Here is a 115,343-nt window from a genome sequence, read left to right on the forward strand (position 1 = left end):
GCCGGGTGGAGCGCGTGGGCCAGGATGCGGTGCCGCTCAAGGAGAGGCTGCTGGCGGAGCACCGCATCGCCATCCGGCTGTGCGGCAATTACGAGGGGCTGGACAACAACTGGTTCCGCGTGGCCGTGCGCGGCGGCGACGACAACGAGCGGCTGATCCGGGCCATGGAGGCGGTCAGCGGCACCGGGCGCGGGCCGGTGGTCCGGCGCACCAAGCGCACCCCGGCCCTGATGCTCCAGGGCACCAGCTCCAACGCGGGCAAGTCCGTGCTGGCCGCCGCGTTTTGTCGCATCTTTCTCCAGGACGGCTACAATGTGGCTCCGTTCAAGGCCCAGAACATGTCCCTCAATTCGTTCGTCACCGACGAGGGGTGCGAGATGGGCCGTGCCCAGGTGACCCAGGCCATGGCCTGCCGCCAGCGGCCCGACGTGCGCATGAACCCGGTGCTGCTCAAGCCGGGGTCGGACACCGGCTCCCAGGTCATCGTCATGGGCCGTCCGGTGGGCAACATGAGCGTGGGCGAATACGTGCGCTACAAGCCGCGCGCCTGGGAGGCGGTTGTGGCGGCCTACGACTCCCTGGCCAACGAGCACGACATCATGGTCCTTGAAGGCGCGGGCAGCCCTGCCGAGGTCAACCTCAAGCACCACGACATCGTGAACATGGCCATGGCCCGCCATGCCGTCGCCCGCGTGCTCCTGGCCGGGGACATCGACCGGGGCGGCGTGTTCGCTTCCATGGTCGGGACCATGAGCCTGCTCACCCCGGCAGAGCGCAGCATGGTCGAGGGGTTCCTCATCAACCGTTTCCGGGGCGACGAGTCGCTGCTCGAACCCGCCTTTGGCCAGATGTTCGAGCATACGGGCAAGCCGGTCCTGGGCACCATCCCCTATATCCATTCCCTGGGGTTGCCCGAGGAGGACTCGGTCTCGTTCAAGGAAGGGTTCCGGCCCGAGGCGCGCAAGCTGTCGCCCGACCAGTGCGTGGACATCGCGGTCATCGACCTGCCGCGCATCTCCAATTTCAACGACATCGACCCGCTCCACGCCGAGCCGGACGTGCGCGTGCGCGTGGTGTCCGACGCCCACGCCCTGGGCACGCCCGACGCGGTCATCATCCCCGGCTCCAAGTCCACGGTGCCGGACATGAAGGCCCTGCGCGGGGCGGGCATGGCCGCGGCCCTGCGCGCCCTGGCGGGCAACGGCGGCAGGACGCGCGTCATCGGCATCTGCGGCGGCTTCCAGATGCTCGGCGAACTGGTGGACGACCCCTTTGGCCTGGAGTCCGAGACCACGCGCATGGACGGCTTCGGCCTGCTGCCCGTGCAGACCACCCTGGTGCCGGAGAAGACCCTGACCCGGACCTGGGGCACGCACGTCAAGTCGGGCTGCGCGGTTCACGGCTACGAGATCCACCACGGCCAGACCAAGCCCCTCTCGGACTCCCTGCGCGTGGCCCTGCGCGACAACGCGGGCCAGCCCCTGGGATACGCCAGGGACGATGGCCGGGTCTGGGGCACTTACCTGCACGGCCTGTTCGACGCCGACGAGTTCCGCCGCTGGTTCATCGACCAGCTGCGCAGCGACAAGGGGCTGGCCCCGCTGGGCACGGTCCAGGTGCGCTTTGACCTTGAGGACGCCCTGGACCATCTGGCTGGCGTGGTCCGGCAGGCGGTCTGCATGGAGAAGATATACAAGGCCCTCGGCTTCAGCGGCTGCTGCACCCAGGCCAGCCTGTTCCGCGCCGCGGGCGGCTGATCCCCGGTGCCGGAAAAAAGCATCGCGGTCGGCCTCCTGCGGATTTTCTTTGTCAAGGCACCATGCAAATACTGATTTAATTTTTTGTCATTTTATCCAGTCAGGGAAGGGTGATAAGGTGCTCTTTGCAGCTTTCGCCTGTGCGGCTCGATATTTTTTTATTGGGTGAATGAAAAATATGTGTTGACTTTCCCTTGTCGATAGCGGATGAGTGGCTCTCAAACGCCAGCGACACCCGTGGAGGTGTGGTCCCCTTGTGGCTAGGCTGGTTGAAAACGAACAGGTATATCGAGGGGCAGCGTGCGCATCTTGTACGCTGCCCTGTTTTGATATAGGCGCATGTGCGCCACTGCAACACTACTTTCTCAGGAGAAAATTGAATGTCCAAAAAACTGTATGTCGGCAATCTGTCCTGGTCCTCCACTGAAGACGACGTCCGCGCCGCTTTCGAAGCCTATGGCGAAGTGACCTCTGTCAACCTCATCGAGGATCGTGAAACCGGTCGTCCCCGTGGCTTCGGTTTCGTCGAAATGGACGATGCCGGCGCTCGCGAGGCGATCGCCGCTCTGGACGGCAAGGAATTCGGTGGCCGTAACATCAAGGTCAACGAAGCCAAAGCCCGTGAAGAACGCCCCCGCTGGTAGTTCCCGTAGATAAGGATCCGTCCTGATATACGGCGCCCGCTTCCCCACAAGGGAGGCGGGCGTTTCGCTTTTTTGTGGCCCGGGCTGGACAGGGCGGGCATGTCTGGTATGCTTCAGGCTGCATAACCCTGGAGGGATTCATGGAACCGTTGAACATTGTCGGCTGGCTGCTCCGGGCCGGGGTGGCCGTGGCCGTGCTGATCGGGTGCGTTGCTGCCATGCGCTGGCTCAAGGCCAGGCAGGGTAGCGGCGACCGACTTTGGACCGTGCTCGCCACCGCGCTCACGCCCAGGCTCATCCCCTTTGTCCTGACCGTGGCGGCGGTGGCGATCCTGTCCGCCCTGATTCCGGTGGAGTCACTGGAGAAAGGGGCCGCGGTCCTTGTCCTCTCGCTCCTGGGTGGGGCGTGGGTCCTGCTCGCGGCCTGGGGTCTGACCATCGTTTCCTCTGGGTTGAGCGTGCTGGTGGACTGGAAATACGATGTCACGGTGGCCGACAACCTTGGCGCGCGGCAGGTGCAGACCAAGGTCAAGGTGCTCCAGCGTATCCTCGTGGTCCTGATCTGGCTCGGCGCGCTGGCCGGGGTGCTGATGCAGTTCGAGCGCTTCCGGCTGCTCGGCGGCACACTGCTGGCCTCGGCAGGCGTGCTCTCCATCGTGCTCGGTCTGTCGGCCCAGAAGACCTTCGGGTCCATCATCGCGGGCATCCAGATCGCGCTCTCGCACCCCATCAACCTCGACGACGTGGTCATTGTCGAGGGAGAATGGGGGCGCATCGAGGAGATCACCTTCACCTATGTGGTGGTCCGGATATGGGACCTGCGCCGGTTGGTGGTGCCCATCACCTATTTTCTCGATACCCCGTTCCAGAACTGGACGCGCAAAAGCGCCGAGATCATCGGCCCGGTCTCCCTGCATGTGGATTACGCCACGCCCCTGGCCCCGCTGCGCGCCGAGTTGCGCCGTCTGTGCGAGGCGGCGGGCGACCTGTGGAACGGCAAGACCTGCGGGCTCCAGGTGACCGAGGCCGGGCCGGAAACCATGACCGTCCGCGCCCTGGTCAGCGCGTCTGACGCCTCCAAGGCCTGGGATTTGCGCTGCCTTGTGCGCGAGGGGCTCATCGATTTCATGCGGGCCAACCACCCCGAACACCTGCCCAAGCGGCGGGTGCTGCTTGAGGATGCAGGGGCAGGCAGACCAAAGGCCGGGACCGGCAGCGAGCAGGCATGAAAAAGGCCGACCCCAAGAGGTCGGCCTCGCATTCGGCTGCGGCTATTGCCCCTTGGCCACGGTGAAGCCCTGCGGTTGCAGGCCCGTGGATGAGGGGGTTCCGGCGATGCGCGCCAGGTAGTTGTCGCCAAGCTTGTCTATGTGGCTGTTCACGCCGTCAAAGTAGTTGAAATGCTCCTGCTCCTCCTCGACGATGGTTTCGAGGAGCTTCTCGCTGATGCTGTCGCCGTTTTCGCGACAGACGAGCAGGAACTGGTTGTACATGTCGATGGTCACATCCTCGAGGTTGGCGGAGAAGCCGAAAATCTCCTTCACGGCCTGTTCTCTGACGGTCTTGGCGTCAGGCTCGCTGACAGGCTCCCCGCCCAGCTCCTTGATCCGTTCCGCAAACATCTCTGCGTGGCGCATCTCGTCGATGGCGATGAGCTTCATGTTTTTCGCCAGCTCGCCGTAGTCCATGTTGTCCAGCCCGTAGTGCTGGTTCATGTATTGCGAGATGGCGGTCAGCTCCATGGCCCGCGCCTTGTTCAGGGTTTCGATGACTTTCTTGCGCCTGGATTCCTTGTCTTTTGCCATGCTGCACGTCCTTTTTGTCGGTTTGAGGACATCCGTGTCCAATAACCACTGTACCACAAGTCGCTCAAGGCAGGCAATGTGGGAGGGGCATTCTCATCTGGCGGGAACCTGTCCAGGGGCGGCCACGGGCCGGGGCAAGACGATCAAGACCGACGCGTGGCTGCACCACGCGTCGGTCTTGATCGTCTCGCGGCAGGGCCGCATTCGTGAATATGATCAGGCTGCTAGATGAACAGCGTCCCGATCCGGTTCAGGCGGATATCGGTGATGGAGCCCCAGGACCAGTAAATGACCAGGGCCTTGCCCACGATCTTTTCGCGCTTGACCGAGCCCCACCAGCGGGAGTCATGGGACGCCTCGCGGTTGTCGCCGAGCATGAAGTACTGGCCTTCTGGCACGACAAAGGGGCCGAAGTTGTCGCGCACCGGCTCTATGGTGTGCTTGGTGTGCCGGGTGTAAGGCTCGTCCAGGGGCTGGCCGTTGATGTAGACGACCTTTTCGCGGATTTCCAGGGTCTCGCCGGGCAGGCCGATGACCCGCTTGATGAAGTCCTTGGTTTCGTCCTCCGGGTATTTGAAGACGATGATGTCGCCGCGCTCCGGGTTGCCGGTCTGGTAGAGCACCTTGCCGTCGGTGGTGTCGAGGAAGACCGTGGAGGGCAGGCGCAGATCATAGGCGAATTTGCTGACCAGCAGGTGGTCGCCGATCTGGAGCGTTTCAAGCATGGAGCCCGAGGGAATCTTGAAGGCCTGGACCACGAAGGCGCGGATGACGAACGCGAGGAGCAGGGCCACCACGATGGCCTCGACCGTGTCGCGCAGGGATTTGAAGGAATTGTTCATGAGTATGCCTTATCAATGATTTGGTTAGTCTTCGTCAGCCTTGAGGACCGACAGGAAGGCCTCCTGAGGGATCTCGACGTTGCCCATGCGGCGCATGCGCTTCTTGCCTTCTTTCTGCTTTTCCAGGAGCTTGCGCTTGCGCGAAATGTCGCCGCCATAGCACTTGGCCGTGACATCCTTGCGGAAGGGCGCGTTGCGCTCCTTGGCGATGATGCGGTTGCCGATGGCGGCCTGGATGACCACCTCGAACATCTGGCGCGGGATGGACCGCTTGAGCTTGAGGGCCAGGGATCGGCCCGTGCGCGCCGAGTTCTCGCGGTGGACGATGCAGGAGAAGGCGTCCACCGGGTCGCCGTTGATCAGGATGTCGAGGCGCACGAGGTCGGCCTCGCGGTAGTCGATGAGCTCGTAATCCAGGCTGGCGTAGCCCCTGGTGGAGGATTTGAGCTTGTCGAAGAAGTCGTACATGACCTCGGCAAAGGGCATCTCGTAGGTGATGACCACACGGCTGGTCGTGATGTAGGCCATGTTCTTCTGGAGGCCGCGCTTTTCCTCGCACAGGGCCAGGACCGAGCCGACGAACTCGTTTGGCACATGGATTTCCATGCGCACGAAGGGTTCGCGGATGGCCACGATCTTGGTGGGGTCGGGCAGCTTGCTCGGGTTGTCGATGGTCATGGTCCCGCCGCCCACGGTGTCCACCTGATAGATGACCGACGGGGCCGTGGTGATGAGCTTGGCCTCGAATTCGCGCTCCAGCCGCTCCTGGATGATCTCTATGTGCAGCAGGCCGAGGAAGCCGCAGCGGAAGCCGAAGCCGAGCGCCTGGGAGGTCTCCGGCTCGTAGCTGAAGGCCGCGTCGTTGAGCTGGAGCTTTTCCAGGGCGTTCTTCAAGGTCTCGTACTCAGAGGGCTCTATGGGGTAGAGGCCGGAGAAGACCATGGCCTTGACCGGCTTGAAGCCGGGGTAGGGCTCGTCCACCGGGTTGTCGGCCAGGGTGATGGTGTCGCCCACCGGGGCGTCCCCCAGCTCTTTCATGGAGGCGCACAAAAAGCCGACCTCGCCCGCGCCCATGGTCTTGATGTCCACGGCCTCGGGCATGAAAGCGCCGAGCCTCGTGACCTCGAACCGCTTGCCGCTGGAGAATATCCTGATGGCGTCGCCCTTCTTGATGGTGCCGTCGATGATGCGGAAGAGGACCACCACGCCCTGGTAGGAGTCGTACCAGGAATCGAAGATGAGCGCCTTGAGCCTGGCGTCCGGGTCGCCCTTGGGCGGGGGGAGCAGCTCGATCACGGCGTCGATGACGCGCTGCACGTTGAGCCCGCTCTTGGCCGAGACCATGAGCGGGTTGGAGCAGTCGAGCCCGATGATGTCCTCGATCTCGCGGGCGATGCGCTCCGGTTCGGCGCTGGGCAGGTCGATCTTGTTGAGCACCGGGATGACTTCGAGGTCGTTGTCCAGCGCGAGGTAGACGTTGGCCAGGGTCTGGGCCTCCACGCCCTGGGTGGCGTCCACCACCAGCAGAGCGCCCTCGCAGGCGGACAGGGAGCGGGAGACCTCGTAGCTGAAGTCCACATGGCCGGGCGTGTCGATGAGGTTGAGGATGTATTTCTGCCCGTCGGGCGTGGTGTAGGGAATGCGCACGGTCTGCGCCTTGATGGTGATGCCGCGCTCGCGTTCCAGGTCCATCTTGTCGAGGTACTGGTCCTTCTTGGCGCGGTCGGTGATCATGCCCGTCATCTCGAGGATGCGGTCGGCCAGGGTCGATTTGCCGTGGTCGATGTGCGCAATGATGCTGAAATTGCGAATATTCTCTGTCTTGCTCATGATTTCCGTATCTAGTGGTGACATGTCTCGCCGGTGCGGGCGCGGCCCGACGGCCAGGAGTATCGGAAGAGTCTTCTACGGCATTTGGTTGTGGTTGTCTAATATATATGGGCGGGGTCGGCGGGGGGAGAGATGCGGGCAGGATTTGATCGACCTGGGTAAGCCGTCCATAGGCTACTGCCGTTTCTGCCCCCGCAGGCCGGGCTGTCAGTGACCCATCATCCGGCAGGTGGACACCAATAGATGAACGTCATTTTTCTTCTTGCGCTATTCGCGATTCGCGAATAAGAAATAATGGTCATGTTGAAACCGCAAGACATAATCATTCTGCTCAAGCTGGCCATACAGCCCGTTCCGTACGAATGGTCCTACAGCCAGCTTGCGTATGAACTCCACATGAGTTCCTCGGAGATTCACAAGGGTGTGAGGAGGGCGGCCCATGCGCGATTGTTCGATCCCAACCGCAGGCGGCCCATTCGCAAGGCGTTGGAGGAATTCCTGATCCACGGAGTCAAATACGCCTATGCCGCAGAAATTGGCCCCATGACCAGGGGAATGCCCACCGCTCATTCGGCCCCTGTGCTCATGAAGCATTTGGCTGTTTCGGATGGAGACGTGTATGTCTGGCCGCACCCGGAAGGGGTCAGCCGGGGCATGGCGTTGTCCCCGTTGTTCAAAACGGTTCCATACATGGCGGCCAGGGATGATCGTCTGTATCAGGCCCTTGCTGCACTGGATGCCATACGCCTGGGCCGGGCGCGCGATGTGGCGCTGGCGGAGTCAATTCTTTTGCAGCTCGTTCGTGGCGATGGACCGCAGTAGGTATCAATCCATAAGCCGGGTGGCCGATGTCGCGAGACTGCTGGGCGAGCTGGCGGGTCAGTGTGTCTTTGTCGGCGGAGCCGCAACCGGCTTGCTGCTGACTGATCCTGCCGTTGCGGATGTCCGTCCAACCTTGGATGTCGATGTGATAGTCGAACTGGTCACACGGGCGGAGTTCTACAAATTCCAGGATGCGTTGCGGGCCAGAGGGTTTGTTGAGGATTGCGAGTCAGGGGTGATCTGTCGCTGGCGGCATGAACCGATTGTCCTTGATGTGATGCCGACTGATCCAGAAATCCTTGGATTCGCCAATCGCTGGTATTCGAATGCCGTCCGGTTCGCCCACGAGTACGCGTGTGATGGCGTACGCTTGCGGTGCGTCAGTCCTGCCTATTTTTTGGCGACAAAGCTGGAGGCGTTTCGTGGGCGCGGCGAGGGCGACTACATGCTCAGCCGGGATATGGAGGATTTTATAGCGGTAATCGACGGGCGGCTGGAGATTGTTGCCGATGTGGCTGGTGCCGATGACGAGGTCCGGGCCTACCTTGCGCAACAGGCTGCCGTCTTGCTGGCAGATGACGATTTTATCGACGCCTTGCCGGGGCATCTGCCGGGAGATGCCGCAAACCAGCAACGGGTGCCTTTGCTGGTGGGGCGAATGGAAGGAATTGCGGCAATGCAGTTCAAGAATCCAGAGGCCTGATTCCTTCGTGTTCTCCGCGATGTTAAGCCTGGTTTAAAAGCGAATGGCCTGAAGAATTTCAGGCCATTTTTATTAACAATGGCGGAAGCGTACAGGAGTCGAACCTGCCTGTGACATCACTGCCACACATTGGTTTTGAAGACCAAGCGCCACACCGGTGACGAAACGCTTCCATTGGTCGGACAGAGGTAGCAAGTTTGGGGCGGGCGGACAAGGAGGAATGTTTTGACCACGGTTCTGACCCAGGGTGCCGGACTTGAGACCAGAGGTCCGGGCTGTACTTTTCGGGCATGGTGTCGTAATTGAGTGAGAATGGGGCTTGCGGGGTCGGCGTGGCCGGCCTTGCCAGCCGCGATTGGATCCGCACCAGCGGCCTGCGGGCCGCGCAAGAAGCCGGAGAGTGCCATGATGGTTCGCAAAGTTCGATATGTTCTGGCCGGATGCGTGGTGGCCGGTGTTTTCGCCCTGGCCGGGGTGGGCGGCGCGTCCGACATCGGGCCGACCGTGAAGCAGTCATGTTCGCGGTGTCATACCACCAAGCGGATATGCCTGAACCTGGGCGTCAAGAGCGACACTGCCTGGAAGGCCACGGTGGCCAGGATGGTCGAAAAGGGCGCGCAGCTTCCTGCCGGTCAGATCGACGCCGCTGCCGGGTATCTCACCGGTCTGGCTCCGGGCGGCGGGACCGTCTGCGAGTAAGCCGACGCCGGGGAGCCAAGCTGCTGCCGGTCAGGGCAACGGTGGCGGCGGGGGCAGTCGGAGGAACCCGAAGCGCGGGCCCTTGCGGTCGCGCATCATCTGCTCGAAGCGCACCCCCTGTTCGGGGGTGAGCATGGAGAGTATTTCCTGTTTGCCTGTGTTAAGGATGGCCTGGATCTTTGGCCCGTTCTCGGCCCTGTGCGCCTCCAGGGCGTCGAGGGTCTGATCCAGCGTCCGCTCAATGCCGGGCATGGCCGCCGGGTCTGGCCGCACCGTGTCGGCAATGTCGGCGAGCAGTCGGGCGCGGACGGTCTCGCGGAACCGCGCATGGTCCATGGGGTGGTTGAACTGCTGTTGCAGGACCAGGGCGAGCCCGGCCACGCCCACCACCACCCCGGCGGCGAACATGGCTGCAAAGGCCACCCATACTTTCCATTTTTTCATGGTGTCACCGTGCCTTACATGCTGAGGAAAGGCGATATGGCGTAGGTCTGGGCAGCGTAGGCTCCGTAGACCTGCGCTGGCAGGGCGCTCAGACTCAAGGTCGCGGCGATCAGGCCGAGACAGCACAGCGCGGTGGCCGCCACGGCGAACCTGGGGGCCAGTCTTTCCAGGTCCGAGGCCTGGGCCGGGCGCGGGTCGAGCCTGCGCACCTCGGCCATGACCGAGCTGCGCCAGTGGGGCGGCAGGGCTGGATCACAGTGGGTGGAATGGGCCGCCCGGAGCAGACGGCCAACGGTATTCCTCTCGTTACGAATCATGCAGCCCTCCTTGGATGTCATGACGTTTCAAGAAGTCCTTGAGTTTCTTCCTGGCCCGGAAGGCGCGCACCTTGACGTTTGGCGCGCTGATTCCGAGCATCTCGGCTGTTTCCCTGACCGTGCGCTCTTCCAGAAAGGTCATGGTCAGGATCATTCTGTCGAGCGGGGTCAGCTGGTCCAGGAGCAGGGCGAGCAACTCGCGCGCATCCGCCTGTCGGGCCAGCTGCTCGAACCGTTCCGTCGATTCGGCGGCCAGGGCGGTCTCGATGAACAATTGTCCGTCCTCGCTCAGGTCGCTGGCAGGCGATTCCCTGCGCCGGTAGCGGTCCCGCCAGAAATCGTGGCAGCTGCGGGTCGCTATGGTGGACAGCCAGTGGGCAAAGGGCTTGACCGGCGCGTACCCTGCCAGCGACTTGTAGGCACGGACAAAGACTTCGTGCGCCACCTCGGCCACATGCTCGCCCGGCACATGCGCGGCCACCAGCCGGGCCACGCTGACCCCATGCCTCCGGAGCAAGAGCTCAAAGGCGTTCAGGTCACCGTTCAGAACAGCGGCGATGACCGTCATGTCGTCGGGTTTGCCGGTCATTGAATCCCTGTGTTCACGTCGCGTCCGCTTTCCGGCAAGTGTGCCTGATCGCGCCCGGTTCCACAAGGCCGCCCCCCATCCGGCAGAGTCGGAGTGTCGTCCGTTCGCATCAGAGTAATCGCGCCCGGATGCGGGAAGGTTACACCGGCATGGGGTTGTTGCCCGGCAGCCGCGGGCGTATACTGAGCCGGGGCGGCCATTGCCGCCAGAACCGGCAATGGCCGCGAAAAGGGGAGATTCATGAGCGAATGCGTGTATGTGTCGGCAGTGGTGAGCGCCAGGGAAGGATGCGGGGCTGCGCTTGAGCGGGAGCTGGGCCGGGTGGTGCCCCTGGTCCGGGCCGAGGCGGGCTGTGCTCGCTATGATCTGCATCGGAGCGACAGCGGCGACGCCTTTCTCTTTTACGAGATATGGGAGAGCGATGCGGCCCTGGCCGCCCACGGCAGGACCGCGCACATGGCCGCCATGCGCGCGGCCACGGCAGAGCTGGTGGCAGGCCCGGCAGCGGTCGCCATCTGGCGCGCCCTGGACGTGGCCTGATCGGGACGGCCCGCTGTTTTTACATATCGCCGTGGGCATGGTATGGTGTGATACTCTGCCAAGCCGTTAAACTCCGCCAGTGTTTCCCGGCATGGCGCAAAACAGCCCCGGGCTGCCATGGACCATGATCCGAATATGCGCACTGATCCGAGCATAACCCCCTTGTCCGACACGGGCGATGTCATCGACGCCTGGAGCGATCTGGTGCTCTTTGCCGATGCTCAGGGCACGGTGCGCGCGACCAGGGGCCAGCCCTTGGGCTATCTGCCCGGCTGCGACCGGACGGGTGAGCCCTTTTGGCACGGATTGGCACTGGGCACCGGCTCGCTGGCCGAGACCCTGGAGCGGTTCCCGGCCATGAGCATCCACCATATCGCCTGCTCTGGGGGGCGGAATTATCTGTTGCGTATCATTCCGCTGTCCGATGTCGTGGCCCGCGAGGGCGGGTTTGTGGTCGTGGCCACGGACAACCGGCCCATGGAGACCCTGTACGAGAGCTACGAGGAGCGGCTGGGCGACAACATCTCGGCCCTGTCCGACTCCATCACCCTGTTCAACGCCCTATTCGACACGGCCAAAGACCCGACCTTTCTCATGAGTCCCGCCGGAGTGGTCTTGTCGGCCAATGCGGCAGCCGGGGCGCGTCTGGCCCAGGCCGGTCCCGACCAGTCCCGCGACATGCCGGGCCTGGGCATGGAAGCCGTGCTGGCGGGCGACTCCAGCCGGATCGTGCGCCGGGCCATGGACGCGCTCGACCCCGGCAAGGTCTGGACAGGCCGTGTGACCGGGGCCGACGACGCGGGCGGGTTTCCTGCCGAGGCCACGTTGCGTCGCGTCCGGCTGACCGGTCACTCCCTGTTCCAGCTCATCCTGCACGATCTCTCGCCCCAGGTGGAGCTGCGCGCGGACCTGCGCGACCAGAAGGCCGAAGTGGAGAAGATGAACATCGCCCTGACGCGGGTCATCAAGGCCGTGGAGGAAGACCGGCGGGAAATGCGCCAGACCCTGACCAGCCAGGTCCGGCAGCAGATGCTGCCCGCCTTGGACCGCATCGCCAGGGCCGAGGCCGCGGACGTGCGCGAGGGCTACCGGGCGGTCATCGAGGAGCGGCTGGCCGATTTGGCCGGGGGCGACTTTTCCGGGCAGGCCGGGGTCGGACAGGCCGGGGTCGGCCAGGACACGGCCCTCTACCGACTCTCCCCCCGCGAGATGGAGGTCTGCCAGCTCATCCAGCTCGGCAGGACCGGCGCGGAAATAGCCGGGCTGCTCAACCTCGCCTTTGAGACCATCCAGACCCACCGCAAGAACATCCGGAAAAAACTCGGCCTGCGTGGCACCCGGACCTCGCTCCACGCCTACCTGCGCCAGAAGCCTCCCTTGTCCTGATATCTCGGGTATCCCCGTATACCCGAAACATCCCCGCTTTCCCCCCTTGTTCCGCATCGCGTGATGGTGTTCACTGTCTGTGAATGCGGCATGTCAAATCTGTCGTCAGAACATGATGCAAAAAACAAGCAATATCATATTGAGTGACGGTGCGACGATTGGACTGCTCGTCGCGGTGACGTGTATCATTATCGCACTCTCGGCTGGTTTCGCGCTCGATGCTCCATTTGATTTTTCCGACAGCGTCGAGCTCGACGGAAGATTCATCATCATGCCGAGAAACTGCTACCTCATCAAACCATAGGAGCTTTCATGAAGACTTTCTTGCGCTCGCTGGCCGTTCTGACGGTCACGGTTCTGCTGCTCGGTTTGGCCGCCTGTGCCGATACCGAAACCGATTCCCTTCAACGCGTGAAAAATGCTGGCGAAATCAGCTTTGCCATGAGCGGTGGCTATCCCCCGTTCAATTTCTACAGCCAGGACAACGAACTGGTGGGGTTTGACGTGGATGTGGCCCGCGAGGTGGCCACGCGCATGGGCCTGACCCTCAAGCCGGTGACCACCGAGTGGAGCGGCATTATCGAGGGGCTGCGCTCGGGCGTCTACGACGGCATCCTGGGCAGCATGGCCGTGACTGAGGACCGGCTCAAGGTCGTCAACTTCTCCACCCCCTATTACTATTCCGGCGCACAGCTGATGGTCAAAAGCGGTTCGCCGCTCGCTTTGCCCGCCGATATCAAGGGCAGGATCGTGGGCGTGGTCACGGGCACCACCTTTGCCGACGACGCGGCAAAGCTCGGCGCGGGCGAGGTCAAGCTCTACAAGGACGACACCCAGACCCTGACCGAGCTGTCGAGCGGGGTGGTGGACGGCGTGATCACCGACCGTGTGGTGGGCGTCAACGCCATGAATTCCGGCAAGTTCGACATCGTCCCTCTGGGCGCGCCCCTGCGTAGCGAGGACATTGCCGTGGCCTTCAACAAGGACGACACGACCCTGCTGGCCGAGGTGGACCGGATACTCGCGGCCATGCACGAGGACGGGACTCTCGCCCGCCTGAGCGTCAAGTGGCTGAAGACCGACATCACCACCAAGTAGCTTGGCCGCCTGTGGCGGCGCCCGACAATCCATTGGCCGGAGCCGCGCGCTCCGGCCAACCACAATCCTCAAACATACCGGACACACTGCATGTATTTTGATATCGCGGTCCTTCCCAAATATTTGCCCTATTTCATCCCGGCGGCGTGGATGACCCTCAAGGTCTCGGCCCTGGGCATCCTGCTCGGGGTGTGTCTTGGGCTGGGGACCGCGTTCATGCGCATCTCGCCCAGGCGAGTCTTGCATCTTCCGGCCCGGGCCTACATCTACCTCGTGCGCGGCACGCCGCTGCTGCTCCAGCTGCTGTTCATTTATTTCGGCCTGCGCAGCTTGGCCGGGCTGAGCGCCCTGACCTCGGCGGTTCTGGCTCTGGGCATCCACAACGGCGCGTATATCGCGGAGATATTCCGGGGGGCCATCGTCTCCATCTCAAACGGGCAGATGGAGGCCGCGCGCAGCCTGGGCATGCCCTATCCGCGCGCCATGTTGCGCATCATCCTGCCCCAGGCACTCAAGCGCGCGGTGCCGTCGCTGGGCAACCAGTTCATCATCGCCCTCAAGGACTCGTCCCTGGCCAGCACCATCACCATCAACGAGCTGTTGCTCAAGTCGCAGCAACTGGCCTCGTCCAATTTCATGATGATGGAGATGCTGTTTATCGCGGCCCTGTTCTACCTGTTTTACACCGCCATTTTCAGCTGGCTCTTCCGCCGCCTGGAGTCGAGGCTCGATGTCTCGACGCAGTAACCCCGGCAGGGGGCCGCACAGGCGCGGCCAGACAACGGCAAGACGGCGAAAGAGAATCTTCAACCAACGGGAGGGCGCGGTGGCCCAGACACCTGTCATCGAAATACACGGGCTGCACAAGTGGTTCGGCGACCACCATGTGCTCAAGGGCATTGACCTTGAGGTCATGCCTTCGGACGTGGTCTGCGTCATCGGCGCCAGCGGCTCGGGCAAGAGCACGCTGCTGCGATGCGTCAACTATCTGGAGCCCTACGACGAGGGCACGGTCAAGGTGAGCGGCCAGCTCGTCCATGGAGACGAGCGGTTCATCAATGCGCTGCGCTCCAGGGTGGGCATGGTCTTTCAGCACTTCAACCTGTTCCCGCACATGACCGTGCTGGGCAACGTCATCGAGGGGCCGACCCAGGTCCGGGGCATGCCCAAGGGGGAGGCGCGCAAGCTGGGCCGCTACTATCTGGACAAGGTGGGCCTGAGCGACAAGGAGCACGCCTATCCCCAGACTCTTTCGGGCGGGCAGAAGCAGCGCGTGGCCATCGCCCGCGCCCTGGCCATGGAGCCGGAGGTGATGCTTTTTGACGAGCCGACCTCGGCCCTGGACCCGGAGCTGGTGGGCGAGGTGCTGGCCGTCATGCGCCAGTTGGCCGACGACGGCATGACCATGATGGTGGTCACCCACGAGATGGGCTTTGCCCGCGAGGTGGCCGACGCCGTGGCCTTCATGGACCAGGGCGTGATCCTGGAACGGGGCCGTCCCGAAGCCATCTTCGACGCGCCGCAGGAGACCCGGACACGGGAATTCCTCGGCCAGATTCTTTAACAAGGGAGAGACATTGACCATATTCAACGAACATCAGCAGGAGGTTGCCAGAACCCTGCGCAACTCGGTTTCCCGGTCCGACTGGACCGACTGGAAATGGCAGGTGCGCAACGCCGTCAAGACCGTGGACGATTTCGAGCGCGTGCTCGGCATCGAGTTCCCGGCCAGGAAGAAGCGAGTCTATGAACAGACCCTGGGCAAGTTTCCCATGGCCGTGACGCCATACTACCTGTCGCTCATCGATGTGGACGACTACGCCAACGATCCGGTCTTTCTCCAGTCGTTCCCCAGCCCGGAGGAGCTGAAGATAGGCCGCTACGACATGACCGACCCCCTGCACGAGGACGAGGACAGTCCGGTGCCGGGCATCACCCACCGCTATCCCGACAGGGTGCTCTTCCACGTCAGCAACACCTGCGCCATGTACTGCCGCCACTGCACGCGCAAGCGCAAGGTGGGCGATGTGGACTCCATCCCCTCGCGCGACAATCTTGAACGCGGGCTGGAATACATCCGCAACACCCCGCAGGTGCGCGACGTGCTCCTGTCCGGCGGCGATCCGCTGATGCTCTCGGACGAAAAGCTCGACTGGCTGCTGACCGAGATCCGGGCCATCGACCACGTGGAAGTGGTGCGCATCGGCACCCGCACGCCCGTGGTTTTGCCCTACCGCATCACCGACGAGTTGGTGTCCATGCTCGCAAAGCATCACCCGCTGTGGCTCAATACCCATTTCAACCATCCGCGCGAGCTGACCGCCTCGTCGCGGCGGGCCATCCAGCGGCTGGCCGATGCGGGCATCCCGCTGGGCAACCAGTCCGTGCTCCTGGCCGGGGTCAACGACTGCCAGCGGCTCATCCGCACGCTCAACCTGAAGCTGATCAAGAACCGCATCAGGCCGTACTACCTTTACCAGTGCGACCTCTCGGAAGGGCTGACCCATTTCCGCACGCCCATCGGCAAGGGCATCGAGATCATCGAGAGCCTGCGCGGTCACACCAGCGGTTTTTCCGTGCCCACCTACGTGGTGGATGCGCCGGGCGGGGGCGGCAAGATCCCGGTCATGCCCAACTACGTGGTTTCCTGGGGGCCGAACAAGGTGGTGTTGCGCAACTACGAGGGCGTCATCACCACCTATCACGAGCCTGAGAGCTATGAGGCAAAGTATTGCGACCGTGAGTGCGCCAAGTGCAACCTCCAGCTCAAGGAGGACGACGCCGAGGAAAAGGCCATCGGTATCGAGAGATTGCTCTCGGACTGGGACGAATGCACCAGCCTGACGCCCGAAAGCAACGAGCGCATGGGGAGGCGTGACGATGCCGCATGATCAAGTCACCCGGCTGGGCAACTCCATTGTCCAGCACGGCCCGGCCAACGACCGGGTCTACCTGATGAAGCTCGACCGGGCTGACCTGCCCGGCATCGTGGACGCCATGCACGCCCTTGGCCGGGAGCGCGGCTACACCAAGCTCTTTGCCAAGGTTCCCGCCGACGCGGCGGATCATTTCTCCCGGCGCGGCTTTGTCAACGAGGCGCGGGTTCCGGGCATGCGCCGGGGCGAGGCGAGCGCCTGCTTCATGAGCCGCTACTTGGCCCGCAGACGCGGCGTGCCGTCCAACCCGGAGCGCCTCGCCGATGTCCTCGACGTGGCCGAGCGCAAGTCGCGCACGCCCGCCGTGGCCGCGTCGGGTCCGGCTGTGGTCCGTCTGGGCCATGAACACGCCGACGCCCTGGCCGCGCTCTACGGCTCGGTGTTCGAGACCTATCCCTTTCCCATCTCGGACCCTGGCTACCTGCACGAGGCCATGGATTCGGACGTGGCCTTCTTCGGCATCCCGGCCAAGGACGGGCTGGCCGCAGCCGCGTCCGCCGAGATGGACATGGGCTGGAAATGCTCGGAGATGACGGATTTCGCCACCCTGCCAGCCCTGCGCGGCAGAGGCGCGGCAGGGCGGCTGCTGGCCCGCATGGAGGACGCCGTGCGCGACAAGGGCATCCGCACCGCCTACACCATTGCCCGCGCCGCCAGCTATGGCATGAACACGGTCTTTGCCCGCGCGGGATACCGCTACGGCGGCACCCTGCACAACAACACCCAGATCGCCGGGCGGCTTGAGAGCATGAACGTCTGGCACCGGCGGCTCGCCGCCCGCTGACGCGGTCCGTCGCCTCACTTGTATCGCGCTGGCGGCAGAGTGGTCGAGCCTCGTCGTCTCCGCATTATAAATCAGGGGTTTAGGATGAATTTCCTAAACCCCTGTTCTTCTATTTCAGCTTTCCCCCACCCTGTTTTCCATAGCGGAGAGCCGTTTTGTGAGAGCGTCGTCGTTTTAGTACAATGACACTCCATTCGTGAGCGACTTCTATTTGTCAGTATTTCTTACGCTTTTCCAGGCGCTTAATCTCCATGGCAACACCTTTCCAGCGCTCCTTTTCAACGCGGTCTGCGCTTTTGTCATTGCGGGCCTGAGCATATTCCATTTCGCGTTGCATTTTACGGTAGTTCTCCAGCCGTTCTTGCATGAGTTCGCCGGAATCGACGGCATGAAGGACTGCGCAGCCGGGTTCAAGCTGGTGCAGGCAATTGGCGAAGCGGCACGATTCGGCCAAGGTTTGAATGTCGGAAAATGTCGCTTCCAGGCCATCTCCGCTTTTTGAGAAGGCGATTTCACGGATGCCTGGATTGTCCATCAACAAGCCGCCTTGGGGCATGACGATGAGCTCTCGGGAGGTCGTTGTATGACGTCCTTTGCCGACACTTGTGCTGACAGTCGCTGTCGCTTGGATGTCTTTCCCGTAAAGCATGTTCGCCAGAGACGACTTTCCCGCTCCTGAAGAGCCGAGCATGGAAGTGGTTTGTCCGATGTTCAAATAGCCGTGCAGCTCGTCGATGCCGCTTCCATCCTTTGTCGAGGTAAGGACGATGGGGACACCGAATGCAATAGTTTCGACCTCATCGCGGAATGCGTTTGGGGACTCGTGAAGGTCTGCTTTGGTTAAAATGATCACTGGCGTCATTCCGCAATTGTAGACCAGCGCCAAGAATCGTTCTATCCGTCGCGGGTTGTAATCACGATCGAGTCCGCTGACGATGAATACCGTGTCTATGTTGGCAGCAAGAGGCTGTTCGCGTTGAACCGTGCCTGCTTGTTTTCCCCGCGAGCCAGCTTCGCCACGGCACAGGGTGTTTTTTCGCGGGATGACACGTTTCACGACGTTTTCGTCCATGAGCACCCAATCTCCGGTAACGGGGTAGTCCAGTTGCCTGTGGTGACGTATTATCCCAGAAGGCGTGCAGAGCCATTCCCTGTGTCCATTGGTGACCAGGAATTGGTTGCGTTGGGCACTGAGAACACGGGCGACTTGGTCAAGATTGATCCCTTGGTCCGTTGCCAGCCGTTCGAAATGATCGTTCCAGCCAAGCTGGTGAAGTGTCTCTGGAGATATGTGTAAAGTCATAGTAAACCCATTTCATTTTTGCCGAAAAATATCGGCACGATTGTGTCATGGCCGGTCACAATGAGACCGGCGGCAAATTGAACGTAAAATGGGGATTATGGAAAAAGGGCACACCAAAAGACCTGTTTTGGTTGAAACAAGTCCAGGCTGGTTGGATTCAACCATATGGATGCCGCACAAAAGCGCGGCCCAGAGGCAGCTTAGACCTGCGGGTTGCCCTTTTCCATCTTTTGGGCGGCAAGATCCATGAACTGACGAAGCATCCAAACTCCTTGGTGAAGAATGCCGAAATGTTCATGGAAAAGGCGGAGCATGTCAAGAGACTCCTGTGAAGGGTGGTAATGGAAACGTGTCCGGTGAATGCGTCTTGAAACAGGGAGCTTGCCGCCCGCTGACGCGGTGCGTCCGTCACGCAAGTTTCCTGGCCGCGAGATTTCATCATCGCAACCGCACGATCCTACCACCCTCAGCGTGCGCAGGCATTGAAGTTTCTGGCGATTTCGTTGGCGCTGTGGCATCATGGGTTTGTTATCGTGGTCTGTATTTTCCTCTTGCGCATGGCTGTCAGGGAAGGCGAGTCTCAGGGGGTGGCCCATGGGCTTCTGCTGTAATAACTGCGCCATTGCCACAGATGAGATGTATGCATAATACTATTTAACGTCAATTTTGCTATAGGGAGATTCAAGATGTCGGACCCAACGCGTATGCTGGCACATCTCGGTTTGGCAAAGCAGTACAACAACGGTCAGCAATCTTCTGTTGGCGTGGCTGCAAAATTTTCCGTTGAAGTGCATCAGTTGGTTGATGATAGGATGCTCTGCTACCATGTTGGGAAAAGAAACGAACAAACGTTTGGGTACGATTTTGATTCTCCACATAACTATGATTCAGGAATGAATCCGTCTGTCGATATCAATAACAACAATATAGCCGTTGAAATTCATGAAACGTCAAAATTCGGATCATATCAACTATGGCTTCACGTTGGAGAAGTGATTGAGAAGGGTGATATTGTCGGCTGGGGTGTCAATCACGGTATTCAGCATGATACCGGTGCAAATCCGGACATCTCTATCAATGACAATAACATCGTTGTTGAGGTGCACCAATCTGAATCGTATAGTACGCTTTGGTATAACATTGGGGTAGCCGATGCAAAGGACCACAGCATTGCCTGGCGTGGTGGCTCGGTACACTATGGCGATGGGACAAGTCCGGCAATTGCGCTGGGAGAGGAGTTTTTTGTCGAGGTTCATTCGGTGGGGGATACGCTCTATTGTTGCGGGGGAAGGGTTGTCAAAGATGAAAGCGGATTCCACCTCCAGTTTGTCAGCAATAGCGCTTACGACCACGGTCTTGCCCCGGATATCGCCATTTTTGCTGAGGACAATGAGTGCCTGTATTTCATTGAGACCCACTTGTCTCAAAACGGTACGGGAGCATGGCAGCGTTCAGGGTATCTCAGGAAAAGGGATTCTCAATGCTTCTGGTTCGCTCCATCGACGCGGTTTGACCGTGATGCAGACGGCCTCAGCGTCGGCGCTTCAACTGTTGCCGGGATCGCCGTGTGCACGCATTCCAGCAGTGGCAAGCTGTACCAGGTGTCCACAACCCTGAGCGACACCGGGAGATTCTTTGAAAAGCTGCTGCCACAAATCAGAAATCTGCCTTTGAAGCAGATGGTCTTTGCGGGATCGCACAACAGCGGACTGTATCATATGAACATACCCTTTATCGACCCATTGTCGGCAACTCAGGAGATCGGGATATACGAGCAGCTCCTGCGCGGGGTTCGCTACTTTGATCTTCGTGTGGGGACCGACCGGCACATAATACGGCACGGCTGCCTGGAGGGGCCTTTGATGGGTGAGATATTTGCAGACTTCCAGCAGTTTTTCGATGAGGGACACAAGGAGCTTGTCATCATCAACCTTGAGCGGGAAGATGGCGAAAACAAATGTGATATCAAAGAGATATTGGATTACATTGGCGCATATGCCCTGAGACGTTCAGAGGTCGGGCAGCAATGCGGGGCGCAGCGACTCGCCGACATCCAGATGGAAATGCTCATCGGCGACACCGGGCATATCATCTTGATCGCAAATGACGAGCAAGAGTGCGATCATGCCTGGAAGACAGCAGACTTGAGAATCCGCAACACCTGGGCGGGCGATATGGACGAGGGGGCCATGATCAGGCATATGTATGAAGAACTGGACGCCTTCGACGATTCGCGTGGTGAACTCTTGCTGTTTGCATGGTTTCCTTCCACCGGCACCGGGTTCGGCAACAGCAAGGGCGCGAACGCCCGTTTGATCGAGACAATCACGACACGGCCGTTCAAGAATCAGCGTGGCAAGTTCCCCAACATCATCCAGTGTGACTACGTTGAATATGCAAGGGTCGGCATGCTGTGCGAACATCTCATCCGGCAGGTGAACGGCATACCCCACGAAATGGCGGTGAGCTCGGCCAGCTAACCAACTGCTCTGGTGATGCGGCTCGCGCAGGCTCCGTTGCTGCGGCGTTTTCATAAAAGTTGCGGATGTATTTTTCACGCTAAAACCGGACAGTTTGGAGTGGCTCCATCAACTAAGATCGTCGTCACCCCAACAGCGAGTTCCGATACCCTGATTCCCATGTCCTTGAAACATGATGAGCATCAGTCGGTGCCTGAAAACGGAGGCGGGTTGCGGCATATGCCGCAACCCGTTTTGTTGGTGGATTGGATGGAGTCTGTTGGCTACCTTTCGGCTTCCCCGGTGGTTGGGGCGTTGTCGGTCGCGTGGTCAATGGTCGCGTCGTCATCGTCGTCTTCGGGCGGCAGGACCATGGGGGTCTTTTTGCGCACGTATTCGCTGCCGCGCTGGATGAGCACGAAGAAGAGCGGCACGAAGAAGATGGCGATGGACGTGGCCGCCGCCATGCCGCCGATGACGCCGGTGCCGATGGAGTGGCGGGCCGCGGAGCCCGCGCCGCTCGATATGGCCAGCGGCACCACGCCGAGGATGAAGGCCAGCGAGGTCATGACGATGGGGCGGAAGCGCAGGCGCGCCGCCTCCAGGGCAGACTCCACCAGCCCCATGCCGCTGCGGTACGAGGCCACGCAGAACTCGACGATGAGAATGGCGTTCTTGGCCGAGAGCCCCACCAGGGTCAGCAGGCCGATCTGGAAGTAGATGTCCTGCACCAGCCCGCGCGACCACACGGCCATGAGCGCGCCCATGACCGCGATGGGCAGCACGCCGAGCACCGCGATGGGCAGCGACCACATCTCGTACTGGGCGGCCAGCACCAGGAAGACCACCAGGATGCCGAAGGCGAGCACCTTGGGCGCCTGGCTGCCGGTCTTGATCTCCTGGTACGACGCGCCGCTCCACTCGAAGCCGTAGCCCACGGGCAGGGTCTCCTGGCCGAGTTTGACGATGTCGTCCATGGCCTGGCCGCTGCTGATGCCCGCAGCGGGCGCGCCCGTGATCTGCACAGACGGGAACCCGTTGAAGTGGGACACCGCGTTGGGTCCGGCCCGGAAGCTGACATCGGTCACGCCGGACAGCGGGACCATGTTCCCCTCCGCATTGCGCACGAAGATGCGCCCGATGTCCGAGGGCGAGTCGCGGAACTCGGACTCGGCCTGGAGCTGGACGCGCCAGATGCGGCCATATTTGTTGAAGTCGTTGACGTAGAGCGTGCTGAGGTATGCTTGCATGGCCTCGAACACGTTGCCCACCGGCACGCCCATCATTTTGGTCTTGTCGCGATTGAGCTCCACATAGAGCTGAGGCTGGGTCACGCGCAGGGTGCCGCGGACGCCCGCCAGTTGCGGGTTGGCATTGGCGTCGTTAATGAACTGCTGGGCCGTGGCCACCAGATCCTCCACCGATCCGCCGCCGCGCGATTGCAGCTCGAGCTGGAACCCGGCCTGGGTGCCGAGCCCCTGGATGGCCGGGGGATTGAAGGCGAGCACCCTGGCTGTGGGATCGTCGCCAAAGCGTATCATGGTCCGCAAGGCCACTTCCTGCGAGCTCATTCCCTCCCGTTGCCGTTCCTCAAAAGGCTTGAGCTTGATGAACATGGTGCTGCCGCTGGTGCTGGTGATGCCGCCGCTTAAGAAGTCCAGGCCGCCGAGCAGGACGACGTTCTGCACCGCAGGGTCGCTCATCAGGTGTTTCTCCACCTCCCGAAGGGTGGCGTCGGTGCGGTCCAGAGACGAGCCGTCCGGGAGCATGACCGAGACCAGGATGTAGCCCTGGTCCTCGTCGGGCAGGAAGCCAGAGGGGACAAGGCGCTGCATGCCAAAGGTGATCAGGCAGAGCAGGCCGAATATGCCAAGGGAAACAGGCACGCGCCGGATGGCCTTGCGCACGCCCTCGGTGTAGCCCAGGGTCATTTTGTCGAAGCAGGCGTCGAACCACTGGAACACCTTGGCCTTCTGGCCGTGGCCCGGCTTGAGGATCAGGCGGCACAGGGCCGGGCTCAGGGTCAGGGCCACCAGGCCGGAGATGGCCACGGACACGGCGATGGTCACCGCGAACTGCCGGTAGAGCTGGCCGGTCAGCCCGCCCAGGAAGGCCACGGGCACAAAGACCGCCGAGAGGACCAGGACGATGGCGATGACCGGCCCGGTGACTTGCTCCATGGCCTTGATGGTGGCCTCGCGCGGCCCCAGCCCGTCATGTTCCATGATGCGCTCGACGTTTTCCACCACGATGATGGCGTCGTCCACCACGATGCCGATGGCCAGCACCAGGCCGAACATGGTCAGGGTGTTGATGGAGAAGCCAAGCGCGAGCATGCCGCCAAAGGTGCCGATGATGGCCACGGGCACGGCCAGCAGCGGGATGAGCGTGGCCCGCCACGATTGCAGGAAGACGAACACGACCACCAGCACCAGCAGCACCGCCTCCAGCAGGGTGTGGATAACCTCGGCCATGGAGTCGCGGATGAAGAGGGTGGTGTCGTGGGGCATGCTGTAGGAGACGCCCTCCGGGAAGCTGCTGGCCGCCGATTCCATGGCCGCCTTGACCCCGTCCAGGGTGTCCAGGGCGTTGGCGCCCACCTGGAGGTAGACGGGCAGAAGCGTGGTGGGCTTGCCGTTGACCCGGCCAAACATGTCGTAGCTCTGCGCGCCCAGTTCGACCCGGGCCACGTCCTTGAGGCGCAGGATGGAGCCATCGCTGTTGGCCACGAGGATGATGTTCTCGTAGTCGGCCACCTCCTGCAGCCGGCCACGGGTCAGGACCGGCACGGTCAGCTCCACCTCTCCCTTGGTGGGCCGCTGGCCGATGGTGCCTGCCGGGAACACGGCGTTCTGCTCGCGGATGGCCTCGGCCACCTCGGTCACGGTCAGTCCGCGCGCGGCCAGCTGGTCCGGGTTGACCCAGATGCGCATGGAGTAGTCCTTGGTGCCGAACACGGCCACATCGCCCACGCCGGGAACGCGCTTGAGCATGTCGAGCATGTTGATGGTGGCGTAGTTGCTCAGGTAGATGTCGTCGTAGCGCCCGTCTGATTCCAGCGAGAGCACGGTGAGCATGCTGGTGGACGACTTGGTCACTGTCACCCCCTGGCGGGTGACTTCGGTCGGCAGCCTGGGCTCGGCAATGGCCAGTCGGTTCTGCACCTCTACGGCGGCCAGGTCCTGGTCCGTGCCGATTTCAAAGGTGCAGACCACCTTGACCGCGCCGTTGTTGGAACACAGGGAGCTGAAGTAGAGCAGGTTCTTGATGCCGCTGAGCTGCTGCTCGATGGGCGAGGCCACGGACTCGGCTGCGGTCTTGGCGTCCGCGCCCGGATAGGAGGCGTCGATCTGGATGGTGGGCGGGGTGATCTGCGGATACTGGTCCACGGGCAACACGAAGATGGCCACGGTGCCGCCCAGCATGATCAGGATGGAGACCACGAAGGCGAAGACCGGGCGGTCGATGAAGAAGCGTGAGAACATGCGCTTAGCCCTCGCTCTTCTTGGGTTCGCCGCCCGGCTGGGCCTGGGCGGGCGACATGGGTTCCACGGCCATGCCCGGCCTCAGCTGCATGAGGTGGTCGGTGATGACCGTTTCGCCGGGCTCAAGGCCCGCCTCGATCACCCACTGGCTCTCGTGCCAGTCGCCCAGGGTCACGCTGCGCAGCTCCGCCGTGTTTTCTTTGCTGACCACGTAGACGAAAGCGCCAGCCGGGTTCTGAAGGACCGAGGTCTTGGGCACGAGCAGGGCGTTGAGCCGGTCGATGCCGTCGATGCGCACATGGACGAACTGGCCCGGCATCAGCTGCCCGTCCGGGTTGGGAAAGGTGCCGCGCATGACCGATGAGCTGGTGGACGGGTCGATCTGGGGATCGGTGTAGGTGATTTTGCCCTCATAGGGATAGGGCGTGCCGTCGGCCAGGGTCACCTTGAGCCGCATCTGGCTTTGCAACGGCTGGGAGGTCTTGCCGCTCTGGGCCAGCCGCCGGGCCTGGAGGAGGTCCTGCTCGCTGACCGTGTAGCGCACGTAGATGGGGTCGGTCTTTTCGACCACGGCCAGCAGGCCGCCACTGGAGCCTTCCACGTAGCTGCCCACCTCCTTCAGGGCCATGCCGATGCGCCCGTCCATGGGCGAGGTGATGTCGGTGTAGCCGAGGTCCAGCTCGGAGTTGACGATGCGTGCGTTGGCGATGGTGATGTTGGCCTGGGCCACCTGTTCCTCGGTCTGCCACTGCTCCAGCTCGTCCTGGGTGGTCGCGTTGCTCTGGCGCAGCTTGGTGTAGCGGCTGACCTTGCTCCTGGCCAGGGCGAACTCGGCGCGCGCGCTGGCCAGCTGGGCCCTGGCCAGATCCAGGCTGGCCTGGAACGAGCGCGGGTCGATGCGGAAGAGCAGTTGCCCGGTGGTCACTTCGCCACCTTCCTCGAAATGCCTGCTTTCGAGAAAGCCGCTGACGCGGGCGCGGATCTCCACGGTCTGCGAGGCCTCGGTCTGGCCGAGGAAAAGGGGCTGGAGCGGCACGGTGCGTGCGCTCAGGGTGAGCATGGACACAGCCAGAGCCCGCTGCGGTCCCCTGGCCTGCATGGCCTGGGGGGTGGAGTCCGAGCCTTGCAGGTAGGCAAAGCCCGCGGCCACCGCGCCCGCCAGAATGACGAGCATGACCGCCCGCCGGATGCTCCGGGCGTTCCGGAACAACCCGGATTCTCTGAATCTCTTGCTGCTGATCACTGGATACTCCTGAAAAATTGTAAAAGAGTGTTCCGTCAGGCTGCCCCGCGCGTGTCGCACGGCGCGCCGTCATGTCCCGGCATCCGCCGCAGGGCCGTCGGCTCTGGGGGCGGAATTCTGCCTGGGGGGCTGGGTCAGGGATGCTTTGCCTCGGGTGTGAGCAGGCCGTGGAGCAGGAGGCCCGTGATCTCCTTGGCCTGTTCCTCCAGACAAATGGTGCGCTTGGCGAAATAATTGGTGAAGATGGTGCCGTAGAGCATGTCGCCGATCATGTCGAAGAGCCGGTCCACCGGACGCTCCCGGAAGATGCCGTCGCGCATGAGCTGGGAGATCTCGGCCTTGTGCTCTTCCCGATGCCGTCCGATATACTCAAGGTACGACGGGGTCTTGCGGTCCTTGAATACGGCCCGTTCCTGGATGAGCAGCTCTATGAACTCCGGGTTTTCGTTGAAATAGCGCAGAAACGCCCTGACGGCCCGGCCAAAGGATTCGACAGGATCATCCACGGCAGAGCCGTCGATGGTCTCGATCAATCCGTTCATGACATGGTCCACGGACTCGCGAAACAACTCCTGCTTGTTGACGAAGTAGTTGTAGACCGTACCCTTGGAGCAGCCCGCTGCCTGGGCGATGGCCCCGATATCGGCCCGGTCGAACCCCTCGCGTGCGAAATGGGTCACCGCCTGGGCGAGGATGCTCTTCCTGCGCTGGATCCTTCTTTCCGGATCGGGGGGGCGGCCTGGTCCCCGGCGTGCCTGTTGCGTCCGTGTCATCTGTTCTCCTATTTTATGACTGACGGGTCAGTCATATTAATGGTCGACATGGATGTCAAGGGGCTGGGTGCAGGTTTTTCGGCAGTGGCCCTTGTGTGGGTGCGACCGGCTCCGGACGCGGGAGGCGCGCAGGCAGGGTGAATCGGCTTGCCATTGTCCAGGTTGTGGTTCATATCGGGCATTGGAGGAGTTTCGGACAGCGGGATTCCCCTGGCGCGGAAAACAGTGGGGCCATGCCCCGGAAACGGGCGATACAGGAGCGGGACATGAAACGGCTGATTGTTCTTGCGGTTGCAACGGGTTGGCTTGTTCTTCTGGGGGCGTGCGGTTCCAGCTACCACGCGCGCGACATGAAGCTGCGGACCACGTTCGTCGATCCCTCCATCCTGGAGAAAGGGACCGGGGATCAGGCGCTCTACCGCTACATCAACAAGAAGATCGACATCAACAAATACAACAAGATACTGCTCGAACCGGTCCTGGTGGCCAAGGACGGCGAGCTCTCCGCCGAGACGCGGGAGAACTATCAGCGTCTGGCCAACAACGCCTATGTCCTGCTGAGTCAGGAGCTTGGCAAGGACTATGCCCTGGTCAAAACCCCGGAGCCGGGGACCATGCGGCTGTCCATGGGCATTCTCGACGCGGACCCCTCCAACCCGGTGCGCAACGTGCTCTCGTCGCTGACGCCCATCGGCATGGTCGTCAACCTCGTGACCTATTCGGACACCGGCAAGCAGTCCGGCGTGGGCGAGGTGTCCATGGAGATGAAGGTAGTGGACGCCATGACCGGCGAGCTCATGGGCGCTGTGGTGGACCGGCGCGTGGGCGGCTCCAATCCCGATGCCGTGGTGGACACCTGGTCCGCCGCCGACGCGGGGCTGACGTGGTGGGCCAAGCGCACCCGCTACTTCCTCTGCCTCGCCCGCGCGGGCCTTGGTTGCGAGAAGCCCTGACCTGGCTGCGCGTTGTCCCTCTGGGGCTAGCCGGTAGCCGAGATGTGAGCAAAGGCACAGCCCTGTTGGCCTGAGGCTCCCCTGGCCGGGCCATCGAGTTGCCGAAAGTCTGCCCTTGGTGGCCCGCAGTGGGAAGAGGGAGGGAAAAGACCCAAGTGAAAAGGAAAAGGCCTTACGCGCGCGGCGTAAGGCCTTGTGGTTCCTTGGCGTCCCCAAGGGGATTTGAACCCCTGTTAACGGCGTGAAAGGCCGTCGTCCTGGACCAGGCTAGACGATGGGGACGCAAATTTGGCTGGGCTGCAAGGACTCGAACCTTGATTAACGGAGCCAGAACCCGTCGTCCTGCCAATTGAACGACAGCCCAGCAGCGAGAAGTTGATCTAAGGGTTAACCCCTCGCATGTCAACTTCTTTTTGCGATTAAATTACACTGCTCTGGCGAGCTTGCGGGTGCGCTTCTTGAGGACGTTGATCTTGCGGCGCACGCGGTCGCGTTTGGTGCGGTCCTCAAGGGTGTCCTTCTCGGTGCGCAGGGCGCGGATGATCCGCTTGGTCTCGTGGATCTGCTTCTTGTAGGGGGAGACGGCCTCCTCCTCGACGATGCCGAACAAGGTCTTGATCTCGGCCACCAGCTCTTCCTTGCTCTTGCCGGAAGCGCCGACAACCATGGGCAGCTTGTTCATGCACAGGGAGCGCAGCTCCTTGGCGGTCATCTTTTCGAGGGTCTTGGTCAGGCCAAGCTCTTCAAAGGCAATTTCCTTGGTCTCTTCGCTCATGATACAACTCCTTAAAAGGTCCCCGGAGGGCGCAAATTTCTTACTCGTCGGCAAACATGCGCTGATATGCCCGGTAGCATCTGCCCACTGGGGAATCCGGGTCCAGCTTTTTATTCAAAGTCCCTAACTTATCAGGCTTTTTTAGCGGTCTTTGAGGGGGGTTTTCTTGCCGTGGGAAATCCCCGTCCAAAGGAACTCTGCCGTTTAGCAGTTCAAATGCCACTTTGTCAAAGACTTCTTCCCCCAAAAACCCGTTTATCTTGCCGAGGATCATGGGCGCGAGATACTGGGCCTCCTGCGCGATCATCGGGTCTTCTGCCGCAAGAATGAGCTTGCCGCCCCGGTGGCCCAGCGGGCGGACCATGCGGGCCATCTCGCCCATGAGCCGGTCCCACTCGCGCCACAGCCGGATCAGGGCCATGGAGCCAGTGGTGTCGAGCCTGCCCAGGAAGTTGGGCAGGGCTCGATTGAGCTGGACAACCTTGTTGTGGCGGCCCTTGCGGCTGTGGTGGCGGAGATAGGCCATGGGGTCGGATGCTTCTGGCGGAGGCGGCTACATGCACACCCTGGCGCGGTAGTTGACGATCAGGGCCGGACAGCCGGGCGACAGGGCCACCTGGATGACCGTGGAGCCGATGAACGATTTGGCCGGCTCCTCGCTCGACGAATACTGGGCCATGATCACGAGGTCGGCCTCGCTCCAGCGGGCGCGCTTGAGGATCTCGGCGTAGGGCAGCCCCTCCCAGCATTCGAACGAGTGGCTGAGGCCGGTGAGCGCCTTGCCATACCGCTTCTCCATGCGCTCCTTGATCCGGTCGATGAATACGTTCATGTCCTGCATGTAGTATTCGGGATTGGGGCAGTTCTGGCCGATGTCCATGACGTGGAACACGTCCAGATGTGCGCCGTAGGCCCTGGCCACCTGGATGGCGTAGCACAGGGCCGAGTCCGACGGGGTGGAGAAGTCGGTGGCCATGACGATGCGCTTGATGTCCACGGTCTTGGGCGACTCGTGGGTCACGACCATGACCGGGCAGAAGACGTTGGAGCAGACCTTGCGGATGGTGGTGTCCACCGCCCCCCACATGCGGTCGGGCCGGACCGCGGCGGAGCGGTGGTGGCCCATGACCACGAGGTCCACGCCCTCGGTGTGGATGATCTTGAGCAGCTTTTCGTGGGTCGGGCCGGTGACCACCCGGATGGAGTGGTTGGGGATGTCCTTGAGATCGTCGGCGTAGAAGGCCGCGATCTTGTCCTTGGCCGACGCCATGAGCTTCTCAGTCGGAATGATGTCGTCGAAGCTGCACCACTCGTCGTGTCCGATGGGCAGGGCGTGGTAGAGGACCAGCTCCGAGCCGTGTTTGCGAGCAAGATCGAAGGCGGTCCGGGGTGCCGTCTGAATGCCTATCTGCGGGGTGGCGGCAAGCAGTATTTTCTTGAACATGGCGTCTCCTTGTCTGGGCAGCGTCCTGGCGCCGCTTCGCGCCTGGTGCCTGAATATTCTGTATTACTATTACAAGTTCAGGACGGGCGGGCAAGCATTATCGCGCAGGTCAGGTGCCCTTGGCGTCACTCTCCTGTCACTGACGGCTGGTGCGGCCTCGCCCGATTCCTGTGAGCCTTGGATCGAGTTGAGCAGGGTGGGGGCGAGCAGTGGGGAAAGTCTGAGCATGAAGCCTCCGTGCTGATTCTTTCGCCTGCCTATACCCGCTATCGCGTCTGGCAACAACAGAAGATCGGGGGGAGTCGGCAGGCGCGGTGGCCTGGATGGTCGCATTTGGCCCGTTCCTTGAAAAGATATGCATGCGTCGGCTGGTCCGGGCTGGCCTGCCCGAATTCAACCTGCCGGTTTCATTTGATGTGTTGCCGAAGCCACGTTGCATCGGGTCTGCGCGTGATGACAATTATGTTCAGACAGACAGTGTGGAAGTGCGCAAAACGTTAATCAGGCCGGGCCGGGCCAGGCCAGGTGCCGGGCCAGGAGCCGGTCCAGGGAGGCAATGTGGCGCAGAGCAGGGGACGGAAGCCGGGGGCCAGATACGGCGTCTTTGTCTACGGGACGCTGAAAAAGGGATTCTCGAACCACCGCTTTCTCAGGGACGCTGTTTTTGTCGGCGATGGGTGGACCGTGAAGAGTTACGCCCTGTACCTGGACGAATACCCCGGCGTATATCAGGGAACCCCTGTCAGTCGCGTCCGCGGCGAGGTCTACGAGGTGGACAGGGGACTGCTGGCTCGCCTGGACGCACTGGAGGGCCACCCCGTGCTCTACCGCCGCGAGGAGATAGACGTGCTCCTGGACGACGGGCGCACGGTGCGGGCCTGGATATACTTCTATCCTCACGATGGCGGGCAGCTCCTCGCCGGGGGCGAGTTCGGCCACGGGGCAGCGTAGATCGTCCGGCTTTTCTTGCGCGCCTCGCCGTTGGCCGGTACTCTGTCGGGCATCCCGGCTGGATTCCCGGTCGGGAAAGGAGGCAGCCGTGCGCATCTCCATTACCTATATCCATCACAATTGTTTTGTGCTCGAGACGCCGGGCCGGACGTACCTCTTCGATTATCCGGGCGATGCCCACCTGCCTGACGGGGCCGCCGATCTGGTGCGCCTAGCCGTGGCCGGGCGCGATCTGGCCGTGTTCATCTCCCACGGGCATGACGACCATATGAACGACCACCTCGACCAAGTCACTGCTGCGGCGGCTTCGGTGCGCCATGTCATCTCCGACGACGTGGCCGAGCTACGGCCCGGCGCCATGCCCGCGTGCGGCGAGACGCTGGTGGTCGAGCCGGACGCGCGCTACAGCTTTGGCTCCATGGACGTGCAGACCCTGATGAGCAACGACCTGGGCGTGGCCTATCTGGTGGAGGATGCGGGCTTGCGCTTTTACTACGGCGGGGATCTGGCCGAGTGGGTCTGGCCCGCGACCCCGCTACGCGAGGCGGAGTTCACCCGCGCCTTTTTCAACCAGGCCATGGAGCGGGTGCGCGATTTCAGGCCGCATGTGGCCTTTTCCAACACCGACCCGCGTCTGGCCAACCTGGCGGGCGGCCCAACGGCCTGCCGCATGGCCGGGGCGCGGGTCTTCGTGCCCATGCACACCTTTGGCGACACCGCCTCCCTGGCTGGATTCGAGGCCGTGGCCCGCGGAGCCGGAGCGCAGGTGTTTCTCTATGCGCGCTGCGGGGACCGGGAGACGTTCACCCTTTGAGGGGGAGCCGTCCTGCGGGCCGCAGCGGCGGGCCGTTGCGCCCGTCTGATGGGAGCTTGTTCCGGCCCGTGTTTCGGGTTAGGTTCCCCTTGCGCCGCGCAACATCCACCGTATCCAGGAGCCGCCGTTGACCGTCAAGCAAACCCTGCACGCCTTTTTCTACCCCGAGACCGTGGCCGTCATCGGCGCGTCCGCCTCGCCCGGCAAGATCGGGCATACCGTGATGACCAACATGATCGGGGCCGGATTCCGGGGCAAGCTCTTTCCGGTCAATCCCAAGGGCGGGACCATCGAGGGCATGGCCGTCGTGCGCGACATTGCGGACCTGCCGCGCGGGCTTGATCTGGCCGTGCTGGCGGTGCCGCGCGACCATGTGGAGCCATCCATCCAGGCCCTGGCCGGGATCGGGGTCAAGTCGGTCATTGTCATCACCGCCGGATTCAAGGAAGTGGGCAAGGACGGCTACCGCCTGGAGCAGGAGCTCAAGGCCCTGTGCGAGGCGCACTCCATCGCCATGCTCGGCCCCAACTGTCTTGGCATGATGAATCCGGCCCACGGCGTCAACGCGTCTTTTGCCGCGGGCCAGCCCAAGGCCGGGTCCATCGCCTTCTTCTCCCAGTCCGGCGCGCTGTGCGTGGCCATCCTCGACTGGGCGCTGGGCGAGAATATCGGGTTTTCCAAGTTCATCAGCCTGGGCAACAAGGCGGTCATCGACGAGGCGGACATGCTCGGCTACCTCGGCGGCGACGCGCAGACCAAGGTCATCCTCGGCTACATCGAGAATGTGGAGCACGGCGAGGCGTTTTTGCGGCAGGCGCGGGCCGTGTGCCGCAACAAGCCGGTGATCATGATCAAGGCCGGGACCACGGCTGCGGGCGCCAAGGCCGCGTCATCCCACACCGGGGCCATCGCCGGGTCGGACCAGACCTACACCGCGGCCTTCCGCCAGTCCGGGGTGATCCGGGTGGCGGACGTGGCCTCGCTCTTCAATCTGGCCCAGGCCTTTTCCACCCAGCCCCTGCCCAGGGGGCCGAACCTGGCCGTGGTCACCAACTCCGGCGGGCCGGGCATCCTTACCGCCGACATCGCCGACCGCTCGCGGTTGACCGTGGCCGAATTGTCCCAGCGCACCATCGAGCGGCTCCAGGAATTTCTGCCCAGCTACGCCGCCTTTTACAACCCGGTTGACATCGTGGGTGACGCCGATGCCAAGCGGTATCGCCGGACCCTCGACGTGGTGGCCGACGATCCGGTGGTCCACTCCATCCTCGTGCTGCTCACGCCCACGGCCTCGGTGGAGATCGAGAAGACCGCCGAGGCGGTCATCCACACGGCCCGCAAGTGCGGCAAGCCCGTGTTCGCCTGCTTCATGGGCAAGACGCGCGTGGCCCGCGCCCGGGCCATGCTCATGGAGGCCGGGATTCCGTGCTACGCCTTTCCCGAGCCCGCGGTCCGCTCCATCGAGAGCATGTACGAGTATTATCTCTGGAAGAACCGGCCCGAGCCGGTCTACGCCGAGTTTCCCTGCGACCGCGAGCTGGCCCTCAAGGTGGTGCGCGAGCACGAGGCGCGCCGGGAGCCGGAGATCGTGGAGTTTCAGGCCCAGGAGGTGCTGCGCGCCTACGGGCTGCCCACGCCGAAGACCGTGCTGGCCCGGTCCAGCGAAGAGGCCGTGGCCGCCGCCGTGGAGATAGGCTACCCGGTGGTGCTCAAGATCGCCTCGCCGAACATCTCGCACAAGTCCGACGTGGGCGGGGTCAAGGTCAACCTGCGCGACGCGGGCGAGGTGCTGACGAACTTCAGGGAGATCACGGCCAGAGCCATGCGCATGCGCCCGGACGCCTATATCGCGGGCTGTCTGGTGCAGGAGATGGCCCCGCCCGGCGTCAAGGAGGTGATCATCGGCTTCAAGCGCGACGAGCAGTTCGGGCCGATGCTCATGTTTGGCCTGGGCGGCATCTATGTGGAGATCATGAAGGACATCTCCTTCAAGCTGGCGCCCCTGTCGCGCCAGAACGCCTTTGAGATCGTGCGCGAGATCAAGTCCTACATGCTGCTCAAGGGATTGCGCGGCGAAAAGCCCGTCAACTTCGCGGCCCTGGAGGAGATCATCCTGATCATGTCGCAGATGGCGCTCGACCTGCCCCAGGTGTGGGAGGCCGAGTTCAACCCGGTCCTGATCAACCACGAGCGGGCCATGGTGGCCGACGTGCGCATGACCCTGCACCTCAAGGAAGACCGGGAGTAGCTGCGGCTCGCCGCGATTTCCGGCTGCGTTCAGGGTTTCATTGCTTCCTCAATTCGGTGACGGACTCGCCGCCGATCCCCCAGTTGTCGGTCTCCACCTCGTCGATGATGACGAAGGTGGTGGCCGGGTTCTTGCCCAGCACCTCGACGAGCAAATCGGTCACGCCTTTGATGAGGCGCTGTTTCTGCTCTCTGGTCGCGCCTTCCCTGGTGATGCGTATGTTGACGAAAGGCATGGTTCCCCCATGGTTTACGGGCCGGTGCGCCCGCGTTTGCCTGATGACCGAACCTACACCACGCACAGGGGATTATCCACCCTCGCCAGACCGGATGGCAGGCCGTCTGCCGACGCGCTGTCAATTCCACCCTTTCAACGTGGGGAAATAGCCCACTCACGCAGCCGCCTGTTTTGCCCGCAGGAGGACATCTAGCGAGCCTTTTTTTGCAAGAGGTTGGTTGCATTCCAGTATTTTGCGAAGCTGGGTTTTAATCTCGTCAAATAGCTTGACGCAATTTTGCGGGTTATATACCACCACCTGAAACAATCCATACTGGTTCAGTATGGATACCGGGCTTGGGGCAAGAGTGGGGCACGCTGTCCATTCTTTAGCCCGGATCGCATGGACCGGCTCAGGCAGCCGCTTTTCGCAGGGGTGCGGGCATGGCTGACAAAGACGGAGTGCGATGTGGCCTTGACGGGGAATTCCATACCCGACAAGGCCATGAATCGATTTGGGGTGCTTTCGCACGGCAGACACGTCTGGCGCGTCCGAGGGGACGAGGCCACTGGCGTGCATGCCTTTGGGGGCAGCCAGGATTTTTGAGGGGCTCGTTGCACTGACGCTTCCCGCGTATTGCTGCAACCCGTGAGATGTTCCGGGGCCGCCGGGCGAATCCGTTCGCCGGGGCGGCCTTGGCGACCCGTGCGCCATTGTGGAGGCATGGTCGTCTTGGGGCTGTCCGGTTGGAGAAGGTGCACAGTATTCCACCAACTTATCAAGGAATGCGTTATGGAGAAAGGAAGAAGACTGCTATTTTGGGCTGGAATCCTTTTCGTGTTCGCAGCGGCATCGGTTGTCTTTCTTGAGGCTCGTGGTCTCGAAGCGCAGGCCAATGCCCCCGCTTCGGTCCGGGTCGACGGGGTGATCATCGACACGCTGGCGGGCTACGGGAAGCTGGAACTGCCCGTGGTGACCTTCTATCACGACCAGCACACCGATGCCCTGGCCAAGCAGGGCAAGGACTGTGCCAGCTGTCACAAGAAGGACGCCGATGGAAAACTGTCCACCAAATTCATGCGGCTTGCCGACGAGAGCGCTGCCGACATCAAGGAAATTTATCACAGCGAGTGTCTTGGCTGCCACCAGGAGATGGCCGACACCGGTCAGAAGACCGGCCCCCTGGACGGTCAGTGCCGCTCCTGTCACGTGGACAAGAGCGAGGATACCGCCTGGCAGCCCATCGCCATGGACCTGAACCTGCACGCCCGCCATGTGCAGGCCACCGGCGGCGACGAGAAGTGCGCCACCTGCCATCACCAGTATGACGAGACCCTGAAGAAGACCGTCGAGGCCAAGGGCAAGGAAGAAAACTGCCGCAACTGCCACCTCGCCGAGCCGACCAAGGACGAGACCGGGCTGCTGGTTTCCTCCTATTCCCAGTCCGCGCACTCCGCCTGCGTCTCCTGCCATCAGGACTTTGCCGCACAGAAGAAGGACACCGGTCCGGTCACCTGCGCCGGATGTCACTCCGTGGAGGAGCAGGCCAGGATCAAGGTGGTCAAGGATCTGCCCCGCCTCAAGCGCGGCCAGCCCAACGCCACCCTGCTCGTGACCATGGCCGGGGACAAGCCCAAGGCCAGCATGGGCCCCGTGGCCTTCAATCATGAGAAGCACGAGACCGCCGTCAATGACTGCCGCTCCTGCCATGAGGGCAAGGGGACCATGGACGGCAAGTTCTTCGAGCTGGCTGGCGACATGCACCTGCGCACCAACATGCAGGGCTGCATCGGCTGCCACGACGCCAAGCAGGAGGAGAAGCTCGTCTGCGCAGGCTGCCATGGCCAGATGCCAGTGAACAAGGCGCCGAGCCAGGACTCTTGCGCCAAGTGCCACGACTCCTCGCTGAAGGACCTCTACATCGACGGCGCGGTTCCGGCCAAGGAAGTGGCCGCTGCCAGGGCCGCCGAGGCCGTGGCCCTGCGCGATCTGCGCGTCGCCACCATCGCTGTCGAGGACATCCCGGAGACCGTGACCATCGGATCGCTGTCCGTCACCTACGAGCCGAGCAAGCTGCCGCACCGCAAGATCGTCGAGCGGTTGATCAAGGACATGCAGGGCGACACTCTGGCGGGCTACTTCCATGGACAGGACACGCTCATGTGTCAGGGCTGCCATCACAACAGCCCGGCCTCCAAGACCCCGCCCAAGTGCGCGAGCTGCCATGGCGCGCCCTTTGATCCGGCCACGCCGGACAGGCCGGGCCTCAAGGCTGCCTATCACGGGCAGTGCATGAGCTGCCACACCGCCATGAAGCTCGAGAAGCCCTCCAATACGGGCTGCGGTGATGCAGACGGCTGTCACAAGACGAAGTAATCCGAACCCGGTGAAAATACACTAGGAGTCAATCCATGAAACGAAGAAACTTCCTCGGCCTGATGGGAGCGGCGGGAGTCACCGCAACGCTCGCCACCAAGGCTCAAGCCGCTGGAAACGTACACTTTGAAGGATATCCGGGAAGCAAGGGCGTCCTCTTTGACGCCACCCGCTGCATCGGTTGCCGCAAGTGCGAGGTGGGCTGCAACGAAGTCAACAACCTGCCCGCGCCCGAAAAGCCCTTTGACGACCTGACCGTGCTCGACGCCACCCGGCGCACGCAGAACGAAGCGTACACCGTGGTCAACAAGTTCGAGCCCGCAGGCGGCCCGCCCGTGTTCAGCAAGATCCAGTGCATGCACTGCCTGGAGCCTTCCTGCGCCTCGGCCTGCTTTGTGGCTGCCTTTTCCAAGGATCCCTCCGGCGCCGTGACCTACGACGAATCCGTCTGCGTCGGCTGCCGCTACTGCATGGTGGCCTGTCCGTTCGAGATTCCCACCTATACCTACAACGATCCGATCACCCCCAAGGTGGTCAAGTGCGACATGTGCGACGCCAACATCAAGGCGGGCAGGATCACGGTGCCCGGCTGTGTCGCCAAGTGTCCCAAGGAGGCCCTGGTCTTTGGCGAGCGCGGCGAGCTGATCAAGATCGCCCGCAACCGCATCGAGGCCGCGCCCGACAAGTATGTGGACCACATCTACGGCGAGCGCGAGATGGGCGGCACCAGCTGGCTCTACCTCTCCGGCGTTCCGTTCTCTCAGATCGGTCTGCGCGAGGACCTGGGCGTGCAGTCCGGGCCGGAGCTGACCAGCGGCGCGCTGTCCGTGGTGGCCATGGTCCCGGCCCTGTGGCCCCTGCTCCTGGCGGGCGTCTACGGCGTGACCAGGCGCACCGACAAGATCAACACCAAGGAAAAAGCCGAGGCCGTGGCCAAGGCCATCGCCACGACGCAGGAAAAGGCCAAGGCCGATCTCAAGACGGCCATGGACCGCGCCCAGGCGGACAAGGAAGCCACGGTCAAGCGTGAGGTGGCCAAGGCGCTTGAAGAAGCTGCCAAGGCCGCCCCGCCGGACGAAAAGGAAGAGGAGGGCGCGTAAATGACTACTGAAGCCGTCTCCAAGAATACTCTGTTCACTCCGTTCAACGTCATCGCCGGGCTGATCCTGGTCATGGGCGCGTTCCTCACGGTCTGGCGCTTTGGCTGGGGCCTTGGCGCGGTGACCAACCTCGACCACAACAACCCCTGGGGCATCTGGATCGGGTTCGACCTGCTCTGCGGCGTGGCCCTGGCCGCCGGTGGCTACGTCACCTCGTCCGCGGTCTACCTCTTTGGCATGAAGAAACACCACGCCGCCGTGCGCCCGGCCATCCTGACCGCGTTCCTCGGCTACCTCTTCGTGGTCATCGCGCTCAACTACGATCTGGGCCGCCCCTGGCGTCTGCCCTATCCCTTCGTGGTCCAGTCGGGAACCACCTCCATGCTCTTTGAGGTGGGTCTGTGCGTGGCCCTGTACCTGACGGTCCTGTTCCTGGAGTTCTCGCCCGCCGCCCTGGAGTGGCTGGGCTACAAGAAGCTCCGCAACACGATCCATGGCTGCACCATCGCCCTGACCATCTTCGGCGTGGTCCTGTCCACCCTGCACCAGTCTTCTCTGGGCGCTCTCTACCTCGTGGCCCCGAGCAAGCTGCATCCCCTGTGGTACTCCACCTATCTGCCGACATTCTTCTTCATCTCGTCGGTAGCCGCGGGCATGTCCATGGTCATGCTCGAAGGGTGGCTCTCCCACAAGCCGTTGCACAGCAAGATGAGCAAGGAATACCTCGGCCAGCATGACGACCTGTACTACTCGTTCGCCAAGGGCGCGTCGTGGGTTCTGCTCGGCTACTGCTTCATCAAGGTCATCGGCATCGCCGTGGACAACGAGTGGCATTTGCTGGCCACCGGCTGGGGCCAGTGGTTCCTCTTCGAGCTGCTCGGCTTTGCCCTGCTGCCATCGCTGCTCTACGCCATCGGCGTGCGCGAGAAAAACCTGAAGCTCATCCGCTGGACCGCGCTGCTGACCGTTCTGGGCATTGTCCTGAACCGGCTCAACGTCTCGCTCATCGCCTTCAACTACCACCTGCCTTCCGAGATGCGCTACGTGCCCAGCTGGCAGGAGGTCGGTGTCACGCTGTTCGTGTGCACCATGCTCGTCGTAACCTTCAAGTTCATCGCTACCCGGATGCCGATCTTCCACGATCATCCCGCGTACAAGGATGAGCACTAAACCTGGGAGGACGGGAAAATGGAACATGCATTCTACACCCTTCAGGATTTCATGCTCTACACCAAGGGTTGGGCATACATCCTCATGGGCGCGTCCCTTGTGGTTTTCGTGGCCTACTGGAAGTTCCTCTTCAGCAGGGACAAGGATTAACAGGTCATCAGATACGAGGAGTTTACAATGTACGAGATGTTAACCGGACCCGCCCTGTGGCTGGCATTCGCCATCGCCGTCATCGGGCTTGTCGTCCGCACGGTATTCTATATCCAGGGCCTGCACTGGAGGCTGGACCGCGTGGCCTATACCGCGCACCCGGCCGCCGGGGCCAAGGGAGCCATCCGCTCCATTCTGGCCTTCCTGATCCCCTTTGCCAACCACAGCTGGCGGGCCAAGCCGGGTTTCACCATCATGTTCTTCACCTTTCACATCGGTCTTCTGGCCGTGCCCCTCTTCCTTGAAGGCCACGCCGTCATCATCATGGAGCGGTTCGGCATTGCCTGGCCCGCCATGTCCATGGCCGCCGCCGACTTCCTGACCGTGGCCATGCTGGTCGCCGCCCTGGGTATTGCCATGCGCCGCATGCTGCTGCCCGAGGTGCGCATCGTGACCGACGCCAAGGACTGGATCGTGCTCGTCGTGTCCGTCGCGCCCTTTGTGACCGGTTTCATGGTCGTGCACGGGGTCGGCGACTACGACTTCTGGCTGCTGACCCACATCGTCAGCGGTCTGGCCTGGATCGCGCTTCTGCCGTTCACCAAGCTGTTCCACGTTGTCGGCTTCTTCTGGTCCCGCGCCCAGCTGGGCATGGACTTCGGCATCAAGCGCGGCGGCATGAAGTACAAGAGCTTCGACTGGTAAGTCGCAGGCCAAACAAGGAGAAGCAAAATGCCCGAAGGAAAGCTGTGTAACAGAAAGCCGATCAACACCGAAGAGTACCTCCAGCAGGTGCTCAGCGATACCGGCGGCAAAGCATATTACAAGGAAATGGAAGAGCTCGACGTGGATGTCGAGAAGCTTCAGGCGTCCCTCAAGGCCACCCTCAAGTCCAGGTTCAAGACCTGGCTCGAGATGTGTGCCCACTGTGGGCTGTGCGCTGATGCCTGCTTCCTCTACGAAGTCAACGACCGTGATCCCAAGCAGGTTCCGGCCTACAAGATCCAGTCCACTCTGGGCGAGATCGTCAAGAAGAACGGCAAGGTCACCAACGAGTTCCTGCGCCACTGCATGGACGTGGCCTGGTCGCAGTGCACCTGCTGCAACCGCTGCGGCCACTACTGCCCGCACGGCATCGACATGGGCGTCATGTTCGGCTACCTGCGCGGTCTGCTCTACTCGCAGGGTTTCGTGCCCTGGGAGCTCAAGATCGGCGCTGGCATGCACCGTGTCTACCGCGCCCAGATGAACGTCACCACCGAGGACTGGGTCGAGACCTGCGAGTGGATGGCCGAGGAGTCCGAAGAGGAATGGCCGGGCCTGACCATCCCCATCGATGTCGAGGACGCGGACATCATGTACACCCTCAACGCCCGCGAGGCCAAGCACTACCCCGAGGACATCGCCGAGGCGGCCATCCTCTTCCACCTCACGGGCGAGAACTGGACCATGCCCAGCGAAGGCTGGGAGCAGACCTCGCTCGCCATGTTCGCCGGCGACTGGGAAGCCTGCACCATGCAGGTCCAGACCGTGTACGATGCCATTGAGCGGCTGCGGCCCAAGCGCGTGGTCGGCACCGAGTGTGGGCACGCCCACCGCGCCACGGTCATCGAAGGCCCCTACTGGGTCGGTCGGCCCGACGGCCTGCCTCCCAGGCCCTACATCCACTACGTGGAGTGGGTGGCCGAGGTGCTGCGCACCGGCCGCCTCAAGATCGATCCGGCAAAAAAGCTCAAGAAGCCCGTCACCTTGCAGGATTCCTGCAACTACGTGCGCAACCACGGACTGGCCTCCATCACCCGCGAGATCATGTCCTATATCGTGGAGCCCGAATACTTCCGCGAGATGAGCCCCAACCGCGAGCACAACTACTGCTGCGGCGGCGGCGGCGGATTCAACGGCGTGGGCAAGTACCGCCCGCAGCGCAACGTGGCCCTGGAGAAGAAGCGCGACCAGATCCTGGCCACCGGCGCGGAACTGGTCATCGCCCCCTGCCACAACTGCTGGGACGCCATCCGCGATCTCGAAGAGGAATTCGAGATTGGCATCAAGTGGTCCTTCCTCAAGCCCTTGCTGATCGAAATGGCCATCGTGCCCGATCATCTCAAGCCTGTGGAAGACGACGAATAACATACCAAAAGGCGGGCCAGGGGCAGCATCCCCCGGCCCGCCGTTCCCATGCCGGTCCCATCTCAGTCCGGGACCGGCCCGGACCCGGCAGCGGGTCCGACGCAGCCGGGGCAGGATGCGGGAACGGGCGGCGGTCCTCAAGCCCGCCGTCCGGACACGGGGGTGTTGTACACTGACCCCGCATCCTGCTCTCCGGCTCCCTCCAGCTCCTGTTTTTCATACCGCAGCCCTTGCCAAAACCCAGCGAAGCGTTATCCTCTGCGCTCATATGCGACACTGGAAAATCGGCCCCGGACAACTCGTCATCCGCCAGGGAGACATCACCACCCTTGACGTGGATTGCGTGGTCAACGCCGCCAACCCGCAACTGGCCGGAGGCGGCGGCGTGGACGGCGCCATCCACCGCGCCGCCGGGATCGCCCAGCTCAGGCAGGCCTGCCAGGCCATCATCGACGACCCCGGCCAGCTCCCCACCGGCCAGCTCCCTGTCGGCCAGGCGGTCCTTACCCTAGGCTTTGATCTCCCGGCCCGATACATCATCCACACCGTGGGCCCCATCTGGCGGGGCGGCGTCCACGGCGAGTCCGAACAGCTCCGCAGCAGCTATCAGAGCAGCCTGAAACTCGCCCATCAACACGCCCTCGCCACCATCGCCTTTCCGGCCTTATCCTGCGGCGCCTACGGCTATCCCATACCCCAGGCCGCGCGCATTGCCCTGGACGCCATCAGGCAGGGGCTCCTGGACGGCCTCGCCGCCCAAGTCCACATGGTCCTGCACGACCACGCCGCCTGCGAGACCTGGCTCGCCACGGCCAGCGACATCCTGTAACCCGGCCAAGGAGAACTCATGGAAATCAGAGGCACCACCATAATCGCGGTCAAGGACGACAACGGCACTGCCATGGCCGGGGACGGTCAGGTCACCCTTGGCCAGTCCGTGGCCATGAAACACACTGCCCGCAAGGTGCGCCGCATCTACAAGGACAAGGTCATTATCGGCTTCGCCGGAGCCACCGCCGATGCCTTCACCCTGTCCGAACGCTTTGAAGGCAAGCTCGAAACCTACTCCGGCAACCTCCTGCGCGCCGCCGTGGAACTGGCCAAGGACTGGCGCACGGACAAATACCTGCGCCGACTCGAAGCCATGCTCCTGGCCGCAGACGGCGAGCATATCCTGATCATCTCCGGCACCGGCGATGTCATCGAACCTGACGACGGATTGGCCGCCATAGGCTCGGGCGGCCCCTACGCCCTGGCTGCCGGACGCGCCCTGCGCCGCAATACGGACTTCACCGCCGCGGTAATAGCCACCAAAGCCATGGAAATAGCCGCAGAAATCTGCGTCTTTACCAACGACAAGATAGTCCTGGAAACCCAGGAGAAATCGGGCGGGTGAATGAATTTACCAGGGGAAACCTTTTGAGAAAGTTTCCCCCCCTGTCAAACTTTTTGGGGCTACGCCGCCAGAAAGGTCAGGAGCGAGAAAGGGGTTGAAGGCGGCGTAGAGGGCGCGCGCGAGCACAAGGCGCGCCTTGCCTGGAAATAGTGGAAAGAAGCGGTGTGCGTGCTCGCTGATCAACGCCAGCTCCGCCGCCGTCATCATCGTTGCTCCCGCAGTCTTCACAGGCGGCGGAGGGCCAAAAAGTTTTGGAGAGTCCAGAGCACCTTTTCCAAAAGGTTCTCTGGCCGCCGGAGGCATTCATCTCATGAGCAATCTGACTCCCAGAGAGATCGTTTCGGAACTCGACAGGTATATCATCGGCCAGGATGCGGCCAAGCGGATGGTGGCCATTGCCATGCGCAACCGGTGGCGTCGCCAGCAGCTCGACCCGGAGTTGCGGGACGATATCGCGCCCAAGAACATCATTTTGATGGGGCCGACCGGGGTGGGCAAGACCGAGATCGCGCGGCGGCTGGCGCGGTTGGCCAACTGCCCGTTTTTCAAGGTCGAGGCCACCAAGTTCACTGAGGTGGGCTATGTGGGCCGCGATGTGGAGTCCATGATCCGCGATCTGATGGAGATCGGCGTGAACATGGTGCGCAAGGAGGAGACCGAGAAGGTGCGCATCAAGGCGGAGAAGAACGCCGAAGAGCGTCTGCTTGATCTGTTGCTGCCGCGCAGCAAGCCAGGCGGGGGGCAGGCCGGGTTCTTCATGGGCTCGCAGTCGGGCGAGATCGAGGAGAAGCAGGAGACGGGCAGGGACGACGCCACGCGCGAGAAGTTCCGGCAGATGTTCCGGGCGGGCCAGCTGGACGAGCGCGAGGTGGAGCTTGAGGTCAGGGTCCAGTCCGGGGCGCAGGTGGAGATCATGGCCATTCCGGGCATGGAGGGCATGGGATCGAATTTGCAGAGTGCCTTTGCCAACATGTTCCCGAGCAAGCGCAAGCAGCGCAAGATGAAGATCCGCGAGGCGTATCTGGTGTTGGTGGACGAGGAGGCGGAAAAGCTGATCGACCCGGACGCGGTCAACGAACTGGCGCGCGAGCGGGTGGAGCAGCAGGGGATTTTGTTCCTGGACGAGTTGGACAAGATCGCCTCGCGTCACGATCAGGCGGGCGGGGCCGACGTGTCGCGCGAGGGCGTACAGCGCGATCTGCTGCCCGTGGTCGAGGGCAGCGTGGTCAACACCAAGTATGGCATGGTCAAGACCGATCACATCCTGTTCATTGCCGCCGGGGCGTTCCATTTTGCCAAGCCTTCGGATTTGATCCCGGAGTTGCAGGGGCGCTTCCCGTTGCGCGAGGCGCTTGATTCGCTGCACAAGGAGGAGTTCTACCGCATCCTGACCGAGCCGCGCAACGCGCTGACCGTGCAGTACAAGGCGCTGCTCGGGACCGAGGGGGTGAGTGTGGACTTCACCAGGGAGGCACTGGAGGAGATCGCGGCCACTGCCGAGAAGATCAACGAGGAGACCGAGAACATCGGCGCGCGCAGGCTGTACACGATCATGGAAAAGATCCTGGCGAACCTCTCCTATGAGGCGCCGGACAAGTCGGGCGTGACCGTGGTCATAGACCGCGACTATGTGCTTGAGCAGCTCGGCGACGTGGTGGAAAACCGTGACCTGTCGAGGTACATTCTCTAGGAGAGGTCCAATGGAGACGGAAAAGGGGATCGCCCTGATCGGCGTGCCGCTGGACGAGAATTCGTCGTACATGCGCGGGGCGGCTGCCGGGGCGCGGGCTGGCATCGAGGCGGTCTGGTGCGAGTCGGCCAATCTGTGGACCGAGACCGGGCATGACCTGTCGCGGGCGCTGCAGAACGCCGGGCCGGTGGATTTCGCGGGCGCGGAGTCGCCGGGAGCGCGCATGGAGCGCGTTGCGCGGTCGGCGCGAGCGGTCGGGGAATCAGGGGCGTTGCCCATATTCGTGGGCGGGGATCATTCCATCACGTATCCGCTGGTGCGGGGATTGCGCGAGGCGGTGGGGGAGTTTGACATCCTCCATTTCGACGCCCATCCCGATTGCTATGACTTGTTTGACGGCAATCCGGCGTCCCACGCCTCGCCCTTTGCCCGGATCATGGAGCAGGGGCTGTGCGGGCGGCTGGTGTCGGTGGGCATCCGCACGGCCACGGGCCACCAGCGCGAGCAGCGGGAGCGGCTTGGCATCGAGTGGCTGGAGATGCGGCACCGGGCGAGTTGGCCCGCACTCTCGTTCGCGAGGCCGGTGTATGTGAGTTTCGACCTGGACGTGCTGGACCCGGCCCATGCGCCGGGCGTGGCCCATCACGAGCCGGGCGGGCTGACCACGCGCCAGGCGCTCGACATCATCCAGGCCATCAATGCGCCCATGGTGGGCGCGGACGTGGTGGAGTTGAACCCGGCGCGCGACCGGGACGGGGTCACGGCCATGACCGCCGCCAAGATCATCAGGGAGCTGGCCGGGATGATGCTTGATGGAATGGGGCTGGCCGGGGTCAAAAAGGCGGGGTGAGCGGCCCCATGGGTTTTCAATGGAAACCGCCCCTGGCATGTTTTGCCGGGGGCGGTTTTTGCTGTTGTTCGGTGCGGTTCAGTGGCGGGTTCGAGGCAGGGGGGGACGGGGTTGCCCGTCCTGTTCGGCGTTGCCCTCGGCAGTGCCCTTGACCATGGCGATGGCCTCGGCATAGGCCTGGAACACGTCGTCGCGGTTGATCAGGCCGATGATGTCGTTGGTGTCTGTCTGCGAGACCACGGGAACCTGTCCATAGTCGGTATTCACGAAACGGAGCAGGGCCTGGTAGAGATCGTAGTCGGGCCGGACATAGACGGGCCGCGACATGAGGTCGCGCACCACCACCAGGTCGTGCAGTCCCTCGTCGAACATCCAGTTGCGCACGTTGTGGATGGAGACCATGCCCACGTACGTCCCGTCCGCTTTGGTGACCGGAAAATAGAGCTGCGGCGAGTTGGCGATGACCTCGGTCAGTTCCTTGAGGGAGGTGGACTCCTTGAGGATGATGACCTCGCCGGGGTTGTAGAAGTCAGCCACGTGCATCTGTTCGAGCACGTTGATGGTGGCGTCCTCGACATGGGCGGGCGAGTCGAATTTGTTGTCCACCTGGTGCTCGTAGAGGGAGACGTTGCGGCAGAGCACGAGGCACAGGGCCGAGGCGAGCATGAGCGGGGCGAGCAGGCCGTAGCCCTGGGTCAGCTCGGTGACCATGATCAGCGGGCCGATGGGCGCGCTGGCCACCCCTGCGAAAAAGGCGGCCATGCCCACCAGGATATAAGCGCCCGGCTGGGTGACGATGTCCGGGAAAAAGGCGTGGCCGAACTTGCCCACCAGCCCGCCGGACATGCCGCCCACGAAAAGGGCGGGCGCGAACATGCCGCCGGACATGCCTGAGCCGATGGTGACCGAGGTGGCGATGGTCTTGCCCACGATGAGGTAGCACATGCCCAGGGCCGGGATCTGGCCGAGCATGGCCAGCTCCAGCCAGCCGTAGCCGCCCGAAAGCACTCCGCCGGTAATCAGGCCGTCGGTGGCGGTGTGCGGATAGAGTATGCCGATGAGCCCCATGGCCAGCCCGCCGATGCCCATGGACCAGATCAGGCCGATCTTCTCTCGCAGGGGGAAGAAGATGTGGTACTTGATGACGTGGAAGGTGCGGACGTACATCCAGCCCGCTGCCGCGCAGACCAGAGCGAGCAGGGCGTAGAAGAACAGCTCGCGGGGATCGTGGAAGGTGAAGCGCGGGATGCCGAAGATGGGGTCTGTGCCGAAGAAGAAGGTGAAGATGGAGTAGGAGACCACCGAGCTCATGACCGCGGGCAGGATGGCCTCGGCCTCGAAGTCCTCGCGGTAGATGACCTCCACGGCGGTGAGCGCGCCGCCCAGCGGGGCGCGGAAGATGGCGCCCAGCCCGCCCGCGGCGCCCGCCAGCAGCAGGATGCGCCGCTCCTTGGCCGAGAAGTCGAATATCTTGGCCAGCCAGGAGCCTGCGCCCGCGCCCATCTGGGTGATGGGGCCTTCGCGGCCCGCGCTGCCGCCCGAGGCGATGGTCAGCACCGAGCAGATCCCCCGGATGATGGCCACGCGCGCCCGGATGATGCCGCCCTGGTTGTGGAAGGCGTTGATGGTGGCGTCCGTGCCGTCCGTGCCTCCGGCAATGGTCTCGGGAATGAAACGGCTGACCAGCCAGCCGGTGAAGAGCCCGGTGCCGGTGGTGAAGACCGGGATGACCCAGGGCCGGAACTCGCCCACCGGGCCGTGGAAGATGCCTTCGCCAGCCGGCTCGGGCGAGACGATGCCCGCCAGGAAATGCTGGACAAAATACGTGCCCGCCTCCACCAGCCAGAAGAAGCTCACGGCCACCAGCCCTGAGAGGATGCCCGCCAGGACGCCGATGACCAGCCAGCGGAACGAGGTGACTGTCCGGTATGATCGGACAAAGGCCAGCCAGTAATTGATGAACCTTGTCAGCAGCGGCATGGCTGTCCCGGGGTTGTGCCGGGTTCGAAGGCGGGCCGGGTGAGCATGATCTCGGCTTCGGGTTGCGAGAGGATCTGCCGTCCCAGTTCCACGTCCTTGGTGATGCGCGCCCGGAGTTCGTCGAGGCCGGAAAATTTTCTCTCGTCGCGGATGCGCTGGACAAAGTGGACGCGGATGTCCGCGCCGTAGAGGTCGCCGCTATAGTCGAGGATGTGCGCTTCCACCGAGAGGGCGTCGTTGCCGAAGGTGGGGTTGATGCCGATGTTGGCCACGCCCATGCGCACCTCGCCGGGCACCTCGACCCAGATGGCGTAGACGCCGGGCATGGGGAACAGCTCGTCCACCAGCTTGAGATTGGCGGTGGGAAAGCCGAGCAGCCTGCCGCCCCGGTTCATGCCGTGAACCACCCGTCCCTTGACCTGATAGAACCTGCCGAGCAGGGGGCGCGCCGCCCAGACCCTGCCCGACTGGACAAGGTCGCGGATGCGGGTGGAGCTGACCACCGCGCCATCGATGGTGACCGGATCGAGGCGGTCCACGGCAAAGCCGCAGGCCGCGCCCAGCTCGCTCAGGGTCTCGAAATTGCCGGAGCGGCCCTTGCCCAGATGGTAGTCGTAGCCGATGATCATCTCCTGCATGTGCACCCCGTCCACCAGGTATTTCCTGACGAATTCCTCTGGCGAGAGGCGGGCCATCTCCAGGGTGAATTCGAGGAGCAGGCAGACCTGCGGGCCGTGCTGCGAGATGAGTTCGAGCTTTTGCTCGGTCAGTGTGATGAAGGGCGGGGCTGCCGCTTTGCCGAGCACCTGGAGGGGATGGGGGTCGAAGGTGACCACCACGCTGACCAGCCCCTGCGCCTTGGCCCTGGAGGTGGCCAGCTCGATGAGCTTCTGGTGGCCCTTGTGCACGCCGTCGAAGTTGCCGATGGTCACGCATGACCCGGCAATGGCACCCCGGATGTCTTCTATGTTTTTGACGATGATCATGTTTTTGGTGTTGCGGGCTGGAAAAAAGGGACGCTACGCCAATTCGCCCAGGTATTCAAGGCCTGTCACTGCGGCCCTTTTTCGCGCTCGTCAATGGCGGCGAGCAGGGTCTTGAGCTCTTCTTTCTGGGCGTCGGTCTGGGCCTCGGGCTGGACGCTGGCCGAGGCCTGTCCGTAGTGGTAGCGCGCCTTGCGCAGGTTGTTGGAATAGAGCGCGGCGTAGCCGAGGTTGAGGTTGCCGCCAAAGGTGTCCCCGGATTCGCCCAGGATCATGCCCAGGTGCTCGTAGACCTCGGAATCCTCGGGCACGAGGGTGAGCACCTTGTTCATGTTGGCTGCGGCCTGGCCATACTCCTTGGCCTCGGCCTGGAGCCGGGCCATGTAGAACAGGGCCAGGGCGTCGCGCGGGTTCTTGATGACCGCCTTTTGCAGGTATCGGATCGACTTGTCGTGCTCGCCGGTCTTGAAATAGAAAATGCCCGCTTCCCTGGCGATGATCGGGTCCTCGCCATCCTGTTGCAGGGCCTGCTCGAACGAGGCCCTGGCCTTGTCGCGGTCCTTGAGCCGCTCCTGCACGATGCCGCGTCCCACGTAATCCTCAGGGGTGTAGTCCCGGATGTTCTTGTTGTTCCAGTAGGCCAGGGCTGTGGTGGCGGGCGACATCTTGGCGCGCACGAGCATCTGCACCTTGTGCAGCATGGTGTTGTCGTCCTTGCGCTCCGAAAAGGCCTCGGGCATCCGCTTGATGCGGTCGTTGAGGTAGGTGATGCGCTCGGACAGGCCGGGGTGGGTCGAGAGGTAGGTGGGCATCTGCGAGCCGGAGTCGAACCAGCGGTTCTTGAGCATGATCTCGAAGGTGTCCGGCATCCCCTTGGGGTTGAATCCCGCCTTGACCATGGAGTTGAGGCCCACCTGATCGGCCTCGCGCTCGTCCTCCTGGGAGTAGTTGAGCATGGCTGCCACAGCCGCGCCCTGGGAGCCGACCATCAGCGCCTGGCCCACCTTGGCCGCCGAGTTGTTGCCTGCCACGCCGAGGAATACTCCGGCCAGCAGTCCGGCCATGGAGAGCAGGGCCACCTTGCCCTGTTTCTCAATACGGCTGGCCACGTGCCGTTGCGAGACGTGCGCGAGTTCGTGGGCGATGACGCCGACCAGCTGCGACTCGGAGGTCACATCCTGGATCAGGCCGGTGAAGATGTAGATGAACCCGCCGGGGATGGCGAAGGCGTTGAGCGCCGGGTTGGCGATGACCGCACTCCTGATGCGAAACGGCATGGGCTCCTTGGCTGCAACCACTTGCTGGACCAGCTTGTCCACGTACTCGGTGATGTAGGTGTCGCCGACCATGGGCATCTGTGCGCGGACGATCCTGTCGAAGTTCCTGCCCATCTCGTTTTCCTGGCGGATGGTCAGCTTGCCCTCGGGCAAGAGCCCGGCCCGGGCCTGGACCATGGGGGTCAGGACCAGGGCGAGGGCCGCGATGAGGGCCGGGAATATGGACAGACGGCGTCTTGGCATGGATTCCCCGTGGTTGCTGGATGATGGCATTGTAACCATTTATGACCCCATGGCAACCCTGTGGCCCTGGTTGCACAAAAATAAGGATGCGGCCCGATGGGCCGCATCCTTGGAGAGTGAGAGCGTGGGAGAACAGGCCCGCTCGCTGCGCTACTTGCTCATGGAGTCGAGAAACTGCTGGTTGTTCTTGGTTCCCTTCATCCTGTCGCGCAGGAATTCCATGGAGTCGATGGAGCTCATGGGGGCCAGGAGCTTGCGCAGGATCCAGACGCGGTTGAGCACGTCCTCTTCCAGAAGCAGCTCTTCCTTGCGGGTGCCGGAGCGGTTGATGTCGATGGCCGGGAAGACGCGCTTCTCCGCCAGATGGCGGTCGAGGTATATCTCCATGTTGCCGGTGCCCTTGAACTCCTCGAAGATGACTTCGTCCATGCGCGAGCCGGTGTCGATGAGGGCGGTGGCGATGATGGTCAGGCTGCCGCCCTCCTCGATGTTGCGCGCCGCGCCGAAGAACCGTTTGGGCCGTTGCAGGGCGTTGGCGTCGATGCCGCCCGACAGGACGCGGCCCGACGACGGGGTCACGGCGTTGTAGGCGCGTCCGAGCCGGGTGATGGAGTCGAGCAGGATGACCACGTCGCGCTTGCGCTCCACCAGCCGCTTGGCCTTTTCGATAACCATCTCGGCCACCTGGACGTGGCGCGTGGGCGGCTCGTCAAAGGTGGAGCTGACCACCTCGGCCCTGACAGTGCGCTGCATGTCCGTGACTTCCTCGGGCCGCTCGTCGATGAGCAGGACGATGAGGTCAACGTCGGGATGGTTGGCGTTGATGGAGTTGGCGATGGTCTGGAGCATGATGGTCTTGCCGGTGCGCGGCGGGGCCACCAGGATGCCGCGCTGCCCCTTGCCGATGGGGGCCAGCAGGTCGATGATGCGGGAGGCGTAGTTCTTGTCCCCATTCTCCATGGTCAGCATGGATTCCGGGTAGAGGGGGGTCAGGTTGTCGAAGAGGACGAGATTCTTGGAGTGTTCTGGCGGTTCGAAGCCGATCTCGCTGACCCGGAGCAGGGCGAAGTATCGCTCGCCCTCCTTGGGCGGCCTGATCTGGCCGGAGACCACATCGCCCTTGCGCAGGCCGAATCGGCGGATCTGCGAGGGGGAGACGTAGATGTCGTCCGGGCCGGGCATGTAGCTGTACATCGGGGAGCGCAGGAAGCCGAATCCGTCGGGCAGGATTTCGAGAACGCCGTCGCCGAAGATCTGGCCGTTCTGGGAGGCACATTGCTGGAGCAGCTCGAAGATGAGCTCCTGCTTGCGCAGGCTGCTCGGGTTTTCGACCTCAAGCTGGACAGCAAGATCGGTCAGATCCTGCATGCTCTTGAGTTTGAGTTCCGCGAGATTCAGGCTGTCTACGCCGTTGCCGTTCTCGGAGCCATTGCCTTGGGTGGGTTCTTTGCCAGTCTTTTTTTTGGCCATGTGTGGAATTTACCGTTTGAGGGTTGATGAATGTGTCGGCATGTATATCACGCGCCTCAGCACGAGGCTTTCAAGCGGGATCGGGGGTTTCTACAAGGCTCTGGAAAGCCGCAGGTCACTTGGAAAGAAGGGAACCGATCTAGCGATGCGGTTCAAGATGGTAAGCCGGGATTACCTCTTGTCTACGTTTGGTGGGCCGGAGCCGACCCTTCAATATAACAGTGTAGTGGGATTGTTCGATCAAGCCGCAGGTGCGGCGACAAACCCGGATTACCCTAAACGACCCGCCTTGACAAGCCTTCTAGTCTTTTTCTTCCTGGGCTTCGAGAATGTCGGCGAACATGGCGTTGATGTCGGCCTTGACAGCGTCCTGGGGGCGGTCCACCGAGTAGGCGAGCTCCATGGAGACCAGGCCCATGGCTTGTTCGAGCAGCCTGCGCTCGCCAAAGGAAAGTTCCTTGTCGCGGCCTATGAGGAAGAGCTCCTTGAGCACATAGGCCACGTCGGAGAGGTCGCCGCTCTTGAGCTTCTCGGAGTATTCGCGGTAGCGGCGGTTCCAGTTCTGGCCGGTGTAGCCGGTGAATCCGGTGCGGTCTTTGAGCGATTCGAATATCTCCTGGCCCACGCGCAGGCTGCACACCGAGCGTAGGCCGACGTTCTTGGCATTGGCCACGGGCACCATCAAGGTCACATTGTTGCTCAGGATGCGGACGATGTAGAAATCGGCCTTCACTCCGCCGATTTCCTGGGATTCGACACGCTCGACGCGCCCGACACCCTGGGAAGGATAGACGACCAGCTCGTTGACCTTGAACACTTGGGGAGAGGCTCCTTGCTACAGGCTGTTTAAGAGGCAGACGATCATCATAGCGAAAATGGGCGGAAGAGTCCATGCCTACGGCGCTTTCCTGTCGGGAGGCAGCGGGAGGGCTTCTTCAGGCGGGGGTGTCGGTTCCGGCCTCCGGGCTTTCCAGCGAGAAACCGTTGATATGCTGCACGGCAAAGGCCGGACCGCGTCGGTAAAAGAGGTCGAGGCCCTTGATCGCGTGGGCGAGAATGGCGGGGATGTGGGCCGCGTCGGCGTCGGAAAAGGGCTCCAGCACCCAGCCTGAGATGTCCGCGTATTGGGTGGCCGGGCGGCCTATGCCGATGCGCAGCCGGTGAAAGTCCGGGGTGCCCAGGCACTCCTCGATGGATTTGAGCCCGTTGTGGCCGTTGTTGCCGCCGCCCTGCTTCAGCTTGATGCGGCCCACCGACAGGTCCAGTTCGTCATGCACGACCATGACCGCGTCGGGCGTGATTCCGTGGCGGCCACAGATCCGGGCCACGGCCTTGCCGCTTAAGTTCATGTAGGTCTGCGGCTTGGCTAGCAGCCGAAAGGCCCCGCCGAACTTGACCTGCCACAGCTCGTAGTCGCCCGATTCCTCCAGTCGCTCAAGGTGCATGCTCTTGCGCCCTGCGCCCGTGGCCAGGAGGGAACCGACGAGCATGAACCCGATGTTGTGTCGGGTCTTCTCGTATTTGGGGCCGGGGTTGCCCAGGCCGACTATGACGCTCTTGTAGTCCATGGGGATCGTGTCCGTGCGGGTGCTGCGTTGGGTGTCGCGGGGAACTGACGGAGCATAGCATTGCGGCCTGCCAGAGGCAAAAAAAACCGGGGCGCGCGGCAGGCGCGCCCCGGGAGATCTTATCCTGTGGCCGGTGCCTACTCTTCGGTCCCTTCGGCTTTCTCTTCGTCTTCCTGCTCGCCTGCGATGTGCAGCACGGCGTAGTTTTCGTCAAAGACCGGGGTGACGCCCTCGGGGAAGGCGATGCTCTCAATGTACACCGAGTCGAGGATGTCGAGGTCGGTGATGTCGATGACGATGGACTCGGGAATGGTCATGGGCTTGCAGATGACCTCGATGGTGTCGCGGAACTGCTGCAGGCGGCCGCCGAGCTTGACGCCCTTGGAGGTGCCCACCAGTTCGTAGTGGACCGCGACCTTGATGTCCTTGGTCAGGTCAACGCCGAAGAAGTCCACATGCTCGGGCATGCCGGTGACCGGCTCGTTGCGCACGCGCCACAGCAGGGCGGGCATGGTCTCGGTCTTGCCCTCGCGCTCCAGCACCAGCTCGAAAACCTTGGCGTTGCCCACCTTGGCGTAGGCCTTTTGCAGGGGAACAAGCTTGACCTGGACGGCGATGTTGGCGCCCTTCTGGTCGTAGTAGATGCCGGGGACCATTTCCTTGAGCCGAAGCCGACGGTTGTGACCCTTGCCGGTCTTGGTGCGTTCCTGCACGTTGAGTTGCAGCAGTTCTGCCATGAGTGTTGCTCCTTTTACGCCCTGGCCGTCAACCATTGACGGACGCTCGCGCTTTAAATGGTTCTCTGCCGGGTGGTGCCACGGCGGCGGCCAGCCCGGTCCATCGGGTATCTAGATGAACAGCACGCTCACCGACGATTCGGTGTGCACGTTGTTGATGGCTTTGGCCAGCAGGGAGGCCACGGACCGCTGCTTGATCTTTTTGCAGCAGCACTTGTCCTCGCTCAGGGGGATGGTGTCGGTGACGACCACCTCGGAAAAGGCCGACTCCTCCAGCCGCTGGATGGCCGGTCCGGAGAGCACCGGGTGTGTGGCGCAGGCCATGACACTCCTGGCGCCGTTGTCCATGAGCACGTTGGCCGCAGCACACATGGTGCCTGCTGTGTCGATCATGTCGTCGATGACCACGGCCACCTTGTCCTTGACATCGCCGATGATGTGCATGGCCTTGGCCTGGTTGGGCGTTTCGCGCCGCTTGTCGACGATGGCCAGGGACGCGCCCAGCCGCTTGGCGTAGGAGCGGGCGCGTTCCACGCCGCCCGCGTCCGGGGAGATGATGACAAAGTCGTCCTCGCGGTCGCGCAGGTGCTCGATGAGCACCGGGGCGGCAAAGAGGTTGTCCACCGGGCAGTTGAAAAAGCCCTGGATCTGCCCGGCGTGCAGGTCGCAGGTGACCAGCCGCTGCATGCCGGCTGCCGAGAGCATGTCGGCCACGAGCTTGGCCGAGATGGGCGCGCGCGGCACCACCTTGCGGTCCTGCCGGGCGTAGCCGAAATAGGGGACCACCGCAGTGACGCGCGAGGCACTGGCGCGCTTGAGGGCGTCGAGCATCAGGCACAGTTCCATGAGGTGGAAGTTGACCGGCGAGCAGGTGGGCTGGATCACGAACACGTCGTCGCCGCGTACGTTCTCGCCGATCTCGATGCGGATTTCGCCATCGGAGAAACGCTCGCGCAGGACGGGAGAGGGCTTGGTGCCCAGGTGCTCGCAGATGGCCTCGGCCAGGCGCGGGCTAGCGGAACCGCTGATGATTTTGAGCTCACCGTGCATTGTCATCCCCTGATTTTGATGGCTGAATGGCTGGGGCGGAAGGACTCGAACCCTCGAATGTCAGGACCAAAACCTGATGCCTTACCAACTTGGCGACGCCCCAGCATGGAAATCACAGCGTCTGCAAATGGACGCTCACGCCTTCCCGTTCAAGAGCCCGCGCGGCGGACACGCCAACGCCCCTGTCGCGGAACAGGCCGAACAGGCTGGCTCCCGAGCCGCTCATGGCGGCAGCCGAGGCCCGGTCGCGGATGAGTTTTTCCTTGATTTCACGAAGCCTTGGGTGCGCTTGGAAAACCACAGGCTCAAAGTCGTTGACTATGGGCAGGGGCGAAACGGGAGATGCGTTCTTAGTATTCAATGCCGAGGTTGTCAAGAATTCTCGCGGTTCGAGCCGGGCGGCGGTGTCAAAGGCCCGGAAGGCCCAGGCCGTGTCCACATGGATGTCCGGGCAGGCCAGGACCAGGGTCAGGCCGGACAGGTTCACCGGGGCCGGGGTCAGCCGTTCGCCGATGCCCTCGGCCATGGCCGGGCCGTCCATGAGGAAAAATGGCACGTCCGCGCCGAGCCGTGCGGCCATTGCGTTCAGCCGGTCCGGGGCGAGGGCGCGGTCTGCGGCCAGGGACTGGAGGTGGCGGAGCATGGCCGCCGCGTCCGAGCTGCCGCCGCCAAGGCCGCCGCCCATGGGGATGCGCTTGGTCAGGGTGACGAACAGGCCGGGCTGGAATCCCGTGGCCTCGCCGTAGGCCTTCCACGCCCGGTAGACGAGGTTGGACGGGCCTTCCAGGGCCGGGTTGTCCGGGCAGCGTAAATAGAAATCGCCGTCCGGGCCGGGCTCCACCGCCAGGGTGTCGCACAGGGTGCTCACGGGGTGGAAGAGGGTGCGCAGCTCGTGATAGCCGTCCTGGCGCAGGCCGAGGATGCGCAGGTGCAGATTGATCTTGGCCGGGGCCATGAGGGTGGCGGTTTTGGTGGGCATGGGCAACTAAGACGGGGCTCCTTGCGGAGCCCCGTTTTGGATTATTCCGTGTCCAGCGGCAGAGCCACGAAGAGGTTCTGGCCCTGGCGCTTGATGAGCAGCATGACCGCCCCGCGCGCCTTGTCGCGGCTGATGACGCCTTCGAGTTCCGCCGGGGAGTTCACGTCCTGCTGGTTGGCCTGGAGGATGACGTCGCCCTGGCGCACACCCTCGTTGGCTGCCGGGGAGTCGGGCTTGATCTCCACGACGATGAGCCCCTGGGGCTGGTCCAACCCCAGGGCGTTGGCCTCGCGCTGGCCCACCGGCTGCAGCGCCATGCCGAGCACATGGGCCTGGGCGCCGGGCTGCGGCGGCTGCATGGCGGCCATGATCTTTTCGCCGCGCTCGCCGAGGGTGACGGTCTTGGTGATCCGCTTGTTGCCGCGCCACAGGGTCAGCCGGGCCTTGTCGCCGGGCTTGAGTCCCGCGATGCGGGCCAGGAGCTCCTTGCTGTCGTTGACGGGATTGCCGTCGACCTCAAGCACCACGTCGCCCTGCCTGATTCCGGCCTTGTCCGCCGGGTGTCCCTGGCCCACCGAGGAGATGAGCGCGCCCTTGGCCTCGGGCAGCCCCAGGGCCTTGGCCTGGTTCTCGTCCAGGCTCTGGATGGTCACGCCGATCCAGCCGCGCTTGACAGCCTTGCCTTCCTTGAGCTGGGCGATGATCTTCTCGGCCTGGGTGCTGGGGATGGCGAAGCCGATGTTGTCGGCAGCGGCGTTGATGGCGGTGTTGATGCCCACCACCTCGCCGCGCATGTTCAGCAGCGGCCCGCCCGAGTTGCCGGGATTGATGCTGGCGTCGGTCTGGAGAAAGTTGTCGAACGGCCCGGCCCCGATGATGCGGTGCTTGGCCGAGATGATGCCCGCGGTGACCGTGTTGTCGAGGCCAAAGGGGTTGCCGATGGCCAGCACCCACTCGCCCACCTGGAGCGCGTCCGAGTCGCCGAAGGCGAGCACCGGCAGTGTCCGGTCAGTGTCGATTTTGATGACCGCCAGATCGGTCTCCTTGTCGCGGCCCACGACCTTGGCCACATATTCCTTGGCATCGTCCTGAAACCGGACCGTGACCTTGTCCGCGTCTTCGATGACGTGGTTGTTGGTGACGATCAGCCCGTTGGCGGAGATGACGAACCCGGAGCCCTGGCCCATCTGCTTGCGCGGCTGGCCCGGCTGCTGGCCGAAGAACTGGTCGAAGCGGTCGAAGAACTCCCGGAAGGGATGCCCCTCGGGCACCTGCTGGCGGAACTGCTGCCCGCCCGGCGCGGCCTGGGTGGTTTTTTCGGTTGAGATGAAGACCACGGACTTGCCGCCCCTGGCGGCCAGCTCCGTGAAGACGGGCAGCCCGTTGGCGCGCGCCATGAGCGGCAGCGCCAGGACCAGTCCCGTCACGATGATGATTTTGGCGAGGTGCCGATGCATAGAGCCTCCTGGGTGATGCGGAAAACAGGACGGCGGAAACCTTCCGCGTCTTGCCACTATAGGGCCTTTTTTGCACTTGTAAAGGGTGTGAACCCCTTTGCACACCTCTCCTGGCCCTGCGCCCCTACCCGTGATGAAACGCTTGCCTTTTGCCCCCCTGTCGGCTAGGTACTTACCCCGGCATCATTGCCAGTGGCCCCGTAGCTCAGTAGGATAGAGCACCAGATTCCTAATCTGGGTGTCGCAAGTTCGAATCTTGCCGGGGTCACCATTTTTTTCCAAAAGCGCAGGCCAGCCTTGTCATGGGGCTGGCCTTTTTTGTCTTCGTCAGTTTCGCTCCCTTCTTGTTGATCCTGTCCCGCATGTCGTGAATGAGAGACGATTCATTCGGCCACCCATTGGCGACGGCCTGGTTTTGGGGTATGGCTGATGTGCCCCCCTGTCGGCGTGGCGGGTCTCGGGCAACACCATGGCATGCTGGAGCGAAGAGGGAGGCACTCATGTCCAAGACCACCAAGGCGTCACTGTCCGGCAAAAAATCAAGGACGGTCATCGGGCATCTGCTGCACCGGCTCAAGGAGATCGGCATCACCGACATATTCGGCGTGCCGGGCGACTACGCCTTTCCGGTCAACGACGCCATCTGCAACGATCCGGAGCTGCGCTGGATCGGCACCTGCAACGAGCTCAACGGGGCCTATGCAGCGGACGGCTACGCCCGGATCAAGGGGCTGGCCGCCCTGTGCACCACCTACGGCGTGGGCGAGCTGAGCGCCATCAACGGCATTGCCGGGGCCTATGCCGAGCATCTGCCGGTCTTTCACATCGTGGGCATGCCAAAGTGCGCCATCCAGCTAAAACGCGGCATCATGCACCACACGCTGGGCAACGGCGAATTCGACCTTTTTCACAAGATGACCCAGCCTGTGGTCTGCGCCAGCACCATACTCACCCCGGAAAACACCGTGGCCGAGGTGGACCGGGTCATCGATGCGGCCCTGACCCGGAAACAGCCGGTCTACATCGCGGTGCCTGCGGACTTCGCGCTCATGGAGCTGGGCTGCGCCGCTCCGCATCCGGCGGTGCCCGCTGCGAGCGATCCGCAGACGCTTGAGACCGTGCTCGATCTCATTGCCGGGAAGCTCGGCGAGGCCGTGTCGCCCGTGGCCCTGGTGGGCACACTCATAGGCCGCCACGACCTGCGCGCCGAGGCGCGCGCCCTGGTGGAGCGGGCCGGGCTGCCCTTCTCGACCCTGTTCATGGGCAAGGGCACCCTGCCGGAATCCCATCCGAATTTCATCGGCGTCTACAACGGGGCCATCCTGGACGAGGCCGCGCGCTCGGTGGTCGAGTCGAGCGATCTGGTGCTGGGGTTGGGCACGATCCGCTCGGACATCAACACCGGCGCGTTCACCACCAACATCGACCTGTCGCGGGAGATTCGCATCCAGCCCGATCACGTCATGGTGGGTCGGGCCGTGTACCAGAATGTGCACATCCGGGACGTGATCTCTGGGCTGGTCCAGCGGGTCGCGCCGCGCGCCTGTCCGGCCCATCCGACCCCGGCCGGGCTGGGCGCGCCGCAGGGCGCGCCGGGCGAGGCCATCACGGCGGGGTCGCTCTACCCACGCATCGAGCGGTTCTTCAGGCCGGGCGACATCATCATGGCCGAGACCGGCACCTCGTCCATGGGGCTGGTCACGGCAAAACTCCCGGAGAACACGGCCTTTTACAACCAGACTCTGTGGGGCTCCATCGGCTGGGCCACGCCAGCGGCCTTCGGGGCCGCCATGGCCGCGCCGGACCGGCGGGTGGTCCTGGTCACGGGTGAGGGCTCGCACCAGCTGACCGTGCAGGAGATCAGCCAGTTTGGCAGGTTCGGACTCAAGCCGGTGATCCTCTGCCTGAACAACAACGGCTACCTCATTGAGCGCATGCTCTGCGAGGACCCGTACATCTATTACAATGATCTGGCCCAGTGGAACTACAGCAAGCTCCCCGAGGCCTTTGGCATGGCCGACTGGTTCTGCGCCAGGGCGGTCACCAATGCGGAGCTGGACGCGGCCCTGGAGGGTGCGGCCCGTGCCGCCAGCGGGGCGTATGTGGAGGTGGTCACCGGCACCATGGAGGCCTCGGACATGGCCCTGGCCCTCAACCGTATCGTCTTCAAGGGCGGCGGCTGGAAGGCGTGAGCCGGACCGGCGCGAAACAAGGCCCGTGGCGGAGCGCTGCGGGCCTTTTGTATTGCCTTTTGGCCCCGCCCGAGCCGCTTACTTGCAGGCTGTCTCCGAGCCGTGGACCGAGGGGAGGGTGAAGGAAAAGGCGCTGCCCTGGCCAAGGGTGGAATCGACCCAGATGGAGCCGCCGTAGTGCTCGACGATCTCCTTGCAGATGGAGAGGCCAAGGCCAGTGCCGCGCGCCTCGGCGACCAGGGTGTCGCCTGCGCGCGCCTTGTAGAATTTCTCGAAGATGTTGGGTTGGTCTTCGGGACCGATGCCCATGCCCGTGTCCGAGACGGTGATGGTCAGGCTGTCCACGTTGCCCGTGACCGAGATCTTGATGAAACCCTCGGCGGTGAACTTGCAGGCGTTGTTGAGTAGGTTGATGAGCACCTGCTGGACCTTGTCCGGGTCGGCGTGGATGAGCGGCACGGTGGGCGGCAGGCTGAGCTTCAGCTTGATGGCCGGGCGGGCGGCCAGGGCCCCGGCCAGGGCGTTGGCCGCCTGATGCACCACCTCGCACGGGTTGAGGAACTGGTCGTTCCACACCACCTTGCCGGACTCGATGCGGTTGATGTCCAAAAAGTCGTTGATCAGCCGGGTCAGCCGCTCGCCCTCGGTCTCGATGATGCCCAGGTTCTGGCGGATGCGCTCGCCCTTGGCCTCTGCCAAGGGCGACTCGGCCAGGGGCAGAAAATGGCGCACGAACTCCTTGCGCGTCAGCTTGGCAAAGCCCCGGATGGAGGTCAGGGGCGTGCGCAACTCGTGCGAGATGGACGAGACCAGGGCTGACTTGATGGTGTCGAGCTCGGTCAGCCGCTGGTTGGCGCTTTCCAGCTCGCTGGCCTGGACCTGCAACTCGGTGGTGCGCAGCTCGACCATGTCCTCAAGGTCCTCGGAGAACCGGGTCAGCTCCTCCTCGTTGGACTTGCGCTCGATGGCCAGGGCCACCTGCTCGGAGACCGCTTCCAGGAAGCTGACATCCGCGTCGGTGTAATGGCGCGGATTGGTGTAGTGCTGCACGGCCATGGCCCCCATGGTCCGGCCCTTGAGCTTGAGCGGCACGCCGAGCCAGACTGCTGCGGGCGTGCCCACGATGCCGATGTTGCGCGCGTTCTCCGGCGGGATGGGATCGGCCTGGGAGATGAAGAGCGGCCTGCCCGTGCGCAGGATGTGGACGGTCAGGCCGCGGGTGTTCGGGTCGCTGACGTTCCTGATGTCGTAGAGCTCGTCCTTGTCGTCGGCAAAGTAGGCGAAGGCCACGCGGTCGCCGGGCTCGTCGTACAGGGCGATGAAGAAGTTGGTGGCGTCGATGACCTGGCCGAGGATGGCGTGGATGGTTTCGTAGAGGGCCTGGAGGTTGTCGGTGGTGCTGATGGCCTTGGAGATGGCGTACATGGCCTGGGTGGTGCGCTCGCTCAGCTTGCGCTCCGTGATGTCGGTGTGGGTCCCGGCCAGGCGGTAGACCTCGCCCCTTTCGTCGCGCGCGCTCGCCCCCCTGCCGAGCACCCAGCGATAGGTGCCGTCCTTGTGCCGAAGCCGGTACTCCACCTCGAACTGGTCGGTGCCCCCCTCGGTGCAGGTCCTGTTGGCGGCCAGGATGGGTTCAAGGTCGTCGGGGTGAATGGCATTCTTCCAGGAGTCCGAGGTGTTGGGAAACTCGGCCTCTTCATAGCCCAGCATCTCCCTGTAGCGGGCCGAGTAAAAGATCGTGTCGGTTTGCAGATCCCAGTCCCAGATGCCGTCGTTGGCGCCCCTGGCCACCAGCTCGTAGCGTTTCTCGCTGTCGCGCAGGGCGCGCTCCGTGCGGTGGCGGGCGGTGATGTCGATGAGCGAGCAGACCATGTCGTCGGTGCGCGGGATGGCCTGGACAAAGAGGTGGGCCAGCTTACGGTCGCCGTCCTTGGTGAGGATGGTCATTTCATAGTCGCTTGGCACGGACGGGTCTTGCATGCGGCGTTGTCGATTGAAGCCCCGCACGCGCTCCAGATCTTCCGGGGCCACGAAGATGTCCCAGGTCTTCCGGTTCACGATCTCGTCGGCGGTGTAGCCCGTCAGGGTCTCGAACTGCGAGTTGCAGCGGTGGACCACGGCATCGGCCCCGAAGATGATCATGGCCGTGCCCGTGTGTTCGAAGATGGTGCGGTAGTAGTTCTCGCTTTGGTAGAGTGCCTCTTCGGCCCGCTTGGTGTCGGTGATGTCGATGACCACGCCGCGCACGCCCGTGGCATGGCCGTCGGAAAAGACCCCCTGGGAGTATACCTTGATGGGGAAGCTGGTCCCGTCCTTGCACACGGCGATATATTCCTCGCCGTTCGCGCCGGTGCCGCGCAGGGTGCGGGCCATGCCCGCCCTGGCGCGCCCGATGGAGTCCGGGTGGAGAATCTGGTGGAGATAAAGGCCCGTGGCAACGTCCTGGGCGGTGAATCCGAAGCGTTTGAGGGCAAAGGCGTTGACGTAGACAAACCTGCCCTCAAGGTCCATTTCGTAGACTATCTGCGGCAGGCCGTCCACCATCTGCCGGTAGCGTTCTCCGTCCGGATCGCTGACCGGGGGCTGGCCAGGTGTCAAAACAGCCCCGAGGCAGGCCCGAAGCGCCGCCAGTTCGGCGATGAGTTCCTTCCGTGTCCTGTTGCTTTCGCTCGTCATGCCGTCCCCTGTTGCGGTCACTGGTTTGGGCATAGCAGAGAACCCTTCCGAAATCAGCAACTATAACACGCCGTCTGCCCCCTGCGATCATCACCCAACGCCGCGTTATAACTTGTGCGGCCACACTTCAACATTTGCGCAATGAGTGATAAGCAGGCATAAGGATTCACTGCATAACTCGTGCGCCCGGAGGTGCCAATGCTCAGGAAAGTGTCCATCAACGTCCGCATGATTATTCTCATCTGCGCCATCGTCCTCTTCACCATCGGCTTTGCCCTGACCGCGCTGAACGGCGTGTCCAGGGTTAAGGCGGTGGGCGTTGAGCGGTCGGCGGCGGCCATGCTCGAAGGCGAGCGGCGCAAGCTCCAGGTGGGCACCCATTCCATGGCTATGTCCGTGTCCGAGGCCATACAGGGTGTGACCGATATCGAGGAGCGCAAGACGCTCATCCGCAAGCTGGTGGCCCCGATCCGCTTCGAGGACGACGAGTCCGGGTATTACTTCGTCTACGAGAAGACCATCAACGTCGCCCTGCCCACCAACACCAAGCTGCAGGACACCGACCTCTCCGGCCTGAAGGACAAGAACGGCGTGGCCCTGGTGGTGGAGCTGGACAAGGTGGCGCGCGCGGGCGGCGGGTTCGTCACCTATGTCTGGCCCAAGCCGAACAAGGGCGAGCAGCCCAAGCTCTCCTATGCCGAGATGATTCCCGGCACGCAGATGTGGATCGGCACCGGCGTGTACCTCGATAACGTGGACGAGGAGCGGGCCGCCATTGCCAATGACATCGACACGCTGGTCAACACCTATGTCCTCGGAGTCGGCGGCGGCGCATTCGCCGTCTTCCTGCTCCTGGTCCTGCCCCTGTGCCTGCTCATCGCCCGGTCCATCATCCGGCCCCTCAACGAGGCCGTGGCGCTGGCCGATCTGGTTGCCGGAGGCGACCTGACGCAGGAGATTTCCACCGAATACCATGACGAGCCGGGTCGTCTCGCCGCTTCGCTCTCGGCCATGATCCACCGCTTGCACGAGATCGTGGGCCAGGCCAAGGGGGGCGCGGACCGCGTGGCTTCGGGCAGTTCCGAGGTGACCCTGTCGGCCCAGTCCGTGTCCGACGGCGCCAACCGTCAGGCCGCCTCTGTGGAGGAGGTCTCCTCGGCCATGGAGGAGATGATCTCCCAGATTGGCCGCAACACCGACAACGCGCGCCAGACCGAGAAGATGGCCACCCAGACCGCCCTTGACGCCCAAAAGGGCGGCGAGACGGTCATGGAGGCCGTGGACTCCATCAAGCACATTGCCGAAAAAATCTCCATTATCGGCGAGATAGCGCGCCAGACCAACCTGCTGGCGCTCAACGCGGCCATCGAGGCGGCCCGCGCGGGCGAGGCGGGCAAGGGCTTTGCCGTGGTGGCGAGCGAGGTGCGCAAGCTGGCCGAGCGCAGCGGCTCCGCCGCCGCCGAGATCGGCGAGCTGTCCTCAGTCACCCTGGTCAAGGCCGACGAGGCGGGCACCATGCTGGCCCGAATGGTGCCCGACATCCGCAAGACCGCCGACCTGGTGCAGGAAATCTCCATGGCCAGCATCGAGCAGAACGCCGGAGCCCAGGAAATCAACAAGGCGATCCAGGAACTCGATACGGTCATCCAGCAGAACGCGGCCTCTGCCGAGGAACTGGCCGCCACGGCCCAGGAATTCACCGAGCACGCCTCGCAGTTGCAGCAGGGCATGGAGTTCTTCACCCTGTCCGAGGACCGCTCGGGCCGATCCCAGGGCGCGCGCACCCAGGCGCGTGTGGTCCGGCAGCCCGAGGCGCGGCCAAAGCCTGTTGCCCGTCAACTGGCACCAGCCACGTCCCGGCGTGCCCCTGTCCAAGCCCTGGCCCGGCCAGAATCCAAGCCAGCGGCCAAGGCGGAATCCAAGCCCGCCGCCAAGCCCGCCGCCAAGCCCGCCGCCAAGGCTGACTCCAAGCCAGAAGGCAAGCCCGCTGCCAAGCCAGACCCCAATCCCGGAGGTGGAGGCATCGACCTGGACATGGACGACGACTTCGAGAAGTTCTGATCCCCCTTCCTGTCTGCTGGACTGACCCCAAGGCCCGCCTCGTGGCGGGCCTTTTTGCGGCCTTGCGTCAAGAGGGCCGTCAGGGTTGCGTCCGGCCCGATTCCTGATACACTGGCCCCAAATCCTCTGCCTTCGGGAGGGCCAACCCGCAGGGGCGGGCAATGGAGGAGCCGGGAGATGGATGCGCAGTTCGTGGAGCGGCTTGAGGTCGGCGAGGTGGTCGAATTCATCGAAAAGGGCGATGGCGTGCTCATTGACACGCTGCCGCCGGAACACTTTGCGGCGCGGCACATTCCGGGCGCGGTCAACGCCTGCGTCTACGAGATGGTCTTTTGCGAGATGGCGGCTGCCCTGGTGCCGACCATGGGCACGCCCGTGGTTCTCTACGGGGCTGGTGCCGATTCCCTCGACTGTCTGGCCGCGGCGGACAAGCTGGCCCGACTCGGGTATACGGACGTGGCCGTGTTCCACGGCGGTTTGGAGGAGTGGCTGGCAGCCGGGCGATCCCTGGAGGGGTCGGCCCCGGACGCCCTGGAGCCGCCGCATCCGGTCCTTGTTCTTGAACCCCGGCCCTACCGCCTGATTCCGGACGAATCCCTGCTCCGGTGGGCCGGGCGCAACACCGGCAGCACGCACCACGGTACGCTCCGCTTCGCCTCGGGCGGGCTGGACGCGACCGGCGCGGACCCTGGCGCTGGTCCGATTGGATCGGACGAATTGTCCGCGTGGTTCGTTATCGACATGACCAGCATCAGCAATACGGACCTCCTGGGCCAGGATCTGCACCCGGTGCTGGAAAAACACCTGCATTCAGACGATTTCTTCTTCACCGTCATGTTCCCTGAGGCGTCCTTCATAACCACGGCCATCCGGCTGGTCGAGAGTGCCCAGGCCACCCGGCCAAACGCCATGATCCAGGGCAATCTGTCCCTGCGCGGCATGACCAGCGAGATCGCCTTTCCGGCCCACATCCGCAATCTCGACGCCGAACGGCTGTCCATCGTCGCCAACCTCGACTTCGACCGCACCCAGTGGGGCGTGATCTACGGGTCGTCGAGGTTTTTCCGGCACCTCAGCTATCATCTGGTTTTTGATTTCATCTCCGTGGAGTTCCGGCTGTTGCTGGAATAGCGGGTCTTCAAGACAGGAAACCCCGTCCACCATATGGTGGGCGGGGTTTTTGCGTCGAGGGGGGCAGGGCGGTCAGATTTTCTGGTCCTGGGCGGCAAAGCAGGGGATGCACAGGGTCTGGCCGCCGAGCCGCCGGGTGCGCGACTCCATGGTCATCTCCCCGCACTGCTCGCAGGCGTGGCTGGTCAGGATTCGGGCGGGCCGGGGCGCACTCAGGGTCAGGGGGGTGATGTGAAACATCTCCTCCAGGGGCAGGACCATGAACCGCTCCTGAAGCAGGGTGCGCAGCTCGGCCAGCCGGGCCTTGTCCGCATCCGTGGCCGCGCCAGTGTGGCTCTTGGCCATGAGTTCGCCCATCTCGTCGTCCATGCCGCCACGCGCCCCGGTGTCGAGCAGGGCGCGCAGGCCTGTGCCGCGTCCCCGGTCGTAGAAGGCAAAGGCCATTTTGCCCAGGTCGCGGTGGATGAGATTGCCCTTGCCATAGGTGCAGCCAGTCAGCACCTGGATGGCGTCAACGCCGCACATGTCGGTCTCGCACACGGCCACGAGGTCGATGTCGCGGGTGTGACCCAAATCGCGCAGGGCCAGCTCGGCGGCGCGGATGCCGATGTGCAGGCCCGGGCATTCGTGGCCGTGGAATTCTATGGCTCTGGCGATCTGGTCAGCGGGGATGTGGCAGGGCATGGTGGTGCTCCGTTGTTGCGTGTGAGTGGTCATGAGCCGGGACAATGAGCGGGTGGCCGTGGACATGGTGGATGTGGACGGCCACGCCGTACACCTCCTCGATCACCTCGGGGGTGACATCGCGGGCGAGTCCGCGCGAGTGGATGGCCCCGTCCTTGAGAAACAGGACCTTGTCCGCGTAGCGCAGGGCGGTGTTCAGGTCATGCATGGTCATGATGGCCCCGATGCGGTGCTCGTCCACCACCCGGCGGACCATGGTCAGGATGTCCACCTGGCTCCTGAGATCGAGCGAACTGGTGGGCTCGTCGAGCAGAAGCAGGCGGGGCTCCTGGACCAGAGCCCTGGCGATAGCCACCTTTTGCAGTTCGCCGCCGCTGAGTTGGTCGATGTGGCGCATGGCCAGGGCATCGAGATGCAGCCGGCGCAGGGCGGATTCCACTATCTCCAGGTCATGCTTGCTCACCCGCCAGCGGATGTGCGGCTTGCGGCCCATGAGCACGGCGTCGAACACGGTCAGCCGGGCCGGTTCGTTGCGTTGGGCCACATAGCCCACGCTCAAGGCTATCTCACTCGGACGCATGCCCAGCACGTCGCGCCCCTCGACCATGACCGCGCCGCGCATGGGCCGGTGGATGGCGTTGATGCATTTGAGCAGGGTGGTCTTGCCCACGCCGTTGGGGCCGAGGATGGCCAGCAGCTCGCCGCCCGCAAGGGAGAACTCCACATCGTCGAGGACCGGGTGGCTGTTGTAGGTGAAGCCGAGGCCGTGGATGTCGAGGATCATTTGCGCTGCCCCCTGATGATGAGCCAGATGAAGATCGGCGCGCCCATGAAGGCGGTCAGCACCGAGACGGGCAGCAGATGCGGTGCGAGGATGAGCCGGGCCGCGGTGTCGGACACCAGCAGGAGCAGTCCCCCGCCCAGGACGGACGCTGGCAGCAGGAAGCGGTGATCCGAGCCGATGATCCTGCGCGCCATGTGCGGCACCACCAGCCCGACAAATCCGATGATGCCGAGAAAGGCGATGATCACCGCTGTGACCAACGAGGCCAGGAGCATGCCGATGATCCGCAGCCGTTCCACGCGCACCCCAAGGCCGCGCGCGGTCTCGTCGCCCGCGTCGATGGCGTTGTAGTTCCAGCCGTTGCAGAGAAAATAGCCGGAGCAGGCCAGGGTCACGGCGGTGATCACCCCAAGCTCGGACCAGGAGGCGCGCGCCGTGTCGCCAAAGGTCCAGAAGACCATGGCCGCCAACTGCACGTCGTCGGCAAAGTATTGCAGGAACATGGTCCCGGCGGTGAAGAGCGCGCCCAGGGCCACGCCGGTCAGGACCATGACCTCCGGGGTGGCCCCGCGCAGCCGGGAGACCATGATGATCACCCCCGCGCCGAGCAGGCTGAAGGCAAAGGCCGCGCCGGTGGTGATATAGGGATTGGTGATGTTCACGGCGTCGGCGTGGGTGGAGGTCATGACCCCGCCGCCCAGGAACATGACCGACAGGGCTGCGCCAAAGGCCGCCGCGTGGGAGATGCCCAGGGTGAAGGGCGAGCCGAGCGGGTTGCGCAGGATGGACTGCATGACCGTCCCGGACACGGCCAGCCCGGCCCCGGACATGATGGCGGTCAGGGCCTGGGGCAGCCGGATGTTCCAGACAATGGCGTCGATGCGCCGGGGCACTTCAAGCCCCGCGAGGCTCCGGGCCACGTCGGCCAAGGGGATGCCTGCCGCGCCGACCGAGATGCCCGTGATCAGCGCGGCGACGAGCAGCACCCCGCTTGAGACCACGAGCGCGCTCTTCCAGCCGATATACCGCCGGTATTCGGCAGGAACCTGACCGTCCGAGAAGTGCATGTCAGTTCACCGGCACCTGGGTGAAGGCGAAGTTGCCGAACATGCGGTTCATGTCGTCGAACAGGGGCTTGCCCACCAGGAAGGCGTAGAGTTCGTCCGCCTTGGCTCTGGGGTCCACGTCCTGAAAGCGGTCCGGGTAGATGAGCTTGCCGATGTAAAAGGCGTCGGCCAGGATGGACGCGAAGTTCTGGCTGTACCAGTTGTAGGGCAGCAGGCCGTAGACCCTCCCCTCGCGCACGGCAGAGAGGGTGCGGTACGCGGGATCGGTGCGCAGTTCGTACAAGCCCCCCGCGCTGTCGCCCAGTTGCAGGGTGGAGAGATCGAGGAAGAGGTACTGCGGGTTCCACTGGACGATCATTTCCTTGGCCACATTGGCGTAGGCCATGTCCTTGCCGGTCAGCCCCTCGCGGTAGGCGAGATTGCGCACGCCCAGAAAGGCGAAGGGGGGATAGCCCGGCTCGGTGGATTGGAACCCGTGCGGGCCGGACATGGCCACGCCGCCGACATACGCCGCCGGGCGGTCCTGCTCGGCAATGTCCGCCGTGCGTTTCTTGAGGTCGGTGATCTGATGCTCCATGAAGGCGATGACCGCCTCGGCCCGCTCCTGCCTGCCAAGCACCTCGCCCATGATGCGCAGGGACTGGTACAGGGCCGGACGCTGCTTGCCCAGCGTGCCATAGTCGAGCGTCACCACCGGGATGCCGGTCTTGCTTTGCAGCTCCACCGGATCGTGGCCCCTGGTGGGAGAGGTCTTGAAGATCACCTGAGGCTGCGGATCAAGGGAGAGGATCAGCTCTGGATTGTCGTGGCCCCGGAATTCGCCGAAGACCGGCAGGGTCTTGAACTGCGGGTTGGCCATGGCATAGGGCCGGGCGTCGAAGCTGCGCCTGCGCGCCTCGATGTCGTCCACGGCCACGGCCAGGTTCTGGGCCTGCAGGTAGGTGAGCAGCCGCAGGCAGCCCGGCCCGGAGCAGATGACCTTGGTGACCCTGGTCGCAATGACCACTTCGCGGCCGAACGAGTCGGTGATCGTGCGGCTCTCGGCCTGCGCCGGGGAGGTGGACAGGATGATCAGGGCTGCTGCCAGGACTGTGAACAAGAGTTGAAACGCGCGCATGGCGGACCTCGTGCTGGATACGGAGTGAGAATAATAAGTCAGATGATGCTACAAAAATTGAATCAATGGCACCATCCGGATAACCAAATGACTCTTGTACGTCAAGAGGGTGTGCCAATTCAGACTCTCGTTGTCTGAAATTGGCGAGTTGGGTGGGCCTGATGCGGTCAAGGGGCAGGCGCGGGGAGGGCGATCCCAAAAAACGATCGCGCCCCTGGCCGGAGTGTCCGGTCAGGGGCGCGGTGCAAGGCGAATGGGGTGGGGCGGTTATTCCCTGGGCAGGCTCAGGCCCATCAGACAGTAGGCCAGCAGGGCGGCGGCAAAATCCGAGGCGTGGTCGCCCTGGGCCGGGGCCAGTTCGACCACGTCCGCGCCGATGACATGCCTGCCGGCCACGGTCCGCTCAAGCAGGGTCAGGGCGTCGTGCCAGCCCAGGCCGCCGGGCACCGGGGTGCCGGTGGCCCGGATCACGGACGGGTCGAGGCCGTCCACGTCAAAGGTGATGTAGATGCGCTCGGGAAAATCGGCGGGCAGCAGCTGGGTGGGGATGCCCTTGAGGTGCATCTTGCGGGCGTCGAGGCACGGGACCGCCTGGGCCTTGCGGTAGTCGGCCTCTTCGGCGCACATGGCGCGCACGCCCACCTGGAAGACTGGCACGCGCAGATCGTCCATGGCCCGGCGCATGACGCAGGCGTGGCTGTAGGGCGAGCCCTGGTAGGTATTGCGCAGGTCGGCATGGGCGTCGAACTGGACCACGCCGAACCGGCCGTATTTCAGCTTCATGGCGCGCAGCGCGCCTAAGGTGACGGTGTGCTCGCCGCCCAGAACCAGTGGCAGGGCCTCGCACTCCAGGGCGTAGGCCACGGCGTCCTCGATGCGGTCCAGGGTCTTGGCGATCTCCTTGGAGCAGTCAACGGGATCGGCGGTATGCACGCCGCCAGAGGCCGGAACCCAGGAGCCGTTCCACAGTTCCAGCTGTTTGGACGCCTCGATGATGGCCGCCGGACCGGCAGCCGTGCCCGCGCCGTAGGATGTCGAGGTCTCTAGCGGCACGGGGATGATGTGGACAGCGGCCTTGTCCGGTTTTTCGTTGGGAATCTCCCCTTCCAGAAAATGCGGTGCCATGGGTTGTTCTCCTATGACAGGCGGTTTTTGAAGTCTTGGTAGCCGAAGCTGCGAACCGTGACCATCTCGCCGGTCTGCGGTCTGAATATGCGGATCGAGGGCAGCTGGATGCCATTGAAGGTGTTGGTCTTGACCATGGAGTAGATGGCCATGTCCGTGAACACAAGCCTATCGCCGGTCATAGGGGGCGTGTCAAAGGAATATTCGCCCGCCACGTCCCCGGCCAGGCAGGAAGGCCCGCCGATGCGGCAGGTCCAGGCCTTGTCTCCGGGCTCGCCCGAGCCGACGATGTGGGGCCGGTAGGGCATCTCGATGACATCGGGCATGTGGCAGGGCACTGCCGAGTCCATGATGACGATGTCCATGTCCGCCCGGATCACGTCGAGGACCGTGGTCACCAGATAGCCCGCGTTGAGGGCCACGGCCTCGCCCGGCTCCAGGTAGACCTCCACCCCCCACTTCTCCTTGAACCGGGTGATGATGCGCACCAGCAGGTCCACATCGTAGCCGGGCCGGGTGATGTGGTGGCCGCCGCCGAAGTTGACGTAGCGCATGCGCGGCAGGACATCGGCGAACGACGCCTCCACCGCGGCCACGGTGCGCTCCAGGCAATCGGCGTCCTGCTCGCAGAGGTTGTGCCAGTGCAGGCCGGTCACGCCGTCGAGATTGGCCGGGTCGAAGTGGGCGCGGCGGATGCCCAGGCGCGAGCCGGGCGCACAGGGGTCGTAGATGGGCGTGGCCCCCTCGGAATGCTCGGGGTTGATGCGCAGGGCCAACTCAATGGCGCGTCCGTTCGCTTCGGCCAGTTCGCGCACCAGGGGGCGGAACCGGTCGAGCTGGGCAAAGGAGTTGAAGACGATGTGGTCGCTGGTCTGGCACAGGTCGCGGATGTCCGCCTCGCTGAACCCGGCGGCAAAGGTGTGGACCTCGCCCGTTCCGGGGCGGCAATGGGGCGCGAACTCCTCGCACCCCAGGCGCGCCTCGTGGGGCGAGCTGGCGCACACGCCGTCGAGCTGCGGGGCCAGCAGGGGGAATGTGCTGTGCATGGCAAAGCACTTGAGGGCCAGGAGCACCTTGCACCCGGCGCGCTGCCGCACCGAGGCGAGGATGTCCAGGTTGTCCCTGAGCAGCCCCTCGTCCACCACAAAGCACGGGGTCTTGACCCCGGCAGGGTCGAAACGGTATTCGCGCCGTCCGTCCACTACAGCTCCACCTCGGTCCAGGGCAGGCCATGGGCGTTGAGGGCGGCCATGAACGGATCAGGGTCCATCTGCTCCATGTGGAAGACGCCCTTGCCGCTCCACTTGCCGGTGAGCAGCATCATGGCGCCGATCATGGCGGGCACGCCGGTGGTGTAGGAGATGGCCTGGGAGCCGACTTCGGCATAGGCGGCCTCGTGGCTGCATATGTTGTAGACGTACAGGGTCTTCTCGCGGCCATCCTTGACGCCTTTCATGACGTTGCCGATGCAGGTGCGGCCCTTGGTCAGCGGGCCGAGCGAGCCGGGCTCGGGCAGCACGGCCTTGAGGAACTGCAGCGGCTGGATCATCTGTCCGCCAAATTCCACCGGCTTGATGGAGGTCATGCCGATGCCTTCGAGGACGCGCAGGTGGGTCAGGTACTGGTCGCCAAAGGTCATCCAGAAGCGGGCGCGCTTGAGGCCCTTGATGTGCATGACCAGGGATTCGAGCTCCTCGTGGTACATGAGGTAGCACTTCTTGGTGCCGATGCCTTCGGGAAAGTCGTAGCTCATGGACCAGGAGAGCGGGTCGGTCTCGACCCACTCGCCGCGCTCCCAGTAGCGGCCACGCTGGGTGATCTCGCGGATGTTGATCTCGGGGTTGAAGTTGGTGGCGAACGCCTGCCCGTGGTCGCCCGCGTTGCAGTCGATGATGTCGAGCACGTGGATCTCGTCAAAGTGGTGCTTCATGGCGTGGGCCGCGAACACGTTGGTCACGCCCGGATCGAATCCCGAGCCGAGCAGGGCCATCAGCCCGGCTTGCCTGAAGCGCTCCTGGTACGCCCACTGCCACTTGTACTCGAACTTGGCCTCGTTTGGCGGCTCGTAGTTGGCGGTGTCGAGGTAGTTGACGCCGGTTTCCAGGCAGGCGTCCATGAGGGCGAGATCCTGGTAGGGCAGGGCCAGGTTGACCAGCAGGTCGGGCTTGATCCGCTTGATCAGGGCCACGGTCTCGGCCACGTTGTCCGCGTCCACGGCGTAGGTGGGCACGGTCACGCCGGTGCGCGTGAGCACGGACGCGGCAATGGCGTCGCACTTGGATTTGGTGCGGCTGGCCAGATGGATTTCGGTGAACACTTCCGGGACCTGGGCGCACTTGTGCACCGCCACGCTGCCGACGCCGCCCGCGCCGATGATCAGTACTTTGGACATGACTGAACCCTCCCTGAATCGCCCCGCAGCCGGGACGGTTTACCGTTCGAAGTAGGTGTATCCCTGCAGACCGGTCTTGTAGGCCTGGAGGATGCTGCGCCGCTGGCCCGCCGTGATCCGACCGTCGCGCACGGCGTTCTCCGCGGTCTCGCGGAACCGGGTCAGCAGGTACTTGGTGTCGTATTCCACGTAGGAGAGGATATCCTCCACCGTGTCGCCCTCAAGCTCGCTGACAAAGTCGAACTCGCCGTTCTCCCGGATCCTGATGGTCACGACGTTGGTGTCGCCCAGCAGGTTGTGCAGGTCGCCGAGCGTCTCCTGGTACGCGCCCACAAGGAAGGCGCCGAGGTAGTACTCATCGGTCTCCTTGAGCTCGTGCAGGGGCATGGTCCGCTTGACGCCCTGGCTGTCGATGAAGCGGTCGATCTTGCCGTCGCAGTCGCAGGTGATGTCGGCCAGAATGCCCTCGCGGGTGGGCCGCTCGCCCAGCCGGTGGACCGGCATGATGGGGAAGAGCTGGCCAATGGCCCAGGCGTCCGGCAGGGACTGGAACACGCTGAAGTTGCAGTAGTATATGTCCGAGAGGGCGTGGCCGATGCCTTCCAGTTCGTGGGGCAGGGAGGGCAGGTCCTTGGAGAGCGTGGCGATGCGCCGGATGGTCTCCCAGAAGACGTTCTCGCCCTGGGCCCGCTCGCGGAAGGATATCTTGCCATGGCTGAAGGCCTGGCGCACCTCGTCGCGGTAGTAGAGGATGTCGTTGAAGCACTCCTGGATGTTGCGCAGGTTGAGCGACTGCAACGTCTCGAAGAGGTGCTGGACGTGTATGTTGGTGCCTTCTGGCAGCACGTCGGGCAGGGGATCGGGCTCGAACCGGGCCGTGTCGAGGACGTTGAAGAGGAGCATGGAGTAGTAGGCGACCAGGGCCCGCCCGGACTCGGTGACGATGACCGGATGGTCCACGCCCTGCTCGTCGAGCACGGTCATGACGCCTTCCACCACGTCCACGCAGTATTCGTCCACCGAGTAGTTGCGGCTGCTCATGAAGTTGGTCTGGGTACCGTCGTAGTCCACGGCCAGACCGCCGCCCAGGTCGAGGTAGCGCATCTGCGCGCCCTCGGCCACAATCCCGGCGTAGACACGGCTCGCCTCGGCCACGGCACTGCGGATCTCGCGGATGTTGGGTATCTGCGAGCCGAGGTGGTAGTGGAGGAGCTGGAGGCAGTCGAGCATGTCCGCCTCCTTGAGGCGGTCGATGACGTCGATGATCTGGGTGGCGTTGAGCCCGAAGATGGAGCGGTCGCCGCCGGATTCGGCCCACAACCCGTTGGCCTGGGTCGAGAGCTTGACGCGCACGCCCAGGATGGGCTTGACCTTCTTGGCCTTGGACCGTTCGATGATCAGCGGCAGTTCACCGGGCATCTCGACCACCAGGATGCAGGTGAAGCCGAGCTGGGTGGCGTGCAGGCCGAGGTCGATGAACTCCTCGTCCTTGTAGCCGTTGCACACGAGCACCGCCTCGGTGTCGCGCAGCATGCCCATGGCGGCCACGAGCTCGGCCTTGCTGCCCGCCTCAAGGCCGTGGTGATACTTCTTGCCGTGACGGGTCACGGCCTCCACCACCTGCTGTTGCTGGTTGACCTTGATCGGGTAGGCGCCAAGATACGAGCCGCGGTAGCCGAGGCTCTTGATGGCGGAACGGAAGTTTTCGTTGATCAGGGTGATCTGCGTGTCGAGGATGTTCTCGATGCGCAGCAGCACGGGCATGTCGAGACCGCGTTCCTGGATGCCCGCGATGACCTCGGGTATGCTGACGGCGTTCTCGAACCGGCCCGGCTCGGAGGTCACCAGCAGGTCACCCGTGTCGGAGATCCCGAAGAATCCCGCGCCCCATTCGCGAATGCCGTAGAGTTCTCTGGACTTGTCAGCCGTCCATCTTTGCAGTGTATGTGCCACTCATAAATCCTCACATCCCAAGAATTTCCGGGTTGTTCTCCCCGCGTGTCCCATGGTCGGGCCGGGACGGGTCATGCGCCTGCCGGAAGCGGGGTGTTATGGGCGAAGCCCCAAGATGTCAATGAAAAAACACGCGGACAGGCTGACGAGCCTGACCGCCGCGTGACCTACCGCCCGCGCGGGCGACGGCACAGGGGAGGATCATACCATTGCGCCTGAAAACTGCAAACCCGGAAATGGAGGGTTCCCCGGTTGTGTTGCTGGCCGGTTCGGGTCACAATGGTCGACGGCGGACAGGCCGCCGCAGGGGCCTGACGGCGAAGAAAAAAACAATGGGCGGTTTTGAACAGGGAGGATGGATGGACGATCGGACCAGCAAGACAGCGCAACCGCAGGCCGGGGCATCCCGGCCCGATCCGGCCCACGATCCGGCCCATGGCCCGGCCCTGGTCTTCTTCAGCGGCGGCACGGCCCTGCGCGAGACCGCGCGCCAGCTCATCCGGCACACGCACAACGCCACGCATATCATCACGCCCTTTGACTCGGGCGGCAGTTCGGCGGAGCTGCGCCGCATCTTTGCCATGCCCGCCGTGGGCGACATCCGCAACCGGCTCATGGCCCTGGCCGACCTGACCGCGCCGGGCAGCCGCGAGCTGTTCGCCCTGTTTACCTACCGGCTCTCCCGGCGCGAGTCCGGCCCGGCCCTGCGCGCCGAGCTGGTGCGCATCGCCCAGGGCGCGCACGTCCTGGTCTCCCTGGTACCCGAGCCTGCCCGCTCGCACCTCATGGCCCGCTTTGGCCTCTTTCTCGACGCCATGCCCGAGGATTTCGACCTGCGCGGGGCGAGCGTGGGCAATGTGGCGCTCACCGCCGGGTGGCTGGCCCACGGCCGCAGGCTGGCCCCGGCCATCGACGAGGTGGCCGGGCTGGTGAGCGCGCGCGGGCTGGTCCGGCCCGTGGTCGATGGTGACATGCATCTGGCCGCGGAGCTTGAGGACGGCACGGTGATGAAGGGACAGCACCGGCTCACGGGCAAGGAGACCGGCCCCATCGCCTCGCCCGTGGCCCGGATCTGGCTGACAGACTCCCTGGACACCGCCGCACCGGCCAGCGTATCCATGGACGAATCCCTGGCCGACCTGATCGCCAAGGCGGACCTGATATGCTATCCGGTGGGCAGTTTCTATTCGAGCGTGGTGGCCAACCTGCTGCCCGACGGCGTGGGCGCAGCCGTGGCCCGGTGTCCCGGCCCCAAGGTGTTCGTGCCCAATCCGGGCGGCGATCCCGAGCTGCTCGGTCATGGCGTGGAGCGGCAGGCGGTTCTGCTGCGTCACTATCTGGCTGCCAGCGGCGCAAGTTGCGGGGCGTGCGCCCTGGACCACATCCTGGTGGACGGGCGGGTGCCCTACCCCGGCGGGTTGGACCCGGCCCGGCTGGCCGCTTTGGGATTGCGGGTGATCGACCGCCCCCTGCTCGCCGACGAGCCGGGCCGCTTTGATCCGGTCCGGCTGGTCCGCGCGCTGGTGTCGCTGGTCTGAGCGGCTCTTTTCGGCCTGTGCCGCCTTGGCCTGGCTGTCCATTCAACTGTTCCGGAGGTGCGGCATGCAGGCGATGGTGCTCGAACGATACGGTGACGATTTTGTTTTTGTCGAGCGCGACCTGCCCAGGCCTGAACCGGGCGAGGGCGAGGCGCTGGTGCGGGTGGCCGGGTCAAGCCTCAACCCCATCGACCACAAGATCGCCACCCTTGGTCCGGCCCTGGGGTTCGCGCCCTCATTGCCCGCCGTGCTCGGCATGGACGTGTCCGGCACGGTGGAGGCGGTCGGCCCCGGCGTGACCCGGCTGCGGCCCGGCGACAAGGTTTTCGGCTGCGCTGGCGGGCTGGGGACCATGCCCGGCGCGCTGGCCGAGTTCATGGTGGCGGACCAGGATCTGCTCGCCCCGGCTCCGCAGTGCATGGACATTGTCGATGCCGGAGCGTTGCCGCTGGTGTCCATCACCGCCTGGCTGGCCCTGTTTGAGCGGGCGCGACTGTCCGCCGGGCAGACCCTGCTGGTCCACGGCGGGGCGGGCGGCGTGGGCCACCTCGCGGTGCAGCTCGGCGTTCACGCCGGGGCAGAGGTCTGTGCCACGGTCTCGGGCAACGGCAAGGCGGATGTGGTCGAGGCCCTGGGGGCCACGCCCATCGACTACCGGGCCACCCCGGTGGATGAATACGTGACCGGGCTGACCGGAGGCCGGGGTTTCGACGTGGTTTTCGACACCGTGGGCGGGCCGGTGCTGGATGCCTCATTCCGGGCCGCGGCCCTGGGCGGGCAGGTGGTCTCCACCTCGACGCGCTCCAGCCACGACCTCAGCGTCATGCACGCCAGGGGGCTCTCCCTGCATGTGGTCTTCATGCTCCTGCCGCTGATCACGGGCCAGGGCCGGGCCGCCTATGGGCACATTCTCGAGGAGGTGGCCGGGCTGGTGGACGACGACCTGCTGGCCGTGCTGCTGGACGAGCGTCGGTTCCATTTCACCGAGATCGCCGAGGCCCACCGGCATTGGGCGGGCGGCAACGCCCTGGGCAAGATCTCGGTGGAGGTGGGCGGCTGGGGCGCGGGAAAAACAGCCTGACCGGCCCAGGGCGGCCATGGCGCTGAACATCCTGTGCAATCCTCATGGACAAGGCTGTGGAAAACAATGAAAACAGCCGGGATGTTTGGCATTAATGAAAAAATGGTTCTTGACAAAACCGGCCATGGAGGAAAGGTTGTGAAAACCTGAGTTGCCGCGATGAGCCGGGGTGCCGCGCGGCACGTCCGGCTGTCATTGTGACGGCATTCTTCAATCACCCGAATCCAAGCGTGACGCCATGCCTTCAGACGACAAGAAATCACCAGTGAATGCCGGGGAGGGGGCGCAGGCTGCAAGGCCCGACGCCCGGCCCAGGCCCGAGCCCAAAGGCGCCCCGGAGGCCAGCCGGAAGCCTGCGCCGCAAGCCGCCGCCCAAAGCGCCCAGCCGGGCGACGGCCCGCAGCCCGCTGCTCCGTCGGCTGGGCCCGCGCCGGACCTGACCGGGGACGAGCGGCTCTCGCCCAAGGACATCGATTTCCAGCCCCCGCTGGTCATCTGCCTGTCCATCATCAGCCGGCTCATGGGCAAGCCCGTGTCCTCGGCCACCCTCAAGGCGGGCATCCCCCAGCAGGAGGGGATCATCACCGCCGCCTCCATTGTCCGGGCCGCCGAGCGCATCGGCATCACGGCCAAGACCGTCCACCGTCCGGGTGTGCGCAACATCACCAAGCTGGTCCTGCCCTGCATCCTGCTCTTGCGCGGCGGCAACGCCTGCGTCCTGCTCGATACCGGGGAGGACACGGCGCGGGTCATGGTGCCGGGCCACGGCATGGACGAGACCGAGATGGCCCTGTCCACCCTGGAGGAGGAGTACACCGGCTACGCCATCTTCTGCCACCGCAAGAGCACGCTGGACAAGCGGGCCAGCGCGCTGAAGCTGATCAGGACCAAGCGCTGGTTCTGGGGAGTGCTGCTCCGCTTCTGGCCCATCTACCGTCACGTCATCGGCGCGAGCATCATGACCAACCTGATCATCGTGGCCTCGCCGCTCTTTGTCATGAACGTCTACGACCGGGTCATTCCCAACAACGCGCTCGACACCCTCTGGGCCCTGGCCATCGGCATCGCCATTGCCTACCTCTTCGACTTCCTGCTCAAGAATCTGCGCAGCTATTTCGTGGATGTGGCCGGGCGCAACGCCGACGTGCTCATCGGCAGCCGGATCATGCAGCATCTGATGTCGGCCCGGCTCGACCACATGCCGGAATCCGCAGGCGCGGTGGCCAACAACGTGCGCGAATTCGAGTCCCTGCGCGAGTTTTTCAGCTCCAGCTCGCTGGTGGCCCTGATCGACATGCCGTTTCTGCTGCTGTTCATAGGGGTGGTCCACTACATCGGCGGGCCGCTGGCCTGGCCCATCTTCGTGGCTGTGCCCGTGGTTATTCTGTTTGGCCTGTTCCTGCAGATGCCCTTTCAGCACATCATCGAGAGCCACTACAAGGAATCCACGCAGAAGAACGCGCTCCTGTTCGAGATCGTCCAGGGGCTTGAGACCATCAAGACGAGCATGGCCGAGGGGCGGATGCAGGCGCGCTGGGAGAACGTGGTGGGCATGTCCGCCCTGTCCAACAGCCGGGCCAAGATCATGGCCAACCTGTCGGTCACCTTTTCCGTGTTCATCACCCAGATGGTCAGCGTGGCCATCATCATCATCGGCGTCTACCTGATCGCCGAGGGCGAGTTGACCGTGGGCGGACTCATCGCCTGCAACATCCTGGCGGGCCGGGCCATGGCCCCCTTGAGCGCCGTGGCCGGGCTGCTCTCGCGCTTCCAGCAGTCGCGCATGGCGCTGGGCGCGCTGGACATGCTCATGGAGATGCCCAGCGAGCGGCCCGAGGACAAGGAGACCTTCCACTACGGTGCCATCGAGCCTTCCATGGTCCTCGACAACGTCTCCTTCAGCTATCCCGGCACGGACAAGGCGGTCCTGAGCGAGGTCACCCTGCGGCTCAAGCCCGGCGACAAGGTGGGCATCGTGGGGCGCACCGGCGCGGGCAAGTCCACGGTGGGCAAGCTGTGCGTGGGCCTCTACCAGCCGGTGGCAGGCTCGGTGAAGGTGGGCGACATAGACCTGCGTCAGATGGATGTGGCCGACCTGCGGCGCAAGGTGGGCTACGTGTCCCAGGATTCGCTCCTTTTCTACGGCACCCTGCGCGACAATATCGCCTTCGGCCTGCCCGAGGCGGACGACCAGTCCATCAAGTTTGCGGCGGAGATCGCCGGGGTCAACGACTTTGTCCGCGACCACCCGGCGGGATACGGCATGATGGTGGGCGAGCGCGGCTCGTCGCTCTCTGGCGGCCAGCGCCAGGCGGTCTGCATCGCCCGGGCCATCCTGCCCGATCCGGAAATCCTGATCATGGACGAACCGTCGAGCAACATGGACAACCAGTCGGAATACCGGTTCAAGGCCATGCTGGAATCCTACATCAAGGACAAGACCCTCATTGTCATCACCCACCGCCACTCCATGCTTGATCTGGTGGACCGGCTGGTGATCATGGACAAGGGCCGCGTGGTGGTGGACGGCCCCAAGCAGGCTGTGCTCGACGGGCTCAAATCCGGCAAGATCAAGGTTTCGATGTGAGGATGCCGTGACCAAAGAAAGATTTGAAAGAGAAACCCTGCTGTACATGTCCGAGGTGGATCAGGCCCTGTATGGCCGGGGCCGCCGTCTGGCCTATATCATCTCCATATCCATCATGGTGATGTTCTGCGGCTTTTTGCTGTGGGCCAAGCTGGCCATGCTCGACGAGGTCACGCGCGGTTTCGGCAAGGTCATCCCGTCCCAGCGGGTGCAGGAGATCCAGAACCTCGAAGGCGGCATCTTGAGCGAGATATTCGTCAATGAGGGCCAGGAGGTGGAGAAGGGCGACCTGCTCTGCCGCCTGAGCAACGAGCAGGCGGCCAGCTTCTATCGCGACGCCATGTCAAAATCCCTGGAACACCGTGCGGCCATTGCCCGGCTCATCGCCGAGGTCGAGGGCGTGGACCCGGTCTTTGACGACGAGCTGCTGGAAAAGGCGCCCCAACTGGTCGGCGACCAGCTCGGAATCGCCAGGGCGCAGCGGGAGCAACAGGCCATCGAGCTGAGTCTGCTCATGGATCAGTACGAGCAGAAGGAGCAGGAGGTCAACGAGATGGAGGGGCGTCGGCGTCAGCTGGTGAAGAGCCTCGAAGTCGCCGAGAAACAGCGCAACATCGCCAAACCGCTGGTGGAAAAACAGATCCATTCCGAGCTGGACTATCTCGCCCTGGAGCAGCGGGTGCTGGAACTCAAGGGCGATGTGGAAGCCCTGACGCTCGGCATCCCCAGGGTCAAGCGGGCGGCCAAGGAGGCCCAGGGCCGCATCGAGCAGCGCAAGGCCGAGCTGCGCAGCAAAGCCCTGGAAGAGATCAACGAGCGCAGGCAGGAACTGCTCTCCATCAACGAGACCATTTCCTCGGGCGGCGACCGGGTGACCCGCACCGATGTGCGTTCGCCCGTGCGCGGTATCGTCAAGCACATCCTCATCAACACCCTTGGCGGCGTGGTCCAGCCCGGCAAGTCCATCATGGAGGTGATCCCGCTCGACGACACCCTGTTGGTGGAGGCGCAGATCAAGCCCGCGGACATCGCCTTTCTGCATCCCAAGCAGGAGGCCAAGGTCAAGATCACGGCCTATGACTTTTCCATCTACGGCGGGCTCGACGGCATTGTCGAGCACATCAGCGCGGACACCATCACCAACGAAAAGGGCGACAGCTTCTACGTGGTCCGGGTCCGTACCGACACCAGCTCCATGATGTACCACGGCAAACGGCTGCCCATCATTCCGGGCATGACCGCACAGGTGGACATTCTGACGGGCAAGAAATCCGTACTCGACTACCTGCTCAAGCCGATACTCAAGGCCAAACAGAACGCGCTTCGGGAACGCTGACCCCAGTCATGGCCAGCGCCACTGCCATATGCCGGACGCTTTGGGGCCTGTGGTGCGCCACCCTGCTCGTCCTGTGTCTGGTTTGCGGCGGGCGCGATGCCCTGGCAGCCGGGGAAGCCGCGCCGCCCCGCCTCCGGCTCTTCGGCACTGTGGAGTTCAAGGGCGCCATCACCCAGCTGCCCAAGTGGACCGGCGTGCTCGACAGGATGGGGGCGTGGAAGGGGTTTTTCGAGGACCCGTCCATGGCCGCCATTCCGGCCCGGCAGAGCTGGCAGACCCTCAAGGGCGAGATCGCAACAGCCGCGCCCATGGAACGCGTCAAAGCGGTCAACAAGTTTTTCAACCAGTGGCCCTACCGGCTGGACCAAGCCAACTACGGCCAGAGCGATTACTGGGCGACACCGCCGGAATTCATGAAAAAATCCGGCGATTGCGAGGATTATTCCATCGCCAAGTTCTATGCCCTCAAGGAACTCGGCTTCACCGGCGACGACATGCGCGTCGTGGCGCTCAAGGACACCATCCGCAACATCGGCCACGCGGTCCTCGTGGTCTACCTGGACGGCGACGCCTATGTGCTCGACAACCAGACCGTGATGGTCCTCTCCCACGAGAAGTACAAGCACTACCTGCCGCAGTATTCCGTGAACGAAAAGTTCCGCTGGATGCATGTGCCGCCGACCAAGAATACCACGTACACCAAAACCAAGAAATGAAGCCGGATGCCCCCTCGGGCGTTCGGAAAACCAAACCAGATGGAGTAGACAGATGATGGCCAAGCAAGCACAGACCACCCCGGAGATGCCGAGAAGCATCGGCGGGGCCAGGCAGGGCGTCAAGATCGGCGTTGTCCTGGCTTTCGTCCTGGTGATTTCGGTGGGCATCCTGTTCCTGGCGGGCAGGGCGGTATCGAACAAGCACGCCGAAGGCGTGGAGAATCAGGAGAAGCGGCTCAACCTCCTGGCCCATGGTCGGGCCGAGGTGTTCGAGGCGTGGCTCTCCGAGCTTTCGCGCCAGGGCGACCGGCTGATCAAATCAGACCTCTTTCGCCTCTACGGGGCCGAGGTGGACAATGTGGAGGGCGACCTGCGCGCCATCTTCGGCGTGGCTGGGGCCGAGGGGCTGGCAGAGGGCCAGGGGTCGGAACTGGCCGCCCAGCTGCCCATGATGCAGAACATGCTCCGGGAGTTCTCCACCTATTCGGGCTTTCTCAACGGGCGCATCCTGACCCGCAGCGGCGATGCCTATATTGCCACGGACGGCTACCTGCCGCCCATGAGCGAGGTCCAGCTGGCCCAGGCCAGGGAGGCCGTGGCTTCCAAGTTGCCGAGGTTCTCGCCCCTGCGCAAGACGGCCCAGGGGCTTGAGATGGACATCTATGTGCCCATGTTTCCCCCGGATGTCGAGGATGGCGGCGGCGAGGCCATTGGCGCGCTGATGATGACCCGTCAGGTGACGGGCAAGATCACCGAGCTGCTTTCCAACTCCGCCCTCTCGGCCAAGGGCGAACGGACCCGGCTGATGCAGAAGGCCGAAGGCGGTTTTCGCGAGGTCACGCCCTGGACCTCGGAGGGGTTCACCGACGTGAACGCCCGGCTTGAACTGGACGCCCAGGGCGATCTGCCCTTTGGCCCCCGCGAGAGCCTGTCGGACCGCGATCAGCAGGTCTACTCCCTTGGGGTGCGCGTGGAAGGCCCGCAGTGGTGGGTGGTGCAGGAGTCGGATTACGACGCGGCCATGGTCCCCATCGACAACTTCACCCGCACGGTCTACATCGTGGCCGGGCTCGGCATCCTCACGGCCCTGCTCATCGCCGGGCTGGCGTGGTGGGTGCTGGCCGGGGTGCAGAGCCAGCGCATCGCCCAGGAATTCCAGGCCCTGGCCGCCCAGATCGACGACCAGAAGCGGTTCATCGACTCCATCAACGCCAACATCGACGAGTTCATCACCTTGAAGGACGCAGCCGGGCGCTACACCTACGTCAACGACGCCTTTGCCCAGGCCGTGGGTCGGAGCAAGGTGGAGCTGATCGGCATGGACGCGGCTGCGGTCTTCGGGTTCGACACGGCCAAGCGGCTGTCCTCCGTGGACGAGAACGTGTGCGCCGAGCAGCGCAAGATGACCATCAACGAGCCGGTCTTCCTGCGCTCCCAACGGCACCAGTTCCAGATTTCCAAGTCGCCCTACTGCGATCAGAACGGGGCGTGCCAAGGCATTGTCGAGGTCTACCGCGACATCACCGAGTTCGTGGCCGTGCAGGAGAAGAACAAGCGGCTCATCCGACGCGCCATGGAGGCGCTGGGTTCCACCATCGAGGCCGCCGACCCGTACCTTGGAGGCCACACCAAGCTCCTGGCCGGGCTCTCGGTGGAGGTGGCCAGGGTCATGGCGCTGCCCGAGATGGACATCTCCGAGATCGAGACCGCGGCCAACCTCTCGCAGATCGGCAAGATGTTCGTGCCCAACGAGATCCTGACCAAGCCGGGCAGACTCACCGACGAGGAGATGGCGGTCATGGAGGGGCATGTGGAACACGCCTACCGCATCCTCAAGGACATCGACATCGCCGAGGGCGTGCTCATGGCCATCTATCAGATGAACGAGCGCGACGACGGCACAGGCTACCCCAAGAAGCTCAAGCGCGATGATATATTCCTGTCCGCGCGCATCCTCTCGGCGCTCAACGTCTTCTGCGCCATGATCCGGCCCAGGGCTTATCGCGGGGCCAAGGAGCCGCAACAGGCGCTGGAGATCCTGGCCGCCGAGTCGGCCAAGTTCGACCAGGCCGTGGTCAAGGCCCTGGCCGAAGTCGTCAGGACGCCCGCTGGCGAGCGGCTGGTCACGGCCAAGGCGTAGGCGCGAACTCCATCTGGTCATGCAAGGCCCCGGCGCATCTGCGCCGGGGCCTTTTTCTGTGCATCAGACTCGTACGGGGAAAAACGCGAAAATGATGTTTGCACAACCGCAACTCTTCCTGTACTTCTTCCGGTTCCGGAATAGAATAGGCTCACCCCCGCACCGTCTCATCAGTCGAGGAATCTATGCACATCAAACGCTGGAAGGCCGAAAACGGCTACAGACAGGCTATGGTCCTGGGGCTGCCGCTTGTTATAAGCATGGTCTCGTCATCGGTCATGACCTTTACCGACCGCATCTTTCTTGGCGGCTACTCTCTGGACGCGCTGGCCGCGTCGCTCCCGGCCAGCATCGCGGCCTTCCTGTTCCTGTCGTTCTTTTTCGGCGTGGTGGAGTATGTCGGGGTGTTCGTCTCCCAGTACACTGGGGCGACCCGGCACGAGCGGGTGGGCGCGGCCCTGTGGCAGGGGTTGTGGTTCTGCGTGCCGTCCGGCCTGTTCCTGGCCTCGTTGTGGTTCGTGGCTGGGCCGCTCTTTGCCCTGGCCGGGCATCCGCCCGAGGTCCAGGAGCTGGAGGTGGCCTATTTTCGCATCCTGACTCTGGGCGGCGGCCCTTTCCTGGTGGGTGTCTGCCTCTCCTGCTTTTTCTCGGGCCGGGGCATGACCAAGCCGGTCATGATCGTGAACACGGCGGCAACCGTCCTGAACATCCCGCTCGACTACTGTCTGATCAACGGCATCGGGCCGTTCCCGGAGCTTGGCATCGTGGGCGCGGGCATCGCCACGCTGGTCGGATTCACCTTGCCCGCCGTCTGTTTCGGCATCATGGCTTTCACCCGCAGGAACGAGGAGCGCTTCAAGATCCGCTCCGCCTGGCGCCTGGACCGGGATCTGTTTGGCCGGTTCATGCGCTTTGGTCTGCCCGGCGGGGTGCAGTTCTTCATCGACATGTTTGCCGTGACCTTCTTCGTCTTCATGGTCGGGCGTATCGGCCCCACCGAGCTGGCTGCCACCAATGTGGCCGTTTCCATTTACACACTTGCCTTTATGCCCATGATCGGCATGCATGTGGCCACCAGCATCATGGTGGGGCAGGCCATGGGCCGGGGGGAGCCGGATCAGGCGGCCTATGCCACCAAGAGCGCGCTGCACTTAGCCCTGGCCTACATGCTGAGCATGGGCGCGCTCTTCGTGCTTTTCCCGGCACCGTTCATCGAGCTGTTCCAGGCGCGTGGCGACACGGCGGCTGATTTCGCCCCGGTCATGGCCATGGGCACGATCCTGCTCCGGTATGTGGCTGGCTTCACCCTGCTGGACGCCATTGCCATCACCTACATGGGCGGCCTTAAAGGTGCGGGCGACACCCGGTTCATCATGTTCACCATGGCTGCGGCCTCGGTCTGCTGCATGGTCATCCCCCTGTCCGTGCTCAAGCAGTTCGGGGCCGTGGGCATCCACTCCGCGTGGATATGTCTGGTGGTCTACGTCGCCGCGCTGGCCACGTCGTTCATGATTCGCTTCCGCAAGGGGCCGTGGCGCACTGTCCGCCTCATTGGGAAGTAGCGCGCGGGTGTGACCGGTGTCTGGAGCCAGTCACGGCAGGCCGGGCACGCACTCCGCCATGGCGGATTCACGAGACCCGACCGGTATGCGGTATGAGAAGAGGCGCGGCCATATGGCCGCGCCCCTTTTCTTGCGAGTGAAATTCGATGTCGGCTACTGCGGGAGGGTGTTGTACGTGTTCTCGGAAACTTCGAAGGTCTTGATGAGCTGACCCTGGAGGTTGAGGAACTTGTAGAGGGTGAAATCCCGGTTGCTCTGGGCGGTTTCGAGCAGCACGCTGTTGCTGAACACCTCGTTGATGGCGTCGAGCACGTCAAGGAGCGAGCGCTGGCCGACATTGAACTGCATCAGGTACATGTCGCGCGACTCGATGCTGTACTGGAGGGCTTCCTGGTGCTTCCCGATCTGGCCGACGGCAGTGCCGTATTCGGCCCAGGCCGAGGCCACCTGACGGGTCAGGTCGTCGATGGTGTCCTGAAGATCCTGCTGGGCCTGCCTGATGCGGGCGCTGGCTGCCTGGGTGGACTGGTAGTCAGTCCCGCTGCTGAACAGGTTCCAGGACATGGCGAGCATGGCCCGGTCGTCGCGCAGATAGGCCTGTGAGCCGTCGAGGTGGTCGGTGTAGCGGGAGCTGACCTTGATGTCGAGGTCAGGGTAGTAGTTGGACCGGGTCACGTTCCGGTCCTGCTCGGTGACGACTATCTCGGCCTTGTAGGTCTTGATCTTGGGGTTGTTGTCCAAGGCGGTCTCAAGAATCTGATCCAGGGAGGCCGGGACATATTCCGGGTGGTAGTCCAGCTCTGCCAGGGGGCCGGGGGTCTTGCCTGTCTGGCGGACGTACTCTGCCTCGGCGGTGCGCAAATCTCCCGTGTAGGTGATGAGCGTGGTTTCGGCACGGGCCACGCGGCCCCGCGCCTGCATCTCGTCGGCCTTGCTGCCTGCCCCGCCCGCCACGCGTTCGGCAATGGAATCGAGCACGCCCTGGTGGTCGGTGATGTTGCCTTCGGCCAGGGTCACCAGTTTGCGGATGCGGACCATGTCGATGTGCGCGCGGATGGCATTCAGGGCGATGGATTCCACTGTGTCGAAAAGGCGGCTCTCGGCGGATTCGAGCCGTGCCTGCGAGCCCTGGTAGGCGCTCAGTCGGTCCATGCCGTCAAAAACGTTCTGGGTCAGGGTCAGGGTGGAGTCTGACGCTCTGCGGCTGCGGCCCTCGGTATCCTGGGCGCGGGCCGTGGAGCTGTTGTATTTCTGAAAGCCGTATTGCGACGACAGGTCCAGGGAGGGGAAGAAGCGACCCAGGGACGCGGAGAGATCCCTGGACACGGCCTCGCGGTTGAACAGGAGCGCCTTGATCTGCGGGTGATGTTTGACTGCGTCCACCACGGATTCCTTGAGGGTGGTGGTGCCGTCAACATCTGCGGACGTCGGTTGTGCAAGGACGAGGGTGATGGCGAAAATGGCCGGTATGATCAGGAGTCGTTTCATTGCGTCCGTGGCTATGGGTTTCGTGCGTCTCAAAGGATAGCGAATAGGTATAATTATTTTGTGGACAAGGCAAGCGCGGAGGAGGGAAAAGGCCCGGCTTTCATGGAAAGCCGGGCCATTGTCGTGGCAGGTTAGAAGTCGGACTTGTTGTCGGCCTCGACCAGCATCTGGATCAGGGAATCAGCCGTGGTGTCCGTGTTCACAATCGGGTTGTGGTTGGTGAAGTCTGAGGGCGTCACGCCGAGCAGCTTGACCACGATGTCTTGATCGCCGTTGGTGATCACCAGCTGCGTGTAGTCCTGGGTGCTGCTCATGATGATGTTGTCGATGGACAGGCCGTCGCCCAGTTCCAGGACATCCTGGCGCACGTTGAAGTCGGACACGATCATCTCGCCGCCGCCGTCTGCCAGGACGGACTGGTCGATGAAGATGGTGTCGTTGCCGGAACCCAGTTCCACCTGATCGTACCCGGTACCGGCGATGACCATGTCGTTGCCGGTGCCGCCGTAGATCAGGTCATCGCCTGCGCCGCCCACCAGCAGATCGTTGCCGTGGTCTCCCACCAAGGTGTCGTTGCCGTCGCCGCCGAACAGGGTGTCGTGGCCGGTACCGCCGTCCAGGGAGTCGTCGCCTGCGCCGCCGCTCAGCAGATCGTCGCCGTGGTCACCGAGCAGGGTGTCGTTGCCGTCGCCGCCGAGCAGGGTGTCGTTGCCGGTGCCGCCGTCCATGGAGTCGTTGCCCGCGCCGCCGACCAGCACGTCGTTGCCGTTGCCGCCCAGCAGGGTGTCGTTGCCGCTTCCGCCGCTGATCATGTCGTCGGCGTTGCCGCCATCAAGGGAGTCGTTGCCGGAGCCGCCGTAGAGGATGTCGTTGGCGTCGCCGCCGTAGAGCGTGTCGTTGCCCGCGCCGCCGTGCAGGGTGTCGCTGCCCAGGCCGCCGTAGGCCAGATCGTCGCCGCTGCCGCCTTGGAAGACGCCGTCGTTGGTGAAGGCGAGCTTGACGCTGAGATCGTTGAAGTCGTCGTCATCGACGTTGGAGGTCTGGTCGTCGATACTCACGGTCACGCTCTGGTAGTCGCTCAAGGTCATGCCGGGCTGCCCGCCCCAGGAGTACTTGAAGGTCGCTTCCTCGCCATTGGGGTTGAACTGGGCGTCGTCAAACTTCACGTCCACTATCCGGGTGGTGGTGTCGGCGCTGGCCAGGGCCAGGGCCCACTGGCCGTTGCTCATGACGAAGTGGAGCGTGGCGCTGGTGTCGAGGCCCTGGTTGGCACCGTTGGGGATCAGGAAGAAGCGTATCGACGCGTCTTCGGAAAAGGCCTTGAGCACTTCCTGCGGCAGGGCGCTCTTGGAGTTGAACAGGATGATCTCCGGGTCGCTCGGGTTGTTGTTTTCGTCCACGGTGTAGATGCCGAGCATGTTGGAGTATCCCGCGCTTTCGGACTGGAAGATCACTTCCTGGCCGGTCACGTTGTAGTCCACAATGGGCGCATCGGTCGGGATGTCCACGTCGATGGTGGTGGTCGCCATGTTGCTGGTCTGGGCCTGGTTGCCCTCGGCGTCTGTCACCTGGACCGTGACCGTGCGGGCAGTATCCGCATCGCTGGTGGTGGAGAAGGTGATGGCCTTGATGGCGCTCTCGTATTCCGCCGCCGTGGCCGACCCGCTCAGGGTGACGATGATCTGGCCGTCAGCCGTGACCTCGGTGTCCACGAACAGGCCCGACACGCCGTCGGTGTTCAGTTCGTCACCTTCCATGGCGTTGGTCAGGGTGATCACGGCCTTGCTCATTGTGGCCGAGTCCACGTCGGTGATGGCGATGTCGCCCACCACGGACACGGCATCCTCGCCGCCGACAAAGGTGGTGGTTTCAAGGCCTACCGTCGGGGCGTCGTTGACCGCCGTGATGTTCAGGGCCACCGTGGCGGTGTCAAAGCCGCCGTTGCCGTCGCTGACGGTGTAGGTGAAGGTGGCCTGCCCGTTGTAATTGGCCTCGGGCTGGAACACGATCTGCCCGCCCACCATGGACACGGTGCCGTGGGTGGCGTCGCCGACCGAGGTGATGGTCAGGGGGTCGCCGTCCTGGTCCGTGTCGTTGGCCAGCAGGGCGCTGGCGTCCAGGGTGATGGTCTCGTCCTCGGAGAAGAGGCCGGTGACCACGTCCATGGACTCGCCGCTGACGCTGCGCAGCAGGAAGTCGGAGTTGTTGCCCGAATTACCTGCGCTGTTGGCAAGGGGCATGACCGCTACCGAGGCTATGGGCAGCCCGTAGCCCAGGGCGGTGACATCAAGGGTGACCGTGGCCAGTCCGTTTGGCGTGCCCTGGACATCCACATAGCCGAGCAGCGCGCCGCTGGCGTCATAGGCGGCCACGCGGGCCACCTCGATGTGGCCGATGTCGTAGGCATTGCCGTTGACGCCGTCGAACAGGGCCGAGATCTCCAGGGTCACGCTCTGCATGGGCTTGTCAAAGGACACGGCCAGCAGTTCCGTGGCAGTGGTCTGGCTGCCGTCGAGCAGGTCCACCTCGCCGCCGTCGATGTTGCCCGGCGCGCTCACGCCCAGGCCGGAGTAGGCGTAGTGGGTGCCGCCCGTGGTGAAGGAGACGTTCTTGGTGCCCAGGCTCGAGTCGCTCCAGGAACCGGCGTCCATCCCGTCGCCGGTCAGGGCGCGCACGGTCACTCCCTGCGCGGCCCATTGTGCCTGGATCTGGCTGACATTGACCCCGGAATCCGGGGTGGTCAGGTCGATGGTCACGCCTTCGGTCACGGTCACGCCGCCAAACACGTCGTTGCCCGCCACAGGAGCCTCGTTGGTGTCGATGACCGTCAGGCTCGCGGTCTGGGGCGAGGAGAGCGCACCGTCAGTGATCTCGTAGCCAAAGGCCACGTCGCCGTTGAAGTCGGCGTCCGGGGTGAAGGTCCAGGTCTGGTCGCCGTTGTCAGCCAGGGTGCCCTGGCCCTGGGTCAGGGTCAGGTTGGCGATGGACAGTGCGTCGCCGTCCGGGTCTGTGGCTCCGGCCAGGAGCTGGGCGGCCGTGAAGGTGATGGAACCGTCGCCGCCCACGCCGTCCTCATGGATGCTGCCCAGGTCGATGTCCTGGCCCGTGGGGGCCTCGTTGACATCGCCCACGTTGATGGTCAGCGTCTTGGTGGTGCTTGCAAAGCCGTCGCTGACAGTGACCTCCACCTCGTAGGCGGCGGTGGTCTCGTAATCGAGGCTCGCGCCGTTCTTGAGGGTGACTACACCAGTTTGCGCGTCGATGGTGAAGGGCGAAGTGTTGCCCGGGTCGGCCAGGGAGTAGGTCAGACCCATGGAGTCGATATCCGTGCCGACCACGCTGGCCACGATGGTGCCGCCGGTGGCGTCCTCGTTGACCGTGACGGTTGCGCCCGTCGCCTCGGTCACGGCGTACATGCGCACGTTGTCGATGACGTTGCCGTAACCGTCGGCGTTATGCGAGGCCAGGGTCAGGGTGCCGCTGCCCGCCTCGGCCACGGTGATGATCACGCGGCCCGTTTCCCAGGCGTCGTCGCCGGGGTTGAAGGAGGCCACGATTTCGCCGTTCCAGAGCACGTCCACGGTGCCGCTGTCCGCCTCGCCCAGGTTGGAACCGCGGTCGAAGAGGTCGAGCTCGATGACGTATTGGCCCGGCTCAAGGTTGTTGATTTGTTGCGAGATGACCAGGGCCGCGCGGGAGCCGACGCCCGTGTCGATGACGTTTTCGCCGTCGCTCGCCCCGATGATGCCGAAGCGGTCGCCGTCCATGACTTCCCAGCGGTCGCCCGCCACCTTGGTCCAGCCTTCGGGGGCGCGGCCATCGGCCCAGCCTCCGGTCTCGATGTCGTAGCCGCCAGCCACGTTCTCGAAGCTGCCGTTGACGATGAGGTTGGTGCCCGTGTCGGGCGCGGACATCGCAAAGTCGATGACCGGCGCGTCATTGGTGGGCAGGACCATGAGCGCAGCCGTCTGCGGGGTGGTGTTGACGCCGTCGCTCAATTCGTAGCTGAAGGAAACCTCGCCGTTCCAGTCCTGGGCCGGGGTGAAGGTCCAGGTTCCGTCCGGGTTGGCGGTCAGGCTGCCCTCGCCCTGGGCCAGGGTCAGGTTCTCCACCGTGAGCGTGCCGCCCTCGGGGTCGTAGGCGCTGCCGATCAGTTCGGCACTGGTCATGGTGATGGCCCCTGCGCCGCCCACGCCGTCTTCGAATATCTGGCCCAGGTCCACATTCGCCGCCACCGGGGCCTCGTTGACATCGGCCACGTTGATGGTCAGCGGCTTGGTGGTCACGCCGCCGTCGCCGTCGCTCACGGTCACGTTGATGGTGTAGCTCTGACCGGATTCGTAGTCGAGGGTCGTGCCCTGCGCCAGGGTGATGACGCCGGTGGCCGGATCAATCACGAACAGGGCGGACTGGCCGGCGAAGCCGTCGCTGTCGCTGAGGCTGAAGGTCAGGTTCTCGGCTGTGGTCTCAATGTCCGTGCCGATGGCCGAGGCCACATACGCGCCTTCGGCGGCGTTCTCGACCACCGTGACCGCGCCGTCCGCCGCCTCGGTCATGGCGAACATGCGCACGTTGTCGATGACGTTGCCGTAGCCGTCGGCGTTGTGCGAGGCCAGGGTCAGGGTGCCGCTGCCCGCCTCGGCCACGGTGATGATCACGCGGCCCGTCTCCCAGGCGTCGTCGCCGGGGTTGAAGGAACCCACGATTTCACCGTTCCAGAGTATGTCGATGGCGCCGCTGTCTGCCTCGCCCAGGTTGGAACCGCGGTCGAAGAGGTCGAGTTCGATGACGTATTGGCCCGGTTCGAGGTTGTTGATCTGTTGCGAGATGACCAGGGCCGCGCGGGAGCCGACGCCCGTGTCGATGACGTTTTCGCCGTCGCTCGCCCCGATAATGCCGAAGCGGTCGCCGTCCATGACTTCCCAGCGGTCGCCCGCCACCTTGGTCCAGCCTTCGGGGGCGCGGCCATCGGCCCAGCCTCCGGTTTCGATGTCGTAGCCGCCAGCCACGTTCTCGAAGCTGCCGTTGATGATGAGGTTGGTGGTCTGGTCCGCGCCGGTGAAGCTCAACTCGGGCGCGTCGTTGACCGCGTTGACGGTGATCGCGGCGGTGCCGGTGGCCGTGCCGCCCTGGCCATCGCTGACCGTGTAGGTGACGGTGTCGGTGCCGTTGTAGTTGGCGTTGGGCGTGTAGGTGATGGTGCCGTCCGCGTTGACGGTCACGGTGCCGTTTTCAGCGGTGGGTGTGCCCAGGATGGACAGGGTGTCCCCCTCAACGTCGCTGTCGTTGGCCAGCACGTCGATGACGAGCGGGGTGTCCTCATCCGTGGCCAGTCCGGTCTCGTTCTGCACGTCGGGCGCATCGTTGATCGCGTTGACGTACAGCTTGGCCGTGGCCGAGGCCGTGCCGCCCTGGCTGTCGGTGATGGTGTAGGTGATGGTGTCGGCGCCGTTGTAGTTGGCGTTGGGTGTGTAAGTGATGGTGCCGTCCGCGTTGACGGTCACGGTGCCGTGCAGCGCCGTGGGCGTGCCCAGGATGGTCAAGGTGTCGTTGGCATCGACGTCCGAGTCGTTGGCCAGCACATCGATGACCAGCGGGGTGTCCTCGTCCGTGACCAGCCCGGTCTCGCCGACGGCCACGGGGCGGTCGTTGGTGCCGTTGACAGTGATGGTCAGGCTGGCGGTGTCGAATCCGCCCTGGCCGTCTGAGATGGTGTAGGTGAAGGTCTCGGTCGCGCTGTCGCCAACACCCAGCTGCTGCACTTCGGCCAGCGAGTTGTCGAGGGAGTAGGTGTAGCGGCCATTGGCGTTCAGGGTCAGGGTGCCGAACTGCCCGGCGATCTCGGAGCCGACGTTGCCCTCTTCGCCGTTGACCGCGCTCACGGTCAGGGTGTCGCCGTCGATGTCCGTGTCGTTGCTCTTGACGTTGCCGGTGACGCGGCTTGCGCCCTCGTTGATGGCGCGCACGTCGGCGGTGGCAACGGGTGCGTCGTTGGTGCCGTTGATGGTCACGGTCAGGGTGGCGGAGCGGGTCGCGCCGTTGTCGTCAGTGACGGTGTAGGTGAAGCGGTCAGTGGTGGACTGGCCCACGCCGAGCTTCTGGACGGTCTGGTTGTCGTTGTTCACGGCGTAGGTGTAGGAGCCGTCGGCCTGGAGGGTCAGAGTGCCGTACTTTCCGGCCAGATCGCTGCCCACGTTGTCCGCGCTGCCGCCCACTGCCGCGACGCTCAGGGTGTCGCTGGCGTCGATGTCATAATCATTGTCCAGAACGTTGCCGGTGGCTGCCGGGCCATCCTCGAAGACCGAGGCGGTGTCGGCCACGGCCACGGGGCGGTCGTTGGTGCCGTTGATAGTGATGGTCAGGGTAGTGGTATCGAACCCGCCCTGGCCGTCTGAGATGGTGTAGGTGAAGGTCTCGGTCGCGCTGTCGCCAACACCCAGCTGCTGCACTTCGGCCAGCGAGTTGTCGAGGGAGTAGGTGTAGCGGCCATTGGCGTTCAGGGTCAGGGTGCCGTAATTCCCGGCGATCTCGGAGCCGACGTTGCCCTCTTCGCCGTTGACCTCGGTCACGGTCAGGGCGTCGCCGTCGATGTCCGTGTCATTGCTCTTGACGTTGCCGGTGACGCGGCTTGCGCCCTCGTTGATGGCGCGCACGTCGGCGGTGGCAACGGGTGCGTCGTTGGTGCCGTTGATGGTCACGGTCAGGGTGGCGGAGCGGGTCGCGCCGTTGTCGTCAGTGACGGTGTAGGTGAAGCGGTCAGTGGTGGACTGGCCCACGCCGAGCTTCTGGACGGTCAGGTTGTCGTTGTTCACGGCGTAGGTGTAGGAGCCGTCGGCCTGGAGGGTCAGAGTGCCGTACTTTCCGGCCAGATCGCTGCCCACGTTGTCCGCGCTGCCGCCCACTGCCGCGACGCTCAGGGTGTCGCTGGCGTCGATGTCATAATCATTGTCCAGAACGTTGCCGGTGGCTGCCGCGCCATCCTCGAAGACCGAGGCGGTGTCGGCCACGGCCACGGGGCGGTCGTTGGTGCCGTTGACAGTGATGGTCAGGCTGGCGGTGTCGAATCCGCCCTGGCCGTCTGAGATGGTGTAGGTGAAGGTCTCGGTCGCGCTGTCGCCAACACCCAGCTGCTGCACTTCGGCCAGCGAGTTGTCGAGGGAGTAGGTGTAGCGGCCATTGGCGTTCAGGGTCAGGGTGCCGTACTGCCCGGCGATCTCGGAGCCGACGTTGCCCTCTTCGCCGTTGACTTCGGTCACGGTCAGGGTGTCGCCGTCGATGTCCGTGTCATTGCTCTTGACGTTGCCGGTGACGCGGCTTGCGCCCTCGTTGATGGCGCGCACGTCGGCGGTGGCAACGGGTGCATCGTTGGTGCCGTTGATGGTCACGGTCAGGGTGGCGGAGCGGGTCGCGCCGTTGTCGTCAGTGACGGTGTAGGTGAAGCGGTCAGTGGTGGACTGGCCCACGCCGAGCTTCTGGACGGTCAGGTTGTCGTTGTTCACGGCGTAGGTGTAGGAGCCGTCGGCCTGGAGGGTCAGAGTGCCGTACTTTCCGGCCAGATCGCTGCCCACGTTGTCCGCGCTGCCGCCCACTGCCGCGACGCTCAGGGTGTCGCTGGCGTCGATGTCATAATCATTGTCCAGAACGTTGCCGGTGGCTGCCGCGCCATCCTCGAAGACCGAGGCGGCGTCGGCCACGGCCACGGGGCGGTCGTTGGTGCCGTTGACAGTGATGGTCAGGCTGGCGGTGTCGAATCCGCCCTGGCCGTCTGAGATGGTGTAGGTGAAGGTCTCGGTCGCGCTGTCGCCAACACCCAGCTGCTGCACTTCGGCCAGCGAGTTGTCGAGGGAGTAGGTGTAGCGGCCATTGGCGTTCAGGGTCAGGGTGCCGTACTGCCCGGCGATCTCGGAGCCGACGTTGCCCTCTTCGCCGTTGACCTCGGTCACGGTCAGGGCGTCGCCGTCGATGTCCGTGTCATTGCTCTTGACGTTGCCGGTGACGCGGCTTGCGCCCTCGTTGATGGCGCGCACGTCGGCGGTGGCAACGGGTGCGTCGTTGGTGCCGTTGATGGTCACGGTCAGGGTGGCGGAGCGGGTCGCGCCGTTGTCGTCAGTGACGGTGTAGGTGAAGCGGTCAGTGGTGGACTGGCCCACGCCGAGCTTCTGGACGGTCAGGTTGTCGTTGTTCACGGCGTAGGTGTAGGAGCCGTCGGCCTGGAGGGTCAGAGTGCCGTACTTTCCGGCCAGATCGCTGCCCACGTTGTCCGCGCTGCCGCCCACTGCCGCGACGCTCAGGGTGTCGCTGGCGTCGATGTCATAATCATTGTCCAGAACGTTGCCGGTGGCTGCCGCGCCATCCTCGAAGACCGAGGCGGTGTCGGCCACGGCCACGGGGCGGTCGTTGGTGCCGTTGACAGTGATGGTCAGGCTGGCGGTGTCGAATCCGCCCTGGCCGTCTGAGATGGTGTAGGTGAAGGTCTCGGTCGCGCTGTCGCCCACGCCCAGCTGCTGCACTTCGGCCAGCGAGTTGTCGAGGGAGTAGGTGTAGCGGCCATTGGCTGCCACCGTCAGGGTGCCGAACTGCCCGGCCACGGAAGTGCCGACATTGGCTTCATCGCCATTGACCGCAGTCAAGGTCAGGGTGCCGCCGTCCACATCGTAATCGTTGGTCAGCAGTCTGCCGCTTATGCTCCCGCGTCCTTCATTGATGGCTCCGGTGTCTGCCACGGCCACAGGCTGCTCATTGGTGCCGGTGACAGTGATGACGATGTCCTGGCTGGCGGTGCCGTCGGTCGAGGTCACGGTAAATGTCTCGGTCAGGGTCTGCCCGGCTGCCAGGGACTGGACCTGGGTCAGGGTGTTGTCGATGGCGTAGGTCCACTGGCCGTCGGCGCTGATGGTCAGGGTGCCGAGCTTGCCGGTGTTGTCCACGCTGGTGTCGAAGGCCGCTTCGCCCGCGTCGGCGTCGCTGATGGACAGGGTGCCGCTGACGGTCAGGGTGGCTGCGTCGTCCTCGGTCACGCCGCCGCTGGCCGCATCGCCCGCGCCCACGGAGATGGAGGCCGCGTCATTGGTGCCGGTGACGGTGATGACGATGTCCTGGGAGGCGGTGCCGTCCGCCGAGGTCACGGTAAATGTCTCGGTCAGGGTCTGCCCGGCGGCCAGGGACTGGACCTGGGCCAGGGTGTTGTCGATGGCGTAGGTCCACTGGCCGTCGGCGCTGATGGTCAGGGCGCCGAGCTTGCCGGTGTTGTCCACGCTGGTGTCGAAGGCCGCTTCGCCCGCGTCGGCGTCGCTGATGGACAGGGTGCCGCTGACGGTCAGGGTGGCTGCGTCGTCCTCGGTCACGCCGCCGCTGGCCGCATCGCCCGTGCCCACGGAGATGGAGGCCGCGTCATTGGTGCCGGTGACGGTGATGGTCAGGGTGGCGGTGTCGGTCAGGTCTCCGTCGGAGACGGTGTAGCCGATCTCGAGGACGCGTGTTTCGCCTTCAGTAAGGTAATTGTAGGAAGCTGCGTCAAAGGTGTAGGAGCCGTCGGCGTTGAAGGTCAGCCCTGTCGGGGCGTTGGCCGGATCGCTCAGGGCATAGGAGAGCTCCTCCGCCGTGTTGTCCACATCGGTGTCGTTGTCGGCCACGGAACCGGTGATCACTGCGTCTTGGACCACGGCGTTGGTGTCGCCCTCGGCTACCGGCGCGTCATTGACGGCGTTGACGGTGATGACCCCCTGACCCGAGACGGTGTAGAGGCCGTCGCTGATGGTGAAGGCCATGTTGAGGCTGCCGTTGTAGTCCTGGTCCGGGGTGAAGAGCCATGTCCCGGCTGCAATCTGGGTCAGGGTTCCGCCCGCCACGGTCAGCCCGGTCACGCTCAGGGAGGCGTAAGGGTCAGGATCGCTGGCCAGGGCGAGAATCTGGGACGCGGTGATGAGCGTGGGCACATCCTCGTCAGTGGTGATGGACAGGGTGCCGTTGATGGTCGGCGGATTGCTTGTTGCGCCCGAAGTGTCCGAAGGATTGTTGTTCGGGCTGGATTCGCCCCCGTCGGAGTTTCGACCATTCCTGGAAGGGGAGCCTTGTCCGGGAAGGCTGTCGATGCCCCTGAAAAGTGTGCCCGCGTCGTCGGAATATGCGCCTGCGCCGCTGCTGCCCGACGAGCCGTCCGCGGCGGTCTCCAGTTCATTTTGGTCTTCCGCCGCGCTGAAGGCGAAGAGGTAGACGCCGCCGGGTATAAGCTCGCCCCCCAGGAGTTCAAACATGGGGAGGGCGTCCTGCTCGGCCATAAGCAGGTAATCCTCTATGACTATGCTCCCCTGCCCCTCGACGGAAATGACCAGATGATTGCCATTGCCGCTGAAGACGGCCTGAGTCACGTCGAAATCGAAAGCGACCAGCATGTCCGAGGTGACCTTGTAGATCTTCGTATTGCCGGAGCCCGGAAGGGAGAGGGACAGCCTGGTCTGTGGCTGGGTGGTTTCGTTCTCGGCCATGGTTCCTCCTGAGGATTCTATCGTGGGCCAGCGTGTTCTGGCGATGGTTCTGACGTTTCATCTATTGTATAGAGGCATTCCTTGATCAAGTCAATGGCTTAAAAATTATGAATTACATGAGGTTATACTGTGGATAATAATCCATGTCATGCCCGGTGGCCTTGCCGCTCAAAGGAGATGGCATATGGCTGAAATTCAGGTTTATAATGGTTAATTTTTAGTTTTCCACAAGTGTATGTTGATAATTTGCTGCGCCGCTGAGAGTTTCCCCCGGCGGCAGGGTTAAGAAAAGCGAGTGTATGCTGTTAAAATAACGAGATAAAAAATATTTTATTAAAAAAATGTTCTGGGGCGGCCTGTGAAGGAGAATGATTCCTGGCTGTTGGTTTTTGGGCAGGGCCGGTCCGGCTTTGGTGCCCCCGCGTCGGGTGAGGGGGTGCAGCGAGTGATTCTGGCGCAGGCAGTCTGTGTCTGCGGGGTGTCCGGCAGGGCGCAGGCTGACATATTTTATATTGACAACATCCCGTGCTTTATGCAATTTGACGGTCCCAACAGCGTGGGGCTGTAGCTCAGTTGGGAGAGCGCTTGAATGGCATTCAAGAGGTCGTGGGTTCGATTCCCTCCAGCTCCACCACGAGAAAGGTAAGGGCTTCGGATGATTTTCCGAAGCCCTTTTTTCGTGCCTGATGGCTGATTTCAGGAATATGTCCGCTCTGTGTCCGGTGCTTTCGATGGGGTGTTCCGGGCGGGCTGCCGTCCATGTTGCAGATCACGGAGCCTCCCTGGTTTGGACACATTGATCAGGACGGATCGCGATTCCGATCGGATGAAGCACGCGCGATGGCATTCATGGGTGAACGCATGAGAAAGGAGACATCCTGTCAGGGCGTGCGGACCGAAGGAACGCTATTTGAAGTCGCAGCGGGGGAGTACGACAGTAAGCGTGGTCCCTTCGGCTTCGGACGTGATGAGGTCGATGTGGCCGCCATGAGACTTGGCGATGAGCTGGGCGCTGTAAGTCCCCAGCCCCGTGCCGCAAGACTTGCCCATGGTGGCATATTTCTCGAAAAAACGTCCCCGCAGGGCTTGAGGCACAGCGCCGGCATTGTGGATGGCAATGTGTACCGTCTTTGGTTCCATTTGGCAGGCGATAGTCACGCGCCCCCCACTGGGCGAGGCCTCAATCGCGTTCTTCACCAGATTCGTAAGCAAGTCTTCGATGAGAAAGGCCTCCCCGCACAGCCGTGGCTCCTCGGAGGGGCAAGCGGTCGGAAGATTGACGGTCACCATGTTCTGCAAGGAGAGTTTTTCCAGGGATTTCCTTACGACATCGAGGATCTGAATAATATTGATCGGTGTCTCGGGGGGCGTGTATGCGCCCTTTTCCATTTCCAGCAAGGGCTCGGTAGCGTCGATGAGATGGATCACTTGCCGAATGCCGAGCATGATTTGCGGGAATGCTTGCATCACGGTTGTATTGCTCTCTCCGTCCAGAACCAACTGGGCCACTTGTGATGTCCAAAGACGAGATTGTCAGAACTCGTACGTTTTCTGTACAGAGAGAGTATTCACCTGACACCGTCGCCGCTGGTGGGGTGCGTATTGCGCTCCATTGGTTTCCGATCCCTTGCCTTTCACTCTGTGTTCAGAAAGATCTGCCTTCGGGGCCGGCCCGGTGTTCCCCGGCCCGTGGTATTGAGATGCTCGCCAAAGGCTCGCGATCAGGATCGAATGCCCTGGAAACTCATACGATTTTGATATAGTCCAATCCAAGACGATCGGTGTGGGACAGGGGATCGGAATCTCCGATGGTTGCCAGGCCAGAGGGCTGTCGTTCTTTGCGCGCCCGTTGGGCGAATCGGTTTGTGTGCGGGGTGAACACTGTTTTGAAGCGGGAGGATCGAAAGGCCATGTCCAAGTCATTGCAAACGCAGTTGCGGGTTCCGGCGCAGGGGCGGCTCCTGGCCCTGGTGCAGGGGTATGTGCGTCAGGTGTCCGAGACCGCCGGGCTGGCCGGGCGCGAGGTCGCGGCCCTGGAGCTGGCGGCGGAGGAGGCGTTCCTCAACATATGCGATCACGCCTATCCGGACGGCACCCGCGGCGACGTGCTCATCGGCGGCGAGATTCGGGAGTCCGAGCTGGTCCTTGATTTCCGGGACGAGGGGCTGCCGTTCGACCCGTCGCTCCTCAGGGCGGCGGAGCCGGAGTCTTCTGTGGAGCCTTCTGTGGAGTCCGTCGTGGAGCCGGGGTGGACAGGCGGGCTGGGGCTGAAGCTCATCCGGCACGCGGTGGACGAGGTGTCCTGGATCAACCACGGTCGGCAGGGCAAGTCGCTGTGTCTGGTCAAGCGGCTGCCTGGGGTGGACGCGCTGGCCGAGTCAGGCCGGGCCCAGGCGCAGCCCATGGTCCGGGAAGAGGTGGCGCAGGCCCCGATGCAGCGTTATGAGACGCGGGCGATCCAGCCCGGCGAGGCCATGCAGGTGGCCCGGATATTCTGGCTGGCCTACGGGTACTCGTACAAGAACGAGGCCTTTTACAGGCCGGAGGGGATGCTTCATCTGGTCGGCACCGGCAAGCTCATCAGCTTTGTGGCGGTGGCCGAGGACGGCGATGTGGCCGGGCATGCGGGCCTGCTGAGGCCGGAGCCCGTGCCCATGGCCGAGCTGGCGCTCCTTGTGGTCTCCCCGGCCCATCGGGGTAGGAAGATCATGGATTCCCTGTTCGAAGCCCTGGTGGCCAGGGCGCGTGAGATGGAACTTTTCGGTCTGGCCCTGAACCCGGTGACCAGCCATCCCATCAGCCAGCGGCAGTCCATGGAGGCCGGGGGCAAGCCCTGCGGACTGGATCTGGCGGCCTGCCCGCCCCGGCAGTTCAAGGGACTGGGGCTGGACGATAAGCCCAGGCAGCGGGAGTCCTATCTGCACTGCTTCATGTATCTGACCACGCCGCCCGTGGCCCGTGTCCACGTCCCGGCCCGGCACCGGGAGATGGTGGAGCGCATCTATGCCAACCTGGACCGGCTGGTCGAGCCGCTGCCTTTGACAGCCACGGAACCGGACGGCGCGCCCGGCGACTATTCCGTCTCCTTTGACATGGGGCTGAAGAAAGGGGTGATCCGCGTCAGGCGCGCCGACGAGCGGCAATGGTCGGAAATCCGGCGGGCGGCCATTGATCTGGTGGAGATCGCCGGTGCCGAGAAGGTGGACATCGACCTGCCGCTGGCCCAGGCGGCCACGCCGATCCTGTGCGAGCGCGCAGAAGAGGCGGGGTTCTTTTTTGCCGGGATCTGGCCGCACGGTGCCGAGGACGGCGACATGCTGCGCCTGACGCGGCTTGCCGCGCCTTTTGACCTGGGCCATCTGCGCCTGCATTCCGATTTCGCCAACGCGCTGTCGGATTATGTGGGCCGGGAGATGAAGCGGGCCGGGCTTCCCGCCTCAGGGCCTGACGCCTGATCCTCGCGCGCTCACGCCGCTGATGCGGCAGATCAGCCGCGCCACGAATGGGCCGGTGACGACCACGGCGAACAGCCGCAGGGTTTGCAGGGCCAGGACAAAGGCGACATCGCAGCCGCTGCCCATGGCAATGATGGCCACGGAGTCGAGGCCGCCGGGGCTGGTGGCCAGGTAGGCGCTCAGGGCGTCCAGGCCGAGCCAGACGGTCAGCAGCCAGGCCGAGGCGCAGCACAGGGCGATGAGCAGGAAGGTGGCAAGGAGCATCTGGGGGATGGCGTGCAGGACGTGGAGCACGGTCTCGCGGTCAAAGCGCAGGCCTATGTACCAGCCAAGGCTGGCGTATGCGACCCAGAGGAGCCAGTGGGGCAGAACAAGGGTGACAAGCCCCGTGGAGTTGAGGACCGCGCCTGCCAGCATCGGCACCAGCAGCGCCCCGGCAGGGATGCGCAGCCTGCCGCTCAGGAACAGGCCGCCCATGATCACGGCCAGGGTCTGGGCCAGGGGGACAAGGGGAGCGTCGAACCCTGGCGACCAGGAGGGCTGTGCGGGAATGTCCGCCGTATGGCCGAGGAGGATGCGCGAGACGCCCGAGGCGGTCAGCACCACCACGAACATCCGTAGATACTGCATGAAGGCCACCATGCGCACGTCCGCGCCAAAGGACTCGGCCATGGCGGTCATGGCCGCCGCGCCGCCCGGGGACGACCCCCAGGCCGCGGTATTGCCCGGCAGCGAGCCAAAGCGCATCAGCAGCAGTCCCACCAGTCCCCCGGCGGCGATGGTCATGCAGACCACCGCGAGCATGATCAGCCAATCCTCGCCCAGCGAGGCCAGGGTGGAGGGGGTCAGGGTCAGGGCCACCATGCAGCCGACCACGGCCTGGGCCCCGCCAAAGGCCAGGCGGGGAACGTTCAGGACCACGCCGCGAAGGGCAAAGAACATGCCCGCGACCATGGGGCCGAGCAACTCGGCGGCTGGAAACCCAGCCCATCGCAGGAGTATGGACATGAGGGCGGAAACCAGGACCAGCATGACCCACTTGCCCGTGTTCCGGATACTGGACATGAATACTCCACGCGGCAGGCCGTTGATGCCGTTGTCTGATCAGAGGCCGGAACCGGGTATTGCTCCCGGCCCGGAAGGAAAAAACTGCGCCGGGATGGCCGGGCGCACGGACGCCAGGAAAATTTGTACAGGGCAAACAGGCGGCTGTCCAGAGACAGGGGCTGGCGCGCCTGTCCGCCGAATGTCCGGAGTACAATCCGGCAAAATCCCGCATCCGTCCGTCCGGGCCGAATTTTCTGGTATCCCACCCCATGATTTTTCACTATCCTTGGCGGGGATGGCGAGCCTTCCGGGGCCCCCGGCCCCCCTCCGAGCTTTTTGGGGCTACGTCGCCAGGAACGGCGAAGGGGAAGAAAGAGCCTGACGGCGGCGTCGGGGTCAGCCGTCCGCACAGGGCGCGTCCTTTTTTGTTACAATGAAAAACGAGTTGGCTTTTCGCTCATCCACGCCAACTCTGCCGCCATCACCAGGGTTGCATCCGTTGTCTCGACAGGCGGCGGAGAGCCGAAAAGTTTGGGAGAGTCCAGAGAACCTTTTCCAAAAGGTTCTCTGGCCGCCGGAGGCATGCATGTCCACGATTCTCACGGTCAGCGAGCTGACCCGGTCGGTCAAGAGCCTGCTTGAGGCGGAGTTTCCGTTCGTGTGGGTGCGCGGGCAGGTGACGAATCTGGCGCGTCCGGCGAGCGGGCATGTGTATTTCACGCTCACGGACGGCGACGCGGCCTTGTCCGTGGTCTGGTTCAGGTCGGCCCAGCGGTCGGCGGAGCCGGTGAGCCGGGGCGGCGAGCGGATCAACCCCCTGACTGGCGAAGTGGAGGAGTCGGACGAGGGTGGGGCCGCATTGGTTGCTGGCGGCTCGCCGGGCGCAGGTGTCCTGGAGGGCGGGCAGGAGGTGCTGTGCGCCGGGCGGCTCAATGTGTACGAGCCGCGCGGCCAGTATCAGCTGGTGGCGGAGCTGGTGCAGGCGCAGGGGGTCGGCGACCTGGCCGTGGCCTTTGAGGCGCTCAAGGGCAAGCTGGCCGCGCAGGGATATTTTGATGAGGCGCGCAAGCTGGAGCTGCCGCGCGATCCGGCCCGCGTGGCGGTGATCACCTCGCCTTCGGGCGCGGCCATCAGGGATTTTTTGCGTCTCGCGGGCGAGCGCGGCACTGGGGGGGAGATCCGCATCTACCCGTCGCTGGTGCAGGGCGAGCGTGCGCCGGAGCAGATTGCGGCGGCCCTTGATCTGGTCGATGCGGACGGCTGGGCCGAGGTGGCGGTGCTCATCCGGGGCGGCGGGTCGCTGGAGGATTTGTGGGCGTTCAATACCGAGACCGTGGCCGATGCCATTTTCCGGGCGCGGGTGCCTGTGGTCACGGGCGTCGGGCATGAGCCGGATGTGACCATTGCGGATTTCGTGGCCGACCGCCGCGCGGCCACGCCGAGTCATGCGGCCCAGGAATTGTGGCCCCGGCGCGAGACCCTGGCCCAGCGGGTGGATGTGCTGGAGATGGCCCTTGGTCGGGCTTATGCCGGGTGGCTGCTCGGCAAGGGGACACAGTTCGAGCAGTTGCGCCGGGCGTTGTCCTGGCTCTCGCCTGCGCACCGGCTGGAGCGCATGGAGGACAGGCTCCTGAGCCTGTTGCCCCGGCTCGGCGAGGCGGGCCAGGGGCTTTGGCGCAGGCGGGGGCGGGCGCTGGCCGCCGGGGTCGATCGGCTGGGCCGGGCCTTTGGGATCGTTCGGGTGGACCGGACGCGCGACGAGGTGGCGGCCCTGTGTCGGCGCATGGACCGTGCCGTCCATGCCCTGGCCGAGGTCCGCGCGCGCGATCTGGCGGTGCTGGGCGCGACGTTGCGCGGGCTTGATCCCGAAGCGCCGCTGGAGCGGGGATATTCCCTGGTGCGCATTGAGCGCACAGGCGATTTTTTGCGCGACCCGAAAGAGGTGACGGCGGGCGACGCTCTTGATATCAGGATCAGGAATGGCCGGGTGGCAGCCGTGGTCGCTCTAGACCCAGGGCAAAAACCGGCACAGACGCGGGAGAAGGAATGAGACGGATTGTTTTGCTGATTTTTCTGGTTGCGGTTCTGACGCTGCCCATGGTGCCGCATACGGTTCCGGCCCAGGGTTTCGGGCTTGAGGACGGGGACGGCGTCACCCTGGCCATGCCCGGCGAGGCCAGGGCCGCCGGGGATGCGCAGGAGCAGGCGCAGCAAGGCGTGGCCGCGGCCACGCCGGGGTCGGCCCTGGTGCTGGCCGCTCCGGGGGAGGCGGGTGTGGGGCAGCCGTTTCTTGTGCGTCTGACTTCGGATCTGCCCCTGGATTCCGTCTCGGTCTACTGGTTGGGCAAGGAGGTGGTGCCTTCCATTTCCGTCTGGAACGACCGGCATGTGGCTTTGGTCATGCTCGGCACCGACGCCCTCAACGCCAAGCCCGGCAAGGAGGAATTGTCGGTCATCGCCTCCATCGACGGCAAGGAGAACACGCTGCGGCGGACCATCCAGCTGGTGCCGGTGGCGTATGAGCGCCAGGAACTGACCCTGCCCGAGAAGATGGTCACCCCGCCTGCCGAGGTGCTGGCGCGCATCAGGGCCGAGGGCGAGCTGACCAATGTGGCCAAGAACACGGTCTCGCCGACCCGGATGTGGCAGCTGCCGCTTGAGCGGCCTGTGGGCGGCGAGGTGTCGAGCCCCTACGGGGCGCAGCGCATCCTCAACGGCAAGCCCAAGAACCCGCATCGCGGCCTGGATTTTCGCTCGCCCATGAACAATCCGGTCAAGAGCGCGGCGGACGGCGTGGTTATCCTGGTGGGCGACCATTACTACGCGGGCAATTCGGTCTATGTGGACCACGGCAACGGTGTGGTGACCCTGTATTTTCACCTTGCCAAGGCCGAGGTCAAGAAGGGCGACACCGTGCAGCGCGGCCAGATCATCGGCCTCTCCGGCATGTCGGGCCGCTCCACCGGTCCCCATGTGCACTTTTCGGTCTCTGTCCTTGGGCGGCTGGTCGATCCCACGCCTTTATTGAAATTCACAGTCGATGAGATGTTGAATTGATTGAAGTTTGATTAATTCAGAAGCCTGTGGAGGAATCCGTGGCCAAAGAAACGTTTGAAGACAGACTCGCCCGGCTCAAGGATGTGGTGGACCGCCTGGAACGGGGCGATCTGCCTCTTGAGGAGGGCGTGGCCCTGTACAAGGAGGGGCTGGCCCTGGCCAAGGCGTGCGGCAGGCAGCTTGAAACGGCCCGGCACGAAGTGCGCATTGTCAGCGATGGGCTGGTCAAGGAATTCGAGGCATTGGAAGGGCTGGAGACGGATGCCCTGGCAGGAGATAGAGGCGATGACGATTAAGGGCAGACTCGCGGAGCGCGCCTTGGGTGTGGAGAAGTATCTTGAAGGATGCCTGCGTAATAGAGGTATTCCGGACAGTCTGCTCCAGGCCATGGAATATTCGCTGCTGGCTGGAGGCAAGCGGCTGCGGCCCGTGCTGACCCTGGCCTGGGCCACCATGCTCGGCGGTGATGCGGAGCGGGTCATGCCCTTTGCGGCCAGCCTGGAGTGCATCCACACCTATTCCCTCATCCACGACGACCTCCCGGCCATGGACGACGATGACCTGCGCCGGGGCAGGCCCTCCAACCACAAACGGTACGACGAGGCCACGGCCATCCTGGCCGGTGACGGCCTGCTGACCGAATCCTTTGTGCTCATGACCGAGGCGTCCCTGATCAGGGGGCTGCCTGCCGAGCGCGTGTTGCGCGCCGTGTCGGTGCTGGCCGTGGCTGCCGGGAGCGGGGGGATGGTCGGCGGACAGGCCGTGGACATGGAGTTCACGGGCCGGGCCGAGGTGGCTCTGGACGAATTGCGCGCCATGCACGCCATGAAGACGGGCGCGTTGATCACGGCGGCCTGCGAGTGCGGGGCCGTGCTGGCCGGGGCCTCGGAGCGCGATGTGGAGAATGCCCGCGAGTATGGCCGGGCCGTGGGCGTGGCCTTTCAGATCGTGGACGACGTGCTCGACGTGGTGGGCGATACCGGGACTCTGGGCAAACCCGCCGGGAGCGACGAGGCCATGGGCAAGTCCACCTACCCGGCGCTTGTCGGGCTGGACAGGAGCCGGGAGCTGGCCGAAGGGTATGCAAAGGAGGCTCTTGAGCGCCTATCCTCCTACAATGGAAGCGAAAAATTGTTCCTCGCGGACCTATCGCGCTACATTGTGGACAGAGTGTGTTGATTGGCTTACTGTGACCGCCCTATGACCGATGTGCTCATGAATACGACCATTCTTTCGCGGATCAGCAAGCCGGGCGACGTCAAGGCGCTGTCCATGGCCGAGATGGCGACCCTGGCCCAGGAACTGCGCGATGTCATCATCAGCCAGGTGGCCGGGCATGGCGGGCATCTCGCGCCGTCGCTGGGCGTTGTCGAGCTGACCCTGGCCCTGTTCAAGGCCTTTGACCTGGAGGAGGACAAGCTCATCTGGGACGTGGGCCATCAGGCCTATGCCCACAAGCTCCTCACCGGTCGCCTGGACACCTTTCACACCCTGCGCCAGAAGGGCGGCCTGAGCGGGTTCCCGCGCATCTGCGAGAATCCCTACGACCATTTCGGGGTGGGTCATTCCTCCACCTCCATCTCCGCCGCCCTGGGCATGGCCGTGGCCCGCGACCTTAAGGGAGAGGACCACGAGGTCATCGCGGTCATCGGCGACGGATCGCTCACTGCCGGGCTCGCCTTCGAGGGGCTCAATCAGGCGGGCGACCTGGGCCGCAAGATGGTGGTGGTGCTCAACGACAACGAGATGTCCATCTCCAAGAACGTGGGCGCGCTCTCCCAGTTCCTGAGCCGCAAGATGACGACCCCCTTCCTGCAGCGGCTCAAGGGTGATGTGGAGGGGCTGCTCGGCTCCATCCCCAAGATCGGCGACGATCTGGCCGGATACGCCAAACGGTACGGCGACTCGGTCAAGAGCTTCTTCACCCCCGGCATCCTGTTCGAGGCCTTTCACTTCACCTACGTTGGCCCCATCGATGGCCACAACACGGCGCAGATGGTCAAGGTGTTCGAGGAGATACGCCAGATCGACAAGCCGGTGCTGGTCCACGTCATGACCAAGAAGGGCAAGGGGTACGAGCCTGCCGAGACCGACCCGACCTTTTTTCACGGCGTGGGCGAGTTCGTGCCCGAGACCGGGCTGGCGCGCAAGTTTTCCGGCCTGGGGTTGCCCTCGTACACTTCCATCTTCGGCTCGACCCTGTGCGCCCTGGCCGAGCGCGACAAGACCATCGTGGCCATCACCGCCGCCATGCCCGAGGGCACCGGCACCGAATGCTTCAGGAAGAACTACCCGGAGCGGTTCGTGGATGTGGGCATCTGCGAGCAGCACGCCGTGACCTTTGCCGCCGGACTCGCCACCCAGGGGTACAAGCCCGCCGTGGCCATCTATTCGACCTTCCTGCAGCGCGCCTACGACCAGATCGTGCACGATGTCTGCCTGCAGAACCTCAACGTCAATTTCTTTCTCGACCGGGGCGGCCTGGTGGGCGAGGACGGGGCCACCCATCACGGGGTGTTCGACTTCACCTACCTGCGCCACATCCCCAACATCGTGGTCATGGCGCCCAAGGACGAGGCCGAGCTGGCCCGGATGATGGTCACCGCCTTTGCCCACGAGGGGCCGTGCGCCGTGCGCTATCCGCGCGGCACCGGGGTCGGGGCCAAGGTCAGCAGGAATCCGGCAAAGATTCCCATCGGCACCGGCGAACTCATGCGCGACGGCAGCCATGCCGTGATCATCACCCTCGGCTCCCGTGTCTACCCGGCGGTGGAGGCGGCCATGGAGCTTGAGGCCGAGGGGCTTGAGGTGGCCGTGTTCAACAGCCGGTTCGTCAAGCCGCTGCCGCGCGAGCAGATCCTCGAACTGGCGGCCCGGTTCGACACCATCCTCCTGGTGGAGGAGAACGCCCTGGCGGGCGGCTTCGGCTCGGCAGTGCTCGAACTGCTGGCCGGAGAGGACGCCCTGTCCGGCAGGCGGGTGCAGCGGATCGGCGTGCCCGACGAATTCGTGGAGCACGGAACCCAGAAGGAACTGCGGGCCATGATCGGCATAGACACCGCTGGCATCAAGCGGACCCTGCTCGCCATGTGCGGCAAATAGCGGCTGTTTGCCCTGCGCAAGCGGGAACAGCTCTGCGCAAGAAGGCCCGGCCATCCTCAAAGGATGGCCGGGCCTTCTTGGCTGGAGCGGTCGCGCCGGGCTACTTGCCGCAGCACTTCTTGTATTTCTTGCCCGAGCCGCAGGGGCAGGGCTCATTGCGTCCGATCTTGGGCTCCTTTTTGATGGGCGGGCCGGAGACCATGTTTCCGTCGAGATAGCGCCAGTGGTCGCCGATGCGTTTGAACTGGCTGCGCTCGCGGTGGGTCAGTTCCTCGCCGTCGATGGCGTATCTGGCCGAGAATTCGACGATGCCCGCGTCGTCCTCTTGGCCGCCGCCCCAGGTCTCGTGGATTTCGAGGCCGAGCCACTGGGCCGAGTCGGCCCATTCCCTGACCGAGGTGTCGTCGTGATCCTTGAGCGCCTCCGGGGCCAGGGACTGCTTGAGATAGTCAAGCTCCTTGAGCACATAGGCGGAGTAGCGGGAGCGCATCAGCGCCTCGGCAGTGGGGGCGGGCTTTTCGCCGGAGATATAGGGGCGGCAACACTCGACGTGTTCCTTGCCGGAACCGCACGGGCAGGGTTTGGTCATGATCGTGTCCTTTGTGACGGGTTTGGATGGGCGGGATTCTATAGAAAGCGGGCCGGGTGTCAATGCGCAAGTGGTCAGGGGTTGCGCCCTGGCCTCCGGCATGGCACTGATCGCGGATGATACGTATCAACGACAGAATCGCCATTCCCTGGAGCGAGATAGAGTTCACGGCCTCGCGCAGTTCCGGGCCGGGAGGGCAGCATGTGAACACCACAGACAGCCGGGTGACGCTGCTCTTTGACGTGGCCGCCAGCCAGAGCCTGACCCAGCTCGAGAAGATGGTCGTGACCGGCAAGCTGCGCCGCAGGATCGACAAGCGCGGCGTGCTCAGTATCTCCTCCCAGACCTTTCGCAGCCAGAAGTCCAACAAGGATTCGGCTGTCGATCGGTTTGTGGAGCTGATGCGCTGGGCGCTGACGCCCGTAACGCCGCGCAAGGACACCGCAGTCCCCAGAAGCGCCAAGCGCAAACGGCTGGAGCGCAAGCGGCACACGGCGGACCGCAAACGCCAGCGCAAGCCGCCGGGGGTGGACGAGTAGGGGGTGAGCGGTCGGGATCGCGCAGTCGGAATCAGAGCAGGTCAAGCCGGGCCAGGGCGAGATAGAGCTCGCGGCTGATCCAGGCGTCGGTGGCGGCGTAGGTGATCTGCTGGGGGGTCAGGTGTTCCTTGGCCCAGTTGGAGCACTGGGCGGACTTGGAAATCCTGAATCCCAGGAGGTTGGCGGCCATGTTGCGCAGGCCGTGGGTCTGCATCCTGGCCGCAGCGGTGATATCGGAGAGGTCGATAAACTGTTGCGGGGTGAATCCGGCCATTTTTTGCAGGCCAAGGATGTCGTCGCGCACGGCCACGCCGGTCTTGATCACTTCCTTGTCCGCCAGCAGGTCGCACAGCCCGTTGCACAGGGGCAGCAGGTTGATCTGGAAGACGTACACGCAGGATGCTGTGGCCAGCTGGATCAGCGACGGCGGGCCGGGCCGCTTGCCCTTCTTGAACACGGGCCGGGTCTCGGTGTCGAAGCCGAGCAGGGTTTCCCCTTCCATTTCCCTGAGCGCCTGGGTGCGCTGCTTTTCCGTGCGCACGACAGCCACAGGCCCCTCGTAGTGGCACAGGGGCATGGCATTGATTTCTTCTTTGGTGAAGAGTCGGAGGTATTGTTCGGGTATGGTGGGAGCCTTGGTCATTGATGTTAAGTTTCGTTGTGGAGCATGGCCCCGTGGAAGACGACGGATGGTGAAATAATTCATCCCGTTCGTCAAGCGTGGTGTGCAATTAATCTCATTGGCCCCTGGTCTGGTGCCTGTATTCCGGACAGGGCAGGGGTTAGTAGGTGTACTTGTTCCGTCCCGGGCAGGGGGAGCGGCTGTAACGCCACCAGTAGTTGCCGTCGCAGGCGTCCTGGGGGTTGCTGGCATTGACGCCGATGAAAGTGATGTTGTTGTCGAACTGATCGAAGGCGGCCTGCTCCAGGGTTGTGGCTGTGTCGGCCAGCGAGCCCTGGCCCTGCTTGAGGGCCTCAAGCTGGTGGATGACGGCGTTTGCCAGAATGGGCTGGGCCGGGCTGGTCTTGAGAAAAAGGGTCAGGTGGTCGATGGTCCCGGCCTCATCGCCGAGCCGGGCGCAGGCCAGGGCGGTGAAGAACGGGGCCTCCCAGACGCGGTCGTCCTTTGTCATGACCATTTCCATGGGTGCGGCCACTTCCTGATGGCGGCCCGCGTAATAGAGCGACATGCCCGCCATGGTCAGGTTGGAGGGAAACATGGTGGTGCGGCTAGGCGGCTCTTCAGCCAGTCCCGCACCAAAGGAATCGGCTGCCTTGACGAAATAGTCCATGGCCGGTTCGGTCCGTTTGAACATGAAGGCAGACCAGGCCCGCTCGAAATTCTTCTGGCCCGTGCGCGCCGAGGTCCAGGCGTGGGACGCGGCAGGGGTCAGCATGGCCGCAGCCACGGTGGCGAGCAGGACGGTGAACAGGAGGGGCATCAGTGTCTTTTTCATGACAACCTCGCAGGTCTATTGCATGTAGGTTCGGGCTATGCGGAAAATGTCGTCATACGGCAGCTTGTCGCGGATTGCCAGCGCCATTTCCAGGGCCATGTCCATCTTGCGTCCGGTCTCGGTCACGGTCCTGTCCCGGATGCCTTCGAGGTGATAGGCCAGGAAATCGGCCTCGAAATTGTCGATGGCCAGGGAGACCCCCTCGGAGAAGAAATGCGAACCCATGTAGGGCAGGAACCGCTCCAGGCTCTGTTTGCCTTCGCGCCGGGCAAACATGACGAAGAAGAGGAGCTTGACCAGCAGTCTGTCCGCCTTGAGTTTGTGGTCAACGGAGAGCAGGACGGAGAAGTCCGACCCCTTGGGTTTGATGGCGTCGAACATGGCCGTGGCCATGTCAAAGGCCTTTGCCTCGGGCATGACGGGCATGGCGAATTTGGAATCCATGCGCACCAGGGTGATGCGCGGGTTTTCGCCCGAGGCGATGGCAAAGACGGCCAGCCGCATCAGGTCGATCTTGCGGGCGCAGTCTTCCAGCAATATCTCGCGCTTGACCCCGGCCAGCCTGCGGACCAGGTCCGGACTCAGGGACGAGAACACGGTTTCGAGCAGATGCAGGATGTAGGGCTCGTCGGTGTGGGCGATCTCCTCGTCGAGGATGGTCCGTCCCTTCTTGGCGTCCAGTATCTTCTTGAGGGACAGCCAGTAGGCGGCCAGCCCCTCAAGAGGCATCTCAAGAATGTCCAGTTCCTGCGGTTTTTTCATGTCCCTCCCGCCGGGGTTGACGTGCTTGTCAAAAAGGCACACCCTGTGCCGCAGACGGCAGTGTACCAGAATCTCTTGAGAAAACATAGTCGGCTTGTCACGCCGGGAGCGCCCTGAATGCTCAGCTACCCATACTTTGATCCGGTCATGATTTCCATAGGCCCGCTGGCGTTGCGCTGGTACGGCATGATGTACGTCTTTGGCGTGGTTTCGGGCTGGCTTCTGGGCCGCTGGCGGGCGTCCAGGCCGTGGAACCGCTGGACCCCGCCCATGGTGGACGACTTCATCACCTGGGCCATCCTGGGCGTGGTGGTGGGCGGTCGCCTGGGGTATGTGCTTTTCTACAATGCCGGGTATTACCTCTCCAATCCGCTCAAGGCGTTGGCCGTGTGGGAGGGGGGCATGTCGTTCCACGGGGGCGTGGTCGGCGTGGTGGCGGTCTGCTGGCTGTTCGCCAGGGCCAGGGGTCTGGGGTTCAGGGAGGTGGGTGATTTCATCGCGCCGCTGGTGCCGCCCGGCCTTTTCTTTGGCCGCATAGGCAACTTCATCAACGCCGAGCTGTGGGGGCGGCCCACGGACCTGCCCTGGGGCATGCCGTTCCCCGGCGCGGGAGGCGAGCCGCGCCATCCGTCCCAGCTCTACGAGGCCGGGCTTGAGGGCGTGCTGCTCTTCGTCATCCTGTGGTGGTATTCGGCAAAGCCGCGCCCGGCTGGCTGCGTGGGCGGCCTGTTCCTGCTTGGCTACGGCGCGTTCCGCTTCCTGGTGGAGTTCGCCCGCGAGCCGGACGCGCACCTGGGGTTCGTGGCCCTGCAGTGGCTGTCCATGGGCCAGATTCTGTGCCTGCCCATGATCGCGCTGGGAGGCGGTCTGATGTGGTGGGGATACGCGCGGGGGCGGTGATCGTGCGCCGCCCCGGCGGCTCAATGGTTCAGCTTCTCCGACACTGCATCAGGGCTGACCGGCCTGCGCCAGAGCAGGGTTTCCACCTCGACCACAAAGAGCTTGTCCCAGCGCTTGCCGGTCACGAAGAGCCTGCCGGTCTGGGGATCGTAGGCGATGCCGTTGGCCACGCCCGATTCTGGCGCGATCCGCTCCCGAAGCGGGGCCAGATCCACCCAGGCGGCCACCAGCCCGCTCTCCGGGTCGATGACCGCGATCTTGTCCGATTTCCAGACATTCGCCAGGATCATGCCGCCCACATATTCCAGCTCGTTGAGCAGGCGCACCGGGATGTCTCCGTCGCGCACCGCCAGGGTGCCGGTCCGGGCGAAATCCGATGCCTGGTGAAAGCGCAGCACGTCCGTGCCCGAGCCGAGGATGAAGCGGTCGCCGTCAAAGGTCAGCCCCCATCCCTCTGTGGTTTCCCCGTCGGCGCGGTAGGCGAAGGTGGTCAGCAGTTCCAGGCTCTGCGGATCGAAGATGAAGCCCGTGCCTGAAAGCCAGGTGAGCATGAAGAGCTTGTGGTCGTGGAGGGTGACGCCCTCGGCAAAGTAGCGCCCCTCGATGGGTTGGGTGCGCAGGCGTTGGCCCGTCTCCGGCTCGGACACGGTCAGGTAGGACTGGCCAAACCCGCCGGAGGATTCGTAGAGCAGGCCGTCGCTGAAGAACAGCCCCTGGGTGGATGTTCCGGGATCATGGGGATACTCGGCCACCACCCGGCAGGGGACGGTGGCGGCGTCGGCCCCGGCCCGAATGGCAGGGGCGAGGAGCGCGGCGACACCGAGGATCACGGCGATTGCGAACCTGAACAGATGCATGGCGAGGATTCTCCCGGAGATGACAGGACGGGGAGAACCATCCGGGGACGATTCTCCCCGCCAATGGGGGAAGGTCGCAGGAAACCGGGTTGGGGTCAAGGGAGGGTGACCCCGGTTTCCGACCTACGTGTTTTCCTTGACGGCGTGCAGGCCGCCAAGGGAAAATTTCACCACATGCTCCACAAAGGTGTCCATGTTGCCCTGCACCGCTGGCCGCTGGGGCGAGAGGCGGTCGAGGATGGGCTGGGTCAGCAGGTGGTCGAGCATCAGCGCCCAGATGTTCGAGCTGGCATAGGCCAGGATCTGCTCCGGCGTGTTTGGCCCGAGGATCGCGGTGACGATGTCGCGCAGCTCGTCGGCGCGAGGCTGCACCTGCCGCCTGACGATGAAGTCGAGATTGGCGCTCGGCTTGGCCATCTCGCGCAGGAAGATGGCCCAGCGCTGGGCGATCATGCCGTTGCCGCGCTCGTATATCTCTCCGGCCAGGGTGCGCAGGAAGGCGTGGAGCCGCTGTCCTGCCGGTTCCGACCTGTCGGTGACGAAGTTGTATTCGTCCTTGGGGAACACTTCCTTGAGCACGGCCACATACAGGCCGTCCTTGCTGCCAAAATGGTAGTTGATGGCCGCGACATTGGCCCTGGCCCGCCCGCAGATGTCGCGCACCGTGGCGGCGTCGAACCCCTTGTCCGCAAAAACCTCGATGGCGGCGGCCAGAAGGGTGTCTTTTGTGTTGACGTCCGGTTTTGCGTTCATGATGATAGGGAGCGGCGGTCCTTGGGCTGTTGGATTAAAACGCTTGTTTGAACTTATACCCTCAGACGCGGGACGGAAGTCAAGCGTTTTTCCGTCCGGGCCGACTCCAGGCCGACTGCGGGGCGGAGCAAGGAGCGATAGCGTGGAAGTCATCCTGGCCGAAACAGCCGGATTCTGCATGGGGGTCGATCTCGCGCTGAGACGGCTCGACAAGCTGGTGGCCGCAGCAGACGGGCGGCCCATCCACATCCTCGGCCCGATCATTCACAATCCCCAGGTGCTCGCCAGGTACGCCGAGCAGGGCGTGATCATCGCCGAAACCCCGGACCAGGTGCCGGACGGTGCCTACGCGGTCATCCGCGCCCACGGCATCACCCGCGAGGTCGAGCGGGCCCTGCGCGCGCGCAGCGTGATCATCAAGGACGCCACCTGCCCCAGGGTGAAGAAGGCACAACTGCTCATCGCCCGGCATACCGCGGGCGGCGAGGTGCTGCTGCTCTATGGCGAGCGGGACCACCCGGAAGTTCGGGGGCTGGTCAGCTATGCGGGCAACGGCCACCATATTTTCGGTTCGGAGGAGGAGCTTGCGGGCATCCCCCTGAGCCCTGGCACCCCGTATGTCCTGGCCGCCCAGACGACACAGGACCGGGCCGTGTTCGAGGCCATGGCCAAACGGCTTGAGGGAGACCCGGCTCTCGATATTCTTGTGCTGCACACCATCTGTGACGCCACCCGGCTGCGCCAGAGCGAGACGAGCCGGCTGGCGGATCAGGTGGAGTTCATGGTCGTGGTGGGCGGGCTGAACAGCGGCAACACCCGGCGGCTGGCCCAGGTGGCCACCGAGCGGGGAACCCCGTGCGTCCATGTTGAGACTGCGGACGAACTCGACCTTGGCGAGCTGCGCCGTCATGCCCGTGTCGGCGTGACCGCGGGCGCGTCCACCCCGCGCGTCCTTATCGACGAGGTGCTCCGGACCCTCGAAAGGCTGTAGGCCGGGAATGGGCAAAAGGATGGGGCCAGGCGGTTCCGGCGGAGCGCCGGAAGCTGACCCTGGCCCCAGACAGAATGTCCGCCGTGCCTGCGTCGCCGCGTGATCCGGCGCTGTCGGGCATGTGGAGGGCTTCCGGTTGCGTTGCGGGCGGCGACGGCTTGCCCTATCGGCGTGGCTGGCGACGGACGACACCCGGTCGAGTGGTGATTTCGGGCTGTCGGATGTACCGTTTGTCTTAAGGATACCTGGGGCGTTTCTTTTTGGTATTATTATTTCTGGGTGTCGTGCGGGCCGGGGATTGATCCGGGCCGGGGATCACGCCGGTTCTGGCATAGTGCCGGACCAAGGGCAAATGGCACGGGATTGCCTGGGGTGCGCGGAGTGATTATTCAGGAGAGGACATCAACCAGAAAAGCCATGGAGGATGCATGGACATCAGCAAGGCCATTGCAGAGCTGAAACGCGAACCGGGGTTTGCCGACAATGTCGGGATGATCCTTGTGCACAACGGTGTGGTGCGCTCGTGGTCGCGCGAGGACCATTCCGAGGTCGTGGCCATTGAGATCACGCCCGATTTCGAGAAGATGGAGCAGATCCGCAGGGAGATCGAGGCCCGCGAGGGCATCTTCCGGGCCGTGGCCCACGCCAACGGCGGGATGATGCAGCCGGGGGACGACGTGCTTTTTCTCATCGTGGCCGGCGACATCCGCGAGAACGTCAAGGCCGCACTGGCTGACTTGCTCGACAGGGTCAAGGCCGAGGCCGTGACCAAACGCGAGATATTTGCCTCCGGGAACAGGAATGCATAAGCTCCTCGAAGACAATCATGGCCGCAAGGCCAGCTACATGCGCATCAGCGTTACCGACCGCTGCAACCTGCGCTGTACCTATTGCGCTGGCGAGGGGCAGGAGTTCGTCCCCCATTCCGACATCCTGCGCTACGAGGAGATTCTGGAGCTCATGGACATGGCCACCCGGTTGGGAATGGTCAAGTTCCGCTTCACCGGGGGTGAGCCCTTTGTGCGCAAGGGGTTCGCAGACTTCCTGATTGCGGCCGCAGCCCGTTTCCCCGGTGTGGACATGTGCGTGACCACCAACGCCACCCTGATAGGTGAGCACGTGGATAGGCTGGCTTCGTCAGGTGTCCGCCGCGTGAACATTTCCCTTGATACGCTTGATCCCGAAAAGTTCCATCGCGTCACGGGCTTTGACAAGTATGATGTGGTTCGCGCCAATATCGACCGCTGCCTGGA

The 115,343-nt window shown here is 63.8% G+C and carries 93 protein-coding genes and 6 tRNA genes (2 of these 99 cut by a window edge); 52 read left to right on the forward strand and 47 right to left on the reverse strand.

Going from position 1 to position 115,343, the window contains the following annotated elements; all coding sequences use genetic code 11:
* From DAES_RS04115 to DAES_RS04125, 3 genes are all read left to right on the forward strand, one after another.
* Positions 1-1,757: the 3' portion of a cobyric acid synthase gene (locus DAES_RS04115; protein ID WP_013513776.1), read on the forward strand. Its footprint begins 976 nt before the window's first position; the window shows 1,757 of its 2,733 coding nt (coding positions 977-2,733); its start codon lies beyond the left edge, outside the window; it ends in the stop codon at positions 1,755-1,757.
* Between the two features lie 380 nt (positions 1,758-2,137).
* Positions 2,138-2,401: an RNA recognition motif domain-containing protein gene (locus DAES_RS04120; protein WP_013513777.1), complete on the forward strand. Its 264-nt coding sequence runs from the start codon at positions 2,138-2,140 to the stop codon at positions 2,399-2,401.
* Between the two features lie 140 nt (positions 2,402-2,541).
* Entirely contained in the window at positions 2,542-3,630 is a 1,089-nt protein-coding gene (locus DAES_RS04125; protein ID WP_013513778.1) for a mechanosensitive ion channel family protein, read from the forward strand.
* A 42-nt stretch (positions 3,631-3,672) separates the two neighbouring features.
* On the opposite strand, the gene DAES_RS04130 is transcribed toward DAES_RS04125, so the two are convergent.
* From DAES_RS04130 to lepA, 3 genes are all read right to left on the reverse strand, one after another.
* On the reverse strand, positions 3,673-4,206 hold the full coding sequence (locus tag DAES_RS04130) for a ferritin-like domain-containing protein (protein WP_013513779.1): 534 nt from the start codon (positions 4,204-4,206) through the stop codon (positions 3,673-3,675).
* 224 nt (positions 4,207-4,430) lie between these two features.
* Positions 4,431-5,048 carry a signal peptidase I gene (lepB, locus tag DAES_RS04135; protein ID WP_013513780.1) on the reverse strand — a complete coding sequence of 206 codons (618 nt, stop codon included), beginning with the start codon at positions 5,046-5,048 and terminating at the stop codon, positions 4,431-4,433.
* A gap of 24 nt (positions 5,049-5,072) precedes the next feature.
* Positions 5,073-6,878, reverse strand: coding sequence for a translation elongation factor 4 (gene lepA / locus DAES_RS04140; protein ID WP_013513781.1), 1,806 nt, complete (start codon positions 6,876-6,878; stop codon positions 5,073-5,075).
* Positions 6,879-7,178: 300 nt separating this feature from the next.
* Here lepA and DAES_RS04145 point away from each other — a divergent pair, with 300 nt between their 5' ends.
* Together DAES_RS04145 and DAES_RS04150 are read left to right on the forward strand one after the other, a co-directional pair.
* Positions 7,179-7,700: a hypothetical protein gene (locus DAES_RS04145; protein ID WP_041271607.1), complete on the forward strand. Its 522-nt coding sequence runs from the start codon at positions 7,179-7,181 to the stop codon at positions 7,698-7,700.
* A complete protein-coding gene (locus tag DAES_RS04150; RefSeq protein ID WP_013513783.1) occupies positions 7,687-8,403 on the forward strand; it encodes a hypothetical protein in 717 nt (238 codons plus the stop codon). Before DAES_RS04145 ends, DAES_RS04150 begins: the two co-directional genes overlap by 14 nt.
* Before the next feature lie 79 nt (positions 8,404-8,482).
* Here DAES_RS04150 and DAES_RS04155 read toward each other — a convergent pair.
* Positions 8,483-8,576, reverse strand: a tRNA-Sec gene (locus tag DAES_RS04155).
* 232 nt (positions 8,577-8,808) lie between these two features.
* Here DAES_RS04155 and DAES_RS04160 point away from each other — a divergent pair.
* Positions 8,809-9,102: a hypothetical protein gene (locus DAES_RS04160; protein WP_013513784.1), complete on the forward strand. Its 294-nt coding sequence runs from the start codon at positions 8,809-8,811 to the stop codon at positions 9,100-9,102.
* Between the two features lie 30 nt (positions 9,103-9,132).
* On the opposite strand, the gene DAES_RS04165 is transcribed toward DAES_RS04160, so the two are convergent.
* Genes DAES_RS04165 through DAES_RS04175 form a run of 3 tightly spaced genes read right to left on the reverse strand, consistent with a single transcriptional unit; the run spans position 9,133 to position 10,452 of the window.
* Entirely contained in the window at positions 9,133-9,546 is a 414-nt protein-coding gene (locus tag DAES_RS04165) for a hypothetical protein (protein ID WP_013513785.1), read from the reverse strand.
* Positions 9,547-9,560: 14 nt separating this feature from the next.
* Positions 9,561-9,863 carry a hypothetical protein gene (locus tag DAES_RS04170; protein WP_013513786.1) on the reverse strand — a complete coding sequence of 101 codons (303 nt, stop codon included), beginning with the start codon at positions 9,861-9,863 and terminating at the stop codon, positions 9,561-9,563.
* The gene (locus DAES_RS04175) at positions 9,853-10,452 is read right to left on the reverse strand and encodes an RNA polymerase sigma factor (protein ID WP_013513787.1); all 600 of its coding nucleotides are present in this window, start codon (positions 10,450-10,452) and stop codon (positions 9,853-9,855) included. The genes DAES_RS04170 and DAES_RS04175 overlap by 11 nt, the downstream gene beginning before the upstream one ends.
* Positions 10,453-10,692: 240 nt before the next feature.
* On the opposite strand from DAES_RS04175, the gene DAES_RS04180 reads away from it, so the two are divergent.
* The 7 genes from DAES_RS04180 to ablB all read left to right on the forward strand — a co-directional run bounded on the left by DAES_RS04180 (position 10,693) and on the right by ablB (position 17,196).
* On the forward strand, positions 10,693-10,992 hold the full coding sequence (locus DAES_RS04180; RefSeq protein ID WP_013513788.1) for a putative quinol monooxygenase: 300 nt from the start codon (positions 10,693-10,695) through the stop codon (positions 10,990-10,992).
* A 135-nt stretch (positions 10,993-11,127) separates the two neighbouring features.
* Positions 11,128-12,378, forward strand: a complete 1,251-nt coding sequence (locus tag DAES_RS04185) for a response regulator transcription factor (RefSeq protein ID WP_041271344.1) — start codon at positions 11,128-11,130, stop codon at positions 12,376-12,378.
* Positions 12,379-12,690: 312 nt separating this feature from the next.
* Positions 12,691-13,476, forward strand: a complete 786-nt coding sequence (locus DAES_RS04195) for an ABC transporter substrate-binding protein (RefSeq protein ID WP_013513790.1) — start codon at positions 12,691-12,693, stop codon at positions 13,474-13,476.
* A 90-nt stretch (positions 13,477-13,566) separates the two neighbouring features.
* Positions 13,567-14,223 (forward strand): amino acid ABC transporter permease, encoded by a 657-nt coding sequence (locus DAES_RS04200; protein WP_013513791.1) that lies wholly within the window; start codon positions 13,567-13,569, stop codon positions 14,221-14,223.
* Between the two features lie 79 nt (positions 14,224-14,302).
* Positions 14,303-15,040: an amino acid ABC transporter ATP-binding protein gene (locus DAES_RS04205; protein ID WP_013513792.1), complete on the forward strand. Its 738-nt coding sequence runs from the start codon at positions 14,303-14,305 to the stop codon at positions 15,038-15,040.
* A gap of 13 nt (positions 15,041-15,053) precedes the next feature.
* On the forward strand, positions 15,054-16,367 hold the full coding sequence (kamA, locus tag DAES_RS04210) for a lysine 2,3-aminomutase (protein WP_013513793.1): 1,314 nt from the start codon (positions 15,054-15,056) through the stop codon (positions 16,365-16,367).
* A complete protein-coding gene (ablB, locus tag DAES_RS04215; RefSeq protein ID WP_013513794.1) occupies positions 16,357-17,196 on the forward strand; it encodes a putative beta-lysine N-acetyltransferase in 840 nt (279 codons plus the stop codon). The genes kamA and ablB overlap by 11 nt, the downstream gene beginning before the upstream one ends.
* 214 nt (positions 17,197-17,410) lie before the next feature.
* On the opposite strand, the gene rsgA is transcribed toward ablB, so the two are convergent.
* Positions 17,411-18,499: a ribosome small subunit-dependent GTPase A gene (gene rsgA, locus DAES_RS04220; protein ID WP_013513795.1), complete on the reverse strand. Its 1,089-nt coding sequence runs from the start codon at positions 18,497-18,499 to the stop codon at positions 17,411-17,413.
* Between the two features lie 47 nt (positions 18,500-18,546).
* On the opposite strand from rsgA, the gene DAES_RS17535 reads away from it, so the two are divergent.
* Both DAES_RS17535 and DAES_RS04225 read left to right on the forward strand, forming a co-directional pair.
* Positions 18,547-18,831: a hypothetical protein gene (locus tag DAES_RS17535; protein WP_157864804.1), complete on the forward strand. Its 285-nt coding sequence runs from the start codon at positions 18,547-18,549 to the stop codon at positions 18,829-18,831.
* Between the two features lie 354 nt (positions 18,832-19,185).
* Positions 19,186-20,979, forward strand: a complete 1,794-nt coding sequence (locus DAES_RS04225) for a PI-PLC domain-containing protein (protein ID WP_041271346.1) — start codon at positions 19,186-19,188, stop codon at positions 20,977-20,979.
* A gap of 263 nt (positions 20,980-21,242) precedes the next feature.
* Here DAES_RS04225 and DAES_RS04230 read toward each other — a convergent pair whose 3' ends face one another.
* The 3 genes from DAES_RS04230 to DAES_RS04240 all read right to left on the reverse strand — a co-directional run bounded on the left by DAES_RS04230 (position 21,243) and on the right by DAES_RS04240 (position 26,459).
* A complete protein-coding gene (locus DAES_RS04230; protein ID WP_013513799.1) occupies positions 21,243-24,443 on the reverse strand; it encodes an efflux RND transporter permease subunit in 3,201 nt (1,066 codons plus the stop codon).
* 4 nt (positions 24,444-24,447) lie between these two features.
* Positions 24,448-25,686 (reverse strand): efflux RND transporter periplasmic adaptor subunit, encoded by a 1,239-nt coding sequence (locus DAES_RS04235; RefSeq protein WP_013513800.1) that lies wholly within the window; start codon positions 25,684-25,686, stop codon positions 24,448-24,450.
* Positions 25,687-25,820: 134 nt separating this feature from the next.
* Entirely contained in the window at positions 25,821-26,459 is a 639-nt protein-coding gene (locus DAES_RS04240) for a TetR/AcrR family transcriptional regulator (protein ID WP_013513801.1), read from the reverse strand.
* 266 nt (positions 26,460-26,725) lie between these two features.
* Between DAES_RS04240 and DAES_RS04245 the strand changes: the two genes are divergently transcribed.
* Positions 26,726-27,412, forward strand: a complete 687-nt coding sequence (locus DAES_RS04245; RefSeq protein ID WP_013513802.1) for a DUF3313 domain-containing protein — start codon at positions 26,726-26,728, stop codon at positions 27,410-27,412.
* 204 nt (positions 27,413-27,616) lie between these two features.
* Here DAES_RS04245 and DAES_RS04250 read toward each other — a convergent pair.
* The 5 genes from DAES_RS04250 to DAES_RS04270 all read right to left on the reverse strand — a co-directional run bounded on the left by DAES_RS04250 (position 27,617) and on the right by DAES_RS04270 (position 29,631).
* Positions 27,617-27,694 (reverse strand) — tRNA-Glu (locus DAES_RS04250).
* A gap of 7 nt (positions 27,695-27,701) precedes the next feature.
* A tRNA-Gln gene (locus tag DAES_RS04255) sits at positions 27,702-27,776 on the reverse strand.
* Positions 27,777-27,836: 60 nt separating this feature from the next.
* Positions 27,837-28,187, reverse strand: a complete 351-nt coding sequence (locus tag DAES_RS04260; protein ID WP_013513803.1) for a hypothetical protein — start codon at positions 28,185-28,187, stop codon at positions 27,837-27,839.
* A gap of 40 nt (positions 28,188-28,227) precedes the next feature.
* Positions 28,228-28,713 carry a DUF721 domain-containing protein gene (locus DAES_RS04265; protein ID WP_013513804.1) on the reverse strand — a complete coding sequence of 162 codons (486 nt, stop codon included), beginning with the start codon at positions 28,711-28,713 and terminating at the stop codon, positions 28,228-28,230.
* A 27-nt stretch (positions 28,714-28,740) separates the two neighbouring features.
* A complete protein-coding gene (locus tag DAES_RS04270; protein WP_013513805.1) occupies positions 28,741-29,631 on the reverse strand; it encodes a universal stress protein in 891 nt (296 codons plus the stop codon).
* Between the two features lie 558 nt (positions 29,632-30,189).
* Here DAES_RS04270 and DAES_RS04275 point away from each other — a divergent pair.
* The 3 genes from DAES_RS04275 (at position 30,190) to DAES_RS04285 (ending at position 33,644) form a co-directional block, all read left to right on the forward strand.
* Positions 30,190-30,582 (forward strand): gamma-glutamylcyclotransferase family protein, encoded by a 393-nt coding sequence (locus DAES_RS04275; RefSeq protein ID WP_013513807.1) that lies wholly within the window; start codon positions 30,190-30,192, stop codon positions 30,580-30,582.
* Between the two features lie 88 nt (positions 30,583-30,670).
* On the forward strand, positions 30,671-31,396 hold the full coding sequence (locus DAES_RS04280; protein WP_013513808.1) for an MBL fold metallo-hydrolase: 726 nt from the start codon (positions 30,671-30,673) through the stop codon (positions 31,394-31,396).
* A 127-nt stretch (positions 31,397-31,523) separates the two neighbouring features.
* Positions 31,524-33,644 carry an acetate--CoA ligase family protein gene (locus DAES_RS04285; protein ID WP_013513809.1) on the forward strand — a complete coding sequence of 707 codons (2,121 nt, stop codon included), beginning with the start codon at positions 31,524-31,526 and terminating at the stop codon, positions 33,642-33,644.
* A gap of 37 nt (positions 33,645-33,681) precedes the next feature.
* On the opposite strand, the gene DAES_RS04290 is transcribed toward DAES_RS04285, so the two are convergent.
* Entirely contained in the window at positions 33,682-33,879 is a 198-nt protein-coding gene (locus tag DAES_RS04290) for a tautomerase family protein (protein WP_013513810.1), read from the reverse strand.
* A gap of 774 nt (positions 33,880-34,653) precedes the next feature.
* Here DAES_RS04290 and hmcA point away from each other — a divergent pair.
* The 10 genes from hmcA to DAES_RS04345 all read left to right on the forward strand — a co-directional run bounded on the left by hmcA (position 34,654) and on the right by DAES_RS04345 (position 44,723).
* The gene (hmcA, locus tag DAES_RS04300) at positions 34,654-36,237 is read left to right on the forward strand and encodes a sulfate respiration complex hexadecaheme cytochrome HmcA (RefSeq protein WP_013513811.1); all 1,584 of its coding nucleotides are present in this window, start codon (positions 34,654-34,656) and stop codon (positions 36,235-36,237) included.
* Between the two features lie 35 nt (positions 36,238-36,272).
* Positions 36,273-37,337, forward strand: coding sequence for a sulfate respiration complex iron-sulfur protein HmcB (hmcB, locus tag DAES_RS04305; RefSeq protein WP_013513812.1), 1,065 nt, complete (start codon positions 36,273-36,275; stop codon positions 37,335-37,337).
* The gene (hmcC, locus tag DAES_RS04310; protein WP_013513813.1) at positions 37,338-38,507 is read left to right on the forward strand and encodes a sulfate respiration complex protein HmcC; all 1,170 of its coding nucleotides are present in this window, start codon (positions 37,338-37,340) and stop codon (positions 38,505-38,507) included.
* An 18-nt stretch (positions 38,508-38,525) separates the two neighbouring features.
* Positions 38,526-38,657: a sulfate respiration complex protein HmcD gene (gene hmcD / locus DAES_RS04315; RefSeq protein ID WP_013513814.1), complete on the forward strand. Its 132-nt coding sequence runs from the start codon at positions 38,526-38,528 to the stop codon at positions 38,655-38,657.
* 27 nt (positions 38,658-38,684) lie between these two features.
* Positions 38,685-39,362, forward strand: coding sequence for a sulfate respiration complex protein HmcE (gene hmcE, locus DAES_RS04320; RefSeq protein WP_013513815.1), 678 nt, complete (start codon positions 38,685-38,687; stop codon positions 39,360-39,362).
* Positions 39,363-39,389: 27 nt separating this feature from the next.
* Positions 39,390-40,787 (forward strand): sulfate respiration complex iron-sulfur protein HmcF, encoded by a 1,398-nt coding sequence (hmcF, locus tag DAES_RS04325; protein ID WP_013513816.1) that lies wholly within the window; start codon positions 39,390-39,392, stop codon positions 40,785-40,787.
* A 268-nt stretch (positions 40,788-41,055) separates the two neighbouring features.
* Positions 41,056-41,616 (forward strand): macro domain-containing protein, encoded by a 561-nt coding sequence (locus tag DAES_RS04330; protein ID WP_013513817.1) that lies wholly within the window; start codon positions 41,056-41,058, stop codon positions 41,614-41,616.
* An 18-nt stretch (positions 41,617-41,634) separates the two neighbouring features.
* Complete coding sequence (gene hslV, locus DAES_RS04335) at positions 41,635-42,183, forward strand: ATP-dependent protease subunit HslV (RefSeq protein WP_013513818.1); 549 nt, start codon at positions 41,635-41,637, stop codon at positions 42,181-42,183.
* A gap of 310 nt (positions 42,184-42,493) precedes the next feature.
* The gene (gene hslU / locus DAES_RS04340) at positions 42,494-43,873 is read left to right on the forward strand and encodes an ATP-dependent protease ATPase subunit HslU (RefSeq protein ID WP_013513819.1); all 1,380 of its coding nucleotides are present in this window, start codon (positions 42,494-42,496) and stop codon (positions 43,871-43,873) included.
* 10 nt (positions 43,874-43,883) lie between these two features.
* Positions 43,884-44,723, forward strand: a complete 840-nt coding sequence (locus DAES_RS04345) for an arginase family protein (RefSeq protein WP_013513820.1) — start codon at positions 43,884-43,886, stop codon at positions 44,721-44,723.
* Positions 44,724-44,801: 78 nt separating this feature from the next.
* On the opposite strand, the gene DAES_RS04350 is transcribed toward DAES_RS04345, so the two are convergent.
* The 11 genes from DAES_RS04350 to DAES_RS04400 form a co-directional block, all read right to left on the reverse strand.
* Positions 44,802-46,703: a chloride channel protein gene (locus DAES_RS04350; protein WP_013513821.1), complete on the reverse strand. Its 1,902-nt coding sequence runs from the start codon at positions 46,701-46,703 to the stop codon at positions 44,802-44,804.
* A complete protein-coding gene (locus DAES_RS04355; protein WP_013513822.1) occupies positions 46,691-47,689 on the reverse strand; it encodes a bifunctional riboflavin kinase/FAD synthetase in 999 nt (332 codons plus the stop codon). Before DAES_RS04355 ends, DAES_RS04350 begins: the two co-directional genes overlap by 13 nt.
* Positions 47,690-47,754: 65 nt before the next feature.
* The gene (locus DAES_RS04360; RefSeq protein ID WP_013513823.1) at positions 47,755-49,206 is read right to left on the reverse strand and encodes a M48 family metallopeptidase; all 1,452 of its coding nucleotides are present in this window, start codon (positions 49,204-49,206) and stop codon (positions 47,755-47,757) included.
* Between the two features lie 150 nt (positions 49,207-49,356).
* On the reverse strand, positions 49,357-50,676 hold the full coding sequence (gene rho, locus DAES_RS04365; protein WP_013513824.1) for a transcription termination factor Rho: 1,320 nt from the start codon (positions 50,674-50,676) through the stop codon (positions 49,357-49,359).
* Positions 50,677-50,977: 301 nt separating this feature from the next.
* Positions 50,978-51,493 (reverse strand): CarD family transcriptional regulator, encoded by a 516-nt coding sequence (locus DAES_RS04370; RefSeq protein WP_013513825.1) that lies wholly within the window; start codon positions 51,491-51,493, stop codon positions 50,978-50,980.
* Positions 51,494-51,611: 118 nt separating this feature from the next.
* The gene (pth, locus tag DAES_RS04375) at positions 51,612-52,244 is read right to left on the reverse strand and encodes an aminoacyl-tRNA hydrolase (protein ID WP_013513826.1); all 633 of its coding nucleotides are present in this window, start codon (positions 52,242-52,244) and stop codon (positions 51,612-51,614) included.
* Between the two features lie 137 nt (positions 52,245-52,381).
* The gene (locus DAES_RS04380; RefSeq protein ID WP_013513827.1) at positions 52,382-52,981 is read right to left on the reverse strand and encodes a 50S ribosomal protein L25; all 600 of its coding nucleotides are present in this window, start codon (positions 52,979-52,981) and stop codon (positions 52,382-52,384) included.
* Positions 52,982-53,092: 111 nt separating this feature from the next.
* On the reverse strand, positions 53,093-54,031 hold the full coding sequence (locus tag DAES_RS04385; protein ID WP_013513828.1) for a ribose-phosphate diphosphokinase: 939 nt from the start codon (positions 54,029-54,031) through the stop codon (positions 53,093-53,095).
* 27 nt (positions 54,032-54,058) lie between these two features.
* Positions 54,059-54,134 (reverse strand) — tRNA-Gln (locus tag DAES_RS04390).
* A 9-nt stretch (positions 54,135-54,143) separates the two neighbouring features.
* Positions 54,144-55,010, reverse strand: a complete 867-nt coding sequence (gene ispE, locus DAES_RS04395) for a 4-(cytidine 5'-diphospho)-2-C-methyl-D-erythritol kinase (protein WP_013513829.1) — start codon at positions 55,008-55,010, stop codon at positions 54,144-54,146.
* 41 nt (positions 55,011-55,051) lie between these two features.
* Positions 55,052-56,467, reverse strand: coding sequence for a Do family serine endopeptidase (locus tag DAES_RS04400; protein WP_013513830.1), 1,416 nt, complete (start codon positions 56,465-56,467; stop codon positions 55,052-55,054).
* 194 nt (positions 56,468-56,661) lie between these two features.
* On the opposite strand from DAES_RS04400, the gene DAES_RS04405 reads away from it, so the two are divergent.
* Together DAES_RS04405 and DAES_RS04410 are read left to right on the forward strand one after the other, a co-directional pair.
* Positions 56,662-56,738 (forward strand) — tRNA-Arg (locus DAES_RS04405).
* 229 nt (positions 56,739-56,967) lie between these two features.
* Positions 56,968-58,659: an alpha-keto acid decarboxylase family protein gene (locus DAES_RS04410; protein WP_013513831.1), complete on the forward strand. Its 1,692-nt coding sequence runs from the start codon at positions 56,968-56,970 to the stop codon at positions 58,657-58,659.
* 78 nt (positions 58,660-58,737) lie between these two features.
* Here DAES_RS04410 and DAES_RS04415 read toward each other — a convergent pair whose 3' ends face one another.
* Positions 58,738-61,335, reverse strand: coding sequence for a PAS domain S-box protein (locus tag DAES_RS04415; protein WP_041271348.1), 2,598 nt, complete (start codon positions 61,333-61,335; stop codon positions 58,738-58,740).
* Between the two features lie 198 nt (positions 61,336-61,533).
* Between DAES_RS04415 and DAES_RS04420 the strand changes: the two genes are divergently transcribed.
* Positions 61,534-63,396 (forward strand): methyl-accepting chemotaxis protein, encoded by a 1,863-nt coding sequence (locus tag DAES_RS04420; protein ID WP_013513833.1) that lies wholly within the window; start codon positions 61,534-61,536, stop codon positions 63,394-63,396.
* A gap of 177 nt (positions 63,397-63,573) precedes the next feature.
* A complete protein-coding gene (locus DAES_RS04425) occupies positions 63,574-64,527 on the forward strand; it encodes a YceI family protein (protein ID WP_013513834.1) in 954 nt (317 codons plus the stop codon).
* 72 nt (positions 64,528-64,599) lie between these two features.
* Here the strand turns inward: DAES_RS04425 and DAES_RS04430 are convergent, their stop codons facing one another.
* From DAES_RS04430 to speA, 8 genes are all read right to left on the reverse strand, one after another.
* Complete coding sequence (locus tag DAES_RS04430) at positions 64,600-65,211, reverse strand: FmdE family protein (protein ID WP_013513835.1); 612 nt, start codon at positions 65,209-65,211, stop codon at positions 64,600-64,602.
* On the reverse strand, positions 65,189-65,995 hold the full coding sequence (locus tag DAES_RS04435) for an ABC transporter ATP-binding protein (RefSeq protein ID WP_013513836.1): 807 nt from the start codon (positions 65,993-65,995) through the stop codon (positions 65,189-65,191). Before DAES_RS04435 ends, DAES_RS04430 begins: the two co-directional genes overlap by 23 nt.
* Entirely contained in the window at positions 65,992-67,062 is a 1,071-nt protein-coding gene (locus tag DAES_RS04440; RefSeq protein WP_013513837.1) for a FecCD family ABC transporter permease, read from the reverse strand. The genes DAES_RS04435 and DAES_RS04440 overlap by 4 nt, the downstream gene beginning before the upstream one ends.
* 1 nt (position 67,063) lies before the next feature.
* Complete coding sequence (locus DAES_RS04445) at positions 67,064-68,179, reverse strand: iron ABC transporter substrate-binding protein (RefSeq protein ID WP_013513838.1); 1,116 nt, start codon at positions 68,177-68,179, stop codon at positions 67,064-67,066.
* 267 nt (positions 68,180-68,446) lie between these two features.
* The gene (gene speB, locus DAES_RS04450; protein WP_013513839.1) at positions 68,447-69,304 is read right to left on the reverse strand and encodes an agmatinase; all 858 of its coding nucleotides are present in this window, start codon (positions 69,302-69,304) and stop codon (positions 68,447-68,449) included.
* Positions 69,305-69,315: 11 nt separating this feature from the next.
* Positions 69,316-70,506: a carboxynorspermidine decarboxylase gene (gene nspC, locus DAES_RS04455; protein ID WP_013513840.1), complete on the reverse strand. Its 1,191-nt coding sequence runs from the start codon at positions 70,504-70,506 to the stop codon at positions 69,316-69,318.
* Positions 70,506-71,696: a saccharopine dehydrogenase family protein gene (locus DAES_RS04460; RefSeq protein WP_013513841.1), complete on the reverse strand. Its 1,191-nt coding sequence runs from the start codon at positions 71,694-71,696 to the stop codon at positions 70,506-70,508. Before DAES_RS04460 ends, nspC begins: the two co-directional genes overlap by 1 nt.
* A 39-nt stretch (positions 71,697-71,735) precedes the next feature.
* Entirely contained in the window at positions 71,736-73,649 is a 1,914-nt protein-coding gene (speA, locus tag DAES_RS04465; protein ID WP_013513842.1) for a biosynthetic arginine decarboxylase, read from the reverse strand.
* 359 nt (positions 73,650-74,008) lie between these two features.
* Here speA and DAES_RS04470 point away from each other — a divergent pair, with 359 nt between their 5' ends.
* The 7 genes from DAES_RS04470 to DAES_RS04500 all read left to right on the forward strand — a co-directional run bounded on the left by DAES_RS04470 (position 74,009) and on the right by DAES_RS04500 (position 84,609).
* Complete coding sequence (locus DAES_RS04470) at positions 74,009-75,187, forward strand: GAK system CofD-like protein (RefSeq protein WP_013513843.1); 1,179 nt, start codon at positions 74,009-74,011, stop codon at positions 75,185-75,187.
* Between the two features lie 64 nt (positions 75,188-75,251).
* Positions 75,252-76,268 carry a zinc-binding dehydrogenase gene (locus tag DAES_RS04475; RefSeq protein ID WP_013513844.1) on the forward strand — a complete coding sequence of 339 codons (1,017 nt, stop codon included), beginning with the start codon at positions 75,252-75,254 and terminating at the stop codon, positions 76,266-76,268.
* Between the two features lie 238 nt (positions 76,269-76,506).
* Entirely contained in the window at positions 76,507-78,855 is a 2,349-nt protein-coding gene (locus tag DAES_RS04480) for a type I secretion system permease/ATPase (protein WP_013513845.1), read from the forward strand.
* Positions 78,856-78,901: 46 nt separating this feature from the next.
* The gene (locus DAES_RS04485; protein WP_083808688.1) at positions 78,902-80,191 is read left to right on the forward strand and encodes an HlyD family type I secretion periplasmic adaptor subunit; all 1,290 of its coding nucleotides are present in this window, start codon (positions 78,902-78,904) and stop codon (positions 80,189-80,191) included.
* An 8-nt stretch (positions 80,192-80,199) separates the two neighbouring features.
* Entirely contained in the window at positions 80,200-80,907 is a 708-nt protein-coding gene (locus DAES_RS04490) for a transglutaminase-like cysteine peptidase (protein ID WP_013513847.1), read from the forward strand.
* Positions 80,908-80,959: 52 nt separating this feature from the next.
* Positions 80,960-83,047 (forward strand): HD domain-containing phosphohydrolase, encoded by a 2,088-nt coding sequence (locus tag DAES_RS04495; protein WP_013513848.1) that lies wholly within the window; start codon positions 80,960-80,962, stop codon positions 83,045-83,047.
* 185 nt (positions 83,048-83,232) lie between these two features.
* The gene (locus DAES_RS04500; RefSeq protein WP_013513849.1) at positions 83,233-84,609 is read left to right on the forward strand and encodes an MATE family efflux transporter; all 1,377 of its coding nucleotides are present in this window, start codon (positions 83,233-83,235) and stop codon (positions 84,607-84,609) included.
* 153 nt (positions 84,610-84,762) lie between these two features.
* Here DAES_RS04500 and DAES_RS04505 read toward each other — a convergent pair whose 3' ends face one another.
* Positions 84,763-86,097 carry a TolC family outer membrane protein gene (locus DAES_RS04505; RefSeq protein ID WP_013513850.1) on the reverse strand — a complete coding sequence of 445 codons (1,335 nt, stop codon included), beginning with the start codon at positions 86,095-86,097 and terminating at the stop codon, positions 84,763-84,765.
* A gap of 131 nt (positions 86,098-86,228) precedes the next feature.
* The gene (locus tag DAES_RS17540; protein WP_013513851.1) at positions 86,229-96,581 is read right to left on the reverse strand and encodes an Ig-like domain-containing protein; all 10,353 of its coding nucleotides are present in this window, start codon (positions 96,579-96,581) and stop codon (positions 86,229-86,231) included.
* Positions 96,582-97,139: 558 nt separating this feature from the next.
* On the opposite strand from DAES_RS17540, the gene DAES_RS04515 reads away from it, so the two are divergent.
* Positions 97,140-97,215: transfer RNA gene (locus DAES_RS04515), tRNA-Ala, on the forward strand.
* 272 nt (positions 97,216-97,487) lie between these two features.
* Here the strand turns inward: DAES_RS04515 and DAES_RS04520 are convergent.
* Positions 97,488-98,090, reverse strand: coding sequence for a sensor histidine kinase (locus DAES_RS04520; RefSeq protein WP_013513852.1), 603 nt, complete (start codon positions 98,088-98,090; stop codon positions 97,488-97,490).
* Positions 98,091-98,491: 401 nt separating this feature from the next.
* Between DAES_RS04520 and DAES_RS04525 the strand changes: the two genes are divergently transcribed.
* Complete coding sequence (locus DAES_RS04525) at positions 98,492-100,036, forward strand: GNAT family N-acetyltransferase (RefSeq protein WP_013513853.1); 1,545 nt, start codon at positions 98,492-98,494, stop codon at positions 100,034-100,036.
* Here the strand turns inward: DAES_RS04525 and DAES_RS04530 are convergent.
* Positions 100,019-101,101, reverse strand: coding sequence for an AbrB family transcriptional regulator (locus tag DAES_RS04530; protein WP_013513854.1), 1,083 nt, complete (start codon positions 101,099-101,101; stop codon positions 100,019-100,021). The two genes, DAES_RS04525 and DAES_RS04530, sit on opposite strands and share 18 nt — an antisense overlap.
* 568 nt (positions 101,102-101,669) lie before the next feature.
* On the opposite strand from DAES_RS04530, the gene xseA reads away from it, so the two are divergent.
* Genes xseA through dxs form a run of 5 tightly spaced genes read left to right on the forward strand, consistent with a single transcriptional unit; the run spans position 101,670 to position 107,242 of the window.
* The gene (gene xseA, locus DAES_RS04535) at positions 101,670-103,133 is read left to right on the forward strand and encodes an exodeoxyribonuclease VII large subunit (RefSeq protein ID WP_013513855.1); all 1,464 of its coding nucleotides are present in this window, start codon (positions 101,670-101,672) and stop codon (positions 103,131-103,133) included.
* Positions 103,130-104,140, forward strand: a complete 1,011-nt coding sequence (locus DAES_RS04540; protein ID WP_013513856.1) for a M23 family metallopeptidase — start codon at positions 103,130-103,132, stop codon at positions 104,138-104,140. Before xseA ends, DAES_RS04540 begins: the two co-directional genes overlap by 4 nt.
* Before the next feature lie 38 nt (positions 104,141-104,178).
* Entirely contained in the window at positions 104,179-104,436 is a 258-nt protein-coding gene (gene xseB, locus DAES_RS04545) for an exodeoxyribonuclease VII small subunit (protein WP_013513857.1), read from the forward strand.
* Complete coding sequence (locus DAES_RS04550; protein WP_013513858.1) at positions 104,426-105,319, forward strand: polyprenyl synthetase family protein; 894 nt, start codon at positions 104,426-104,428, stop codon at positions 105,317-105,319. The genes xseB and DAES_RS04550 overlap by 11 nt, the downstream gene beginning before the upstream one ends.
* Positions 105,320-105,355: 36 nt before the next feature.
* On the forward strand, positions 105,356-107,242 hold the full coding sequence (gene dxs, locus DAES_RS04555; protein WP_236608459.1) for a 1-deoxy-D-xylulose-5-phosphate synthase: 1,887 nt from the start codon (positions 105,356-105,358) through the stop codon (positions 107,240-107,242).
* Between the two features lie 100 nt (positions 107,243-107,342).
* Here the strand turns inward: dxs and DAES_RS04560 are convergent, their stop codons facing one another.
* Entirely contained in the window at positions 107,343-107,831 is a 489-nt protein-coding gene (locus DAES_RS04560) for a YchJ family protein (RefSeq protein WP_013513860.1), read from the reverse strand.
* Between the two features lie 116 nt (positions 107,832-107,947).
* On the opposite strand from DAES_RS04560, the gene arfB reads away from it, so the two are divergent.
* Positions 107,948-108,370, forward strand: a complete 423-nt coding sequence (gene arfB, locus DAES_RS04565; protein ID WP_013513861.1) for an alternative ribosome rescue aminoacyl-tRNA hydrolase ArfB — start codon at positions 107,948-107,950, stop codon at positions 108,368-108,370.
* Positions 108,371-108,401: 31 nt separating this feature from the next.
* Here the strand turns inward: arfB and DAES_RS04570 are convergent, their stop codons facing one another.
* From DAES_RS04570 to DAES_RS04580, 3 genes are all read right to left on the reverse strand, one after another.
* On the reverse strand, positions 108,402-109,013 hold the full coding sequence (locus DAES_RS04570; protein WP_013513862.1) for a 3'-5' exonuclease: 612 nt from the start codon (positions 109,011-109,013) through the stop codon (positions 108,402-108,404).
* Between the two features lie 139 nt (positions 109,014-109,152).
* Positions 109,153-109,827 (reverse strand): hypothetical protein, encoded by a 675-nt coding sequence (locus DAES_RS04575; RefSeq protein WP_013513863.1) that lies wholly within the window; start codon positions 109,825-109,827, stop codon positions 109,153-109,155.
* A 15-nt stretch (positions 109,828-109,842) separates the two neighbouring features.
* Positions 109,843-110,589, reverse strand: coding sequence for a hypothetical protein (locus tag DAES_RS04580; protein ID WP_013513864.1), 747 nt, complete (start codon positions 110,587-110,589; stop codon positions 109,843-109,845).
* Positions 110,590-110,706: 117 nt separating this feature from the next.
* Here DAES_RS04580 and lgt point away from each other — a divergent pair, with 117 nt between their 5' ends.
* Positions 110,707-111,489, forward strand: coding sequence for a prolipoprotein diacylglyceryl transferase (gene lgt, locus DAES_RS04585; protein WP_013513865.1), 783 nt, complete (start codon positions 110,707-110,709; stop codon positions 111,487-111,489).
* Between the two features lie 20 nt (positions 111,490-111,509).
* On the opposite strand, the gene DAES_RS04590 is transcribed toward lgt, so the two are convergent.
* Together DAES_RS04590 and DAES_RS04595 are read right to left on the reverse strand one after the other, a co-directional pair.
* Entirely contained in the window at positions 111,510-112,346 is an 837-nt protein-coding gene (locus DAES_RS04590) for a glutaminyl-peptide cyclotransferase (RefSeq protein ID WP_013513866.1), read from the reverse strand.
* 123 nt (positions 112,347-112,469) lie between these two features.
* A complete protein-coding gene (locus tag DAES_RS04595) occupies positions 112,470-113,099 on the reverse strand; it encodes a TetR/AcrR family transcriptional regulator (RefSeq protein WP_013513867.1) in 630 nt (209 codons plus the stop codon).
* Positions 113,100-113,241: 142 nt separating this feature from the next.
* Between DAES_RS04595 and ispH the strand changes: the two genes are divergently transcribed.
* The 3 genes from ispH to moaA form a co-directional block, all read left to right on the forward strand.
* Positions 113,242-114,090: a 4-hydroxy-3-methylbut-2-enyl diphosphate reductase gene (ispH, locus tag DAES_RS04600; protein ID WP_013513868.1), complete on the forward strand. Its 849-nt coding sequence runs from the start codon at positions 113,242-113,244 to the stop codon at positions 114,088-114,090.
* Positions 114,091-114,518: 428 nt separating this feature from the next.
* A complete protein-coding gene (locus DAES_RS04605) occupies positions 114,519-114,899 on the forward strand; it encodes a molybdenum cofactor biosynthesis protein MoaE (RefSeq protein ID WP_013513869.1) in 381 nt (126 codons plus the stop codon).
* Positions 114,892-115,343 carry the 5' portion of a GTP 3',8-cyclase MoaA gene (gene moaA / locus DAES_RS04610; protein ID WP_013513870.1) on the forward strand. Its footprint extends 550 nt past the window's final position, so only the first 452 of its 1,002 coding nucleotides appear in the window; the start codon lies at positions 114,892-114,894; the stop codon falls past the right edge of the window. The genes DAES_RS04605 and moaA overlap by 8 nt, the downstream gene beginning before the upstream one ends.

Origin of the sequence: Pseudodesulfovibrio aespoeensis Aspo-2 (genome assembly GCF_000176915.2) — a bacterium.
Lineage (GTDB): Bacteria > Desulfobacterota > Desulfovibrionia > Desulfovibrionales > Desulfovibrionaceae > Pseudodesulfovibrio > Pseudodesulfovibrio aespoeensis.

What these genes read in the sequence shown, in the direction of transcription:
- DAES_RS04120 (WP_013513777.1), top strand. Translation starts at nt 2,138, where the DNA reads ATGTCCAAAAAACTGTATGTCGGCAATCTGTCCTGGTCCTCCACTGAA.
- DAES_RS04125 (WP_013513778.1), top strand. Translation starts at nt 2,542, where the DNA reads ATGGAACCGTTGAACATTGTCGGCTGGCTGCTCCGGGCCGGGGTGGCC.
- DAES_RS04130 (WP_013513779.1), bottom strand. Translation starts at nt 4,206, where the DNA reads ATGGCAAAAGACAAGGAATCCAGGCGCAAGAAAGTCATCGAAACCCTG.
- lepB (WP_013513780.1), bottom strand. Translation starts at nt 5,048, where the DNA reads ATGAACAATTCCTTCAAATCCCTGCGCGACACGGTCGAGGCCATCGTG.
- lepA (WP_013513781.1), bottom strand. Translation starts at nt 6,878, where the DNA reads ATGAGCAAGACAGAGAATATTCGCAATTTCAGCATCATTGCGCACATC.
- DAES_RS04145 (WP_041271607.1), top strand. Translation starts at nt 7,179, where the DNA reads ATGTTGAAACCGCAAGACATAATCATTCTGCTCAAGCTGGCCATACAG.
- DAES_RS04150 (WP_013513783.1), top strand. Translation starts at nt 7,687, where the DNA reads ATGGACCGCAGTAGGTATCAATCCATAAGCCGGGTGGCCGATGTCGCG.
- DAES_RS04160 (WP_013513784.1), top strand. Translation starts at nt 8,809, where the DNA reads ATGATGGTTCGCAAAGTTCGATATGTTCTGGCCGGATGCGTGGTGGCC.
- DAES_RS04165 (WP_013513785.1), bottom strand. Translation starts at nt 9,546, where the DNA reads ATGAAAAAATGGAAAGTATGGGTGGCCTTTGCAGCCATGTTCGCCGCC.
- DAES_RS04170 (WP_013513786.1), bottom strand. Translation starts at nt 9,863, where the DNA reads ATGATTCGTAACGAGAGGAATACCGTTGGCCGTCTGCTCCGGGCGGCC.
- DAES_RS04175 (WP_013513787.1), bottom strand. Translation starts at nt 10,452, where the DNA reads ATGACCGGCAAACCCGACGACATGACGGTCATCGCCGCTGTTCTGAAC.
- DAES_RS04180 (WP_013513788.1), top strand. Translation starts at nt 10,693, where the DNA reads ATGAGCGAATGCGTGTATGTGTCGGCAGTGGTGAGCGCCAGGGAAGGA.
- DAES_RS04185 (WP_041271344.1), top strand. Translation starts at nt 11,128, where the DNA reads ATGCGCACTGATCCGAGCATAACCCCCTTGTCCGACACGGGCGATGTC.
- DAES_RS04195 (WP_013513790.1), top strand. Translation starts at nt 12,691, where the DNA reads ATGAAGACTTTCTTGCGCTCGCTGGCCGTTCTGACGGTCACGGTTCTG.
- DAES_RS04200 (WP_013513791.1), top strand. Translation starts at nt 13,567, where the DNA reads ATGTATTTTGATATCGCGGTCCTTCCCAAATATTTGCCCTATTTCATC.
- ablB (WP_013513794.1), top strand. Translation starts at nt 16,357, where the DNA reads ATGCCGCATGATCAAGTCACCCGGCTGGGCAACTCCATTGTCCAGCAC.
- rsgA (WP_013513795.1), bottom strand. Translation starts at nt 18,499, where the DNA reads ATGACTTTACACATATCTCCAGAGACACTTCACCAGCTTGGCTGGAAC.
- DAES_RS17535 (WP_157864804.1), top strand. Translation starts at nt 18,547, where the DNA reads ATGGCCGGTCACAATGAGACCGGCGGCAAATTGAACGTAAAATGGGGA.
- DAES_RS04225 (WP_041271346.1), top strand. Translation starts at nt 19,186, where the DNA reads ATGTCGGACCCAACGCGTATGCTGGCACATCTCGGTTTGGCAAAGCAG.
- DAES_RS04230 (WP_013513799.1), bottom strand. Translation starts at nt 24,443, where the DNA reads ATGTTCTCACGCTTCTTCATCGACCGCCCGGTCTTCGCCTTCGTGGTC.
- DAES_RS04240 (WP_013513801.1), bottom strand. Translation starts at nt 26,459, where the DNA reads ATGACACGGACGCAACAGGCACGCCGGGGACCAGGCCGCCCCCCCGAT.
- DAES_RS04245 (WP_013513802.1), top strand. Translation starts at nt 26,726, where the DNA reads ATGAAACGGCTGATTGTTCTTGCGGTTGCAACGGGTTGGCTTGTTCTT.
- DAES_RS04260 (WP_013513803.1), bottom strand. Translation starts at nt 28,187, where the DNA reads ATGAGCGAAGAGACCAAGGAAATTGCCTTTGAAGAGCTTGGCCTGACC.
- DAES_RS04265 (WP_013513804.1), bottom strand. Translation starts at nt 28,713, where the DNA reads ATGGCCTATCTCCGCCACCACAGCCGCAAGGGCCGCCACAACAAGGTT.
- DAES_RS04270 (WP_013513805.1), bottom strand. Translation starts at nt 29,631, where the DNA reads ATGTTCAAGAAAATACTGCTTGCCGCCACCCCGCAGATAGGCATTCAG.
- DAES_RS04290 (WP_013513810.1), bottom strand. Translation starts at nt 33,879, where the DNA reads ATGCCTTTCGTCAACATACGCATCACCAGGGAAGGCGCGACCAGAGAG.
- hmcA (WP_013513811.1), top strand. Translation starts at nt 34,654, where the DNA reads ATGGAGAAAGGAAGAAGACTGCTATTTTGGGCTGGAATCCTTTTCGTG.
- hmcB (WP_013513812.1), top strand. Translation starts at nt 36,273, where the DNA reads ATGAAACGAAGAAACTTCCTCGGCCTGATGGGAGCGGCGGGAGTCACC.
- hmcC (WP_013513813.1), top strand. Translation starts at nt 37,338, where the DNA reads ATGACTACTGAAGCCGTCTCCAAGAATACTCTGTTCACTCCGTTCAAC.
- hmcD (WP_013513814.1), top strand. Translation starts at nt 38,526, where the DNA reads ATGGAACATGCATTCTACACCCTTCAGGATTTCATGCTCTACACCAAG.
- hmcE (WP_013513815.1), top strand. Translation starts at nt 38,685, where the DNA reads ATGTACGAGATGTTAACCGGACCCGCCCTGTGGCTGGCATTCGCCATC.
- hmcF (WP_013513816.1), top strand. Translation starts at nt 39,390, where the DNA reads ATGCCCGAAGGAAAGCTGTGTAACAGAAAGCCGATCAACACCGAAGAG.
- DAES_RS04330 (WP_013513817.1), top strand. Translation starts at nt 41,056, where the DNA reads ATGCGACACTGGAAAATCGGCCCCGGACAACTCGTCATCCGCCAGGGA.
- hslV (WP_013513818.1), top strand. Translation starts at nt 41,635, where the DNA reads ATGGAAATCAGAGGCACCACCATAATCGCGGTCAAGGACGACAACGGC.
- hslU (WP_013513819.1), top strand. Translation starts at nt 42,494, where the DNA reads ATGAGCAATCTGACTCCCAGAGAGATCGTTTCGGAACTCGACAGGTAT.
- DAES_RS04345 (WP_013513820.1), top strand. Translation starts at nt 43,884, where the DNA reads ATGGAGACGGAAAAGGGGATCGCCCTGATCGGCGTGCCGCTGGACGAG.
- DAES_RS04350 (WP_013513821.1), bottom strand. Translation starts at nt 46,703, where the DNA reads ATGCCGCTGCTGACAAGGTTCATCAATTACTGGCTGGCCTTTGTCCGA.
- DAES_RS04355 (WP_013513822.1), bottom strand. Translation starts at nt 47,689, where the DNA reads ATGATCATCGTCAAAAACATAGAAGACATCCGGGGTGCCATTGCCGGG.
- DAES_RS04360 (WP_013513823.1), bottom strand. Translation starts at nt 49,206, where the DNA reads ATGCCAAGACGCCGTCTGTCCATATTCCCGGCCCTCATCGCGGCCCTC.
- rho (WP_013513824.1), bottom strand. Translation starts at nt 50,676, where the DNA reads ATGGCCAAAAAAAAGACTGGCAAAGAACCCACCCAAGGCAATGGCTCC.
- pth (WP_013513826.1), bottom strand. Translation starts at nt 52,244, where the DNA reads ATGGACTACAAGAGCGTCATAGTCGGCCTGGGCAACCCCGGCCCCAAA.
- DAES_RS04380 (WP_013513827.1), bottom strand. Translation starts at nt 52,981, where the DNA reads ATGGCAGAACTGCTGCAACTCAACGTGCAGGAACGCACCAAGACCGGC.
- DAES_RS04385 (WP_013513828.1), bottom strand. Translation starts at nt 54,031, where the DNA reads ATGCACGGTGAGCTCAAAATCATCAGCGGTTCCGCTAGCCCGCGCCTG.
- ispE (WP_013513829.1), bottom strand. Translation starts at nt 55,010, where the DNA reads ATGCCCACCAAAACCGCCACCCTCATGGCCCCGGCCAAGATCAATCTG.
- DAES_RS04400 (WP_013513830.1), bottom strand. Translation starts at nt 56,467, where the DNA reads ATGCATCGGCACCTCGCCAAAATCATCATCGTGACGGGACTGGTCCTG.
- DAES_RS04410 (WP_013513831.1), top strand. Translation starts at nt 56,968, where the DNA reads ATGTCCAAGACCACCAAGGCGTCACTGTCCGGCAAAAAATCAAGGACG.
- DAES_RS04415 (WP_041271348.1), bottom strand. Translation starts at nt 61,335, where the DNA reads ATGACGAGCGAAAGCAACAGGACACGGAAGGAACTCATCGCCGAACTG.
- DAES_RS04420 (WP_013513833.1), top strand. Translation starts at nt 61,534, where the DNA reads ATGCTCAGGAAAGTGTCCATCAACGTCCGCATGATTATTCTCATCTGC.
- DAES_RS04425 (WP_013513834.1), top strand. Translation starts at nt 63,574, where the DNA reads ATGGATGCGCAGTTCGTGGAGCGGCTTGAGGTCGGCGAGGTGGTCGAA.
- DAES_RS04430 (WP_013513835.1), bottom strand. Translation starts at nt 65,211, where the DNA reads ATGCCCTGCCACATCCCCGCTGACCAGATCGCCAGAGCCATAGAATTC.
- DAES_RS04435 (WP_013513836.1), bottom strand. Translation starts at nt 65,995, where the DNA reads ATGATCCTCGACATCCACGGCCTCGGCTTCACCTACAACAGCCACCCG.
- DAES_RS04440 (WP_013513837.1), bottom strand. Translation starts at nt 67,062, where the DNA reads ATGCACTTCTCGGACGGTCAGGTTCCTGCCGAATACCGGCGGTATATC.
- DAES_RS04445 (WP_013513838.1), bottom strand. Translation starts at nt 68,179, where the DNA reads ATGCGCGCGTTTCAACTCTTGTTCACAGTCCTGGCAGCAGCCCTGATC.
- speB (WP_013513839.1), bottom strand. Translation starts at nt 69,304, where the DNA reads ATGGCACCGCATTTTCTGGAAGGGGAGATTCCCAACGAAAAACCGGAC.
- DAES_RS04460 (WP_013513841.1), bottom strand. Translation starts at nt 71,696, where the DNA reads ATGTCCAAAGTACTGATCATCGGCGCGGGCGGCGTCGGCAGCGTGGCG.
- DAES_RS04470 (WP_013513843.1), top strand. Translation starts at nt 74,009, where the DNA reads ATGGACGATCGGACCAGCAAGACAGCGCAACCGCAGGCCGGGGCATCC.
- DAES_RS04475 (WP_013513844.1), top strand. Translation starts at nt 75,252, where the DNA reads ATGCAGGCGATGGTGCTCGAACGATACGGTGACGATTTTGTTTTTGTC.
- DAES_RS04480 (WP_013513845.1), top strand. Translation starts at nt 76,507, where the DNA reads ATGCCTTCAGACGACAAGAAATCACCAGTGAATGCCGGGGAGGGGGCG.
- DAES_RS04485 (WP_083808688.1), top strand. Translation starts at nt 78,902, where the DNA reads ATGTCCGAGGTGGATCAGGCCCTGTATGGCCGGGGCCGCCGTCTGGCC.
- DAES_RS04490 (WP_013513847.1), top strand. Translation starts at nt 80,200, where the DNA reads ATGGCCAGCGCCACTGCCATATGCCGGACGCTTTGGGGCCTGTGGTGC.
- DAES_RS04495 (WP_013513848.1), top strand. Translation starts at nt 80,960, where the DNA reads ATGATGGCCAAGCAAGCACAGACCACCCCGGAGATGCCGAGAAGCATC.
- DAES_RS04500 (WP_013513849.1), top strand. Translation starts at nt 83,233, where the DNA reads ATGCACATCAAACGCTGGAAGGCCGAAAACGGCTACAGACAGGCTATG.
- DAES_RS04505 (WP_013513850.1), bottom strand. Translation starts at nt 86,097, where the DNA reads ATGAAACGACTCCTGATCATACCGGCCATTTTCGCCATCACCCTCGTC.
- DAES_RS17540 (WP_013513851.1), bottom strand. Translation starts at nt 96,581, where the DNA reads ATGGCCGAGAACGAAACCACCCAGCCACAGACCAGGCTGTCCCTCTCC.
- DAES_RS04525 (WP_013513853.1), top strand. Translation starts at nt 98,492, where the DNA reads ATGTCCAAGTCATTGCAAACGCAGTTGCGGGTTCCGGCGCAGGGGCGG.
- DAES_RS04530 (WP_013513854.1), bottom strand. Translation starts at nt 101,101, where the DNA reads ATGTCCAGTATCCGGAACACGGGCAAGTGGGTCATGCTGGTCCTGGTT.
- xseA (WP_013513855.1), top strand. Translation starts at nt 101,670, where the DNA reads ATGTCCACGATTCTCACGGTCAGCGAGCTGACCCGGTCGGTCAAGAGC.
- DAES_RS04540 (WP_013513856.1), top strand. Translation starts at nt 103,130, where the DNA reads ATGAGACGGATTGTTTTGCTGATTTTTCTGGTTGCGGTTCTGACGCTG.
- DAES_RS04550 (WP_013513858.1), top strand. Translation starts at nt 104,426, where the DNA reads ATGACGATTAAGGGCAGACTCGCGGAGCGCGCCTTGGGTGTGGAGAAG.
- dxs (WP_236608459.1), top strand. Translation starts at nt 105,356, where the DNA reads ATGAATACGACCATTCTTTCGCGGATCAGCAAGCCGGGCGACGTCAAG.
- DAES_RS04560 (WP_013513860.1), bottom strand. Translation starts at nt 107,831, where the DNA reads ATGACCAAACCCTGCCCGTGCGGTTCCGGCAAGGAACACGTCGAGTGT.
- arfB (WP_013513861.1), top strand. Translation starts at nt 107,948, where the DNA reads ATGATACGTATCAACGACAGAATCGCCATTCCCTGGAGCGAGATAGAG.
- DAES_RS04570 (WP_013513862.1), bottom strand. Translation starts at nt 109,013, where the DNA reads ATGACCAAGGCTCCCACCATACCCGAACAATACCTCCGACTCTTCACC.
- DAES_RS04575 (WP_013513863.1), bottom strand. Translation starts at nt 109,827, where the DNA reads ATGAAAAAGACACTGATGCCCCTCCTGTTCACCGTCCTGCTCGCCACC.
- DAES_RS04580 (WP_013513864.1), bottom strand. Translation starts at nt 110,589, where the DNA reads ATGAAAAAACCGCAGGAACTGGACATTCTTGAGATGCCTCTTGAGGGG.
- lgt (WP_013513865.1), top strand. Translation starts at nt 110,707, where the DNA reads ATGCTCAGCTACCCATACTTTGATCCGGTCATGATTTCCATAGGCCCG.
- DAES_RS04590 (WP_013513866.1), bottom strand. Translation starts at nt 112,346, where the DNA reads ATGCATCTGTTCAGGTTCGCAATCGCCGTGATCCTCGGTGTCGCCGCG.
- DAES_RS04595 (WP_013513867.1), bottom strand. Translation starts at nt 113,099, where the DNA reads ATGAACGCAAAACCGGACGTCAACACAAAAGACACCCTTCTGGCCGCC.
- DAES_RS04605 (WP_013513869.1), top strand. Translation starts at nt 114,519, where the DNA reads ATGGACATCAGCAAGGCCATTGCAGAGCTGAAACGCGAACCGGGGTTT.